Origin of the sequence: Aeromonas sp. Y318-3 (genome assembly GCF_027706185.1) — a bacterium.
In the GTDB taxonomy this organism is placed as follows: Bacteria; Pseudomonadota; Gammaproteobacteria; order Enterobacterales; family Aeromonadaceae; genus Aeromonas; species Aeromonas veronii.
In genome coordinates, this window is record NZ_JAPDCN010000006.1 from 169,150 (window position 1) to 280,736 (window position 111,587).

At 58.8% G+C, this 111,587-nt stretch carries 116 protein-coding genes, 1 tRNA gene and 1 pseudogene (2 of these 118 only partly in view); 41 read left to right on the forward strand and 77 right to left on the reverse strand.

Annotation, left to right across the window (positions count from 1 at the left end; all coding sequences use genetic code 11):
- Positions 1-1,312, reverse strand: the 5' portion of a protein-coding gene (locus tag OKB77_RS10465) for an AMP-dependent synthetase/ligase (RefSeq protein ID WP_270817569.1). 479 nt of this gene lie to the left of the window's left edge; the window shows 1,312 of its 1,791 coding nt (coding positions 1-1,312); it begins with the start codon at positions 1,310-1,312; its stop codon lies off the left edge, out of view.
- Positions 1,313-1,539: 227 nt separating this feature from the next.
- Between OKB77_RS10465 and OKB77_RS10470 the strand changes: the two genes are divergently transcribed.
- The gene (locus tag OKB77_RS10470) at positions 1,540-2,043 is read left to right on the forward strand and encodes a hypothetical protein (protein ID WP_443111795.1); all 504 of its coding nucleotides are present in this window, start codon (positions 1,540-1,542) and stop codon (positions 2,041-2,043) included.
- A 37-nt stretch (positions 2,044-2,080) separates the two neighbouring features.
- Here the strand turns inward: OKB77_RS10470 and rimI are convergent, their stop codons facing one another.
- The gene (rimI, locus tag OKB77_RS10475) at positions 2,081-2,530 is read right to left on the reverse strand and encodes a ribosomal protein S18-alanine N-acetyltransferase (protein ID WP_270817571.1); all 450 of its coding nucleotides are present in this window, start codon (positions 2,528-2,530) and stop codon (positions 2,081-2,083) included.
- Between the two features lie 118 nt (positions 2,531-2,648).
- On the reverse strand, positions 2,649-3,083 hold the full coding sequence (locus OKB77_RS10480; protein WP_139473180.1) for a DNA polymerase III subunit psi: 435 nt from the start codon (positions 3,081-3,083) through the stop codon (positions 2,649-2,651).
- Between the two features lie 313 nt (positions 3,084-3,396).
- On the opposite strand from OKB77_RS10480, the gene OKB77_RS10485 reads away from it, so the two are divergent.
- From OKB77_RS10485 to OKB77_RS10495, 3 genes are all read left to right on the forward strand, one after another.
- Positions 3,397-5,010, forward strand: coding sequence for an ATPase RavA domain-containing protein (locus tag OKB77_RS10485; RefSeq protein WP_270817572.1), 1,614 nt, complete (start codon positions 3,397-3,399; stop codon positions 5,008-5,010).
- Between the two features lie 9 nt (positions 5,011-5,019).
- The gene (viaA, locus tag OKB77_RS10490) at positions 5,020-6,474 is read left to right on the forward strand and encodes an ATPase RavA stimulator ViaA (RefSeq protein ID WP_100646767.1); all 1,455 of its coding nucleotides are present in this window, start codon (positions 5,020-5,022) and stop codon (positions 6,472-6,474) included.
- 227 nt (positions 6,475-6,701) lie between these two features.
- A complete protein-coding gene (locus OKB77_RS10495) occupies positions 6,702-8,549 on the forward strand; it encodes a tetratricopeptide repeat-containing diguanylate cyclase (protein WP_270817573.1) in 1,848 nt (615 codons plus the stop codon).
- A gap of 141 nt (positions 8,550-8,690) precedes the next feature.
- Here OKB77_RS10495 and OKB77_RS10500 read toward each other — a convergent pair whose 3' ends face one another.
- Positions 8,691-9,413, reverse strand: a complete 723-nt coding sequence (locus OKB77_RS10500) for an SDR family oxidoreductase (RefSeq protein WP_270817574.1) — start codon at positions 9,411-9,413, stop codon at positions 8,691-8,693.
- A gap of 429 nt (positions 9,414-9,842) precedes the next feature.
- On the opposite strand from OKB77_RS10500, the gene prfC reads away from it, so the two are divergent.
- Positions 9,843-11,432 (forward strand): peptide chain release factor 3, encoded by a 1,590-nt coding sequence (gene prfC, locus OKB77_RS10505; protein WP_085942998.1) that lies wholly within the window; start codon positions 9,843-9,845, stop codon positions 11,430-11,432.
- 251 nt (positions 11,433-11,683) lie between these two features.
- Here the strand turns inward: prfC and OKB77_RS10510 are convergent, their stop codons facing one another.
- The gene (locus tag OKB77_RS10510; protein WP_064338777.1) at positions 11,684-12,595 is read right to left on the reverse strand and encodes a bifunctional helix-turn-helix transcriptional regulator/GNAT family N-acetyltransferase; all 912 of its coding nucleotides are present in this window, start codon (positions 12,593-12,595) and stop codon (positions 11,684-11,686) included.
- A gap of 139 nt (positions 12,596-12,734) precedes the next feature.
- On the reverse strand, positions 12,735-13,931 hold the full coding sequence (gene mdtH / locus OKB77_RS10515) for a multidrug efflux MFS transporter MdtH (protein ID WP_005340523.1): 1,197 nt from the start codon (positions 13,929-13,931) through the stop codon (positions 12,735-12,737).
- Positions 13,932-14,023: 92 nt separating this feature from the next.
- On the opposite strand from mdtH, the gene OKB77_RS10520 reads away from it, so the two are divergent.
- Positions 14,024-14,917, forward strand: coding sequence for a LysR family transcriptional regulator (locus tag OKB77_RS10520; protein WP_270817575.1), 894 nt, complete (start codon positions 14,024-14,026; stop codon positions 14,915-14,917).
- Between the two features lie 32 nt (positions 14,918-14,949).
- On the opposite strand, the pseudogene OKB77_RS10525 reads toward OKB77_RS10520, so the two are convergent.
- Positions 14,950-16,726, reverse strand: a pseudogene (locus OKB77_RS10525) (M4 family metallopeptidase).
- Positions 16,727-17,072: 346 nt separating this feature from the next.
- Between OKB77_RS10525 and OKB77_RS10530 the strand changes: the two are divergent.
- Both OKB77_RS10530 and rimJ read left to right on the forward strand, forming a co-directional pair.
- Positions 17,073-17,627, forward strand: a complete 555-nt coding sequence (locus tag OKB77_RS10530) for a GNAT family N-acetyltransferase (RefSeq protein WP_139436561.1) — start codon at positions 17,073-17,075, stop codon at positions 17,625-17,627.
- A complete protein-coding gene (gene rimJ, locus OKB77_RS10535; protein WP_265775950.1) occupies positions 17,627-18,178 on the forward strand; it encodes a ribosomal protein S5-alanine N-acetyltransferase in 552 nt (183 codons plus the stop codon). Before OKB77_RS10530 ends, rimJ begins: the two co-directional genes overlap by 1 nt.
- Before the next feature lie 62 nt (positions 18,179-18,240).
- On the opposite strand, the gene OKB77_RS10540 is transcribed toward rimJ, so the two are convergent.
- The 3 genes from OKB77_RS10540 to OKB77_RS10550 form a co-directional block, all read right to left on the reverse strand.
- Positions 18,241-18,489, reverse strand: a complete 249-nt coding sequence (locus OKB77_RS10540) for a hypothetical protein (protein ID WP_042030661.1) — start codon at positions 18,487-18,489, stop codon at positions 18,241-18,243.
- A 309-nt stretch (positions 18,490-18,798) separates the two neighbouring features.
- Positions 18,799-19,848: an oxidoreductase gene (locus OKB77_RS10545; protein WP_265775949.1), complete on the reverse strand. Its 1,050-nt coding sequence runs from the start codon at positions 19,846-19,848 to the stop codon at positions 18,799-18,801.
- 135 nt (positions 19,849-19,983) lie between these two features.
- Positions 19,984-21,147: a multidrug effflux MFS transporter gene (locus tag OKB77_RS10550; RefSeq protein ID WP_180343343.1), complete on the reverse strand. Its 1,164-nt coding sequence runs from the start codon at positions 21,145-21,147 to the stop codon at positions 19,984-19,986.
- A gap of 238 nt (positions 21,148-21,385) precedes the next feature.
- Here OKB77_RS10550 and rdgB point away from each other — a divergent pair, with 238 nt between their 5' ends.
- Complete coding sequence (rdgB, locus tag OKB77_RS10555; RefSeq protein WP_005340539.1) at positions 21,386-21,982, forward strand: RdgB/HAM1 family non-canonical purine NTP pyrophosphatase; 597 nt, start codon at positions 21,386-21,388, stop codon at positions 21,980-21,982.
- A gap of 107 nt (positions 21,983-22,089) precedes the next feature.
- Complete coding sequence (gene hemW / locus OKB77_RS10560; RefSeq protein WP_150390270.1) at positions 22,090-23,235, forward strand: radical SAM family heme chaperone HemW; 1,146 nt, start codon at positions 22,090-22,092, stop codon at positions 23,233-23,235.
- 116 nt (positions 23,236-23,351) lie between these two features.
- On the opposite strand, the gene OKB77_RS10565 is transcribed toward hemW, so the two are convergent.
- Positions 23,352-23,591: an alternative ribosome-rescue factor A gene (locus OKB77_RS10565; protein WP_150390271.1), complete on the reverse strand. Its 240-nt coding sequence runs from the start codon at positions 23,589-23,591 to the stop codon at positions 23,352-23,354.
- A gap of 214 nt (positions 23,592-23,805) precedes the next feature.
- Positions 23,806-24,261: a Zn(2+)-responsive transcriptional regulator gene (gene zntR / locus OKB77_RS10570; RefSeq protein ID WP_043825867.1), complete on the reverse strand. Its 456-nt coding sequence runs from the start codon at positions 24,259-24,261 to the stop codon at positions 23,806-23,808.
- A 415-nt stretch (positions 24,262-24,676) separates the two neighbouring features.
- Between zntR and purH the strand changes: the two genes are divergently transcribed.
- The 5 genes from purH (at position 24,677) to OKB77_RS10595 (ending at position 29,157) form a co-directional block, all read left to right on the forward strand.
- Positions 24,677-26,284, forward strand: a complete 1,608-nt coding sequence (gene purH, locus OKB77_RS10575; RefSeq protein WP_265775948.1) for a bifunctional phosphoribosylaminoimidazolecarboxamide formyltransferase/IMP cyclohydrolase — start codon at positions 24,677-24,679, stop codon at positions 26,282-26,284.
- Between the two features lie 114 nt (positions 26,285-26,398).
- The gene (purD, locus tag OKB77_RS10580; RefSeq protein ID WP_265775947.1) at positions 26,399-27,685 is read left to right on the forward strand and encodes a phosphoribosylamine--glycine ligase; all 1,287 of its coding nucleotides are present in this window, start codon (positions 26,399-26,401) and stop codon (positions 27,683-27,685) included.
- Between the two features lie 277 nt (positions 27,686-27,962).
- Positions 27,963-28,337 (forward strand): cytochrome b562, encoded by a 375-nt coding sequence (locus tag OKB77_RS10585; RefSeq protein ID WP_005349056.1) that lies wholly within the window; start codon positions 27,963-27,965, stop codon positions 28,335-28,337.
- Positions 28,318-28,872 carry a cytochrome b/b6 domain-containing protein gene (locus tag OKB77_RS10590; protein WP_265775946.1) on the forward strand — a complete coding sequence of 185 codons (555 nt, stop codon included), beginning with the start codon at positions 28,318-28,320 and terminating at the stop codon, positions 28,870-28,872. The genes OKB77_RS10585 and OKB77_RS10590 overlap by 20 nt, the downstream gene beginning before the upstream one ends.
- Positions 28,873-28,953: 81 nt before the next feature.
- Complete coding sequence (locus OKB77_RS10595) at positions 28,954-29,157, forward strand: hypothetical protein (RefSeq protein ID WP_270817576.1); 204 nt, start codon at positions 28,954-28,956, stop codon at positions 29,155-29,157.
- 281 nt (positions 29,158-29,438) lie between these two features.
- Here the strand turns inward: OKB77_RS10595 and OKB77_RS10600 are convergent, their stop codons facing one another.
- The 6 genes from OKB77_RS10600 to OKB77_RS10625 all read right to left on the reverse strand — a co-directional run bounded on the left by OKB77_RS10600 (position 29,439) and on the right by OKB77_RS10625 (position 32,209).
- A complete protein-coding gene (locus tag OKB77_RS10600) occupies positions 29,439-29,561 on the reverse strand; it encodes a hypothetical protein (protein WP_265182620.1) in 123 nt (40 codons plus the stop codon).
- Between the two features lie 127 nt (positions 29,562-29,688).
- On the reverse strand, positions 29,689-29,820 hold the full coding sequence (locus tag OKB77_RS10605) for a hypothetical protein (protein WP_258039729.1): 132 nt from the start codon (positions 29,818-29,820) through the stop codon (positions 29,689-29,691).
- On the reverse strand, positions 29,817-30,293 hold the full coding sequence (locus tag OKB77_RS10610) for a hypothetical protein (protein ID WP_109421869.1): 477 nt from the start codon (positions 30,291-30,293) through the stop codon (positions 29,817-29,819). Before OKB77_RS10610 ends, OKB77_RS10605 begins: the two co-directional genes overlap by 4 nt.
- Positions 30,290-31,075, reverse strand: coding sequence for a BRO-N domain-containing protein (locus OKB77_RS10615; protein WP_113070673.1), 786 nt, complete (start codon positions 31,073-31,075; stop codon positions 30,290-30,292). Before OKB77_RS10615 ends, OKB77_RS10610 begins: the two co-directional genes overlap by 4 nt.
- A gap of 59 nt (positions 31,076-31,134) precedes the next feature.
- Complete coding sequence (locus OKB77_RS10620) at positions 31,135-31,953, reverse strand: KilA-N domain-containing protein (protein WP_270817577.1); 819 nt, start codon at positions 31,951-31,953, stop codon at positions 31,135-31,137.
- A 76-nt stretch (positions 31,954-32,029) separates the two neighbouring features.
- Positions 32,030-32,209 carry a hypothetical protein gene (locus tag OKB77_RS10625; RefSeq protein WP_270817578.1) on the reverse strand — a complete coding sequence of 60 codons (180 nt, stop codon included), beginning with the start codon at positions 32,207-32,209 and terminating at the stop codon, positions 32,030-32,032.
- A gap of 200 nt (positions 32,210-32,409) precedes the next feature.
- On the opposite strand from OKB77_RS10625, the gene OKB77_RS10630 reads away from it, so the two are divergent.
- Positions 32,410-32,850, forward strand: a complete 441-nt coding sequence (locus tag OKB77_RS10630) for a hypothetical protein (RefSeq protein WP_270817579.1) — start codon at positions 32,410-32,412, stop codon at positions 32,848-32,850.
- A 20-nt stretch (positions 32,851-32,870) separates the two neighbouring features.
- Positions 32,871-33,665 (forward strand): RDD family protein, encoded by a 795-nt coding sequence (locus tag OKB77_RS10635; protein WP_270817580.1) that lies wholly within the window; start codon positions 32,871-32,873, stop codon positions 33,663-33,665.
- An 8-nt stretch (positions 33,666-33,673) separates the two neighbouring features.
- On the opposite strand, the gene OKB77_RS10640 is transcribed toward OKB77_RS10635, so the two are convergent.
- From OKB77_RS10640 to OKB77_RS10850, 43 genes are all read right to left on the reverse strand, one after another.
- Complete coding sequence (locus OKB77_RS10640) at positions 33,674-33,859, reverse strand: hypothetical protein (protein ID WP_128297137.1); 186 nt, start codon at positions 33,857-33,859, stop codon at positions 33,674-33,676.
- A gap of 62 nt (positions 33,860-33,921) precedes the next feature.
- On the reverse strand, positions 33,922-42,807 hold the full coding sequence (locus OKB77_RS10645; protein WP_270817581.1) for a PLxRFG domain-containing protein: 8,886 nt from the start codon (positions 42,805-42,807) through the stop codon (positions 33,922-33,924).
- Between the two features lie 132 nt (positions 42,808-42,939).
- Complete coding sequence (locus OKB77_RS10650; protein WP_270817582.1) at positions 42,940-44,445, reverse strand: hypothetical protein; 1,506 nt, start codon at positions 44,443-44,445, stop codon at positions 42,940-42,942.
- Between the two features lie 6 nt (positions 44,446-44,451).
- A complete protein-coding gene (locus OKB77_RS10655) occupies positions 44,452-44,709 on the reverse strand; it encodes a bacteriocin (RefSeq protein ID WP_203762482.1) in 258 nt (85 codons plus the stop codon).
- The gene (locus tag OKB77_RS10660) at positions 44,709-45,089 is read right to left on the reverse strand and encodes a hypothetical protein (protein WP_103858409.1); all 381 of its coding nucleotides are present in this window, start codon (positions 45,087-45,089) and stop codon (positions 44,709-44,711) included. The genes OKB77_RS10655 and OKB77_RS10660 overlap by 1 nt, the downstream gene beginning before the upstream one ends.
- A gap of 9 nt (positions 45,090-45,098) precedes the next feature.
- On the reverse strand, positions 45,099-45,731 hold the full coding sequence (locus tag OKB77_RS10665; protein WP_270817623.1) for a hypothetical protein: 633 nt from the start codon (positions 45,729-45,731) through the stop codon (positions 45,099-45,101).
- A 10-nt stretch (positions 45,732-45,741) separates the two neighbouring features.
- Entirely contained in the window at positions 45,742-46,017 is a 276-nt protein-coding gene (locus tag OKB77_RS10670) for a hypothetical protein (RefSeq protein ID WP_270817583.1), read from the reverse strand.
- 92 nt (positions 46,018-46,109) lie between these two features.
- The gene (locus tag OKB77_RS10675; RefSeq protein WP_270817584.1) at positions 46,110-50,447 is read right to left on the reverse strand and encodes a phage tail tip fiber protein; all 4,338 of its coding nucleotides are present in this window, start codon (positions 50,445-50,447) and stop codon (positions 46,110-46,112) included.
- Positions 50,447-51,994, reverse strand: a complete 1,548-nt coding sequence (locus tag OKB77_RS10680) for a hypothetical protein (protein WP_270817585.1) — start codon at positions 51,992-51,994, stop codon at positions 50,447-50,449. Before OKB77_RS10680 ends, OKB77_RS10675 begins: the two co-directional genes overlap by 1 nt.
- A 172-nt stretch (positions 51,995-52,166) precedes the next feature.
- On the reverse strand, positions 52,167-52,481 hold the full coding sequence (locus OKB77_RS10685; RefSeq protein ID WP_270817586.1) for a hypothetical protein: 315 nt from the start codon (positions 52,479-52,481) through the stop codon (positions 52,167-52,169).
- Positions 52,478-54,160 (reverse strand): phage head spike fiber domain-containing protein, encoded by a 1,683-nt coding sequence (locus OKB77_RS10690; RefSeq protein ID WP_270817587.1) that lies wholly within the window; start codon positions 54,158-54,160, stop codon positions 52,478-52,480. Before OKB77_RS10690 ends, OKB77_RS10685 begins: the two co-directional genes overlap by 4 nt.
- 9 nt (positions 54,161-54,169) lie before the next feature.
- Positions 54,170-54,847 (reverse strand): phage adaptor protein, encoded by a 678-nt coding sequence (locus tag OKB77_RS10695; RefSeq protein ID WP_270817588.1) that lies wholly within the window; start codon positions 54,845-54,847, stop codon positions 54,170-54,172.
- Between the two features lie 12 nt (positions 54,848-54,859).
- Positions 54,860-55,441 (reverse strand): hypothetical protein, encoded by a 582-nt coding sequence (locus OKB77_RS10700; RefSeq protein ID WP_270817589.1) that lies wholly within the window; start codon positions 55,439-55,441, stop codon positions 54,860-54,862.
- 1 nt (position 55,442) lies between these two features.
- The gene (locus OKB77_RS10705; protein WP_270817590.1) at positions 55,443-55,880 is read right to left on the reverse strand and encodes a hypothetical protein; all 438 of its coding nucleotides are present in this window, start codon (positions 55,878-55,880) and stop codon (positions 55,443-55,445) included.
- A 66-nt stretch (positions 55,881-55,946) separates the two neighbouring features.
- Positions 55,947-56,336 carry a hypothetical protein gene (locus OKB77_RS10710; RefSeq protein ID WP_045789770.1) on the reverse strand — a complete coding sequence of 130 codons (390 nt, stop codon included), beginning with the start codon at positions 56,334-56,336 and terminating at the stop codon, positions 55,947-55,949.
- A 65-nt stretch (positions 56,337-56,401) separates the two neighbouring features.
- Positions 56,402-57,619 carry a phage capsid family protein gene (locus OKB77_RS10715; protein WP_270817591.1) on the reverse strand — a complete coding sequence of 406 codons (1,218 nt, stop codon included), beginning with the start codon at positions 57,617-57,619 and terminating at the stop codon, positions 56,402-56,404.
- Positions 57,620-57,690: 71 nt separating this feature from the next.
- Positions 57,691-58,605, reverse strand: coding sequence for a hypothetical protein (locus OKB77_RS10720; RefSeq protein WP_270817592.1), 915 nt, complete (start codon positions 58,603-58,605; stop codon positions 57,691-57,693).
- Between the two features lie 131 nt (positions 58,606-58,736).
- Positions 58,737-59,414 carry a Gp49 family protein gene (locus OKB77_RS10725; RefSeq protein WP_270817593.1) on the reverse strand — a complete coding sequence of 226 codons (678 nt, stop codon included), beginning with the start codon at positions 59,412-59,414 and terminating at the stop codon, positions 58,737-58,739.
- A 120-nt stretch (positions 59,415-59,534) separates the two neighbouring features.
- Positions 59,535-61,661, reverse strand: a complete 2,127-nt coding sequence (locus OKB77_RS10730; RefSeq protein ID WP_270817594.1) for a CHASE3 domain-containing protein — start codon at positions 61,659-61,661, stop codon at positions 59,535-59,537.
- Entirely contained in the window at positions 61,661-63,358 is a 1,698-nt protein-coding gene (locus OKB77_RS10735; protein ID WP_270817595.1) for a terminase, read from the reverse strand. Before OKB77_RS10735 ends, OKB77_RS10730 begins: the two co-directional genes overlap by 1 nt.
- A 72-nt stretch (positions 63,359-63,430) precedes the next feature.
- Complete coding sequence (locus tag OKB77_RS10740) at positions 63,431-63,724, reverse strand: hypothetical protein (RefSeq protein ID WP_143237287.1); 294 nt, start codon at positions 63,722-63,724, stop codon at positions 63,431-63,433.
- A 36-nt stretch (positions 63,725-63,760) separates the two neighbouring features.
- The gene (locus OKB77_RS10745; protein WP_270817596.1) at positions 63,761-64,633 is read right to left on the reverse strand and encodes a terminase; all 873 of its coding nucleotides are present in this window, start codon (positions 64,631-64,633) and stop codon (positions 63,761-63,763) included.
- Entirely contained in the window at positions 64,634-64,867 is a 234-nt protein-coding gene (locus OKB77_RS10750) for a hypothetical protein (protein WP_257520014.1), read from the reverse strand.
- Positions 64,867-65,097 (reverse strand): hypothetical protein, encoded by a 231-nt coding sequence (locus OKB77_RS10755; RefSeq protein ID WP_270817597.1) that lies wholly within the window; start codon positions 65,095-65,097, stop codon positions 64,867-64,869. The genes OKB77_RS10750 and OKB77_RS10755 overlap by 1 nt, the downstream gene beginning before the upstream one ends.
- A 1-nt stretch (position 65,098) precedes the next feature.
- Positions 65,099-65,323, reverse strand: coding sequence for a hypothetical protein (locus OKB77_RS10760; protein WP_042880547.1), 225 nt, complete (start codon positions 65,321-65,323; stop codon positions 65,099-65,101).
- 53 nt (positions 65,324-65,376) lie between these two features.
- Entirely contained in the window at positions 65,377-65,859 is a 483-nt protein-coding gene (locus tag OKB77_RS10765; RefSeq protein ID WP_042880549.1) for a TIGR02594 family protein, read from the reverse strand.
- A complete protein-coding gene (locus tag OKB77_RS10770; RefSeq protein WP_045789814.1) occupies positions 65,859-66,173 on the reverse strand; it encodes a phage holin family protein in 315 nt (104 codons plus the stop codon). Before OKB77_RS10770 ends, OKB77_RS10765 begins: the two co-directional genes overlap by 1 nt.
- A gap of 168 nt (positions 66,174-66,341) precedes the next feature.
- On the reverse strand, positions 66,342-67,040 hold the full coding sequence (locus OKB77_RS10775) for a TIGR02642 family protein (RefSeq protein WP_182954114.1): 699 nt from the start codon (positions 67,038-67,040) through the stop codon (positions 66,342-66,344).
- Positions 67,037-67,459: a hypothetical protein gene (locus tag OKB77_RS10780; RefSeq protein ID WP_114522669.1), complete on the reverse strand. Its 423-nt coding sequence runs from the start codon at positions 67,457-67,459 to the stop codon at positions 67,037-67,039. Before OKB77_RS10780 ends, OKB77_RS10775 begins: the two co-directional genes overlap by 4 nt.
- The gene (locus OKB77_RS10785) at positions 67,456-67,590 is read right to left on the reverse strand and encodes a hypothetical protein (RefSeq protein ID WP_258555739.1); all 135 of its coding nucleotides are present in this window, start codon (positions 67,588-67,590) and stop codon (positions 67,456-67,458) included. Before OKB77_RS10785 ends, OKB77_RS10780 begins: the two co-directional genes overlap by 4 nt.
- Positions 67,587-67,904: a Ref family recombination enhancement nuclease gene (locus tag OKB77_RS10790; protein WP_201984743.1), complete on the reverse strand. Its 318-nt coding sequence runs from the start codon at positions 67,902-67,904 to the stop codon at positions 67,587-67,589. Before OKB77_RS10790 ends, OKB77_RS10785 begins: the two co-directional genes overlap by 4 nt.
- Positions 67,885-68,619: a metallophosphoesterase gene (locus tag OKB77_RS10795; RefSeq protein WP_201955756.1), complete on the reverse strand. Its 735-nt coding sequence runs from the start codon at positions 68,617-68,619 to the stop codon at positions 67,885-67,887. Before OKB77_RS10795 ends, OKB77_RS10790 begins: the two co-directional genes overlap by 20 nt.
- A complete protein-coding gene (locus OKB77_RS10800; RefSeq protein ID WP_180911596.1) occupies positions 68,616-69,059 on the reverse strand; it encodes a recombination protein NinB in 444 nt (147 codons plus the stop codon). Before OKB77_RS10800 ends, OKB77_RS10795 begins: the two co-directional genes overlap by 4 nt.
- 2 nt (positions 69,060-69,061) lie before the next feature.
- A complete protein-coding gene (locus tag OKB77_RS10805; RefSeq protein ID WP_042062769.1) occupies positions 69,062-69,241 on the reverse strand; it encodes a hypothetical protein in 180 nt (59 codons plus the stop codon).
- Positions 69,238-69,531, reverse strand: a complete 294-nt coding sequence (locus OKB77_RS10810; RefSeq protein ID WP_210601768.1) for a hypothetical protein — start codon at positions 69,529-69,531, stop codon at positions 69,238-69,240. The genes OKB77_RS10805 and OKB77_RS10810 overlap by 4 nt, the downstream gene beginning before the upstream one ends.
- 76 nt (positions 69,532-69,607) lie before the next feature.
- Positions 69,608-69,910: a hypothetical protein gene (locus OKB77_RS10815; RefSeq protein WP_270817598.1), complete on the reverse strand. Its 303-nt coding sequence runs from the start codon at positions 69,908-69,910 to the stop codon at positions 69,608-69,610.
- Positions 69,897-70,568: a replication protein P gene (locus OKB77_RS10820; RefSeq protein WP_043129253.1), complete on the reverse strand. Its 672-nt coding sequence runs from the start codon at positions 70,566-70,568 to the stop codon at positions 69,897-69,899. Before OKB77_RS10820 ends, OKB77_RS10815 begins: the two co-directional genes overlap by 14 nt.
- Positions 70,568-71,515 carry a replication protein gene (locus tag OKB77_RS10825; protein ID WP_270817599.1) on the reverse strand — a complete coding sequence of 316 codons (948 nt, stop codon included), beginning with the start codon at positions 71,513-71,515 and terminating at the stop codon, positions 70,568-70,570. The genes OKB77_RS10820 and OKB77_RS10825 overlap by 1 nt, the downstream gene beginning before the upstream one ends.
- Before the next feature lie 62 nt (positions 71,516-71,577).
- Positions 71,578-73,308 (reverse strand): DNA cytosine methyltransferase, encoded by a 1,731-nt coding sequence (locus tag OKB77_RS10830; RefSeq protein WP_270817600.1) that lies wholly within the window; start codon positions 73,306-73,308, stop codon positions 71,578-71,580.
- Positions 73,301-73,456 carry a hypothetical protein gene (locus OKB77_RS10835; RefSeq protein WP_270817601.1) on the reverse strand — a complete coding sequence of 52 codons (156 nt, stop codon included), beginning with the start codon at positions 73,454-73,456 and terminating at the stop codon, positions 73,301-73,303. The genes OKB77_RS10830 and OKB77_RS10835 overlap by 8 nt, the downstream gene beginning before the upstream one ends.
- 53 nt (positions 73,457-73,509) lie before the next feature.
- Positions 73,510-73,728 carry a hypothetical protein gene (locus OKB77_RS10840; protein ID WP_005310218.1) on the reverse strand — a complete coding sequence of 73 codons (219 nt, stop codon included), beginning with the start codon at positions 73,726-73,728 and terminating at the stop codon, positions 73,510-73,512.
- A 3-nt stretch (positions 73,729-73,731) separates the two neighbouring features.
- On the reverse strand, positions 73,732-74,121 hold the full coding sequence (locus tag OKB77_RS10845; RefSeq protein ID WP_113736126.1) for a hypothetical protein: 390 nt from the start codon (positions 74,119-74,121) through the stop codon (positions 73,732-73,734).
- A 41-nt stretch (positions 74,122-74,162) separates the two neighbouring features.
- Positions 74,163-74,378, reverse strand: a complete 216-nt coding sequence (locus OKB77_RS10850) for a Cro/CI family transcriptional regulator (protein ID WP_064339872.1) — start codon at positions 74,376-74,378, stop codon at positions 74,163-74,165.
- Between the two features lie 53 nt (positions 74,379-74,431).
- Here OKB77_RS10850 and OKB77_RS10855 point away from each other — a divergent pair, with 53 nt between their 5' ends.
- From OKB77_RS10855 to OKB77_RS10965, 23 genes are all read left to right on the forward strand, one after another.
- Positions 74,432-75,130, forward strand: coding sequence for a helix-turn-helix domain-containing protein (locus tag OKB77_RS10855; RefSeq protein WP_234924031.1), 699 nt, complete (start codon positions 74,432-74,434; stop codon positions 75,128-75,130).
- Positions 75,131-75,640: 510 nt separating this feature from the next.
- Positions 75,641-75,895, forward strand: coding sequence for a hypothetical protein (locus OKB77_RS10860; protein WP_171269026.1), 255 nt, complete (start codon positions 75,641-75,643; stop codon positions 75,893-75,895).
- 312 nt (positions 75,896-76,207) lie between these two features.
- The gene (locus OKB77_RS10865; RefSeq protein WP_171269027.1) at positions 76,208-76,987 is read left to right on the forward strand and encodes a tetratricopeptide repeat protein; all 780 of its coding nucleotides are present in this window, start codon (positions 76,208-76,210) and stop codon (positions 76,985-76,987) included.
- 74 nt (positions 76,988-77,061) lie between these two features.
- Complete coding sequence (locus tag OKB77_RS10870; protein WP_270817602.1) at positions 77,062-77,253, forward strand: PA3496 family putative envelope integrity protein; 192 nt, start codon at positions 77,062-77,064, stop codon at positions 77,251-77,253.
- A 2-nt stretch (positions 77,254-77,255) separates the two neighbouring features.
- Complete coding sequence (locus OKB77_RS10875) at positions 77,256-77,618, forward strand: hypothetical protein (RefSeq protein WP_270817603.1); 363 nt, start codon at positions 77,256-77,258, stop codon at positions 77,616-77,618.
- 433 nt (positions 77,619-78,051) lie between these two features.
- Positions 78,052-78,852, forward strand: a complete 801-nt coding sequence (locus tag OKB77_RS10880; RefSeq protein WP_270817604.1) for a PD-(D/E)XK nuclease-like domain-containing protein — start codon at positions 78,052-78,054, stop codon at positions 78,850-78,852.
- Positions 78,849-79,826 carry a phage recombination protein Bet gene (gene bet / locus OKB77_RS10885; protein WP_270817605.1) on the forward strand — a complete coding sequence of 326 codons (978 nt, stop codon included), beginning with the start codon at positions 78,849-78,851 and terminating at the stop codon, positions 79,824-79,826. Before OKB77_RS10880 ends, bet begins: the two co-directional genes overlap by 4 nt.
- A 49-nt stretch (positions 79,827-79,875) precedes the next feature.
- Positions 79,876-80,979 carry a hypothetical protein gene (locus OKB77_RS10890; protein ID WP_053288685.1) on the forward strand — a complete coding sequence of 368 codons (1,104 nt, stop codon included), beginning with the start codon at positions 79,876-79,878 and terminating at the stop codon, positions 80,977-80,979.
- A gap of 7 nt (positions 80,980-80,986) precedes the next feature.
- Entirely contained in the window at positions 80,987-81,163 is a 177-nt protein-coding gene (locus OKB77_RS10895) for a hypothetical protein (protein WP_154109894.1), read from the forward strand.
- A 13-nt stretch (positions 81,164-81,176) separates the two neighbouring features.
- Complete coding sequence (locus OKB77_RS10900) at positions 81,177-82,397, forward strand: hypothetical protein (RefSeq protein ID WP_270817607.1); 1,221 nt, start codon at positions 81,177-81,179, stop codon at positions 82,395-82,397.
- Positions 82,394-82,978, forward strand: a complete 585-nt coding sequence (locus OKB77_RS10905) for an MT-A70 family methyltransferase (RefSeq protein ID WP_064339862.1) — start codon at positions 82,394-82,396, stop codon at positions 82,976-82,978. The genes OKB77_RS10900 and OKB77_RS10905 overlap by 4 nt, the downstream gene beginning before the upstream one ends.
- A 58-nt stretch (positions 82,979-83,036) precedes the next feature.
- Complete coding sequence (locus OKB77_RS10910; protein WP_043163230.1) at positions 83,037-83,216, forward strand: hypothetical protein; 180 nt, start codon at positions 83,037-83,039, stop codon at positions 83,214-83,216.
- 19 nt (positions 83,217-83,235) lie between these two features.
- Positions 83,236-84,147 (forward strand): recombination-associated protein RdgC, encoded by a 912-nt coding sequence (rdgC, locus tag OKB77_RS10915; protein WP_270817608.1) that lies wholly within the window; start codon positions 83,236-83,238, stop codon positions 84,145-84,147.
- Entirely contained in the window at positions 84,144-84,659 is a 516-nt protein-coding gene (locus OKB77_RS10920; protein WP_270817609.1) for a hypothetical protein, read from the forward strand. The genes rdgC and OKB77_RS10920 overlap by 4 nt, the downstream gene beginning before the upstream one ends.
- Positions 84,656-84,937: a DUF7446 family protein gene (locus tag OKB77_RS10925; protein WP_270817610.1), complete on the forward strand. Its 282-nt coding sequence runs from the start codon at positions 84,656-84,658 to the stop codon at positions 84,935-84,937. The genes OKB77_RS10920 and OKB77_RS10925 overlap by 4 nt, the downstream gene beginning before the upstream one ends.
- Positions 84,934-85,545, forward strand: a complete 612-nt coding sequence (locus OKB77_RS10930) for a hypothetical protein (RefSeq protein ID WP_270817611.1) — start codon at positions 84,934-84,936, stop codon at positions 85,543-85,545. Before OKB77_RS10925 ends, OKB77_RS10930 begins: the two co-directional genes overlap by 4 nt.
- Positions 85,542-86,453: a hypothetical protein gene (locus OKB77_RS10935; protein ID WP_270817612.1), complete on the forward strand. Its 912-nt coding sequence runs from the start codon at positions 85,542-85,544 to the stop codon at positions 86,451-86,453. The genes OKB77_RS10930 and OKB77_RS10935 overlap by 4 nt, the downstream gene beginning before the upstream one ends.
- Positions 86,417-86,635 (forward strand): hypothetical protein, encoded by a 219-nt coding sequence (locus tag OKB77_RS10940; RefSeq protein ID WP_143237264.1) that lies wholly within the window; start codon positions 86,417-86,419, stop codon positions 86,633-86,635. The genes OKB77_RS10935 and OKB77_RS10940 overlap by 37 nt, the downstream gene beginning before the upstream one ends.
- A gap of 42 nt (positions 86,636-86,677) precedes the next feature.
- Positions 86,678-87,391 carry a hypothetical protein gene (locus OKB77_RS10945; protein WP_270817613.1) on the forward strand — a complete coding sequence of 238 codons (714 nt, stop codon included), beginning with the start codon at positions 86,678-86,680 and terminating at the stop codon, positions 87,389-87,391.
- A 3-nt stretch (positions 87,392-87,394) separates the two neighbouring features.
- On the forward strand, positions 87,395-87,706 hold the full coding sequence (locus OKB77_RS10950; RefSeq protein WP_210538398.1) for a DUF4406 domain-containing protein: 312 nt from the start codon (positions 87,395-87,397) through the stop codon (positions 87,704-87,706).
- Between the two features lie 136 nt (positions 87,707-87,842).
- Positions 87,843-88,280, forward strand: coding sequence for a hypothetical protein (locus OKB77_RS10955; RefSeq protein ID WP_043163220.1), 438 nt, complete (start codon positions 87,843-87,845; stop codon positions 88,278-88,280).
- Positions 88,273-88,470, forward strand: a complete 198-nt coding sequence (locus tag OKB77_RS10960) for a hypothetical protein (RefSeq protein ID WP_042642185.1) — start codon at positions 88,273-88,275, stop codon at positions 88,468-88,470. The genes OKB77_RS10955 and OKB77_RS10960 overlap by 8 nt, the downstream gene beginning before the upstream one ends.
- Positions 88,437-89,612: a site-specific integrase gene (locus OKB77_RS10965; RefSeq protein ID WP_270817614.1), complete on the forward strand. Its 1,176-nt coding sequence runs from the start codon at positions 88,437-88,439 to the stop codon at positions 89,610-89,612. Before OKB77_RS10960 ends, OKB77_RS10965 begins: the two co-directional genes overlap by 34 nt.
- A 97-nt stretch (positions 89,613-89,709) precedes the next feature.
- Here OKB77_RS10965 and hsdR read toward each other — a convergent pair whose 3' ends face one another.
- The 14 genes from hsdR to rpsU form a co-directional block, all read right to left on the reverse strand.
- Positions 89,710-92,124, reverse strand: a complete 2,415-nt coding sequence (hsdR, locus tag OKB77_RS10970; protein WP_270817615.1) for an EcoAI/FtnUII family type I restriction enzme subunit R — start codon at positions 92,122-92,124, stop codon at positions 89,710-89,712.
- A gap of 67 nt (positions 92,125-92,191) precedes the next feature.
- Positions 92,192-93,988 carry a GmrSD restriction endonuclease domain-containing protein gene (locus OKB77_RS10975; protein ID WP_270817616.1) on the reverse strand — a complete coding sequence of 599 codons (1,797 nt, stop codon included), beginning with the start codon at positions 93,986-93,988 and terminating at the stop codon, positions 92,192-92,194.
- A 14-nt stretch (positions 93,989-94,002) separates the two neighbouring features.
- The gene (locus OKB77_RS10980) at positions 94,003-95,229 is read right to left on the reverse strand and encodes a restriction endonuclease subunit S (protein WP_270817617.1); all 1,227 of its coding nucleotides are present in this window, start codon (positions 95,227-95,229) and stop codon (positions 94,003-94,005) included.
- Positions 95,226-96,680 (reverse strand): type I restriction-modification system subunit M, encoded by a 1,455-nt coding sequence (locus OKB77_RS10985; RefSeq protein ID WP_127008689.1) that lies wholly within the window; start codon positions 96,678-96,680, stop codon positions 95,226-95,228. Before OKB77_RS10985 ends, OKB77_RS10980 begins: the two co-directional genes overlap by 4 nt.
- A gap of 945 nt (positions 96,681-97,625) precedes the next feature.
- Positions 97,626-100,370 (reverse strand): DUF927 domain-containing protein, encoded by a 2,745-nt coding sequence (locus OKB77_RS10990; protein ID WP_270817618.1) that lies wholly within the window; start codon positions 100,368-100,370, stop codon positions 97,626-97,628.
- Positions 100,371-100,536: 166 nt separating this feature from the next.
- Positions 100,537-100,881, reverse strand: a complete 345-nt coding sequence (locus OKB77_RS10995; protein ID WP_104014304.1) for a helix-turn-helix domain-containing protein — start codon at positions 100,879-100,881, stop codon at positions 100,537-100,539.
- An 11-nt stretch (positions 100,882-100,892) separates the two neighbouring features.
- Positions 100,893-101,120 (reverse strand): helix-turn-helix transcriptional regulator, encoded by a 228-nt coding sequence (locus tag OKB77_RS11000; RefSeq protein ID WP_104014305.1) that lies wholly within the window; start codon positions 101,118-101,120, stop codon positions 100,893-100,895.
- Between the two features lie 119 nt (positions 101,121-101,239).
- On the reverse strand, positions 101,240-102,208 hold the full coding sequence (locus tag OKB77_RS11005) for a hypothetical protein (protein ID WP_270817620.1): 969 nt from the start codon (positions 102,206-102,208) through the stop codon (positions 101,240-101,242).
- 113 nt (positions 102,209-102,321) lie between these two features.
- Positions 102,322-103,590: an integrase domain-containing protein gene (locus tag OKB77_RS11010; protein ID WP_270817621.1), complete on the reverse strand. Its 1,269-nt coding sequence runs from the start codon at positions 103,588-103,590 to the stop codon at positions 102,322-102,324.
- A gap of 174 nt (positions 103,591-103,764) precedes the next feature.
- Positions 103,765-103,841, reverse strand: a tRNA-Ile gene (locus OKB77_RS11015).
- A 187-nt stretch (positions 103,842-104,028) separates the two neighbouring features.
- Positions 104,029-105,924: an RNA polymerase sigma factor RpoD gene (rpoD, locus tag OKB77_RS11020; protein WP_263718854.1), complete on the reverse strand. Its 1,896-nt coding sequence runs from the start codon at positions 105,922-105,924 to the stop codon at positions 104,029-104,031.
- Positions 105,925-106,107: 183 nt separating this feature from the next.
- Entirely contained in the window at positions 106,108-107,895 is a 1,788-nt protein-coding gene (dnaG, locus tag OKB77_RS11025) for a DNA primase (protein ID WP_005358121.1), read from the reverse strand.
- An 88-nt stretch (positions 107,896-107,983) separates the two neighbouring features.
- The gene (locus OKB77_RS11030) at positions 107,984-108,427 is read right to left on the reverse strand and encodes a GatB/YqeY domain-containing protein (protein WP_005349081.1); all 444 of its coding nucleotides are present in this window, start codon (positions 108,425-108,427) and stop codon (positions 107,984-107,986) included.
- Positions 108,428-108,442: 15 nt separating this feature from the next.
- Complete coding sequence (rpsU, locus tag OKB77_RS11035; protein WP_005309452.1) at positions 108,443-108,658, reverse strand: 30S ribosomal protein S21; 216 nt, start codon at positions 108,656-108,658, stop codon at positions 108,443-108,445.
- A 179-nt stretch (positions 108,659-108,837) separates the two neighbouring features.
- Here rpsU and tsaD point away from each other — a divergent pair, with 179 nt between their 5' ends.
- Positions 108,838-109,851: a tRNA (adenosine(37)-N6)-threonylcarbamoyltransferase complex transferase subunit TsaD gene (gene tsaD / locus OKB77_RS11040; RefSeq protein ID WP_064337300.1), complete on the forward strand. Its 1,014-nt coding sequence runs from the start codon at positions 108,838-108,840 to the stop codon at positions 109,849-109,851.
- Between the two features lie 248 nt (positions 109,852-110,099).
- On the opposite strand, the gene OKB77_RS11045 is transcribed toward tsaD, so the two are convergent.
- Together OKB77_RS11045 and aspA are read right to left on the reverse strand one after the other, a co-directional pair.
- The gene (locus OKB77_RS11045) at positions 110,100-111,419 is read right to left on the reverse strand and encodes an anaerobic C4-dicarboxylate transporter (protein WP_021229055.1); all 1,320 of its coding nucleotides are present in this window, start codon (positions 111,417-111,419) and stop codon (positions 110,100-110,102) included.
- A 125-nt stretch (positions 111,420-111,544) separates the two neighbouring features.
- Positions 111,545-111,587, reverse strand: the 3' portion of a protein-coding gene (gene aspA / locus OKB77_RS11050) for an aspartate ammonia-lyase (RefSeq protein ID WP_265775933.1). 1,400 nt of this gene lie beyond the right edge of the window; 43 of the gene's 1,443 nt are visible here — the last part of the coding sequence; its start codon lies off the right edge, out of view; it ends in the stop codon at positions 111,545-111,547.

A 111,587-nucleotide genomic window follows, 5' to 3' on the forward strand; every position in this document is an offset into this window, starting at 1 on the left:
GGAAGCCATCCTCGGTCATCACTTCGGCGGTCGCCTCCGGCTTGTTGTAGTAGCCGCGCATTACTGTGGGGGAGCGCACCAGCAGCTCGTTGTTCTCACCCAGCTTCACCTCGATGCCGTTCAGTGCCGTGCCGATGGAGCCCAACTTGAACTGGCTGTCTTCATAGCAGCAGACGGTGGCGGTGGTCTCGGTCATGCCGTAGCCGTACTTGAGATTGAGCCCCATCGCCTGGAAGAAGAGGTTCACATCGTCGGCCAGACGGGCGCCCACCACCGGCAGGAAGCGGGTACGACCGCCAAAACGGGCGCGCAGCTTGCGAAACACCAGTCGCTCGGCGAGCCAGAGCTGGCCGTAGAGCAGCGGGGAAGCGGACTTGCCAGCCTGACGGGTGGCAACCATCTGTTTTCCGACCTTGGTCGCCCAGCCAAACAGGGCGCGACGCAGAGCCGGAGCCTGAGCAACTTTGGCCTGGATCATGGCGTAGGCCTTCTCGTAGAGTCGCGGAACGGCGCACATCACGGTCGGCTGCACCTCGCCAATCACATCCATCACCTTCTGTGGATCGCGGATATAGACGTTCTCGGCGCCGCAATAGAGCACGTAGTAGCTCCAGGCCCGCTCGAACACGTGGCTGAGCGGCAGCATGCAGAGCGACACATCCTGCTGATTGAGGTCGAGGCGGCTGTTGTGCATCTCGAAACAGGCGGCGATGTTGCTGAAGTCGAGCATGACCCCCTTGGGCTCGCCTGTGGTGCCGGAGGTGTAGATCAGGGTCAGCAGATCATCCATCCGGTACTGGGTTTCTCGCTCGCGCAGCTCCTGCTCGCTGGGCTGATGGTTGCCGGAGACCAGAAATGTCTGGAAGTGGCTCGCCTGCTCGCAGCCGCGCAGATTGACGTTGCCGTCGAGGGCGATGAGCTGGCGGATCTCGCCGCTTTCAATCAGTTGCAGCGCCTGATCGAACTGAGGTTGTTCGCCAACGAACAGCACCTTGATGCCGGCATCTTTGACGATGTAGCGCAGCTGATCGAGCGTGCTGGTGGGGTAGATAGGGACGCTGACGCCGCGGGCGGCAAGGATGCCGAGATCGGCCTGGGTCCACTCCGGCATGTTGCGGGCATAGATGCCGACCATTTCGGTTGGCTGGTGGCCGGCACGGATCAGCGCCTGTGCGCAGTAGTCCATGGCCTGGCCCAGAGTACGCCAGCCGATGGCGCGCCACTGGCCATCTTGCTGAACCCGCAGGGCAGCCTTGTTGCCAAGCTGGGCAATACGTTCACGCATCAGTCGAACCAGATGAAGCTTCGGCATCAGTTAAACATCCTTTAATTACAGTTGTACGCCCGCGAGGGCACTAAAAATCGGGCTAGAGTTTAAACTCCAACATTACAGCTTACAAGTGTTCGCCGTTTGTCTTGGATCACAAAGAGCGCAAATAGCTCTCCCTTTGCGCAGACTGGCCGATACTGCTAGGAGGCAGAGAGAGGGTTAACGATATGAATCTGTGGGTGAAAGGGGCGTTGGCCGCGGTCGGGCTGATGGTGGTGGGGGGCGCTGTGTTTTGGTTCTTTGCCGGAACGTCATCACAGGGGCCCGCCAATCCCTGGTATCAGGGGGCCGAGGGGTATCAGCAGGCGCAGCAACAGGCGCTGGCGTTGGGCTATCCGCTGCTCTATGTGCTGGAGACCCCCAAGTGCCGCCGCTGCGGCGATCTGGAGAAGAAATTCTGGCAGAGCAAGGAGATGGCTGGCCCGCTTACCCGGCTGGTGAAGGTGCGGCTCAACCCGGGCAAGGGGGATGGCAGCGAGCGGATCCTGCGCCGCTTTCCCAAAGTCGCCACGCCGCCCGGCATCTATATCCAGCAGCCGGGCCAGCCCCTCAGACCCATCAAGATAGTGGTGGATATCGATCAGATCTGGATGCCTGGAAAAACCTGGCAGCGGGGCTTCTATATGCCGCTCTCCGGTGCCGGATTCGAGGCGGTAGTGCATACCACCCTGGCCTTGCAGGATCCCGCGCTGGACAACGCCCCCCTCGATTGAGGGGGACAAAAGGCTTGGGCACGACGAACAGGCTGGATCAGCCGAAATCGAACAGTCGCGACATCAACACCGCATCTTCCCTGTCGTTGCCGGTGCCGTAGTAGTCGGCGCGGCGGCAATACTCGGCAAAACCGGCGCTCTCGTAGAGGTTGATGGCGGTCTGGTTACCGGCCCGCACCTCGAGAAACCAGGCCTCTGCCCCGGCTTGCTTGCTGCGCGCCAGATAGGCCTGCAACAGCGCCCGTCCCAACCCCTTGCCCTGACACGCCGGATGCACGCAGATGTTCATCAGCGAGCTGTCACCGGCCACCAGATCCGAGATATAGAAGCCCGCCGGGCGGCCATCGACCAGCATCAAACCGTTGAGATAGCGAGGACCGAAGCAGGAGAGCAGGTTGGCCTGGCTCCAGGGCTCCTTGTGAGCGGCTTGTTCGATGGGGTAGACAAGGTCGAAATCGCTCTCGAGAAGGGGACGAAACTCAGGCATGGGGGCTCCGGATGGCAAGATGTTGGGCACTGTGGTTAGCAGAGGTTGCAGAGGCGGCATTTGTAAAATCAGGTAAAAAGAGCAGCATCACAGTGGGACTTGGCGGCATGATGCAGGATCACGCTGCGTTGGCCGCAAGGTGTTGGCGCAGCTGTTGCCACAGGGTGCGCTTTTGCGCGGCGCTGGGGGCGAGCGGGCAGATCAGCGCATCAGGCCGTGCGGGGTTGGCTTCCGTCAGCCAGAGCAGAGGAGAGGCGCCCGCCGTTTGCAGATCGGCAGGCGGCAGCTCGCTGAGCAGTGAGACCTCATCGGGGGTCATGCCGAGCAACTGGCAGATATCCGCCAGCAGCGTGGTGGCAGGCAGCTGAGGCGCCAGCAACCAGAGTTTGCCGCTGGGCAGCGGAGCGCGGGTGGCCGGTGCTGTCTGGTCGGGCTGCACGGCATCTTGCGCAAGCTCGGGCGCGAGATCTGCACCCAGCAATGCCGGACGACGCAGTTGCCAGCTTTGAATGCCCATGCGGGCCAACATGCTCTGACGAACGGGATCTTGCATCTGGGGCGACTCACTCTTGATCTGCATTGGGGAAAATTGTGTTGCGCAGGGTACACTCGAACCGCTTTTGCTGCACCCTTTGCAACGCATCATCTGGCGCATGCGGGCATGGTGCCATCACGACACTGGCTATGCATGGGCGCAGCACGCTGCCGATATGGTATCGCACTGCCTTTGCGTTTTTTCCTGCCAGAGGCGGGTATTGTGCGGCAAGAGATACCAGAATAAACATCATAACAAGACAAAACCCAAGGTCGAGCAAATGGATATCGCGCCTTGGGGCTAACATCATCCCAGCTTCGGAACACTCTCTATGTCGTCTTTAGCTCAAGCCCAGAACCCTGCGCGTCTTATTCCCATCCAGGAGCGCTTGCCCCGGCTGCTGGCCGCCCTCGGTGAGGGGCTCTACGAACGGCAGGATGCCCTGCGCCTCGGTCTGCTGGCGGCCCTCAGCGGTGAGAGTGTTTTCTTGCTGGGGCCACCCGGTATCGCCAAGAGCCTGATCGCCCGCCGTCTCAAGCTGGCCTTTCACGACGCCCGCCACTTTGAATACCTGATGACCCGTTTCAGTACGCCGGAGGAGGTGTTTGGCCCCCTCTCCATTCAGGCGCTGAAAGAGGATGGCAAATATCTGCGTCTCACCACAGGTTATCTGCCGGAGGCCGAAGTGGTGTTCCTCGACGAGATCTGGAAGGCAGGCCCCGCCATCCTCAACACCCTGCTCACCGCCATCAACGAGCGGCAGTTTCGCAACGGTGACAGCCAGCACCCCATCCCGATGCGCTTGCTGGTGACTGCCTCCAACGAGCTGCCGGCGCAGGACAGCGGGCTGGAAGCGCTCTACGACCGGATGCTGGTGCGGATCTGGATGGACCGGGTGCAGGAGAAAGCCAACTTTCAATCCATGCTGGCCAGCGATGGCCACGCCCACCAAAACCTGCCGGAATCCCTGCAGATCCGGGGGGATGAGTACGAGCAGTGGCAGAGCCAGATTGAACAGGTGCGCCTGCCGGATGCCTGTTTCGAGCTCATCTATCAGCTGCGCCAGCAGCTCGACAGCCAGCTGGCCCATCGCTGCTATGTGTCGGATCGCCGCTGGAAGAAGGCGGTACGGCTCATCAAGGCGAGCGCTTTCTTCAATGGCCGCGATGAGGTCGCACCGGTAGATCTGCTGCTGTTCAAGGATTGTCTCTGGCATGACGAGGAGTCCCGCACCGCCCTGCTGGAGATGATGACCGAGTTTTCCCGCCTTTACGGCTATCAGCAACTGGCGCTGACCCGTCAGCTGCTGGCGTTGCGGGATCAGTTCAAACAGCTCAAACAGAGCGTGGCTCAGCGCCTTTGCACAAAGGCCCGCCAGCGCAAGCAGTGGTTTGGCCGGCGGGCCCGTGGTATCGAGATCCCGCTTGCCAATGCCAGACCCTTTGGCAAGCAGGTGCACTTCCATCTGCTCACCCCGGCGCCGCTGGATGGCAGCGATCCCGAGCGCCTCACCCGCACCCTGGTGTTCGATCGCACCCTGCTCTCCCATTGGCATCCCACCGGTGAGGCGCTGGTGGGTTATGAGTTCGGCAACCCGAAAGAGGGGCATTACGAGCTGGTGCTGGACGATGAGCTGCGGCTGCAAGTGCTCGATATCCAGCGCCAGCAGATCCCGTTGGTGCTGATGGAGCGCAACGCCATCCCCGAGGTGGTGCTGGCGCCCTGGTTGCAGTCGCTCGACGAGCAGCTGGTTCAGGTCGGCAAGGTGATGCAGATGCTCAAGCAGCAGCGCAGCCTGTTCGAGCGTCACCAGCAACACCTCTTTATCGACTCACGCTGGTTGCAGCAGGTGGAAGACAGCTTCTTCGTGCTGAACCGGGATCTCGAACTGCTGCGCAGCGAGCTGACCCAGTGGCGCGAGCGGTTGCCAAGGCTGGATGAGTAAGGAGCACCCATGCTTGAGATCGGCATGCTTGATCTGGGGCTCCTGATTGGCGAAGGGGAGCTTGCGGGTGAGGTGGCGCTCCTGCTGGCAGCCTCACCCAAGATTTCCGAATTTATCAAACGCTCCCCGCTACAGGGCAAGCTGCTGAAAAAGCGCCTGCAGAGCTGGGGCGAGCAGCTTGGCGAGGAGATCCGTCACAAGCCGGTGCCGGTGGCGCTGGAGCAGGAGTACCTGCTCTATCAGGCACACCGGCAACTGCCGATGACCGAGCTGATTGGTCGCCTGCCCGGCCTACTGGAGTCGCTGGAGCAGTACAGCCCCTTCGCCGGTGAGGCCAGATCCTTGGTGCGTCAGCTGACGGCCCACCCCACCGAGGGGCTACGTCAGCTATTTATCGACAAGTGGCGCGCCAGTCTGGTGGGGAGCCTGCTGCAACTGCAGCAGCAGATCGCCGAAGCGGAGCGGGAGAAGCAGCGTCAGGAGATTGAAGATCAGCTGCTGGCGAGCCGCACCTTGGCCGATGCCCTCGATCCCAACCAGATCTCCGCGGGCGGCCTTTGGGATCTGGCGCAGGGGCACTGGCACAAGCGCAGTCTGGTGCTGGTCAAGCAGTATGCCCGCATGTTGCAGCGCGAGCCCTTGCTGGCGGAGATTGCCGGCCTGCTCGGGCGCAGCGAGCGGGATCGGCGGGCGCAGGAGCAACCTGTGCCGCCGGTTCAGGTGCTGGAGCTGGAGCCAGCCCCCAGCGACGATGTGCCGGACGATTTGGTGGGCATCCATCAGGCGAACGATCTGATGAGGTTACTGCCAAGTGAAGCTGTGATGCTGGGGCTGCCGGAGCTGGAGCTGGAGTTCTATCGCCGCTATCTGGAGCGGCGTCTGCTCAGCTACCAGTCACGTGGCACCTTGCCGCGTCAGCGCATCATGCTGCGCACCCCGGAGCAGGGTGGGCAGCAGTTGCAGCAACGGGGCCCCTTTATCGTCTGCGTCGATACCTCCGGCTCTATGGGGGGATATCCCGAGGAGTGTGCCAAGGCGCTGTTTCTGGCGCTGCTCAAGGTGGCGATGGATGAGAAGCGCGGCTGCTACCTGATGCTCTTCTCCACCGAGGTGGCGACCCTCGAGATCACCGCGGATACCGGTCTGGACAAGGCGGAGCGCTTTCTCTCCATGAGTTTTCACGGCGGTACCGATCTGGTGCCTTGTCTGGAGAAGGCGCTGGCCAAGCTCGATGATCCCGCCTTTGCCAAGGCGGATGTGCTGGTCATCTCCGACTTTATCGCCCAGAGCCTGCCTCATCCCCTGCTCGATCAGATGAACCGCTATCGCCAGCGCCAGACCCGTTTTCACGCCGTCGCCATGTCCCGCCACGCCAAGCAGGCGCTGTTACGGGTCTTTGACAATAGCTGGCTGCTCGATTGCGGCCTGCGCGGTCGGCTGCTGCGGCGCTGGCAGCATCACTAGTGACCGGGAGGGGGCAACCCCTCTTGGGTTGTTATCCCGCCCCCTCTTTTTCGCTGTGCGTCCCCGCTTTCATTCCAACGCGATGATATCGCAGTAAAATGTGACTAGCCTGCCATTCGGGCTCTCTGTCCGGGTGATAGCCTTTACAACCATTGTTACAGGGGAAAAGATGATGATTTTCCGGTATCGGCTTGCCCGATGATCTTTCCCATTGATCCGGAGTGTGTATGAGCCGACTTGCCTTGCTGCTGTTGCTGGCGGTGTTCGGGCTGGCAGCCAAACCCTTGTCCCCCGAGCAGTTGGAAAATGAACTGGGAGGGATGGAGCGGGTCTATCAGCCGATCGAGTTGCTGCGGGAGCGCCTTGCCCGTTTGCAGCGGGACGGCAACGCTTATCCGCCGTCGCAGCAGATGCGGATCAGTCGTCTGGCTTGCTGGGCTCAATCGGCCGATGACATGCAGGAGTCCCGTACCGCCATCGCCAATGCGGAGCGGATGCTGGCCATTGCGCGCGAGCAGGGTGATGACGCCGCCGTGGCGGAGCTGACGATTTGCCGCGGCTGGTTCAATCAGCTGCTCGGCGAGGTAGCGAAGGCTCGTCATGATTACGATGAGGGGCTGCGGCTGGCAAGAGAGGCCGCCTTGCCAAAGCTGGAGGCGCTGGCGCTGGCCCGCCGAGGGGCCATGCTGTCTTTTCAGGGGGTCTCAGGCCAGGGGCTGATGGATCTCACCAAGGCGCACAATATCTATGAGCAGTTGGGGTTGCCCACCTGGTATCACCAGGCGCAGCTCGAGATTGCAGCCACATTTCGTCGTATGGGCCTCTACGCCGAAGCGCTCGCCACCCTCAACCGGTTGAGCGAGCATTTTGCCAGAAGTCACGACGGGTTTGGCTCGGCAAGGCTAAGTGATCAACTGGCGATGGTTTATCTGCAGACCGGGCGTTATCAGGATGCGCTGGGCGAGCTTGAACGCAGTGCGGCCTTTTATAATCAGCCTCAATATCTGATTGAGCATGCCGAACGCATGGTGATGCAGGCCGAGGCTCTGCTCGGGCTGGATCGCCCCGCTGATGCCGGACGCTTGCTGGCACAAGCGGCGAAGGTGCTCTCTCCCGATGTTGACCCCATCCTCCATGCGCATCTCGAGCTGGTGCGGGCGAGGTTGAGAGTCGAAGAGCAGGAACCTGTGCCAGCCTTGCGTGCGCTTGAGAAGATTGAGCCGATCTTGAAGGTGGAAGGGCACGTACGCTTTTTGCTCGAGCTCTACTGGGTACGCAGTCGGGCGCTTGAGTTGCAAGGCGACTATCCGGCGGCGCTGGCTGCATTGCGGGAGCATCTGGTGCAGGAGCAGCGGCTCGATCAGCTGTTACGGGAACAGAGCACGGCCTGGGTTCGCGGCGAGTTCGAGCTGGCCCGTCAGGAGGGGGAGAACGAGCGACTGCGAGTCGAGCAACAGTTGCAGCAGCAGGAGCTGGAGCAGGTCAAGGAGCGTCGTTTCTGGCTGCTGGTGGTGATGGTGCTCTGCGGGGTACTGGCGCTGCTGACGATGGGGTGGCTGCTTGATCGCAACCGTCGGATGCGTCGTCTGGCCTTTACCGATGAGCTGACCGGCATCAACAACCGCCGTCGGGTGCTGCGGCAGGGCAGTGATATGTTGGCGCAGGCTCGCAGGCAGGGCACGCCATTTTGTCTGCTGGTGTTCGATATCGATCACTTCAAGCGGATCAACGATACCCTGGGACATCATCAAGGAGACAGGGTGCTGCAATGGGTCTCTCGGGCGGCAGATCGTCAGCTGCGGCACCAGGAGCAGTTGGGGCGTACCGGCGGAGAAGAGTTCTTGATCCTGCTGCCGGATACCAGCCTTGAAGAGGCGTGCCGGGTGGCTGAGCGGATCCGTCAATCGGTCGCCAACCGGGCGCTGCCCGGCATGTCGTACCCGGTAACCATCAGTATCGGGTGTGCCTCTCTGCGAGACGATGATCAGGATCTGGCGGCCTTGATCCAGCGTGCCGACAATGCGCTGTATCGTGCGAAAGAGGCGGGGCGCAACCGGGTGGAGACAGACGAGTGACGGGCTGGGTATTGTCACTCACCAGGGTGTCATCGCTATTGGGGAGCAGACTGATACGGCGATGATGCTCGTCCCCTGCGCTCGTTCTTGCCTGCGATGACAGATTGGCAAGCGCGAGCGCAGAAGACCGTCAGAAGGGCGTTATGCCCAGGCGCTGCCACCATTGAGATGAAGCACTTCACCATTCATGTTGTTATTGCTCATCAGGAACAGCGCGGCCTGCGCATAATCCTCTCCCTCTCCCAAGCGCTTCAACGGCAGGCTTTGCGCCACGGCAGCCACTTTTTGTGGGTCATTGCCCAGCGCTTTAAGCAACATGGGAGTGCGCATGGGGCCCGGGTTGATGACGTTGATCCGACGGGGGGTCAGCTCGGTAACCAGACTGTGAGCCAGCGTTTCAACCGCGCCAGCTGCAACGGCAGGGAGTGCTTTACCTAGTTGTGGGCGGCGCGTCACCATCCCGGACGTGAGCACGATGGAGCCGCGTTCGGACAGTTTGGGTGCTGCGGCGCGGATCGCATGAACACTTCCCCAGAAGCGGCTGTCCATGTTGATTTTCAAATCCTCGATGGCAGCGGTGAGAAAGCTGCCTGGTCGCATGACGGCGGCGGTGATGACGAGATGATCCAGCGAATCCAGCTGGTTGAAAAAGTGATTGATGGAGTCGACGTCGAGAATATCCAGTTGATGGCCACTGGCATTTGGGCCCAGTTCAGCCAGCGCAGTGGCAAGCTGCTCACGGCTGGAACCGCCGATAATGACCTTGGCGCCTTGCTCGATCGCTTGCTGGGCGGTGGCCAGGCCAAGACCCGAGGTACCACCGATAATGACGATCTGTTGATTGTGCAGGGTGGAATGTTTCATGTAATGACCTCTCCATTATGTAGATACGATTTACATATTTGTAGCTGGATAGGGAAAGTCCAAGTATGAAAATTTATCAAGAGTGGTTGTTGCTGGCATGGGGAGGGGGCCAAATCCACGTGGTCCGGATGCTGCCATCCGATTCGGAGCGTTTGATTTTCTGTTCAGTTGGAACCTGTGGAACTGCTGGGCAGCCAAATTATCCTCTCTTGTCAGGCTGGGTATTTTTCACTCGCGCGGGTATAATGTCGCGCAATTTTGCTTTGACTCAGGCGAGAAGACCCATGTAACGCAACCCTCCTCCCTCTCTCCACCAGGTTGGCAAGACGCCAGCTGGCGTGGCTTTCGTTGCGTATACATGTGCCGTGAGCGGCATTCCGGATTTATTCCCACGGTGGCTGATGCCACCGCTCAATAGAAGAACGTTGAATTATGTCAGCTGAATTTCTGAGTGAAGTCTCCAAGAGACGCACTTTTGCGATCATTTCGCACCCGGATGCGGGTAAAACCACCATCACCGAGAAAGTCCTGCTGTTCGGACAGGCCATTCAGCGCGCCGGTACCGTCAAGGGCCGTGGCTCGGGCCAGCACGCCAAATCCGACTGGATGGAGATGGAGAAGCAGCGTGGTATCTCCATCACCACCTCGGTGATGCAGTTCCCCTATGCCGATTGTCTCGTCAACCTGCTCGACACCCCGGGTCACGAGGACTTCTCCGAAGATACCTACCGTACCCTGACGGCGGTCGACTGCTGCCTGATGGTCATCGACGCCGCCAAGGGTGTTGAAGACCGGACCCGCAAGCTGATGGAAGTGACCCGTCTGCGTGATACCCCCATCCTCACCTTCATGAACAAGCTGGACCGCGAAGTGCGCGATCCGATGGAAGTGATGGACGAGGTGGAGCGCGAGCTGAAGATCATGTGCGCCCCCATCACCTGGCCTATCGGCTGCGGCAAATCCTTCAAGGGTGTCTATCACCTCTACAAGGACGAGACCTATCTCTATCAGAGCGGTCAGGGCCACACCATCCAGGAGAAGCGTGTAGTCAAGGGGCTGAACAACCCGGATCTGGATGCCGCTGTCGGCGAAGATCTGGCTCAGCAACTGCGTGACGAGCTGGAGCTGGTGCAGGGCGCCTCTCCCGAGTTCGATCACGATGCCTTTATCGCTGGCGAGATGACCCCGGTCTTCTTCGGTACCGCACTGGGTAACTTCGGTGTCGACCACATGCTGGATGGCCTGACCGACTGGGCGCCGTCTCCCATGCCGCGCAAGGCCGAGAGCCGCGAAGTGGTGGCGACCGAGGAGAAGTTCTCCGGTTTCGTATTCAAGATCCAGGCAAACATGGATCCGAAGCACCGTGACCGTATCGCCTTTATGCGTATCGTGTCAGGCACTTACAGCAAGGGCATGAAGATGCGCCATGTGCGTATCGGCAAGGATGTGAACATCTCCGACGCCGTGACCTTTATGGCTGGTGACCGTGAGCAGGCGGAGGACGCCTTCGCCGGTGACATTATCGGTCTGCACAACCACGGTACCATCCAGATCGGCGACACCTTCACCCAGGGTGAGGATCTCAAGTTCACCGGTATCCCGAACTTTGCACCGGAACTGTTCCGCCGCATCCGCCTGCGCGACCCGCTCAAGCAGAAGCAGCTGCTCAAGGGGTTGGTCCAGCTCTCCGAAGAGGGGGCGGTACAGGTGTTCCGTCCGTTGATCAGCAACGATCTCATCGTCGGCGCGGTCGGTGTGCTGCAGTTTGACGTGGTGGTTTCGCGCCTCAAGAGCGAGTACAACGTCGAGGCCATCTACGAGGCGGTCAACGTCTCCACCGCCCGCTGGGTGGAAGGCACCGACGTCAAGAAGTTCGAAGAGTTCAAGCGCAAGAACGAGGTCAACCTGGCCCTCGATGGCGGTGACAACCTCACCTATATCGCACCGACCATGGTCAACCTGCGCCTGGCCCAGGAGCGTCACCCGGACGTGGAGTTCCGCCAGACTCGCGAGCACTGAGAAGTGCTTGCCCGATAGGCAGACAAGATAAAAAAGACCCCGCCCAGGCGGGGTCTCTTGTTTTGTGCCGTTTTGCCTGTTTTAAGGAGGGATGCAGGGGGTAATGGTTCAGCATATACCAGTCGCAAGCAGCCCTCACCCTAGCCCTCTCCCAGAGGGAGAGGGAACCATCAGAGGTCTGCCTGAAAGGTCGCGGAAGTGTTTTTGCCCCCTTCTCCCCTTGCGGGAGAAGGGTTGGGGATGAGGGGGCTCTACTCCAGCGTCAGCACCATGCAGATCTCGCAATCCCCGTGGCCGGTGCAGCCAAGGGGGCCGGGCAGGTGTTCAAAGCCCAGTGATTCATAGAGGCTGGTGGCTTCGCGCAAGACCTCGGTCGTTTCCAGATAGCAGCGCTGATAACCAAGCGCACGCGCCTCGTCCAGTGCCTGCAACACCAGCCGCTTGCCAAGGCCCAGTCCGCGCAGGGCGGGCATAAAGTACATCTTCTGCAGCTCGCAGACTCCCTCTTCTCCCGCCAATGGTGCGATACCGCCACCGCCGAGGATGGAACCGTCCGGCCCTTCGATAACCCAATAGCGGCTCTTTTCCCCCTGATAGCTCTGGGAGAGGGTGTCGAGATTGGGATCCGAGACCCCATACCCCTTGTCGGCGGTGAGGCCATATTCGGCCGAGACGGCGCGGATCACCAAGGCGATCTGGGCATTGTCCGCCGCCGTGATGGGGCGGATCCGGTAACCACGCTGGCGACGGGCGCGGGAGAGGGCGCTGCGATAGAGCCGCAGCCCTTGCCACAGCTGCTCCCGCTCGGGCAGGCTCAACTGCGCCAGCATCTCTTCCATCGCCCCGTCCATCTCCCGGTGCAACTCCAGCAGCATCCCCTGACCGTTGACGGTGAGGCGGGCCTCCTTGCTGCGGCCGTCGGAGGGGTGCGGGTGCCAGCTGATAAGCTCCCGCTCGGCGAGGCGTGCCAGCGGACGGCTGGCGTTGGATTTGTCGATGTGCAGCTTTTCTGCCAGCTGCTGATTGGTGGCCGGGGCGTTTTCCAGCTCGATCAGCAGGTGAGCCTCGATGGGGGTGAGGGCCAGATTGCCGCACTGCTGGGAGAGCATGCCGAGTTCGCGAACCAGATCGCGCGACAGGGCGCGCAGGGGACGGGGATCCATATTGTGGGTTCCTTTTTAGTTGTGCATGACAACTAAAATAGCGTAAAAGTTGTAATTCGCAACCTTTTGCTGTGATGACTTGCAGAATATGAGATGAGCGGCAGCCCCGTTGATTGGGCTGCCGCAGGTGGGGCGGTCGTCAGGCGGCGGCTCTGATAGCCAGCTCCGGGCGGCGGGAGAAGCAGCGGGCCAGCAGCAACATGGTGGCGACGCCTATGGTGCCCAGCACCAGCCAGGGAAGGGCTGGTTGTCCCTGTTGCAGCGAGAAGTCATAGAGGGAGCCGCCGCCCACGTAGCCGGTCATGCCCCCCAGCGCCAGTCCGAGGCGGCTGAAGCCCATGTAGCTGCCGCGGGCTGTGGGGTTGGCAAGCCGGGTCATCAGGGTCTCCCGGGCCGGTTCACAGATGATGATCCCCAGATAGAAGCAGGCCAGCAGTACGAAGATGCCGGAGAGGGTGCTGACGAAGGCGACCAGCCCGATCCCCACCGTCATCAGCAGGATACCCGCCATCAGCCGGCTCTCCAGCCGATAGCGCCGCTCGCTGAAACGGGCGATAGGGTAGAGCAGCGCCAGCGACAGCGCCGTTTCCAGGCTGTACATCCAGCCCACTGCAGTGGTGGTGCCGGAGAGCTGCTTGACCAGAATGGGGAAAATCAGCATCACCTGTACCCACAGCATGTAGTAGCCGCTCAGGATCAGTACCAGTCGGCAGAAGGCGCGATCCGCCAGCACCTGTCCCAACCCTTCCCGCATCGGAGTCGGTTTGACCGAGAGGCGGTAGGCGGGCAACAGGGTCCAGTTGCAGAGAGCCGCCAGGGTGAAGAGTCCGGCGCCCAGTAGGCAGACGTAGGTGAAGTCAAAGCGCAGCAGCCAGCTGCCGAGCAGGGCACCGGTGACGGCCCCTGCGCTCTCCAGCATCATCAGCAGGGAGATAAAGCGGCCCCGCTCATGGGGACGGGTAAATTTGATCACCAGTGCGGCCCGTGGTGGGTCGAACAGGCAACCGCCCAGTCCGGAGAGGAAGCAGGAGAAAATCAGCATGGCGCCGCTGTCGGCCCAGGCCAGGGTGGCGAAGCCCACCGCCCGCAACAACATGCCGGTGACGATGAGCGGGCGGGCGCCAAAGCGGTCGGCCAGCGAGCCGCCGAAGATCCCCAGCCCCTGCTGGGTCAGCTGGCGCAGGCCGAGGGCCAGCCCCACCAGACCGGCCGCCCAGCCGAGTTGATCGACGAAGCGCAGGCTGATCATCGGCATAACCACAAAGAAACCCAGGATCACCAGTGTGGTATCCAGCGCCAGAAACCAGCGTCCCCAAAACCTCGCCCTATCGACCATAACGCCCTCTCATTTACAGATACCTTCATTCTGGAGAGGGTTTAGATATAGTGGTAGACGACAACTACCTATATTTCATATCAGGATTATTTATGTCTATGGATCTGGACGATCTGCAACTGCTGCTGGATGTGGCCGAGCTGGGCAGCTTCAGTCAGGCGGCAGCCATTCGTGGCTGGTCACAGCCGCTGGTGAGTCAGCGGATTGCCCAGCTGGAGGAGAGCCTCGGGGCGCCGCTGTTTCAGCGTCATCGACGCGGGGTGACGCCGACCCGTGCTTGCGAGGAGTTTCTCCCTGCCGCCCGCTTGGCGCTGGCCACTCTGAGCGAAGGGCGACTGGCACTGCAGGGGGCGCCAGCACTGCCATGTATCCGTCTCTCCAGCCTGCCATCTCTTACTTCGGTGGTGTTTGGCTCGCTATTGATGGAGCTGGTGGATGAGCCGTTCGAAATCCGCTGCACCACGGATCACTCCGGCGAGATCATGCAGTCGCTGCTGACCGGGGAGGCCGATATCGGCTTTGTGCTCAAGCGCCCGCCGGTTGCTGGCCTGCAGATGGAGCTGCTCTGCTGCTCCCCTATCATCGCTATCGCCTCGCCATTGCATCCGCTGGCCGGTTGTCACGGCCTCACCCTGGAGGATATTGCCGACCAGCGGCTGGCGCCTCAGGTATGGGGGCCGGGGTGTGACGTCTTTATCCAGCAGTTGCGGCGGCTGCGGCGGGCTGCCAGCCCCCTGCATGCGGTGCAGCCCGCCAGTGCGGCGCGGGATCTGGCGCTGGAACACGGGTTTATCACCCTGATGCCGGAGCTGGCCATCAAGCGGGATCTGGAGGTGGGGCGGCTGGTCAGGCTAGATGTGCGCAATCTGCCGCAGGAACATTGGGATGTGATGATGGCGTGGCGTGGTAGCAAGCGGCCCAATCCTGCTAGGGAAACCGTGTTGGCCACCGCCCGCACGCTGGCGAAACGGTGGCGCAATGAGTAGAACGATGCGGGACAAGGCCCGCATCGGGTGGATCAGTAGCTGGCCTTGAGGGTCACGCCACTGAACGCGGAAAAACCCTGACAGCTGCACATGCCAGGTGCCCGCCTTGGGATTGGTGAACGAGCAGCTTTCGTTATTGCCCCCCTTGTAGGGACGGCAGTCGTAACTACTGCTGGTGGGGGCGCTGCCAAAGCGGACGTAGAGGTCGGCATCACCGGTACCGCCACTGCTGCTGATCTGCAGCGACCTGGTGCCCGCCGGTACGTTCAGGGTGTAGTTGAGCTTGCCACCCTTGCTGGCGGCGAGGTTGCTCACCGGCACGCCGTTTTGCAGCACGTTGTCGCTTGGTGGCGGTGTGGTTCCGCAGCTGGCATCGACCCCGACGGTCTGGAAGGCCCGTGCTACATCCGCCTGACTGTAACCCAGATCGGCGGTCGCCCGGCTGACGCCGCAGGCCCCTTGCTGGTAGTTGGTGTTGGCGCCCCAGTAGAGGCGGTTGGCCAGCAGGAACACTTCAAATGCCTTGCGGGTGTTCCAGCCACTGCTGGTGGCGAGCAGGTAGAAGGCGCGGTTATAGACCCCTGAGCTGTGGTGTACATCCATCCCCTCCTGATAATCCGCGGCATGGCCGATGGATCTGCCATCCCGGGTCGGATCCTCGAAGTAGCGCAGGGAGCCGTTGCCCTTGAAGATCTGGGCGCCGACCAGCCAGTCGTTGCTCCCCTTCATGTAGAACTCGGCCGCTTCCCCCGCCATATCGGAGAAGGCCTCGTTGATGCCGCCGGATTGTCCTGAATAGATCAGCCCGGAGTTCTGCTCGGTAAAGCCGTGGCTCACCTCGTGGGCCGCCACATCGAGGCTCACCAGCGGGTGGAAGGTGGTGGCGCCGTCACCGAAGGTCATCTGGCTGCCATCCCAGAAGGCGTTCTCGTAATTCTTGCTGTAGTGAACCCGCATCTTCAGTTTGAAGGTGAGGGGCGCCGTGTTGTACCAGTTGCGGTACATGTCGAACACCACGTTGCCGAAGTAGTGGGCGTCGTTGAGGGGCGAGTAGGCACCGTTGATCTCCTTGACCCGGTTCTCCGGGCAGGTGAACTGGTGGATGGCCCCGCCGGAGGTGGCGTGGTTGAGGTTGATGGTATCGACGTTGGGGCTGGTCATCCGGCAGTTGTCATCGACGATGAGTGGGCCAAAATCGGTGCCGTAGACGTATTTGCCGGTCTTGATGTTGCCTCCCGGGCCGGTGGCGTCCTTGTGGTTGATCCCCTCCCAGCGTTTGAGCTCCTCACCGCTCTGGGCATCAAGTATGACGAAGGGGCGGCTTGGCTTGTCACCTTCGGCGATGAAGGAGACCTGATAAACCAGCCGGGCCAGCCCGTTCTCATCCTGCATCACGTAGAGTTTGACCTGCTCGTTGCTCCCCTTGCTGCCCCCCTTGGCCTTGCTGGCGGCATCCTGTGGCGAGAGGGTGGCGGCCGGGCTTGCCACATCCTGATCGATCTGGCGCAGCATGCGTCCACTGGCCTGCTGCAGCTGGCCGTTCAGGCTCTTGTCAGCCACCACCACCTGACCCATTACCGGGATGCCGTTCCAGACCTGCTCGTAGCGGATCCGCTGCTGGCCGTTGGGCAGCTTGACCACCCGCACCTGACGAAACTCGCCATCTTCCAACTGCAAGGTACCACTCGCGGCACTGAGGCCTGTCATGGCCCGGATGCCGTTTGCCGTTACGTTGATCTCTACCTCTTGCGCCGCCAGTGCGGCGCTTCCCCAGCAGGCCAGCGCAACGGCCAGATAAATTTTATTCATCTCTTCTTTCCTTAAATCGATGAGGTTGATAAACCGACCGAAGGTCGGGCGTTTTGAAGCTAGTGCCGGTGGGGGAAAGTGCCCCCTGTCAAAAGTGACAGCGCAGCACAAAGGGGTAGCAGGATCTGCCAAAGTGCCGTTTGGGGGGATTAATCGGTGTCATGTGGAGAGCATTATCCGGTTTCAGACACCCACCCTCCTCTTTTGAGGGAGGAGAGTACGTGCGCTGTCACCCTCTGCTAAGCCTGCCGGAGGGGGGCCGTAAAAGTGGCTGGCGCGGCCAGTGGCGATTGGCTACATTGGGTGCTGATTCGCTATTTGATCACTGATTTGAAAGGAGAATCCCATGTTTTCATGGCAGTTGGACGACGAGCTTGCGCTGCTCTTCTTGCAGCCCGATATGGCGAGCGAACTGTTTGCCCTCTGCAATGACAACCGGGAGTACCTCTCCCAGTGGCTACCCTGGCCGCCACTGATCCAGCGCCCCGTCGACAGCGCCCTCTTCATTCGCAGTGCCATCGAGAAGTTCGCCCGGGGCGAGGGGCTCACCACCGCCATCGAGTATCAGGGGGAGGTGGTGGGGGTCATAGGTTACAACAGCATCGATCACGACCTTGGCAAGGTGGTCATCGGTTACTGGCTGGCGGAGCGCTGGCAGGGTAACGGCATCATCACCCGGGCCTGTCAGGCCCTGATCCACCACGCCTTCGAGGAGATGGGGATGGAGAAGGTGGAGATCAGCGCCGCCACCGATAACGAGCCAAGCAGAGCCGTCTGTGAGCGGCTCGGGATGCAGCTTGAGGGGGTGACCCGGCGCGCAGAGCGGCTGGGCAACCGGATTGTGGACCATGTCCACTACAGCTTGCTGCGCGATGAGTGGTTAAGACAGAGGGAGTCCTGATGGCGCTGCCACATATCAAAACGGCCCGCACCCACCTGACCATACTGTCGCCGGATCAGGCCCCCATGATGCTCGACTTCTACCGGCGCAACCGCGACCACCTTACCCCGTGGGAGCCGCTTAGGGACGAGCACTTTTACACCCTCTCGTACTGGCATGCCCGGCTGCAGGACAGCTACAGCCAGTTCTTCAACGGCACCGGCGTCAATCTGGTGGCCCTCGATCCGGCTGGCGAGCGGGTGATCGCCACCTGCAACTTCAGCAATATCCTGATGGGGGTCTTCAAGGCGTGTCATCTGGGCTATGCCATCGATCAGCAGCATCAAGGGCAGGGGGTGATGGGAGAGGTGCTGTCAGCCGCCATTGACTACCTGTTTCGGGAGCACGATCTGCATCGCATCATGGCTTGCTATATGCCTGCCAATCAGCGTAGCGGCGCCCTGCTGGAGCGGCTTGGCTTCGAGCGGGAGGGATTCGCGCGGGCGTATCTGATGATCAATGGTCGCTGGGAGGATCACATCCTCACCTCGCTGATTAATCCGGTTCCCTGATCGTCAGATAAAAAAACGGGCCCGAAGTTGCCTTCGGACCCGTCTTCGAATGAGGTGCAGGCTTAGTTGGCCTTGGCATCGCTCACTGCAGCTTCAACCTTGGTAGCCGCTTCGTCAGCCGCTTTTTCTACGGTTGCAGTCGCTTCGGAGGTGGCCTTCTCTACGGTAGAGGTGGCTTCGCTAGCGGCTTTTTCTACAGTGGCAGCAACTTCGGCGGCCGGAGCAGCAGCAGGAGCGGCAGCTTTTTCTTCTTTCTGACCGCAAGCAGTCAACATCAGACCCAGGATACCGGCTACCAGTACTTTGTTCATGTGCATTCCCTCAAAAAAAGATGGAGAGATGGTCTGTGCAACCATCACAGCGCCCACCGTTGCCCGGTATTGAAACAAGAAGCCGGGAGGCAGCAGGCGGGCGCAATATAGCCCCATTAGTTACCGATGAAAACGGATATCACAATGACATTTTTTCGTGCCGTGGATAAAAAGCTCCACTGCAACGACTGATATCAATACAAGATGCCGTTAAATGGCACTAATTGCACAATAAAACACCGCTTTGCTGCCATCTCGTGGCGGTTTAACAAGGTCAAGGTTAGTCAATAGCGGCCGATGATCCGCACCTTAGTCAGACAGCTTCTGACAGGGCAGCCGTTTTCCCTCAAGGTAGCTCTGACGGGCCAGATCCAGCAGCGCCATCACCGCCAGCGCTTCACTTGCTGGCACCGGGTTACTCCCTTCGCCCTTGATGGCGGCGCAGACACCGCGATAGTAGGCGCCATAATTCCCCGCCTCACCCACCACGCTCTGCTGCTGTAATTGACCATCGACAATGCGGCTGAGCTGACCGGGTTCGCTATCCATGCCCCAATCAGCTGCCGGTGGCCGCTTGCCCAGCTTGAGCTGATCTTCCTGCACATCCATACCGAATTTCACGAACGAACCCTGGCTGCCGTGAATGACAAAGCGCGGCATGGTGGCCGAGACCAGGCAGCTGCCATGCAGAATAACCCGCAGAGCACCGTAACCCAGCACCACATGGAAGTAGTCGTCCGCCAGTGCGCCGGGGCGTTGCTTGGCCAGATCGGCCTGCAGCCAGTCCGGCTGGCCGAACAGCTGCAGCACCTGATCCAGTACATGGGGGCCGAGATCGAACCAAAGGCCGGAACCCGGGCCACCCGCTTCGCGCCAGCGCTGGCGCACTTCGGGGCGATAGCGATCGAAGTGGGATTCGAACTGGGCGATCTGCCCCAGCGTCCCCTCGGCAATCAAACGGCGCACGGTGAGGAAATCCCCGTCCCAACGCCGGTTGTGAAAGATGCTGAGCAGTCGCTGCTGCTTTTCGGCCAGTTCGACCAGCGCTTGCGCCTCGGTCAGATCCAGTGCAAAGGGCTTGTCGATCACCACATGTTTGCCTGCCAGCAGCGCCTGGCGGGCGAGGGGGGCATGGGTGTCGTTGGGGGTGGCGATCACCACCAGATCGACGGTCTCATCGCTCAGCACCTCCTCCAGTGAGCCGACCCGGCAGCCGGGCAGATCGGCCTGCACCTTGGCGGCATCGCGGCTCACCACCCAACTTAGGGACAAGCCCGGGGTGGTGGAGAGGAAGGGGGCGTGGAAGGTCTTGCCTGCAAAGCCATAGCCCACCAGGGCTGCGTTGAGAGTGTGGCTCATCGGGAGTTCTCCGCTGACATCGAGTGAGTGGGGTTGCCATCGCAGGCAATCTGCCGGATGGCCATATGCTGTAAAGGCGATACAAACGAGAAGGGGGCCGATGGCCCCCTGAGTGTGCCCATCAGAGCACAGGATTTATTGCAAACACAAGCGGCGGCCGCGTCGGGTCATCAGCATCACCAAGGGCGGCAGCAGCAGCCACATATGCAGCGCCAGCTGGCTGAGCGGGTCGTGCATCAGGGCGCCGGTCAGACCAACCAGGGCGCCGGAGCCGCTCATCTGGAACAGGCCGAGCAGAGCTGCGGCGGTACCGGCGCAGTGGCCGAACGGTGCCAGCGCCATCCCGGCGGCTGAGCCCAGAATCATGGCAAAGCCGATGCTGGAGAGGAATACCGGCCCCATCATCGCCAGTGGATGTTCGATGTGCATGGCCAAAGTCAGGGTGATGGCCGAGAGCATCAACACCAGCAGGCCGATGCGCAGGGTGCGTCTTGGCCCCACCTTGGCGATAAAGCGCGGCGCCATAAAGCAGGCCAGGATGTTGAGCGCGGCGTTGGCGGTAAACCAGTAGCTAAAGCCGCTCATATCGAGCCCCAGTTTCACCATCAGCTGCACCGGTGCGGCGGTGACATAAGCGAGGATCACCGCCATCGCCAGCATGCACAGCGCCGCGTTGAACAGGAAGCTGGGGGAGCGCAGTACCGGGCTGTAGCGAGACCAGCTGATGAGGACCCCTTCACTGCGGGTCTCCTCCGGGCGGGTCTCCGGCATCCGCCACATCAGCCAGCAGCCGACGATGAGCGCATAACCGGCCATAAACCAGAAGTTGGCAGACCAGCCCGCCTTGGCGGTGAGCCAGCCACCGAGCAGGGGGGCCAGCGCAGGAATAAAGCAGATGGCGCCATTGAGGTAGGAGATCATCTGGCCGCTCTTTTTCGGGCCATAGCTGTCACGCACCACCGAGAAGGCGGCAACCGAAGTGGCGCAGGCGCCAAAGCCCTGCAGCACTCGCGCCAGCATCAATTCGCCGAGGCTGGCGGCAAAGCCGGCCCCCAGCGCGCTCAGGCCATAGAGCAGCACGCCGCCCAGCGCGATGGGCTTGCGACCGTAGCGATCGGCCAGCGGGCCAACAAGCAGTTGCCCCAGCCCCATGCTGAACAGGAACCAGGTGATGGTGCCCTGCATCAGGGTTACTTCGGCGCCCAGCTGCTCGGCCATCTGCGGAATGGCGGGCAGGTAGATGTCGATAGCCAGCGGACTGAACAGCACCAGTAGTACGAGTAAAAGTATCAATGGCATCTGTCACCTCTTTAGTCAGCCAGGTTAATGAATTGGGGCGCGAGTCTACTGACTCACAGTAATGAATAGAAATGGTATTTAATCACTTTGGTTATTCCATTATGGAAACATGTATTAAAAAGCTGGTTATTCGATGGCGGCAAATCCCCCGTAACCCCATCACAGCGGGTGTAATTGACGCTTTTACTAAACGCTTGCGCCGCATAGAATGCGCAGATTATTTTTGCGGAGGTGCTCGATGAACAAGCTTGTCCTGGCAACAGGTAACCAGAAAAAGGTGAAGGAATTGGCCGCCATGCTGGCCGATATGAAGATCCAGGTGATCCCACAGAGCGAGTTTGCGGTCTCCGATGCCGATGAGACCGGCACCACCTTCGTCGAGAATGCCATCATCAAGGCCCGCCACGCCGCCCGCATTACCGGTCTGCCCGCCGTGGCCGATGACTCCGGTCTGGAAGTCGATCTGCTGCAAGGGCGCCCCGGCGTTTACTCCGCCCGCTTTGCCGGTGTGGGTGCCGGCGACAAGGCCAACATCGAGAAGCTGCTCGGTGAGCTGCAAGGTGCCCCCGAGTACCTGAAGAGCGCCCGCTTCTGGTGTGTGCTGGTCTATATGCGCCATGCCGACGATCCCACCCCCATCATCTGTCAGGCGAGCTGGGAAGGGATGATCATCGACGAGCCGCGCGGTCAGCACGGGTTCGGCTATGACCCCGTCTTCTTCGTGCCGGATCACGACTGCACCGCCGCCCAGATGCCCGCCGAGCTGAAAAACCAGCTGAGCCATCGCGGTCAGGCGCTGGCCAAGCTCAAAGCGGCGCTGGCTGCGGCGCATTGAGTCACTTCGCCACCTCGTCGACTACACACTGTCAAGCACACATAGTCATCTACCACACATAGTCATCTACAATGGGGGCCTTGAGCCCCCGTTTTATTGGAAGCCCCATGCTGCAACTGCCGCCGCTCTCTCTCTATATTCATGTGCCCTGGTGCGTCCAGAAGTGCCCTTACTGTGACTTCAACTCCCATGCCCAGAAGGGGGAGTTGCCTCACCTCGAATATGTCGCCGCCCTGCTGGAGGATCTGGATCAGGATCTGAAGTGGGCGCAGGGGCGGCCGCTCTCCTCGATCTTTATCGGCGGCGGCACCCCCAGCCTGTTGACGGTGGAGGCGATGCAAACCTTGCTGGACGGGGTACGGGCCCGCATTCCGCTCACCGCAGATTGCGAGATCACCATGGAGGCCAACCCGGGCACGGTGGAGGCGGACAAGTTCGCCGGTTTCCAGCGCGCTGGCATCAACCGTATCTCCATCGGGGTGCAGAGCTTTCAGCAGGAGAAACTGACCCGCCTCGGCCGCATTCACGGCCCGGAAGAGGCGCGCAAGGCCGCTGCACTGGCCCATGCCATCAAGTTGCCCACTTTCAATCTGGATCTGATGCACGGTCTGCCGGATCAGAGTCTGGATGACGCCCTTTATGACCTGCAGCAGGCGATCGACTGCGCCCCGCCGCACCTCTCCTGGTATCAGCTCACCATAGAGCCGAACACGGCCTTTGCCTCCAAACCGCCCAAACTGCCGGAAGATGACACTCTGTGGGACATCTACGAGCAGGGCCACGCCATGCTCACAGCCAGCGGTTATCGCCAGTACGAGATCTCGGCTTACGCCAAAGAGGGCTACCAGTGCCATCACAACCTCAACTACTGGCGCTTTGGTGACTATCTGGGGATCGGCTGTGGTGCTCACGGCAAGGTGACTGATCTCGCGAACCAACAGATCCTGCGCACTGCCAAGGTGAAGCATCCGAAAGGGTATCTGGATAAGAGTCGCCCCTATCTGGACGAGCAGTGGCAGGTGACGGCAGACGATCTGCCGCTCGAATACTTTATGAACCGCTTCCGCCTGTTTGAACCGGCCCCCAAGGCGGAGTTCGAGGCCTATACCGGCTTGCCGTTGGAGCGGGTCGAGACGGTGCTCGCCATCGCCCAAAGCAAGGAGCTGATCGAGGATCTGGGAGAGAGCTGGCAGCTCACTTCTCTCGGCCATCGCTATCTCAACGTGCTGCTCGAACTGTTTATGGATGAGTGAGCGGCCTGTTGAGGCGCAACTTTGAGGTGGTGAGTTGGCGTTGCCATATCGCTTCTTCTGTCAAAACAATCAGGGCGCCAATGGCGCCCTGATTGTTTTGGTCGGTAGAAACCCGCTCAGCAGCAGACGCGGATCATCTGCTGTTGGCCGGGCTCCCACCGCTTGCCGAATTTGGCCTTGCGCTGGTAACTCCCCTTGCCCTTCTTGTTGCGCTCGACCCGGCTGCGAAACAGGGGATCGGAGAGCAGGGCGTGCAGATGGTTATCCTTTATCTCGCCGCGCTGATGGGCATAGCGGCCCCCTTGCGCATCTTCCTCACGGGGGAGGACGGGTTGGTCGACCCGGATCTTGGCCATGATGGCTCCTCTTCTTTTCTCTTGGTGTGTTGATTCTTGTGTCTGGATGGTGGTTTTCGCTGCGAGCGCCTGTTCAGCTGAGCGCCCGGTAACCGGATGCACTGGCACCGGTTAAAAACGCGGCGATTTTGTCACCAAATCGCCGCCCGAGCAATGCGTCGGCGGCGCCGAGTCAGTCACACTGAGCTAGGCACGCTCAGTCAGGCATACCATGTCAGCCGTGAACCGGGTCATGCTGGTCGTGGTTGTGATGCTCGTGATGGGCCGGGGCACCAGATTCCAGCGTCTCGAGGATGGCGCAGTGCTCCGCCGAGCGCGGCCCGCCGCAGCAGATATTGGAGAGCTCTCGCAGGTTGTCGCGAAAGCGGGTCAGTTCGATAATCTTCTGCTCCACCTGGGCCAGCTTGGTGTCGGCCACCGCTTTCACCTCCTGACAGGTGACTTTGGCCTTGTTGGTATCGAGGTCGAGCAGCTCGCCAATATCGGCCAGCGAGAATCCCACCGACTTGGCGCGGATAATAAACTCCAGCCGCCGCTTGTCCTGTTCGCTGTAGAGACGGTAGCCGGATTCGTTGCGGATCCCCGGTGAGATAAGCCCGTTCTTCTCGTAAAAACGCAGGGTATCTGCCTTGACCCCGCACGCCTTGGCCAGTTCACCGATCCGATACATGCTCTCTCTCCCCTTGAATGTATGCCGCCACAAAAACCGGAATCCACTATCACCCCTTTGCCCATGGATTGCCAGCCAAGGGCACAAAAGGGGCAGATAAACATCTCCTGGCGACCCTTTTTCCCATAAAACACTGAAAGTGCAAACGTTTCGAGAAAATCAAGTGGAAAACGTTTAACGCCGCGCCAAATAAGGCTTTGCTGTTTCAAAAAATCCACCACAGGTCACATTTTTTGTGTAGAATACGCGCCCATAACAGAGCGCCGCACCAAGCGGGCATTTCCTAAAACGCTTTTGCCGGATGTCGGGGCGAGAGTGGTTTGCGAAATCCCCCACTTCCATTTATTTGGGGACTCTCTGTGTTGAGCCTCGCCTCCCATGGAACGGTCCCCGTTATGTTGAGGACGATAGTGTGATGGAACAAGCTCGACCCATTCGCCGTGCACTGCTGAGTGTGTCTGACAAAACTGGCATTCTGGAATTTGCCAAGGCACTCAACGAGCGTGGTGTTGCCCTGCTCTCCACGGGCGGTACCGCCAAGCTGCTTGGCGAGGCGGGTCTGCCGGTGACCGAGGTCTCCGACTACACGGGTTTCCCTGAAATGATGGATGGCCGGGTCAAGACCCTGCATCCCAAGGTTCATGGCGGCATCCTCGGCCGTCGGGATCAGGATGACGCCATCATGGCCCAGCACGCTATCTCCCCCATCGACATGGTTGTCGTCAACCTCTACCCCTTCGCCGCCACCGTGGCCAAAGCGGGCTGCACCCTGGCCGATGCAGTCGAGAACATCGACATCGGCGGCCCGACCATGGTGCGTTCTGCCGCCAAAAACCATAAAGATGTCGCTATCGTCGTCAAAGCTGCCGACTATGATCGGGTTATTCACGAGATGGATGCCAACGGCAACAGCCTGAAACTGGCGACCCGTTTCGATCTTGCCATCGCAGCTTTCGAGCACACCGCCGCCTACGATGGCATGATCGCCAACTACTTCGGCACCCTTGTTCCTAGTTATGGGGTTCCTTCCTACGGTGACAACAAGGAGGGTGACGAGGAGTCCCGCTTCCCGCGCACCTTCAACAGCCAGTTCATCAAGAAGCAGGACATGCGTTACGGCGAGAACAGCCATCAGGCAGCCGCCTTCTACGCCGAAGAGCATGCCGCGCCGGGTTCTGTCTCCAGCGCTATCCAGCTGCAGGGCAAGGCGCTCTCCTACAACAACATCGCCGATACCGATGCGGCGCTGGAGTGTGTGAAGGCGTTCGACGAGCCGGCCTGCGTCATCGTCAAACATGCCAACCCCTGCGGCGTGGCCGTCGGTAACGACCTGCTGAGTGCCTACGACCGGGCTTACCAAACCGATCCCACCTCCGCCTTTGGCGGCATCATCGCCTTCAACCGCGAACTGGATGGCGCCACTGCGGCAGCCATCGTGGCCCGTCAGTTTGTCGAAGTGATCATCGCCCCGACCATCAGCCAGGAGGCCCGCGCTGCGGTCGCCGCCAAGCAGAACGTGCGTCTGCTTGAATGCGGTCAGTGGACTGCTCCGGCGCAAGGCTTTGACCTCAAACGCGTCAACGGTGGCCTGCTGGTACAGGAGCGGGATCTCGGCATGGTGACGCTGGGTGACCTGACCGTGGTCAGCAAACGCCAGCCGACCGAGGCCGAGCTGCAGGATCTGCTGTTCTGCTGGAAAGTGGCCAAGTTCGTCAAATCCAACGCCATCGTCTACGCCAAAGATGGCCAGACCATCGGCGTCGGCGCAGGCCAGATGAGCCGTGTTTATTCGGCCAAAATCGCCGGTATCAAGGCGGCGGATGAAGGGCTGACCGTGGCGGGCTCCGTGATGGCCTCCGATGCCTTCTTCCCGTTCCGCGACGGTATCGATGCTGCCGCGCAGGCCGGTATCTCCTGCGTGATCCAGCCGGGTGGCTCGATGCGCGATCAGGAGGTAATCGACGCCGCCGACGAGCACGGCATGTGCATGGTGTTCACCAACATGCGCCATTTCCGTCATTGATGGGTCAGGGGCTGCCGATGGCGGCCCTTTTGTTGTCTCTTTTCAACTGACTATTTCCACTGGCTGACGGCCCGGGTGGCCGTCCAGTGACCACAAATAGAAGCGAGCGATACGATGAAAGTACTGATCATTGGCAACGGTGGCCGCGAACACGCCCTGGCCTGGAAGGCCAAACACTCCCCGCTGGTACGCCACGTTTTTGTGGCGCCGGGCAACGCAGGCACTCAGCTTGAGCCGGGTGTCGAGAACGTCGCCATCGAGGCGACCGATATCGAAGGGCTGCTGGCCTTTGCCAAAGAGAAGCAGATCGGCCTCACCATCGTCGGGCCGGAAGCGCCGCTGGTGAAAGGGGTGGTGGATGCCTTCCGCGCCGCCGGTCAGCCGATCTTTGGCCCGACTGCTGCCGCTGCCCAGCTGGAAGGCTCCAAGGCTTTTACCAAGGATTTCCTGGCCCGTCACGCTATCCCGACCGCCGAGTACCAGAACTTCACCGAAGTGGAGCCAGCACTCGCCTACTTGCGCGAGAAGGGCGCCCCCATCGTCATCAAGGCCGATGGTCTGGCGGCGGGCAAGGGGGTGATTGTCGCCATGACCTTGCAGGAAGCGGAAGACGCGGTGCGCGACATGCTCTCCGGCAATGCCTTTGGCGAAGCGGGCTCCCGGGTAGTGATTGAGGAGTTTCTGGAGGGTGAAGAGGCGAGCTTCATCGTCATGGTCGATGGCGAGCACGTGCTGCCGATGGCCACCAGTCAGGATCACAAGCGGGTGGGCGACGGTGATACCGGCCTCAACACCGGCGGCATGGGGGCTTACTCCCCGGCGCCTGTGGTGACCGCCGAGGTGCATCAGAAGGTGATGGAGCAGGTGATCATGCCGACCGTGCGCGGCATGGCGGCCGAGGGCAATGTCTACACCGGTTTCCTCTATGCCGGTCTGATGATCGACGGTGCAGGCAATCCCAAGGTGATCGAGTTCAACTGCCGTTTCGGCGATCCCGAGACCCAGCCCATCATGCTGCGGATGCAGTCCGATCTGGTGGAGCTCTGCCTGGCCGCTTGCGCAGGCAAGCTGGATCAGAAAGAGGCCATCTATGATCCCCGCGCCGCTATCGGCGTGGTGTTGGCGGCGGGTGGCTATCCCGGCGATTACAGCACCAACCACCCCATCAGCGGCTTGCCGGTGGATGAAGTGGCGGGTGAGAAGGTGTTCCATGCCGGTACCCGCCTGGAGGGCGATACCAGCCTGACCGCTGGCGGCCGCGTGTTGTGCGCCACCGCCCTCGGCCACACAGTGGCAGAAGCCCAGCAGCGTGCCTATCAGCTCGCTGGCCGCATCAAGTGGGATGGCGTCTTCTACCGCAAGGATATCGGCTGGCGCGCCATTGCTCGCGAACAGGAGTAACTGACGCCAGCAAATGGCCAGCTGATTCAGACCCCGCTACGGCGGGGTTTTTTGTCCCTGTTTACCGCTTTCAACCATCCCCATGGTGCGTGTCACCTGCGTTCCATCAGTTACCAAGCGCAAACAAGCGCGGCATATCTGTCACTATTTGCCACAAAAAACAGCATTTTTCACAAACGTTTCACCATGAGTCATGGCATCATGCTGGTGATGAATTCTTGTTTGGATTCATAAGTACCCCTAACAATTCGAGCATGTCGTTATATAAGGAAATCCCATGTTGAAAACCGTCCGCCCCCTGCTGCTGCCCCTGATGTTTGGCCTGATGACCCTGCCTGCCGTGGCGGGTGATCTGGAACAGCCGATGAAGAAGATTGGCTTCAACTACAAGCAGGCCGTCAAGGCTGATGATGCAGCCACCATGGAGAAGCACATCAACGAGATGAAGGCCCAGCTGGACGTGGCCAAGCAGAAGAACATGCCGGCTGCCAAGAAAGAGAAATTCCTTGAAGGAATGAACGAGGTACAGACCGAGCTGGACGCCAGCCTGGCCGCACTCAAGGCGGGTGATGAGGCCAAGGCGCGCGAACATCTGGCCAAGGTCAACGACCTGAAGAAGGAGTACCACAAATATGCCAAGCAAAAAGGGTGAGTCCTTTCGCTGGGATCCGCTGGTTCGCCTGACCCACTGGGGCTTGGCGGCAGTCTGCATCGGCAACCTCTGGGTTAACGAAGCGGGCGAGGAGTGGCACGAGTGGCTGGGTTACGGCGCCATTGGGCTGGTCTCCTTGCGTCTGCTCTGGGGGCTCACTTTCGCCCGTGGCTACGCTCGCCTTGGTGCCCTCATCCCCAGCGGGGAGGATTTTCGCCAGCAAGCGCGCGAGATGCGTGAGCGGCAGCCTCCGGCACCGGGTCATCACGGTAGCGGCAAGCTGGCCGTGTGGGCGCTCTGGCTGGTTGTGCTGGCCACCGCTGGCAGCGGCTGGTTTCAAAATACCGAGACGGGATTTGAACTGGGGGCTGACGAGTGGCATGAGTGGTGCGTGGTGGCGCTACAGGGGCTGATAGGTCTGCACCTGCTGGCCGTTGTGTTCACCTCCTGGCGCCAGCGTAGCAATCTGGTTACCCGGATGTTGCCCGCCGGGCGGCGATCGTCCATCCAGAGCGGCAGCAACGAGCAAACCTGAGGCTCAGCATTAGGCTCCTTGTCTCTGAGTGAGGCGCCTGATCCGGACCCTGCCCAGACCCGCCCATGGCGGGTCTTTTCTATGACCTCATCCAGCTCATCACAGGGCATTGCCCGATCCGCAGATGCAAAAAGGCCGCTCATTATGAGCGGCCTTTTTCAATTTGGTGGCCCTGGGGTCTCTGATTCAAATTTCCAAGATTATGATTTAATTCAATTTTGCCATTTGGTTTTAGGTGGTGGTGGTACTGGTGGTGGTACATATCGTAAAACCACTTCCCCTTAAGGGGGCATCCAGAACATTCAACCACTTCGTATCCTTCGCCTGGACGAGGGTTCAAATCCCCCCAGCTCCACCAATTTAACTAGGACACCGACAGGACAAACCCAGAAAAAACAGCCACTTAGCAAAAACATAGCGACAGTGACTGGACCAAAACTGGAATCGAAATGATCCACTGGTGATCCAAGAGCAAGAAAGCCTGCAGAAATGCAGGCTTTTTTCTTTTCTGCCATCCAGGCATAGAAAAGCCCGCACAGTGGCGGGCCAATCCGAATCCTTCCGCGTCACGCTGACGCGGTGGCTTCATCGCGTAGTTTTTCCAGAATGCGCGCGATCTTGCTCTCCTCCTCAGGCGCCAGGTCCAGCGTCTCAACAAACTCTTCCAGTTCGCTTAGTAGTGATTCCATCCGATTTCCCCCTTGCTCTCCCAGTCTCTCGACTGTGAAACACTGTATACACATACAGTAAACTTCTTGAATTTATCATTTTCGGACTGATTTGGGTATTAAAAATGGGGCCGCAGCCCCATCAGTATCAGTCAGCCTTGTCAGGCATCATGCGCTGGATCCTGTCAACAAGCGCCCTGCGATCCTGAGGACAGAGGTCGATAACCTCCAATTCCCCCAGCAGGGCATTCAACTCAACCTGCAGTTGGGCGGCGCTCATTGCAGACCTCCCATGAACTCGGTGACGAAGTCTGGCATCACAAATGTCACGCCAAGGGTACTCATCATCAGGCCATCCATCACCCCAATCCCGGCCTCTGAAAGCCAGCATGTGTGGTCATCAATTACAGTCAGGCACATGTACAGCTCTGTCAGTTTAGACGCAGTGATTTTACTTCCGCCCTCGCCATAAAACTCAGCTTCGAGCGTGCAGCTCATTGTCCACTCAATATCCTCCAGTGTGAGCAGCTTACTGACAGTGCCATTGTTGAATGCCCTACCGTTGAATAACAGGTACGCAGCAGCCAGCGTTGTTCTTGCCGCACTCAAAACAATTGGGGGGCTTTCACTCATGCTGAGAGCCAGTGACACAGATTGCATGGCATCACGAAACCCCGACAGGCGTCTTTCCTTCTCACCGTCACTGACGCTATCTCTGAATCTAAAAACTGGGTAAATAGGCTGGCTGCTCATGCGGCCCCCTTGATCACTTTGTCCTGGGTGAACAGACCGTCCCAATCCTTCTTCATGGGGAGCTCACCTTTCAGGTAGATCTGATAGATCCGTACCGCCCCCTTCTGCAACAACACAGGCGTGAAATAGATGAAGGGGTCGAAACCATGCCGCTTCTGCTCATGCTGCTCCTCGGTGAGGTAGGTGTCACGGGCGTAAGATGCGGCGCGCCAGCGCTTGCCGGAACGGCTTTCGTTGTACAACCAGCCGCGATCTTCAAAATAGGCGCACACCTGCTGAGAGTTGACGCCGTTGAGCATCTTGCAGAACTGTGGGATGGTCATACCCTGGCGGAATAGGCTCTCGAGTGAGTCGATCTGCGCTTGCTGTTGCTTGTTCTCAATAGCCAGCACCTGACCGCGCTCGTACTCCTCAGCCCAAGCGCGAGCAGCGGCGGCCGGGTTGCTGAAGTCAGGCAGGTTGGCGGCCGGTGCGCCATAGCTGCCTGTCTTGCGAATGCTCGGCAGCACTTCGGAGGTGACCCAGCGTTTAAAGCGTTTGGCTTCTAATTTCGTGCTGCCGAAGATGGCTTGATAGAGGCCTGACTCATTTATAAGTGATTGATTGACATAGTTTCCTCCAATTTGGAGCACCCTCTTGTTCTTGTCATCTTCATCAATCAGCTTGTTCATGTTGTTGGTTTGCGCATACCCCAGTACGGCGGCAACATCGCTGGCCACAAACCAAGGCTCGCCCTGTTCGTCGGTGATGATGCGGATCTGGTAGTTCTCGAAAGACTTCATGATCAGGCTGCCGCCGTCATTCTGCGGCCCTGCCAAAACTTTGGTTTGCTGATGAAGGTTCATGCCGCACCCCCAACTTCCAACGCAGTGATGATGACGCCAACCGCCTCAGCCCCCGCCTCGTTGTAGCGGAAAGTCTCCACCTGCTTGGTCGAGCTGCGGGATTTGTCCAAGAAGAACTTCCCGTATCGCTCGGTTTTCAGGTTGTGCTCGTTGGCGATGCGGCCCACCTTGTTGGCGCTGATACCAAACCGCTCACCCACCTCTCCGGCGGTGTAGTAGTGCTCAGTGAGGACCGGCAGCGGGATGATGTCAGCGCCAGCCACTGGGTTAACCAGTGACGCGGTAATGGTTTGGCGAGACACATCACTCAGGTGGGGGAGCAGATTACAGATAGCTTGGGCGTTCTTGATCTGCTGATCGAGCGCTTGGGCGCGCAACGTGACAGCCTTGGCCAAGCGCATGTCATCCAGCGCGACCTTGGCCGCCTTGCTGCCCGAGAGCTCAACCGCCTTTTCAATGTCGCCGTGGCGCAGAGCTTGAGCAGCGGCATAGACCTGCACTTCAAATGAGGCATCGATCCAACCGGCGTACTTCATGGCGACAATTTCAATCGCCCAAGTGCCCTGTTTTACACCGCCTTTAATCGATTTTACCGATGCTAGAAAAGTAGCATCGGCTTCAATCGCTTTAATAAACTCCACTTGGTGCTTGAGGAAGTTGCTTGGCCGTTGGCTCTCTGTCGCCTTGCCTAGCGCCATCGCCGCCTTGTGTAAATCGTTGAGGCAGTACATGCCGTCAGCCTTCACCGCGATAGAATGGCTCTCGATAACGATGGCATTGACTTTCGTTTGTCTATCGGATTGATGTATATTCATACCGTAGTCCTTAACGTCGTGGTTTTGGTTTACATCCTCGGCCCGAGCTGTTGACGCAGCTTGGGTCGAATCCTTTCTAGAACTTGAACTCATTCAGGTTTACCTCCCCCCTTGCAATCAGCGTATCCAGTACCGCCAGACGGTACATAACCTCGGCTGCCAACGTCCTAAAATGCTGGCCCGCATTCTCGCTATACTCCGCGATCATCGCTGGGGTCATGCGTATCTGTAGTGGTTTTTTCTTCTCGCTCGCCATCTTCGTTCCTCTCTTGGCTGTGGTTTCAATACGACTAACATAGTCCAACAAATTAACACATGCAATGATTTTTAGCACATGTACCAAAATTGCTCCCATCACTACAAATTACCACCATTGACCAACGCACCACACATGATAAACAATCGCTATCATTGAAAACGCTTAAGGTTATCCAAACCGGCGCATCAGGAACATTTATGGCTATTGAAAAGAAATCTAAGAAAGCCTCGACCAGCGTCACGCTATCTCTAAGACTCGACCCCCGCTCCAAGTATCTGATCGATCTGCTCGCCAGGCAGCAGAAGCGCACCATCACCGGGGTAATAGAGTGGGCTGTAGAGCGTGCCGGAGCTGAAACCACCTTCGATAGCGATCACGGCATCAGCTTCTTAGAGGTGATCGACTCGCTATGGTCAACCGATGAGTCAGTTCGCCTTGCCAATCTGGCTCTGGCGCGCCCCGACCTGCTGGATTATGACGAGCTCCGGATTTGGGAAACCATCAAGGCATCCCCGGACCTTTGGGATCATGCTGGACAGTTAATGTTTTCTCTATTGCAAACGGAGTGGGAACATCTATTAGAACATGTCGAGCAGCATCGACTAAGCCGGGCTGTGAAACCCTATTTCGTTTTATAAAAAATCGAGGTATGAGAAGAATGGGACATTGGTGGTACGAAAAGGACGGCGTGGCCACTGGCCCGGTAGACAATAATGGATTACGTCAGTTGTTACTGACCGGAGAGTTAACGCGGGATGCATTGGTTTGGCGCACTGGAATGAGCGAGTGGCAAAGCGCGGCAGCCATTACAGAATTTGCCGAGCTACCGCCACCATTACCCGATCGGGCAACACCCGTTCGGACTCATGAAACAGACATTGCCGAGGTAACTGCACCAAAGGTTGTCGCTGAGCTACGTGAGACGACACAACAAAACACCCACATGGCCCATCTGGTAGATACCGCGATCCCCACACCATGGCGGAGATTTTTCGCCAGAACGTTTGACCTTGGGTTGGCATCTCTTCTGATAAGTTTCATTTTCATTTATATAATACGCAATGATTATATTGCACTCAGTCAACCTGTAGTCACAGCGTTTGGATTATTATTGTTGCCAACAGCGCTTTTTATTGATGCGGCCATCACAGGATTATTCGGTACAACTATTGGCAAAGCATTGCTCTGCATAAAAGTAAGAAAAAATGATGGTGAAAGTCTTTCATTCACTGACGCCATTGAGCGTAATGTTTATGTGTTATTCAGTGGGTTGGCTATTGGCATACCTCTAATAACTATAATTTCACAGGCATATCAATTTAATCGGCTAACTAAAAAACACTCAACATCGTATGACGACGGGCGTTACATTGTGAGTGCGGGTCTAAAGTATGATGGTATTTCATTCTCTATTTTATGCTTTGGCGTAATATTTTTATATTCTTTATTGTGATAGATAGTTCACCCCCTCCAGTGCCGCCCAAACATCGCGAACATGGCGCCGGTGATGATCCACACCCCCAAGAAGGTGTCTGTGCTACCGATCAGGCAGGCGATGATAAACCCCATTGCCACCCCCTCCAAAATGCGGCCAGCCAGAAACCATAGCGCCTCTTGAATTCCTTCGACACACTCTCTCACCGTCATAACTCGCTCCCTGAAAATACCCCCAGCTTACATCTATCACTGGGGGTCAGCCAGGGCCGCGATTAATCGGCGAAGCGCCCCTCCTCTCTCAGGTACTCCCGGTTGCGATTGAGGTATACCCCGCCCTGAGTGCGCTCGTTGCTGCGAAGCTTTGACTTAAACGACAACGCCAAGCTCTTGCCGGTGATGCGCTCGCGAGGGTGGTTGATGGAATTGAACATTTTGATGCGCTCCAGTACCTCTTGCACCTCGTCCATCTCACCACTTTTGCGGGCCATGTAATAGTCGGTCAGCAACTGGGAGCGCTTATCCGCGATGCGTTTCTCCTTGCCTTTGATGTATTCGCGGGCGTCGTAATTCTTGGCCATTTGGGCGCTACCGAAACCCAGCCCCTGCATGGCGACGTTCCAGGTCGAAACATCATCCATGATGATGTCGCCTTTAATGGTCTGCTCCCCTTCTGTCGCTTGGCGATAGGACTTGGCAACGTCGCGAATCGACTTGGGCAACATGGTTTCCAGTCCGCGCTGAATGTGGCCATCCGTCATCTGCCCCGCGCCCCGCGCTAGGTTTATGCCAATCCCGGCAACCGGGCCCAGCAGTTGCTGAACAGCGTGCCATGCCAGATCGTCCCCTTCGGTGCCCTCCTTGGGGCTACGCCACCACAGATCGCCCAGCCCGGTACGGCCGGCAATGCTGAGATTGGTCAAGGCATCCATCGGCCCTTTGGCTAGCAGCTCCCCGGCGCGGGGCCCGAGCGCCTCGGTCAGTGCCAGGCGGAATGACGCTTCACCGCTGCGGTCATCGTCGTCGTCCAGCCCTGCTGCTATCGCATAAACGACGGCGGTGATTGGTGTCGGCAATCCCATCACCCCTGCCATCACCCAGTGCGTTGCCAACACGCCGGCAAGCGTCTTCTGCGCCACCTTGTCGCCCTTGGCTGCCTTGATAGCATTGGAGTAAAGGACGTAGGTCATCATCTGGCTGTAGATCTTGAACTGGGTCAGCACCTTGGTGATGTCGTTGCGCATGTAGCGTGGTCGGTTGCTGGCGGCGTAGTTGCCGTGGCCGTCATACACCATTTCAGCCACCCGGTCAGCGTATTGCTGGCCATTGAGCGTCGGCTCCGCCTGCTTGAGCAAACGGTAGGCGGCCAGGGCCGCCACCTCACGGTTGAGCACCTCGGCGTTGTGGAAGGTGGCCCCCGCCCAGCGCATGGCTCGGCGCCAGCGTTTCCCCATCGGCTTGGCATCTTGCTGGTCGGTGTCAGCCTTGGCAGCAATGCTGTGCGCCTGGGTGAGATCCAGCGCCCCTGCACGGTAAAGCCTATCCAGGATGGCCCGCTCATCCGCTGGCAACGTGGTAGAGCGCGTCAGTGAGTGCCACGCTTCGGTAGTGCCAGCCTTGAATTTACCGTGCTTCACATAATCCCCCAGCGCCTGGGTCATGGCGGCAGCAGACTTCGCAAAACCATATTTGGCTCCCAGCTGGGGCAGCATCACGGTGAAGTTCTGGGTCATGTTGACCACAGCAGAGGCAACCGATGGGCCGATGTAGTAGAGAAAGCCGATATTACCGGCAGAACCCGCCCACGCCTTGCCGGTCGGGTTCATGTTCAGGTCATGGCGCTTGTTCATCTCATTGAGCACCTGCTGAGCTATCTCCAGGTCTTCAGGCTTGAGGCTGCTTGGCTCGCCAGCGACACCAGCCCGGATCTGCTCGCTCAGCTTGTCCAACTCCCCCAGCATCTTGTGGCCATAGCGGATCTTGGATACGTGGCGGGCATAGTGGTAGACGCTGTTGAGGTAGGCTCGGTGTGCATCTCGGCTGGCCCCCTTCACCCGACGGCGGTGAATGGCATGCTTGGCGTAGGAGGCATCCGGCATCATGCGCAGCATCGCCTGCCATATCTCGTCTTTCAAGGCGCTCTTACTGACCCCATCGGCGCTATCGAGGAAGCTCAGCATCTCCATGCCGAGCTGGTTCGCGTTGGCGCTATCGCCACCGCCCTCCTCTTTGACCGTCATCACCGCGTTGTAACCGTCACGCTGGTACTGCTTAACCGCCTGTTCGGCGTCGGCTCGTCGCTCAAAGTGCTCGCGGACGTACTCGTCCCCCTTGCGAGCCTTAACCACGTAGTCGCCGTAGCGGGTCAGCGGGAAGTAAGGGCCATGCTGCAGGGCGTGCTCCATCTTCTGGCGCATCTCGGCAGCCATGGCACGCCCTTGGTTTACACCTAGCAAATCCTCCAGTCGCTGCTCAATCGCACCACGCAGGGATTCCCATTGCTTGGTGTAGGTGTCCTGCATGGTGTCGTAGAGAGCCTTGGCATTGGCTGGCAGCGCGTTGTACTGCCTGGCCAGCTCGGAGTGATTGCGCTCGATGATGTGAAGCTCTGCTTCATAGGCTGCTTTGGTCTCCGGTTTCTTGGCTCGTTCTACCTTCTGTTTGGCCTCCAGGTAGTAGCTGTTCTCATCGAGTGACTTGTCAGGGTGCAAGCGGGCCATCGTGGCATCGTGCATCAGGTTGGAAAGATCAGCCTTTTCCTGCTTGCCAAGTGCATCCCACAGAGGGTCTATCCGGGTTTCTGCATCCAGCAGAATGTCGTTGCGATCAGCCTCCATCTGGGTGCGCAAGCGCTGATACTGGGATACAGCCCCGCCCGTGATATCTCGGTAAACTTGGTCAATCTGCAGGTCGGTCAAGGTCCCAAGCATCAACGGTCGCCCCTGCTTGAGCCAGTTTTTTACTGAGCTAAGAGCAGCTCCGGCTTGGTAGACCGCCTTTTGCTTGATGGATTGCTCAAGAGTTTTAGAGTCGTCGGCTGCGGTATTGGTTTGGCTAAAGCGGACATCCGGGTTGGACTTGGAATATTCGCCATTGTTTCCGATGGCAGATTTAATTTGCTCAGGGGTAAAAACTACGTATTCGAGGCCATCACCAATGATGGCACCATCATGCCCATTCGCTCTGGCCTCGCGCAGATAATTACCTTGCTCTTCGAGGCTCATCTCGTCCAGATAGACTGGATTATTCAATTTCAGGTAGACGGGAATGATGTTGGCATTAGGTCGATTTTCGGCGTAATCGTTGGCGAGTGTCTTGTCGGGGGTAAAGAAAAATCCCCCGGCGTCTTTTTCTCTACCATTATCTTCACCATAATAGAACGATTGATTCTCGACCGCATCACGCGTATTAAACGCAGTAATATCTGATTCTGTTGCGTGATAAACAACAACTGGATTGCCCGCACCATCTCGCATCAGGCTATTCCCAAACCAACGCCAGAAGTTGCGAAGCCCCTCCTCGGTTTGGTGGATTGGCTGCCCATCATGGTTTATGGTCGGTCTCTCCACTCCGCTAACATCAAGGGTTTTTCCAACCGAGTCTTGGCTTATTTCTGTTGGAAGATCTACCTCCTGGCTGAATTTCTTGTCGCCGTCCGGACCATTATCATCCGGCCCGGAACGCTTGAGCTTCTTGCCCAACCCTTCGATGAGGGAGCGGGTCTCCGCGGCGGTAATGCCATCAGGTACAAAGCCGACCGCACGCAGCGCCCGGGTGACCCAGGCCACAACCCGATCCCAGCCACGGCCCCAGGCCCCCTGCTCGACTTCGGCGAGGTGGGCCACCACTTCCTCGGCTTGGGTGCCGATGTCCTCATCGGCGTAATGGGTGTTCACCCAGTCCCACACCGGCTTCATGCTGGGGTCCTTCTGGGACTGGATGAGGCGGCTCATCAGCTTGGTGTATTCCCCGTCACCCAGGACATTGGCCAGGCCATAGTGGGCCAGCACCTCATGGCGCAGGATCTCGCGCATCCGCTTGGGATTGGCGATGGTATCCGCGGCCACATGCAGGGTTCCGCTGTCATCATCAAAGGCGGCGCGGCGGATCAGGCCATCTTGTGCCGCCAGCCCCAGCGCCTTTTCCAGCTCGGCCTGGGTAGCGTGGATCTGCACATCAATACCACTGGCTCCACGGTACTGCTTGAACCACTCCTTGGTTACCAGCTCCGCCTCCTTGCTGGTCAGGTGTGTCGCCGGCTTGTCCCCCTGGGCCATGGCCTGCTTGGAGAAGCGGATTATGCGTTCAGGCTTGTCATCCTTGGCTGGCTCATCGGCTTGCTTGCCGATCACCTCCTTGTCACCCCGGATATTCTGGCGGCTGCGCTCACCGCTGCGAATGCCCTTGCCAACGGCCTTGATCAGGCTATCGAGCTCGTGCTCCCTGATGGGACCCTTGACCAGCCCCACCTTGCGCAGCAGGCGGCTGAGCAGGGTCTTGATGTCGTTCCAGGCCTGGATAGAGCGGGAGGGCAACGCGCGTTCGGCGAGATGAGCAAACACCTCTTCCGCCTGGTGCAGTGCGCTCTGCTTGCCATAAAAAGAATCGCCCGCAATCTGCTGCCAGACTGGGGCGATCCATTTCTCCTGCTTGGCGTCGATCAGCTTCTGGAGAAGGGCCTCTTTATCGCTTGGCGTAAACGTGTCCAGACCGTAGTGGCCCAAGACCTCATGACGTAAGGTAGTGACGACTTCCGCTTTTGCTCTTTCTGCGCCTCCCACACCCTGTTCATCTCGTGACGCTGGTCTGAACGACTGATCCAGAACGGGATCTCCAGATACCCCTCCTTCTCCCCCATCTCCTTGGTGAATATCCTGACCGAGCCTTCCCGCTCGGCGGGTGATGCTGTCGGCGAAGAGATGGACCTGCTGCTTGCCGGGGAGGTATCCCCCGTCGCTCCATCCGATTTGCTCGGGGCTGCCTTCTGGTCCATAAAGATCCTCTTGAGTTTGACCAACAATAAAATCGAGTGACCGAGCCCCTTTATACTCAGCCCTGAAATCCGACACAATCCCGGCAACCTCATCCGCCGTCAAGCCAGCCTGCTCGCCCACGGCGGCAACCCGTTGCTGCGACATCCGCACCCGGTTGGGCCGCGTTTCTGGCTCGCCTTCCACCGGCGGGGCCGCCACGATATTGGGATTATCCTTGCTGCGCTCAAACTTGGCTGGTTGGCTAGGATTGCGCACCCGATCAACCGTGTCGGCCAGCACCTGCGGCTTGACGCCATCCAGCCGCCAGCGGGCATCGTCCGGGTTATCCCCATGCTCCAGACCCAGCTCATCGGCCACTGCAATCGCCTCGTCATCGGCCAGGGTGCTGGCATCGACGGGCGCAACCTCGGCGCGGGCCTCCTCTATCATCCGAGTCGGCGCACTGCCAGCCATCTCTTCTCGCTCACGGCGCAACTGGATATAACGCTCGAGATCCATCTTCTCTTGGCCTGCCTGACGAGCCCCCTCATTGGCTACCGCGGCACCGGTGCGACGCCCGCCATTGCCATTCATCTCGTGCCGGCCAGCCAACTGCAAATCCGCAATGGTACCGCCGAGGTTCTGGTGGCGTTTTTCCAACTCATTTATGGTCATCCCGCCAAAGCGGTTGTCCATGCGCCCAGCAAACTCGCGCTCAGACTGTTCCCAGCGCTCCTCGCGAGTCGGCACGGGGTCCCCCTTCTCGAAAGCCCTCCGGTAGGCCTCCCGCGCCCTGTCAATAGCGCCCTCTTTGGTGTTGGAGGTAAACCAGCCTGCGCCTACTGCAGAACGATACTTCCAGCGCCCGCCATGCTCTTTTAGCAGGTCGCGATCTCGCAGCTCTTCCTCGCCAATACGGCCAGAAACAGCAGCCCCGGCATCTGTGGCCGGGGCTGTCAGTGTTGGGTCATCTTGCTGCTGTCCGTCAGGTACAGGTGCAGGCGCAGCGAGATCTGCCCGATCTCCGGATCCAGCTCGGTCGGTGAGTCCGGCAACGGCTGGTCCAGCGCCTGTTGCAACCGGATCGCCTGCGCCAGGCTGATCACCTGATCGCTCACTGCTGATTGCAGGTACTGGGGTAACTGGCTCATTGCTCACCTCTGTCTTGGGTTGCTTGACGGGGATAACCTCTCGGTATCCGGTATCGATGGCTGGTGCTAGTTGGCTGGCCTCGCCCGCGGTGGCAGACGGCGCCGGAACTGTTTCAGCGCTTACGCTTGCAGCTGGCTGATCAGATGGTTGACGCATGTCAGCGACATTCGTGTCGTTGACTTGGGACGGGGTTGCTTGCGCGCCGCGCGGGGCCATGCTTGCTACGGCGCTTTTGTCGATAACTACATGCTCTGTCTGGCCGCGCGGGTCGGTGCCGGTGACCACACCATATCCCTGACTCACCAACTCGTTGATGTAGCTTTCAGAAAGGCGGGTAATATCCCCCTGCTTGTGCAACACCTTGGTGCCAGGCTTAATCTTGACATTGTACAGGGTGGGCGTGCCGCCCATCATATCGGCGTAGGCTTGCGCTTGGTGCGCGTCCTGCTCGCTGGTGCCATAGAAGCCACCATAGACACGGCCCTTTTTGCCCTGCTTCTGACCACTTGCGCGGACAATCTGAATATCCTGCTCGCTCATGCCTGGATTGCCGGAACCATGAACGATCACCATGCCATTTTGCGCGATCTCAGTCTTTCCGTCTTGGCGATCCTGCTGGGCCGAATTGCTTGACGGTTGCTTGACTGCGCCCTGCTGCGCTTGGGCCTGTTGCACCTCACCGATAGCCGCTACCCCAAAGCCACCTCCATTGAGCGGCACCGGCATCTCCTGGCCCTTGCGGCTGGCCATGGTGGCCTCTTTCTCGCTGGCGAACGGCTTGCCTTTGCGGGTAATGCGCAGAGATTGCAGGGGGCCAAACACGCTATCTGTGGCGCTGCCAGCCTTGGCGATGGACTGCCTGACTGGGGAACGCGGATCCCGGGTGGACTCCTCCCCCAGGGTGCTGTCAACCTGATCGCGGGACAGGCGCGGCGGAGTGTAGGCGCTATTACGGGTGTCTGCGCCGGGCTCACCTCCGGAAAAGATCGTGGCTGACTGTTCAATCTGCTGGGGGGGAGGTGGTTGGCGCAGGTCAGGCAAAGCGGCACCACCACCCCACACCTCACCGGCACCCGGGCCGCTATCAGTTGGAGTGGTGCGAGGCGCTCCCACCTCCATACTACTGCTCAGTGGCATCAGCTCCGAGCCAGGCGTCAGAAGTTCCCCCTCCAGTGGCACAATAGGGGTGCCTTTGAAATCATGAGCGCCACGAACAAAGCCTTGACGTTGAAAAGCAGGAACTTCACGCACCGGGTCAAACTTGTCTGACCCAAGCGGGTTATGCTCACCGGCAAACATTCCTCCTATCTCACTGCCTAGATCCAGGGCTCCTGTCACTGCTTGTGGTTCTGTGGCACGGTCAACCGTATCTCCTTGACGCTGATAGGCTGGCGTCAACTCGATGGGGTCAAGCTGTTGGAATGCTGGCACCTCCAGCGGTTGAAGATCTTCTGCAACTGGCTCGGCTGCAACCGGCCGGAAACCTTTGATCGCCTTTTCTGCCTGCTTGGCATATTTGGCGGGGATTGCAATGCCATCACCATCGGTGATGTAGGGCATATCGGCCTGCTCGGCCCATGACGCCAGCACATCAACATCACCCTTCACGCGCAAGATACCGCGCTGATCACGTTCAAACACACCGGGGAACTGGCTGGCGCTGGGGCCGAGCGGATTCAGCTCCCCCTCGGCCTGCGAGGCGGAGAGCGCCTGCTCGCCGTCTTCCAGTGGAGCAGATGCAAAGTTCGGGTCCACTGCCGGACCAGCAGCTTCCTCCGTCACCGGCGCGGAAGGCTCTGCAACCGGATCGGTCCCAACGCCATCTTCCTGGCTGGCATGCTTACCGCCTCGCGCCCCACCGACAGCACCTACCGCACCACCTGTCCCCATCCCTATCAAGCCGCCCTCGATCGCGCTCGACATGACCCCCTTCATCGGGTCGATATCAGCGGCGGCCACCTCGTTGAGGGATTCGTTGACGGCGTATTGCTGCACCCCCTCCTCCAGGGTTTCGCTGATACCCTCACCTGCCGCCCCCTTGGCAGCACCTTTCAGCACTCCACCGGTGGCCGCCTTGCCAGCCAGCATCTTGAACAGCATGGCGTCGCCCATCATGGAGCCCATGGCGGCGGCGCCCCAGGTCTTGGCGTCGCTCATGGTGGCGCGGCTGGCTAGGTTCGCCGTCTCTTCCCGGGCCAGCGCCAGCTTCTCCTCATCGGAGAGGTGCTCAGTCTGCTGGTCCTGGTCGATGCGAGTGAAGGACTGGCGGAAGGTGTCGCTGGCCGCCAGCTCGTCAAAGCTCATGCCCAGCACGGTGTCACGAGTGTTCACCCCCGCACTGCCGACTGACCCGGTCGCACCAGTGGTGACGGCAGCGCCGGTGGCAATTTTGGACACGGCCTTGGCGGCAACCGCTTCGGCTATCTCCTGGGTCGCGCCACGCTTGACCATGGATGCGGTGACAGCGCGGCCAATAGAGGCTTTGGCTGCCACCCCAGTCACCCCGCCAGCGGCGAGTGTCGGTAGCAAAGAGCCAACGCCCTGCGCCATTTTCATCGCCCAGACATCGATATCCCCTGCGCCATCCCCCAGGGTCAACCGGCCTTCTGGCGTTTCATCGACCAGTCGGCGTCCCAGTGCCTCCTTGGCGTCAGCACTCATCCCATCATTCAGAGATTCCGCCCCAGACGCGGCCAGATCACCTGCACCTGCGACCACATCCAGAACCGGGCTCAGTTTGTTGGCCATATTGGCACGAGCCTGTTCCAGGTAGTCGCCCCCCTGCTTCCCGGCATTCTCTTTGCCGAAGTTGCTTGCCTGCCGTGCCAGCTCACCAATGCCGCCCACGAGATCCAGTGCGCCAGCGCCCACCGCCTTAGGATAATCACTCCATTCTGTTTCGAGGTCTCGCTTTGGGGCCGCAGCTGCGGGCGGTGATGAAAGCTGACTGTTGATGCCATCCCAGAACTGCTTTCCTCGAGAGTCAGATTGCAGCGGTTGTGGCAGGGATGCGTCACGGAGACTGTGCTTGTCCATTCGAGTGGCCTCGGCTTTATGCAAAAGAAAAGCCCCGAGCGGCGAACCGTTCGGGGCTTTTGAGATGGGGCGATCAGCATGCAGACTGACCGACGATGGAGAGATGCTAACGCTGGGGTAGGTGAAAGGCAACTATCGGCGAGCCTGGGCCAGGCTCATCGCCTGATAGGCCGCCGCACCATCTGGTGCCTTGTTGAGCGTCGGCTGTCCATTAGTAAATGGTGCAATAACCGTATTCACGGCCGCCTCTTCTGCTGCGCGGTAGTTGTGCGGTTTATTTTTACCCCCTTCCATATTGCGCACCTTCTCAGCAGACACCGCCGCTTGCTTGGCTGCCTCCTCTTTCGCAACAGCTTGGCGCCATAACTCAAAGGCACCGTCCATTTTTTCCGGGCTTTCAAGATAGCTGCCAAGCCACCCCCCCTGCTCAGCCTCCCTCATAAACTGCTGGCGTTCAGGGTTGCTCTGGCTCCACTGCTCAGGATTGACACCAGAGGGTGCCGCACCAGGTGTCCCGCCAGTATTCACCCCGTAGACAGACGGCAAGCTTTCTCTGGCCTCATCAAATGCCGCTTTGACCGTGGCCGGATCCCCGCCATCGGCCAGCGCCTTGGCTTCTTGCTTGTGGAGATCAGCCAGGGCAGCCTTCAGCCCTTTATAGTCAGCCGGTGGATTAACACCGGTCTGTACAAGAAAGTTCTCCCATTGTTCTGGGTTTTGCTGGATCTGCTGGCTGACCTGGCGCGCCTTGCCGAAGTATTGAATCAACCTCTGGGGGGTGAGCTCCTTGACGGGGTCGCTCGGGTCACCAGTTCGGCCCTCGGTTATAGGGGCATCTTTGACAGTTTCTTCACCAGTCTTTGGGTTGATGTAGGTCACAGGGGCCTGAAGGAAGAATGTCCCGCGGCCTGTTGGAACAACCTCCACCTCTCCATATGACTTAATTACTCCTGTGGGGGTGACGGTCCCAATACCTTTTTCGAGATTGCCCTTGACCATATAGGTCAGAGCTTGCGTCATCTCGGGAGTATTAATTGCCTCACGCATTTTCCCCATATCCCAGACCCTGGCGTCCGGGTTGTTAATGATTGCTTTCATCCCTTGATAAACAGTGTCAGAACTCCGGTGCCATTGCGGGTCACCAAACACGCGGTATGGATTTCGCCCGGCGGCATATTCATGGTTCAACAAAGCATCTTGCTCTGGTGTAATTTGCTCTCCTCGCCCCAGCGCTGCTGTCGCCATATTGAACGGCACCTCATTGTCGAGCCACCACTGGTCCCGATTGTTCTTTGCCACGGCCAGTGCGTGAGACTCTTGGGCCCTTTTATTTTGCTCCACGTTAAGGCTCAGCATCGCGTTGGCGCGCTTATTATCCAACTCCAGTTGTTTTTGCCGTCCTGCGTATTCTAAGTTCCATCTGTCGTCGTCAACCTTATGGCGACCTCGGTTATATTTGGTTTCGTCCTCATACCGAGCGTCATCCTTTTTCTGCCGCTCCTGCTCGTTCTGCCACATGGCATCACGCAGGCCCATTGACCTCTCCATCCGCTCATCTTCTTTCTGGCCCCGCTGGTAGCGGTCCATGGTGTTGAAGCCAGCCAGAAAACCTTCCGCCAATCCCGATACGCTCATCATGCCCCCTTAAAACAAGCTGTCTGCCAGAAACCCAACCCCAGCACCTGCCAGTGCGCCCAGAGGGCCACCGAGTGAACCCGCCATGCCCAACACGGCGCCCATCGATGCGCCAGTACCGATTGTGCTCAGGGTTTGCCCCTTGCGAGCGGTCTTGAGACTCTTGTTGGCAGCCTCCATCTCCGACTCTCGGTTGGCAGCATCGCGCAACCCCGCCAGGCCTTGCTGGCGTGTCTGGCCGCCGATATCCAAAATGCCGTACCCCATCACACACCCCCTCCGGTTTTGATTGCCTCACGCAGCCCCGCATCCGCGCCGGTCAGGATCCCCATTTGCCGGGTCTGCTCCTGTTCACGCAGGCCGTTCTCGGTGCCTGCCGTCATCAGTGCCATGCGCAGCCCCTGGCTGTTATCGTTGGCATTGCTGCTGGTGCCCAGCCCCATCCGCGCATTGCGGTTGGCCGTAGCCTGCTGAGCTGAGCGGAGCGCGTTGGCGTTGTTCTCATCCACCCGTCCAAGTTGCTCCCGCAGAAGCTGACCGTTGGTGGCCAACTCCATCAACTCCTGCTGCTTGGGGTAGAAGCGTGTCTTCCAGTCCTGGTACTGCTCTCGGGTGATTTTGGCGTAAGTGTCTGCGGCGTAACCCATGGAACCCCCTTAGTAACCCTTGCCCTGCAGCACGGATGCAGTCGGGCTGATTTTCTTGATCTCCGTTGCAGCCGGTGCTTTCAGGCTGGCCAGCCCATACGAGGTGGCGGCTCCTGCCAGGGTCCCCACCAAACCAGCCGTCGCCTGCTGGCTTTGGTAAGAGCTCTGTGCATCACTGGTCGCCTTGCGCAAGCTGGTTGTGGCCACATCCCCCATACCAGCCAGCGATTCAGCCTTCTGCCCCGCGCCAATGCTCACCACGTCCTTGAGCCCAGCAACATACTTGTCCTGCTGGCTGGATTGGGCCCGGTTGGCGGTGTCCGTCTGGCTCAATGCCTGGTCAGTTGCCAGGCCTTCCATTGCCTCCTGGTACCGGCCACTGGTCGGGTCTGCCCCGCTGGCAGCCATGGAATCAGCCAAGCCAGCTCGGGCCTCGCCAAAAGTTTTCGCGGTGCCAAGCGCTGCGGTGCCCGCCAGTTTGTAGAACTCCCCCTCGCTGTTGAGGTCATCCACCTTCTCGATGAAATAGTCCTCATACTGCTGCAGGTCGTTCTTATAGAGACCCCACTGCTCCATGGCCACACCGGCTGCAGCCTTCTGAGCCTCGGTCTCCTGAATTTCGTTCGAGCCACCCTTCCCCATCACCTACACCTCATAGGTTGATCTGAAACACATAGAGCCCATCAGCATCATCCGGCTGACGGACCCATCCCATTCTTGGCGCAACCTTGAGCCACCCCTTACGCGCCGAGTGGAAGCGCAGCCAGCGTGCCCCAATCAGGCGTGCCAGGCGTTTCACTTCCGGCAGGTGCCGCTCAGGTGCCCCGCCATGCCCCCACCCCACCCAGACCAGGACACCGATCACGCCATCTTCTGCCTGTGGCTTGAGCACAAACCCGTCATCACCACGCACAAACAAAAACGCCATCCGGTTTCGGATGGCGTCTTGCAGTTCGACAGATAGGCCAGGGTTACCTGTATCCGTTGAAATACGGGTGATAGGGTTTCGAACCATGCTCATCATGCCAAACACACGATCGATAAACAGGAGCTCGAAGCATAGGCATAATCTTTATTATCTCGGTCATAGCTGATCGTGTACGCTTGGTTGGCTGCCAGCAAGAACTCAAAATTCTTGTTCATTGTCGATCCCTGGCCGATACCGTAATCTCTCGCGGTCAAGGAACCCCTTTCTACGCCATTGATGTAAACTCGCGCAGTTGTAGTTGATGACCCGCTTGAAACGGTCAGCATAAAAGTACATTTTCTGGCAAATGGCATCGCAGGTAACTGTACTGGGGAGGCTGGATTCAAGGCATACGTCCTGACAATGTCACCCACAATTTTCTGTGCATAGACAGTCCCCTTCACTTCACAATCCTGCTCAATCGTGCAGTTGCCTATGGTCATATTGCGAACATAGCCGCCCTCGGCATAGAGACGATTTGTGTAGAGCGAGCCATCGGCATAGATGATCGTATGCCACGTCCATGACCAACCACCATATGGCCCGCCTTTACCGAACCCTGCTGCCCCGCCAGACAGGAAGGCATTGCCCATATCGATGGAACCGCCCGAGATCGCAGGCGCCGACATGCTGACCCCTGCTTTGATGTAGTCCGCCGTGATTTTCTCGGAAGTCAGGATCTGGATGGTGGCTTTGCGGATAATGGCCTCGGCAATGACCGCCTGGCCATTGTCGATGGCAAACAGCGGCGCCATGGGCGTTGAACTATTCGGGTTGAATACGAACACCTGAGAGGCAGAGATAGCCACCTGGCTGGTGCCGTCCGACTTGGCAACCAGGCCGATCCCGGCGGTGATCTGGCCCGCGCTGGCTTTCGCCGTCCACATTGCCTGGGCTCCATTTTGCAAGTTGGCAATCGCCTGGCTCTGTAGCTGGACGGCTGCCGCGTTGGATGCGATCCGTGGGTCGTCAGTGGCGACCCAAGCAGTACCGCTGTAACGGTACGGCCTGTTGTTGTTGGCTGTGTCAAACCACAGATCACCGGTGCCCATCGCTGAGCCTGGAGCAGTGGCTTGGAAGAACGTTTTATTCTTACTACCTGCAACAGCAGATACCGTATCAATCTGGCTGCCGAGGGCTTGCATCGCATCGGCACGGGCGACTGACTCTGCCGTGATCTGGCCTTGGAGTTGCTGATCTCCCTGCTGATAGTTTGCCGTTACCTGCTGGATCTGCTGTGCCATGGCCGAATCTGCATCAGCCCGCGCCTTCACTTCGTCATTGATGGCAGCAGCATTTCTCGCAACACCCTGTGCGACTTGATCAGCGCTTGCCTGAGCTGCGGCCGCGGCTTGAGCTGCATCGATCGCGACCTTGTCTGTTACTGCAACCCAGGCTGACCCACTCCACCGCTTCGGAGTGTTGGTGCCGCTGGTCGTATCAATCCAGAGATTCTGAGCAAGCCGATCTGCTACTGCTGGAGCTGCTGACTGAATGAGCACCTTGCCCTTTCCATTGGCTATCCCCGCAGCAGCCGCTGCATCCTCTTTTGCCTGGTTTGCACTACTCTGGGCTCCTGCCGCAGCGGTGCCCGCCGATTCTGCTGTGGCCTTCACCTGACTCAATTGCTCAGAAAGAGACTGGTTTGCTTCAGCACTAACACGGGACACTTCATCGATGCTGGCCGCCAGGGCCTGCTCCGCCCCCTTGAACTCTGCATCCAAGGTGGACAACTGTTCAGCCAGCGCGCTATCAGCATCGCTCCGCGCCCGCACTTCAGCTGCAACAGCAGCATTCGTCGCGGCGTCCGCCGCTTTGAACTCGCTATCAACAACACTGATCCGCTGTGACAGCGCCTCATCAGCCGTCGCCCTAACCAACTGCTCATTGGTGATCTGCGCCCTGATCTCCCCATTCTCAGCATCAAACTCAGCGGTCAGTTGCTCAACAGTCCTGGCTTGCGCCTCCTGTTGATTCGCCAGCGTGCTCTGCTGTTGGAGAATAACGCCGCGAGCCTTTCGGTTCTCTCGGTCACGTTCATCCCCGGCCAAGGCACCTTCAACCTGGCTGACGGCACCGACAACGATCTCCGACTCCATCTTGTCCTGGCGTTGGCTGAGCGACGCCTCATTGCTCACCACGGCCTGCCGGAGCTCGGTGATGCTGGCCGAGTTCTCTCCGACCGTCACATCAAGGGTGCTGATCCGTTCACCAAGCGCTCGGTCTGCATCTGCCAGGGCCTTGCTCGACTCGGAGAGGGAGGTAGACAGCGCCGCATCGGCGGCCTTGAACGCAGCATCTACAGTGCTAATCTGCTGGGCAAGCGCCTCATCTTTTGTTGCCCGAGCCAGCTCCTCGGCCGCAACCCTCGCATTCGTATCCTCGAGGTCGCTGCTGAACTGCGTCTCCACTTCGGCAACTCGCCTCGAAATGGCCTCATCGGCGGTGACCCTGGACGACTCCTCCTGAGTGATGTTTGCAGCAAGCTCTGCCGTGGCGCTCGAGAACCTCGCAGCCAACTGGTCCTGGCGCAAGGACAGGGCCTCGTCCGCGGTGGCACTCGACTGTGCCAGCGACCGGATATCGGCATTGGCCTGAGCATCAGCCGCCCTGAACTCCGTTGTGACATTATCAATGCGCTGCGCCAGTGCAGAGTCTGCGTCAGAGGTTACCTTCTCAACCGACGAGATCCTGGCTTGAGTAGCGGCATCCTTCGCCTCAAACTTCACTTCCATGTCTGTTGTGCGCTGAGCCTGCGCCTGCTGCTCCGTCAGGATCACTCTCTGCTCTGTACGGATGGTCCCGAATGCCTTCCTGGTCTCCCGGTCGCGCTCATCCACGGCCAGGGCACCATCGATAGCGGCAGATGCGTTGTCATCATCCTGTCCACGCTGCAGCTCCAGCTCCGCAGTGATCGCGTCGAAGCGGCCAGCAGTGATGCCGCCGTCATCTTCGATGATTTCCTCGAGCGCCTGGATCTTGGCCTCTGATGTCTCCGCCCTCACTTCGAGTCCACTGACCCGCTGTGCTGTCACCTGATCGCTTTCCGCCGAGACCCGTGCCAGCTCAGTGATGCTGGCCTGAAGAGTCTCATCGCCCTGGGCGATCTGGGCCGTCAGCCCATCAAGGCGCTGCGCCTGGGAACTCAGCTCATCGGCATGCACCGTCAGTTTGCTTTCGGCATTGGCAAGTCGCACACCCTGGGCATCCACCTCCTGCTTGGTCGCTTTCTGAGTCAGCTCCCCTTTTGTCGCATCAAGCTCCTGACCGATCTGGGTAACCCGCTGCTGTTCGCCTGTGAACTCCCCCCGAGTGACGGTTTGGCTCAGGCTGGCGTCCAAGCCGTTGATGCGCTGCTCTGCCTCTGTGATCCGCGAGCCTTGGCCGTCAACGGTGACATTGTCTGCCTTGCTGCTGATCTGGCCGGCGACAGCATCCAGTCCCTGATGGACTTCCGTGATTGAGGTGCGCAGCTCCTCGCGCACCGCATTGACGGCATCCATGGTGATGCTGCCGTTTTCAGGATCGACGACAAACACCGCATCGCGGAACGAGTCGAAATCCCCCTTGTACTTATCGAGCTTCGCATTCAGGCGATCCTGCACCAGCCCGATTTCGATGCTCGACATCCCCAACTGCTGCTGGGCATCATCCAGCAGCTCTTGAGCTACCTTCTGGCGCTCATCCAGCCCGGCCAGCTCCTGCTCAATACTGGGGATCTTGTCCTCGATGGCGGCGACCTTGGGACGAATGACCTCGATCTCATCAACCTTTGGCTTCAGGATCGTAATATCCAGCTGCAGTTGGGGGACTTGCTCTATGGGCCCCAGCAGCGCCTGGGCCAGGTGGCTCTCCTCTATCTTCCCCTGCAGTTCGTCGAGAATATCCTGCACATCCCGGCTGGTTTCAGCCTCAACGCCCTGCACGCCCTGGAAGGGCCCCCTGTCATCCTTGCCGTTGACGAAGCACACCCAGTAGTAAAACTTCGCTCCTTTACCAATCGCGTCAGAGAAGAGGTTGGCCGACGCCGTTCCCACCAAGGTGGCATCAGCTTGGTTGTTGCTCTCAGCTCGCCATATCTCGGCGTGAGCATGCCCCCGGTACTGCGGCGGATCCCACTCCACCAGGACCGTGTGAAATGCGCCATTGGCGATCACATTGACCGGGGCGTGAGGAAACTCCATCTGGCCCGGAGGGAAAAGGTCTGGGTTCTTGCCGGGGACATAAACGCCGCCAGCACCAGGGCGCAGCGTAGACAACCCCAACGCCGCCAGCTCCCTGAACGTGACGGCCTTATCAAGGCGATCGCCACGCTGCCCAGTGAGCAGCTCTACGTTTTCTGCTGTAGCCGCCTGGTCTCGGCCTGCTCGATATGCGGGTTTCTTGGCCATCAGATCACCATCTCCGCCATGCTGCTCGCCATAGTGATGCGGCTCACCACCGAGGTACCGAAGACCTCTATCTGCCAGAACCGGCCACGCACAGGGGGCAACCTGAACGCCCCGGGCACCAGGTTGCCAGGGGACAGCTCCATCACCTGCTCCCCGTCAACGAACAACTTGATCCCGACCAAGCCAACATCCTGAGCCAACACCCGGCAGCAATTGAAAGACGTTCCCTCTGGCACCATGAAGAGCTTCGACCGCCAGATGAATTGGCCATTGCTGGCGCACCCGCCCCGCCAAATCTGCAAGCTTCGGCCCTTGGCAACGTAGAGGGAGTCGCTCTCCATATCGGAGACAGCGGCATCCCACCGGTTCGTCAGCTCACGCAAGTCGCCACTTTTCGGGTCAAAGATGAATGCGTGAGTGTCAGTGATGCCCACATATTTGCCCTCGTGGTGCCATGCCCGCATAGTTTCAGGCTTCATAGCGCGCCACTGCTTGCGGGTGATGATCTGCTCTGTCACCACTTGCCCACCGTTGGCGCCGATACCTACCAGCCCGTCTGGGGAGGCAAAGAGCACCACCCCATCCATGGCGACCATAGAGCGACCGCTGACACAGGACTGCGGCAGTTGGCTCAGCTTCTGAGTGGTCACGGATGCCGGGCTCACGCCCTGGGCAAGATAAGGGTATCCCTTGGTTCCGACCACCAATGTGGTGTCGATGGCGGCGATCGCCACAATGTCGTGCTCGGTGGTCAGCCGGTACTTCTCCGGCCAGGCGTAGGGAAGGTAGGGTTCGCACAGGTAGAGGGAGTTACCAGCAAACCCCGCACACATGCCATTCGCCATTTGACACATACCGCGCATACCGTCGGGCGGCATGGTGTAGTCGTAGGTCTCCAGCACGGCGCCCAGCTCCCCATCCTCCCGGGTATCGACAAACGACGCCTGGGCGATCGGCAGCTCGGCAACCAGCAAGTAATCCGCCAAGCCACCACCTGAAACAGACCGGTAGACCCGACGCTTGGTGATGTTGTTGTTCTGGGCGTTCGGCGGGCTGAGCATCAAAGCAACAGATGATCCCGGGATCCCGATATTCACCTTTCCACTGGCCGGGCCTGGGGGGCCTTCCTCCCCCATCGCAGTGACGAAGGTATCCACGTAGAAGCGGGTTTCGTCATCGGTCAGATCATCATCCACTCCACCAACAGGCGGAGTGATGGCGCCAATCCCGACCGGAACACCTGGGGCTGGAATGCCTAACCGATACCACGCCGTCGGCTTGTTGCCGCCGCCAGTGGCGATCTGGGCATGAGTCACCTTGGGGTATTCGCCGTCCGTGTAGTAAACCCGGCCATACGGGTCCTGAGCGATTGGGGAGCGGATGGCCTCCACCACCTTGTTCCAGGCGAACCAGTGCTGGCCATAGTGAAAAAGGGTGGTAGGTACGATAGGCAACTCAACGCCCGCGCTGGCGTCATCTTCCAGCGGGGAGATAACGCCATGGTCAAAATGGCAGTCACGCGCAATCACCGCGGCCTCATCAGACAAAAGGTGTGGCTCCACGCGCGGCATAGTCCCTCGCATGGTGACGATATCGAGTACGGGCATGGGGATCTCAGAGAGGCAGAAACGAAAAAGCCCCACTCGTGAGAGCGGGGCCATGATGGGTAAATCCTAACGCTGGGCGCGTCAGGAGGCAAGGCTCACTTCCCGATACCTTCTATGCCCAGACATACTGGGGCGTGTCTACGTTGACAGTCACCGGCGCCAGGGAGGCGGCCAAGGCGGCATCGGTAGTGCGCACGTTGGCGTGATAACCGGGGACGGCCTCCCGCACCTCCAGCTCGATGCCATCGACGGTCTGCACCGCGCCATTGGGTCGGGTGACCATGCCGGGTGGTAACAGCTGCAGCGATGCGTTGGGGTGATATAGGGAGCCGGTTTCGCTGTCCTTGATAAAGCCAGCAGCGATCAGCGCCTTTGTCATGGCTGCCTTATCGGCCGCCTTGAGGTTGAGGTCTATGAATTGGGTCATACCGCTGTCCTCAGTTGTTCGTTGCTGATAGGGTGCTTGCTCCACATCCTAAGGTTTCGGATATGGCCATATGTCGCGATGTTGAAAATGTTTGTGTTCATCAGCACGATCCGATTATTGGCTGACGATCCGAAGCTCGACACCGTAACCGGCGAGCCTGCTACACCATCCAGCATTACGTTTAAGGTAAAGTTGTTCATCCGCATGGCTGCTCGGCCCGCCAATTTCCCGGCGACACCAGCAACGAAGCCAGTGCCCAGCACGCACTGCAACTGACCGCCGTCACTCAGCGAGAGGTGCTGACGGTCTGCGCCACCCGAATTGTCAAAGTCAACAAGTCGCGTGAAACCTACGCCAGGAACGCGACCAAGCAGATCAAACTCACAAGCGACGGCATACATCCCACTAATAAACCGGTTTCCGGCGGCAGGTAGCCAAGCCTGATCGGCGGCGCGAGTGACCGCTGCGCCATTGGTCGGGATGTAAGAGCTGGCGAATGGCAGGTTCTCTACCTGCACACCACCAACGACAGCAGTCCACACGGCAGATGGCAACCCTATCCGGTTAAATCGGATAAACACCGTCTGGCTGCCAGTACCGCTGACAGTGAACGGAACAGACACCCGATAGATGCCGTCTCCCGTTTTACGTATCACAGCGCGATCGCCAATATTCACACCGTTTGCCGCATAGATACCGATGCAGTTTTCCGGCGCAGAGGTATCTCCCGCCTCCACCTTAAGGTGGGTCGAGTAGGTATACGTCTGGCCGCCGGTGAGTGTGAGAGATGTCTGAATTAGGTTGGCATTGGTCTCGCCATTATTGGTCGCAAACGAGATGCGCTGACCCGTCATCGGCAGCACGCCAGACACGTTATTTGTCAGCGTCTGGAAGCTGGCGTTTGCAGTGAAAAACGTTGCTCCCTCTGAATAGACAACAAGATTCTGGCTCTGCCCCTCCAGCAACAGCCCCTCTTTCTCAAAGCGCGGCTCATTCGCGGCAGCGGTTTTAAGCTGACCATCCTTGCCAATGTAGGTCGCTGTGGTGCTGCGGCTGAAATTCACCATCCTGGCCACCACATCCGACCCCACAACCACATCACGCCCATAGCCGGTAAACAGCCGCAACGAGTCGGTCAGCGGCGCCCACACATCCGGCAGCGGCAGGGCCGACGCTGCGACAATATCGCCAGCCAGAGCAGCGCTCGCGGCGGCCTTGTCTGCCTCCGTCTTGGCTCGGGCAGCCTGGCCCTCCCCTTCACTGGTCACACGCTTCCACGGGATCAGTGTTTGCTTGGTTCCATCCGGTGCAGTCACCTCAACAGTGGTGGCAGTGCTCGTCAGCAGCGCCTGAAAAGCATCGCTCTGCTGCTGATAGGCACTCAGCGTGGCGGTCAGTCGGCGGGCGAACTCCGGAACGGAATCCGAGAAAGTCGTGATGATCTCGTAGGCTTTGCCCGTGGCAGTAACACCACGGTAGGCCTGCACCAGATACAGCTCCGTGTTGGACACCACGTAGTCCACCTCGTAGAAATCCACCGAGGTACCACTGGTGATGCAAAAAAGGTGGCCCTTGGCCACCCCGTTCTTGGTGTCTGCGAAGGTGGTCCCGGTACCGGTCACCTTCTTGTTGCCATTGGTGACAGCCACCGTACCGTCACGCTTCCACACTCCAGCCATGACGCCCCCTTATTGCCCGGTCACGCGGGAGAAGCCTTCGGTCTTGCGCTGCTCCAGGTTGGCGTCAACCTGGGTCTTTTCACCCAGCTGCTGCAGGTAGGCGTTGTAGTGGCCAACAGCCCGATTGGAATTGGCGCTGTATTCGGAGTCCTTCGAGAAGGCCCGGTACATGATGAAGTCGATAAGCGGGTTGATGTAGATGTCATCCAGATCGGCCAGCGCCGGCGTGCCCACGTTTTCCACGTCCGTCAGCACCTTGGATTGCGGCGCTACGGAGTAGATCACATCCACCTTCACTGCGGCGGCGGGGCCCGGGTAGAGATAGAAGTTCTTGGGGTCCCGATCGTCATAGGTGTAGGCGGCCACACTGGTGCCATCCTTGCCTGCATGCCAGTCAGGGTAACTGTCATCGAGGGCGCGCCGCGGCACGAAGCGGATCACTTTGCCGTCGGCGTTGCGCAGCACCTCGATCAGCCGCAAAGCATCTGCTGGCAGAGTCTGCTTGGTACCAGAGGCGCAGTTGAACTGAACGTTCTTGGTGTGGGCGTCAGGACGCATCAACACGATCGCCTTAGCGGCATCGTTGTAGTAGTCCAGCAGCTCCTGCTTGGGCCAGCGAACCCAGGTGCGATCGTTGAGCAGGGTATTTACCCGCTTCAAGATCGAGTCAACGGTAACGGTTGCCATGTGTGGAGTCCTTTAGAAAAAAGAGTGTTTGCGGGGCGGGTTGTGAAATTCAACTTGGGTCGGGGCGCTGTGCTCTTTGCGGAACCGGCCGGCGCGGCGCCAACCTTCGACGAACTCAGCCCGGTGGTACCCTGCACGCTTAGGGTCAGACCAGGGGCGGTCTGGCTGGGCATAGAGCAAGGCAGCGACGCCATGGGCAATGGAATCAGCGTGATCGTGGTAGAGCTGGGCTGGGAGATCGGTGGCACCTTTGACCGGGGCAGCCACATACCAGATCCGCGCATTGCAGAGATCTGTCAGGATGCTCAGCTCATTGGCCGACATGGCGAAGTAGTCACGCCCACTGACAAATGGCGCGCCCCCTTCACCGGTCAGGTGCAGCACATTGCACGATGTCATCCCGCTGATGTTGCAGACCTCCACCAGGCTGCCGGCTGACGCGCTGGGCAGCAGTCGGTCAAGGGTCAGCAAGGCCGACTCCCGGCAGAACGTGATGGCCGCCTCTATGACGGCCTCACTCAGCATGACTTCGAGCGGGCCGGTGATGTGCAGCCTGACAGTGGGCAGGAACTGCTCACGCGACACCATCTGCATGCTATTCCCCCTGCTCTGCCAGCTTGGCCTTCAGGGCATCACGCACGCGCACCCGGTAATCGGGCACCTTTTCTTGCGGGCCCTGTGGCTCGATATCCAGATCTTCCCCTTCCACCAGGGTGGCCAGTTGGGCAGAGGTCATCTTGGCCAGATCGCGCTCACCGACCACCATGCTCTGCTCTTCCGCCAGGCGGGCCTGCTCGGCGGCGAGGCGCTGAAGCTCCAGGGCTTCCATCTCGGCAACAGTCTCCTGCCGCTCCAGCTCGCCAGCCAGTGCCTCATGGCGGATCCAGACGCTCGGGAACTCCAGCAGTTGCATGGCGATGTGACTCTCCACATCCACTGCGGTATGGCGCGGGAAGACCAGGCGGCTGCCGGTGACCGTGTCTTTCTTGCTCGGCTTGTCGCCGATGTAAACCACGGCAATCTTGTCGCTCATGGCGATGACTCCTATTTAGAAACGAAAAAGCCCGGCACAGGGCCGGGCGGACAGTGATCGGCAGCCTTACAGGTTGCCGACTACCTCGTAATGCAGTTTGAGCTTGACCGTGCCCGTCGCAGCGCCGCCGCCAACCGTGAGGGTGAGCTCCTGGTCAGGCTCGGTCAGCAAGTCATCGACCGGGTAATACTTTGCCACCGCCCCCACCGTACTCTCGGCGTTGATGATGGTGGTCGTGCCGATCTTGGCGGTGATGGTGGTACTCGCGCCCAGCGCAGTGCTGAACATCGTCACACCCACCACTTTCAGGTTGGGCTCCACCTTGTCACCGTATGCGACAACATCGCCAGCGGGTACGGCAGCCAGCTTGGCTACCAGGGTCGGGGAGATAGAGAGGTTGCCGAACGCGCCGACAAACCAGCGGTACGCTCGGGCGAGCAGGGTAGTCTTGGCCATGATATGGCTCCTTGTCTGGTCAGATAGTGATGTGATGGGGCCGTGAAGCCCCATGGGTCAGCGGCTTAGCGGCCGACGGCGCTGACGGCGGTATCCAACACCATGCAGCCATGGTCCTGAATGTTGCCGTTGCGCTGCTTGAAGCGGATCTTCTGCAGACCGGACACCCAGCTGATGGAGATCTCGGTGCTGTTGTCGTGGTCGGTCTTCTCTTCGTGCATGCCGAAAGAGCCGCCCTTCTCGCCAGAGCCAAAGGCATTGGCAAGCGCCTGACCACCCAGCAGCACGGCGCGGTCGATGGTGGTGCCTGCTACCTTGTCCACTTCCACGCCGGTCGCGGAGTTGGCGGCGCACACCTTGACGGTGCTGCCTTGGTTGAAGCGGATCGGCATGCCCTTGTAGGGCTTGACCAGGATGCCGCGCCACATGGCGCCTTCCCCACGGAAGATGGGGTGGTTCCAACCCTTGCTGCGCTCAATTGAGGCCGACAGCATCGCCTGCCAGTCCTTGCCGGAGGTTGAGGTGTAGAAGTCGTGCCACTGGCGCGGGGTGACATAGAGCACGTAGAGCGGCTCGCCACCGGACGGGTCGGAGACCATGCGGATCGGCTGGATGGGGTTGGCCATCTCGGACAGGAACAGCGACATGTTGTCCACGCAACCCAGATTGAAGCGGTCAGCCGCGTCGATGCCTTCGAAGCTGGTCGCATCACCACCGAAGAAGTGGCGTTCGTAGGTCGGCGCCGTCAGCGAGTTGATCATGATGTCGGCAAACTCGGGATCATCCGCCAACGGCAGGATGATATCGGTGGCCGAGTAATCGCCACGGGCACCAGCCAGCTGAGCAAAGCCACGCTGGTCAACCAGGCGACCGTAGTAGCCATCACCCAGCAGCACGCGAGCCGTCTTGATCAGGTCGTGCTTGGTGCGCTTCTGGCTCATCTTGCCGCCCGCGTCCACGCCATGGCGGGTCTGGTTGATCTTGAGCGAGAAGTCCGCGAAGGACATGCTCTCGAGGCGCCCTGCCAGCTTCTTGTCACCCATGGTCGGGCGGCCAGACAGTTGGTGGAACAGCTGCATGTCCACTTCATCCCCGGCGCCTTTGCCAAGGTCGGTGATGCGCACCACGGGGGCGCCGGCGCTGGTCTGTTTGCCGCCATTGACTTTGGCGCCCTTGGGGGCCTCTTCGGTCAGCATGTTCACCAGCGAATGAGAACGGTTGGCCGCCGTGAACAGTGCGGCCTGCAAAATCTTGTTGGCTTGCGCCGAGGTGACTTGGGTCATGGTCCTCTCCTACATGAAAACAAAAACCCCGACACAGTGGTCGGGGTTGGCTTATTGAAATGGGTGGTGGGTTAGTACCCGGCCTGCTCCAGCAGCGCCTCCATCTGGGCGTCCGTCATGGCGCCCATCTCGCCGATAAGCTCGGCCTGAGACATGGCGCCATAGCGCTCCACTCCAGTGGGGGCGGCATGATGGGTCTGGCCGAGTGCCGAAGGGCTGGACGGGATGAAATCGGCAGGCTTATCCGCCTCCTTGCCGGGTGCCTTGGTGGGAGGAATAACCTCATCACCAAAGGCCAGCTTGGTGCGGCGCGCCGCCTCTGCGAATCGCTCATCCAGCGACTTGCCTTGCCACGCGGGATCAGCCTGGAGCTTTTCATCGACGATGATGGCGAAGTCGAAACGGTCCTGGTCCTTTTCCCGCCAGCTCACCAGATCAGGTACCGCCTGCAGTGCGGCCTGTACCTGGTTGATAGCGGGTTGGGCGGGCTGCTCCAACTTCTGCAACTTGCGGGCGATGGCCGCCAGCGGCTTGCCAAGGTCGGGGTAGTCCTGGGCCAGTTCCTCAATAGCAGCGACATCGATGCTATCGGGATCGCTGGTGTCCAGCTCAATGCCGTTCTGCTCTAACACGGCGGCCAGCTTGTCCCGTTCGGCTTGGGCCTGCTGCGACTGAGCGAGCTGCTCACGCAGTTGCTTGGCTTCATTGCGTGCCTGCTCCAGCACTTCATACGGGATGGTGTGTTGACCGCTCTTGGCCAGGATCACCTTCTCAGGCTCCGCGACCCCTTCACCGCCCTGCTCGGTACTGCCATGTTCGTTACCGGCTGCCACCTCGCCCGCCGACGGCGCGGGTTGTACGTCCGTTTGCTCGGTGCCAGTGCCATCATCCAGCTCGCCATCGGGCTCACGCTCGATCGCTTCCAGCATGGCTTCCAGTTCGTCCAGGCTCTCAGTGCCGGTCAGGTTGTCGATGTTCTTATCCATGGTTGTCCTCGTGGGTTTTCAGTGGGTGGTATCGCTGCCCAAGCGGGGGAAGGCTCTCGGTAAAAGCGCTCCCCGGCTGGGGCTGGGCATAAAAAAGCCCGCACAACGCGGGCAAGGGTTGCCGTCTATCGCTAAAGATTCGCTAAATGGCACTTGAGCCGCCAGCCTTCCAGCTTCCACAGCTCTTGGCGGGCCTTGGCTTCGGCATCCTTGATGGCGTACTTGGCGCCAAACTCGGCGTTGAAGTTGGCCGGGTCCGCACAGGCGGTCATGCCGATGGCCAGGGTGAAGCCGTTGGCAGCAATGGCGGTAGCCAGCGTGGTTGTGGTGCCAGGCACAACCTGCACCTCATAGCGAACACCACTCATCAGAGCGTCAATCTGGTCAGGGGTGACGCGCGGCGCGGTCAGTCCGAGAGTCTGGATCTCGCGCTCCATCTCAGCATCTTCTTCACTGGCGCACACGGCCGGTTCTTCGATCATGAGGTATCCACCCTCAAACACATCTTTCGGGCTGAATGACACATAGTCGTTCTCATAGAGCACGATGTAGTCACCAATGCTGGGGGTAAAGCGGGCAACCATGTCAGGGGTAACCATGTAGGGAATGGTGATATCGGCATTGAGGGGGCTGGAGATGTCGATCATGAAGCTGCCATGATCATCACACGGATGAATCTCGGAGATTACTGCCGCATGAACCTTCTTGTGCGACTGGAACTCGGCCATCGCGTTACGGATGAGGATAATGCCACCATCTTCACTGAGGGCTGCTTCAAGTACACCTTTCAACTCAACCTTGTCGGTCATGTCCAGCTCCAAATAAAAAACCCGGCACAATGGCCGGGTCTGGAAATGAAAAAGGCCCAATCTCGAGAGACTGGGCCATGTTGGGGAAATCGTAACGCTGGCAGGTCAGGAAAGCAACTATCAGAGCGCGATGGCGTCGATCTGCTGCTGGATGCTCTCCAGCAACTGCGCCTGCAGCACGGCCTGCTCCCCCTGGATGCTCTGCTGCTCGGCAGCAAGGCGCTCCATCTCCTGAAGTGTCTTGCCAGTCTGGGCCTGCTTGAGAGCATCCTCAAACCGGATGGAGTCGGTCAGCTTGGCGATGCGCTGAGCCTCTGCCTGCCACTTGGCGGCTTTGCCTTCCAGTTCTGCCAACTTGGCCTGCATCTCGCGCATGGCCAGCTCCTGCTGCATCTGGGCCTGCTGAGCCTGTTGCTCGGCAGCGGCGCGCTCCTCATCGCTCATCTCGTCCGGGTCTTTCGGGATGTTCAGGGCATTGCGGATCCGCTCCACGAACTCTGCCTTGCGCGGTACATCCATCAGCTCGACCAGCAGGTCAAAGCAGGCACCTGCAGCCTCTGGCGGAAGTTGGGACATAGCCTGGGTCATCCGCTCGGCCAGTTGTTGCTTGTAGGCGGCAGTCTGCTGGATCGGCGCCAGTGCGATATGTGCCCGCAGCCGGGTCACATCATTGGTGAGTTTGCCATCCTCCTGCTCCACGTTAATCACCACAGCCTTGCGGCGGCGCGGGTCATCCCGGTTCACTGTCACCTTGTAGTTGCGCTTGCTGGCCATGTCTTCCAGCAGGTACGCCAGCGCCAACTGCCCCACTTGCTGGCAGCCCATCCGGTAGTTGTCGTTGATCTCGGAAAGCGTGGTCGCCCCCTGCTCCACCAGGTTGCTGATAGCCACGCCGGACTGCCCGGTGGAGCCCTGCCCCAGGAAGGCGGCATACACCCCCATGGTGTCCTGGATCAGCTTCACCGAGTCCTGCATCACCTGAAACTGCTGGGCCGCCACGTTGAAGTCCTGCTCCACCTTGAAGGCATCGCTCACGCTGGTCTTGTTGGCGCGATCCGGGTTGAGCTCGATGTAGCCATCCGGGCGCTCCACCTGCTCAAGCACCTGGTCCCGGCTCATGTTCGTGGCGTCCTTGTCCATGATCACGCGCTTGGCCTGCAGCAGGAACGTCAGCTTGATGCGCCGCAGGTTCACCTCGTCCTGCGCCGGCATGGCTCGAGCAATCAGCCCATAGGGTTCGCCGGTGCGGTCTTTGCGATACCCCCAGAACGGCACCAGCGGGTACATGTTGTGGGGAGCAGAGCAGGGTCGATCAACCAGATGATGAGGGCCGACGAACCAGGATTCCCGGATCACGGCCACCGGGCAGCGTTCCAGCTTGGCGCGCCCCATGGCCACAGCAGCGAGATGCAGTTGATTGGTCTTGTCGTATTCCAACGCCCGGCCTGAGTCGAGCTTCAGCACCTGACGCATGGTGTAGGTGCGGTAGTAGACCACTTGCAGCAGCACCCGGTCCCGCTCCCGGCTGCACCACTCTATCTCCTTGCCGCTGAACTGACTCCACTCGTCATAGGCACTGACTAGGTTGGGATCCAGCCCCTCGATGGCGGTCAGGCTCACGATGCCCTCCCAGTCGTTCACGCCCCACTCCAGCGCCTTGGCCTTGCTCGGGAACATGGTCTTGGCCTCATCCAGATCGACCCAGCGGCGGCGCATCACCCAGCGGCAGTCGCTCAGGTCTGGCTCCCGGCTATGCCAATCCCAGTACACCTCGTCTCGGTGGACGTTGCTGAACTTGTAGCGCGGGCCGAACGGGTCATCGCGGCGGCATACCTCAACCCAGCCCACACCGGTCTTTATCTGGCCGCCATACGCCTCGCCTCGGGCGCGGTCCAGTCCACCCAGGCGGCACATATCGGCATATTCAGCGTTGACGGCCTCCGCCAGCTGCTCCAGCTCGTCGTCGTGGTCATCGGCGATCACCATCAGATCGGTGCGGCTCTTGGCCTCCATCCCCAGCACGCCGTCGATAGTCGGGGCGATGAGGTTGTGGATCGTGATGGGCTGCCCGCGTTCATCGAGTGCCTTTTTTACCGCAGGTGGCAGTTGGTCGTTGTCGTAGTAAGCGCAAGCTCGATTGGCAAGGCTTCGCCAGTCCGGCTGGCCGTTGATATCGCTCATCAGTTTGAGCAGGCGCGGGGTATCGAGGCCGCCTTTTTCAGGGGCCTTGGGTTGGGCGTTGATCATCAGTTGGCCATCCAGTGCTTGGGTTTGCGGAAGGATTCAGGTTTGACGATGCGGGCCGGCATCCGGGCACGCATCTCTTGGGCAATCATGTAGCTCATGAGCTGGTCGTCGTAGCAGCCGTCCTGGGCGTTCATGCTGCCGCTCTTGTCGTAGACGTAGGTGGTGGCTTCGGAAATGGTACCGATCCAGCGGATCCCGGACTGCCCGGCACGCAGCAGGGCCTTGAGGCCATCAACCAGGATCGGCTTGGACTGCCGAGTGGTGAGCCAGCCGAGGCGCGGGGTCTCGTCGTCGCGGTCCCGGTCGATGTGCTCCTGGGTGTAGATGCGTCGGGTCGGGTAGATTTCACGGAGCTTGAGCAGCACAGCGTGGCCGTGGTTGTTGCGCTCCGGGCCGATGTAGGCCGGGCCATGCTCTGCGGTGCCATAGAAGCGGCCAACGTGGGCAAGCAGTTGAGCAAACAGCCCGGGATCCAGATGCCCGAACCAGTGTGCCACCTGCCGGCCGTCACTCTTGGCTGTCACGTCGAGGCTTGAGCGGTCGCCGTGCTCCAGCCCTTCCGCCACGTCGGCGCCGATGGCGTAATCCTCGTCGGGGTCTGGCAGCTCCCAGACCAGCAGCATGTTCTCGAGGGAGCGCTGGCCACGCTCGTCCAGCTTCTCAGGCTTACGAGCCTTCTCCCGCTTGCCGGTCACCGGGTCGATGTCGTAGACGATGAGCGGGGCCATGCAATCGCCCTCGGCATCCATGGTATGGATGGGGTCGAACACCCGGCGCCCAGAGGTCAGGAAGGCCTCCAGCGGCGTGCTGGGGAACTCCTGCTTCATCTCGGCGCCCAAGGTGGACTCTTTCAGCACGTACCATTGCCGCTGCTCGTCGCTGATGGTGCAGCTCATCGCCTTCTCCACCGCGGCGAAGTATTCCGCTTGCGCCTTGCTCATCACCACACCGGAAGCGGGGACGTCGGTGCGATACTTGGGGTCCTGCCACCAGGCGAAGAAGTGGAACTTCCAGTCGAGCTGACTGAGTTCACCGGATGCCCTGACCAACTCGAGGGACTTCATGCTCATAGCGTGGAAGTCGCCCCCCACCCCTTCGGCCGTGCTCTCGATGAAAGCCACGGCGCCCGGGTGGATCGCCTGCAGCGTCCCGGTTCGCACCTCCTTGGCCTTCTCCGGGTACTTGGCGCAGATCTTCCCGTGCTCGGAGACATGCAGGCGCTGCACGGTACCGGAGCGGAAGGATGTGGCCACCTGAATGCTGGAGCCGTGCCGGAACAGGATATGACCGCCATTCGCCCCGCCGCGCCGGGTCACCACCTTGAACTGGGCCTTGAGCCAGCCGGGCAGGTTATCGAACGGGACTTCAATCTTGGTGCGGTAGATCTCACCGGCGGCCGTCAGGTCCTGGGCGATGATCCCGCACTTGAGGTTCTTGTTGAACAGCGCCTCGTCCAGCAGATAGATGTCGATGGCCGTGGAGAATCCGAGCTGGCGCGCCTTGAGGACGATGTTCAGGTACCACATGGTCCGGAACAGCAGCTCCTGCGCCGGGCGCAGCCGGAAGCGCACCAGCTGGCCCTGCTCGTTCTCGATCATGTAGAGGTTGTTCATCCGCCACCACTTATCGCTGAGCTTCGAGCGGATGTAGGCCATCTGCTCCTGCTCAGTCATGGCGGAGGTGTCGAGTTCGGTCATCGTGGGATCTCAGGCAATAAAAAACCCGCCGAGGCGGGTTGGTGTTGTTGAAGCTGTGGCTACTTTTTTGTTTCATGGCTGGCTCCTGCATGGGGTGAGCTCTGTGTAACGCTCGTAATACTCTGCGAATGCCTGAGCTTCTCTGGCATCCCGGATTACAGACCCACACTCATGAAGTTTGCCATCTTGATATATCAATGTCGGCTCAAACGTAACAGAGCCACCATCAAAGCCATCCATCGCATCCGTCAGACAATAGGTTAGCCTCTCACCACGGCGTAGGGCGTGACTTACATCCTTTGGCAGCACGCTATCATCACCAATGCTCACCAAAGCTCCTGATTCTCCCACGCTGTAAATTTTCATCTCACCAACCCGCGCTAATGACATTTGTAAATACTATCACGACATCAGCCCACCAGTCCCCATCCCCTGCAGCTCAGTCACCATCTCGCTGACAGGGGTGGCCTCGCTACCGCCATCCTTCTCGAGCCGATCGGCTTCGGCGGTCAGCTTGCGGGCCGCAGCCCGGATCCGGCGAGTGTCCTCCTCAATCTTGGGCACGCTCACCTCGTCGATGCGAAGGGCGCTCAGGGTCCGCTCGATGGACTCAATCCGCTGGATGTTGCGGTCGAGGGCCTGCTCGGCTTTCAGGATCTTGTCGTAGAGCGCAATCCGGTCGGTCATCTCGCTGGCCGTGACCAGGTCCTGCTGCAGCCCCTTGAGCAGCTTGGTGACGGAGATGACACGAGCCCGGGTGAAGTCCAGCTCATCGCGCAGTTGCAACTCGCGGGCCTGGTCGAACAGCTCCTCGGCATCGAGGAACTTGGCATAACCGCCATGGGTCTTGGCTATCTGCATGCCGGGCTTGATGTTGGCTGGCGGGTTAGGGTTGCCCTCATACTCGCCACGGACGAAACGGCCGGAGCCATCACGCCCTTTGTTTTTCGAGGTCTGCTCAGGCTCGGGCTGGGATTTTGTGGATGCGGAGGACTTCTCCCCTCTTCGCTCTCCCCCTTTGGCCTTGGCCTCATTCCCCTTGGTTTGCGCACTTTGCGCAGATTGCGCAGTTTTGCGCACTTCGGAATGCGCAGATTGCGCAGCTACGCGAGATTTATCAGGTTGCGCAGGGGATTGCCCCCGAGATTTCAAATAGCGACGCGCCGAGTTGTAGTTCAGGCCGCGGCTGTCACACCAGTCTTTCGCACTGATGCCTGTCGCTTCATGCTCCTGCAGGAACTCTGCATTGAGCTGTGCCCAGTCGGTCTTTGCCATTTAGATGGATAGCTCGCCTTCGACGATGGCATCACCAGGTACAGGCTCATGGGTAGCCGGTACCACGACGGAGACGCCAGTATTCAGGGTGACCAGGGCCTGACTCCCGTCATACTCCCTCACCTGAGTAACAACCCCGGTCACGGTAATGCCATTAACCACCGCATCGCTCCAGTGCATCGAGATAGTCCAGTAGGTCGGCTGTGGATTCCCCAGAAAGACAAACCCCGCCATTAGCGGCGGGGCTCCATGTCAGCCTGGGTGTGGGTGGCGGGCAGTTCACTGTTTGACTTGGAGCTGTCTGGCAACTGGCCAGAAGCAGCACCGAAACGCTCAGCAAAACGCCCCTGTGGGTCCGCATGATTCTTGTCATGGCTTTCCTGCACCTCCCTTGCCCTCTCCTGCTTAAGCCAACGGCCCAGAAGGGCCGTTAGAATGTCGAGCAGTTGGAGCAAGCTGTTCATGTTATTGCTTCCTGGCTTTCTCAGCCGGCAGGTTCATAGCCAGCTTGTCCAGCACCTTGGTCAGGCCAACCAAGAAGGCCTGCACCTTCCCGATCACCTCATCGTCCCGGGTGGACGGGGTGACGGCCGCGATCTTGGCCAGCCCCTGCACCACCATGGACGCGCCGCCCACTACAGCCATCAGGATGACAATCCAGTTGATGACCACCTCAACGATGTGTTCCATCGCACTCTCCTCTGCTGTTACCGGTTACCCGGCGATATTGGCAAGGCTTGCGCCTATGCCTCGGACTTCGAGAACTCTGCCGCAGCCATCACAGGCAATTCCCCTACAGGCTTCGGCTCACCGGCGGGCCAGCGGTATGCGGTTACCCGGGAGCGAGGGAACGCCTTCACGTTCACCGCGTCAGCTTGGTTGCCGCCCAAAACCAGCAGATTGCCAGCCTTGTCCTGCCCCACTACGAACCCAACGTGTCCGCCACCATCCCGGGAGAACACCACTACGCAGCCCGCCACCGGCTTTTCCAGCTTCTCCCCCCAGGAGGCATAGGAACGCGCACCCTCGAACCGGGTGGACTGAATACCGACCCGCTCCAGGCACGCTCCAACAAAGGCGGCACACCACGGGGTTTCATCATCACGGATACCACCCCGCTTGATGGCCTTCCACATCGCCACGATCTCGGGGTTGTGTTGGGGCCCCTTAATCTCCGTCAACCCGATATGCCTACGGGCTTCATCTACCCAGCGCATTTTCACCATCACTCCCTCCCTCCCATCCAGCCGGTTGCCCGGCGTTCGTACAGCTCCAGTGCTTTCGACCCCATCAAGCCAGCCAGGCCAGCCATGAAGCCGCACAACGGGAGCGGGGCTGCGATGTACCAGCTCAGCAGCATGGTCAACATCCCGGCGAACCCTGACACCACCACCTGCAGCAGCGCCTCGGCCCATCGGAACTGCCTTCCCTCGCGTTTCACCGTCTGTATGTAGGTCACAAGCCCTCCCCATACGCTCAACCCGCCGAATGCCAGATAGGCGAGCACGCTGTAGTTCTGTGGATCCTTGTCAGGCGTCATCGCCCCTCCAGAAACGACAAAGCCCGCACGAGGCGGGCCAGAAATGAAAAAGGCCAGGGTCACGGGGACTCTGGCCATCTTTGAGCAATACTAACGCCGGGGAGGGGTGGATTCAATCACTGCGTCTATTCATGGGGTTGCGCCTGCTCGGCGGCGAACTCTCCGCACCTAAGCCGCCCGCATCTCCCTCACCTGTCGGTCCATGATCTTTGACAGGTCTGACGCCTGGTGGATCACCTCATCAACAGCACGCTCTACGGCCTGCCTCATCTCCTGCCCGAACCGGCGCGACACCAACTCTACGTGTGGCACGACCCGGCCGGTGCCGTGGCACTTCGGGCAGCCGTCACCCTTGCGCGGGCGGATCCCGGTGCCATTGCAGTGCGGGCAGCGCCCTGACTGCATCATCTCGGCGACACAGTGGTCATTGGCCAGGGACAGGATCTCGTTCCGCTCAGCCAGAAGGCGCTGGTACTCGTGATCATTGCCGGACCGGTGGGCGCGCTTGGCCTTCTCCATCACCACGGCGGCCCGGCGGCGCTCCTTGTCATAGTGAGGGTGGCAAAGTACCAGGTGATCCAGCTGCTCAGGCAGCGGGCGGCGCAGCAGGATAGCCATGGCCATGCCACCGGCATCGCTGCTGCCAAGAGTGGTGCAGAAGTGGGCCAGCAGCGACGCAAGGGCTTGTTCATCCCCCAGGTGGTCAGCCATAAGGAACTGAAGTCCTTGCGGGTTGCTCTTTGCGGCCACCTGCAGGGCTCCCAGAAACTCCTCCCTCCCCAGCGTACTGGAGCGACCAGACGAGGGTTCATGTAGTGCGCCTTTCGGTGAGAAAAGGCGCAGAGCCATTTCGATAGAGTTGGTCATGGTTTGGTCCTCTGGTCTGGGTCCTGATTGAAGGCGGCGAGCAGCCAGGCGCGCAACTGGCCGGATTTGATGTGTTCCGGGGTAACTTCCAGCACGGTCCACCCGAGCAAGGTGGCCTCGTTCATCTTGGCACGGTCCTCTACGAACCCCCTCCCCCGGGTGTGCCGGCCACCGGAGTGGATCCCGCCGTGGACCTCAAGGGCGATCATGCGGGTGGGCCAGGCGAAGTCGAGGCGCCAGCGGCGCTTGGGGTGAAACAACAGCTCGGTGGCGGGGTCAGGAAGGCCTACCAACTGGGCCAGTACCTTGCCGTGCAGCTCATCCACCTGCTGAGCCTTCTTGACCTTGTTCACCACGGCCTTGGCGTTCGGGTGTTTATCCAGCAGGCGGGCTGCGTCGATGGCTGAAAGGCGGATCACGGCCTTGCTCTCCATTTCTCTAACGCTCCGATGATCACCAGATCAGTTATCACCGGCAAAACCAGGCTCCAGTATGACCAGTCGGCGCCAAACTGAAATTTCATCATCCAGTAAACGATCGCAGTGATCATGCCGCCCTCCCGATGGTGTTCTTGCGCAGTTCTGCCACTTCCCGGGCTACCTGCTCCAGCAGGGACTCCTCGCTGCCGTGCTCCTGCTGCCAGGTGCGCGGGGCTGCGTGGAAGCCGGTGGGGTAGCAGGCACGGTGGTGCCGGGGGCACAGGGGCAGCACCCGGGTGTGCTCGGCGCGCTGGGCCATGCCAGATCCAGAGCGCACATGGTGGATTTCCGCAGGCGTGCCGCCATGCCCGGCATTGCGGCAGGCGATACAGCCGAGCGAGCTCACATCGTTCAGCCAATCCTTATCAGCCTTGGTTTTGCTCATCGCGCGCCCCTTTCATCGTGTGAGCCTGCAGCGATTGCAGGTTCAGCAAGGTGAATGCTCCGCCTTTTTGCGGGCACCATCCGGCCGTATCGATATGGATCACGTTGCCAAGCGCTACCGGGCTGCTCATGGGGGTGTGACCAACAACGAGGGCATGCACATCAGACACACCGCTCTCATCACCAAGCTCCACACGCCGACGCGACCACATACAGGAGTTCTTGATGGATCGCAGCAGTCCAGGGTTCCCCTCTGCGCCATCCTCAAGCTTTTCAATCAGGTAGCTCCAGGACGGGAATGGGCAATCAGCATGAATCAAGCCAATCAACCCACTCGGCGTATCCACCTCGATGGCGATAGGCAGCTCGCGGAACTGGGCTGCGTACTCGCCGCGCTCCACATCGAGCAATGACATGAACCACGCCCCACCGTTCTGCAACCAGTTTCCTGTGTCACAGGTGTCGTGACGGCACACATAGTCGTCGTGGTTGCCACGCACCGGGTGGAACCATGGCTTGGCCAGCCACTCCAGCACCAATTCGCATTCAGGGCCACGATCAACTAAGTCTCCAACGGAGAACAGGCGATCGCAGGCGGGGTCAAAGCCAACCTTATCGAGAGCCTTCTGCAGCAGGGTGAAATGGCCGTGAATATCGCCTACCGCGAAGTCTCGCCCAGCGGTATTCGCTGAAAACTTCTTAACCAGTGAGCTCATGCTGCCGCCCTCCCGTATGCCGCTACCCAGTCGAAGCCGCGGCGGGATTCATCCCCGAACTTCACGCCCTGCTGGGCACCGAAGGACTGGGCCAACTCGATGAGATCGCGCATCTCGCGCACGGTCATTTTGGAGGTGGACTTACCCAGCACCACGAAGCCATTGCCGTCGATGTTCGGCACCACGTCCTGCTGGTACAGGGCGGCGGAGAGAACGTGCTTCCAGTCCTCCTTGGAGAGCTTGCGGCCGTGCCAGTTGACCTGCTCGGCGATGTCGGTCATTACCGCCCAAAACAGAGCGTTCTGGGCCAGGGTCCGGGTCAGCTCCTTGATCTCGATGACCAGCGGCTTGTCCTGGTCAACCGGCAGACTTGCTACCAGCTGGCAGGCGCGTGCGCGGATTTCAGGGCTGCGCAGGAAGTGCTTTGGATATTGGCTCATCCTCACCCCCGCTTGGACTTGTTGCGGCGCTTGGAGGCGGCACGCTGACGCTGTGCGGCCCGGTCATTGCGCGGGTTGGGGATGCAGAAGCCATGTCCAGGCTTGAAATCAAGCGGGTTGAACCAGGGCGATTGGGCTGCAGTGGCGGCCAGAACGGCTGCGATAGCGTGGGTGAATCTCATGCTGCCACCGCCTTAGCCGCTACGGCCTCGGTGGTGGGAGGCAGCTCGATGCGGTAATGCCACACCTGCTTGCCGTCGATGACCTGGTTGCTGGAATACTTCGCCCAGCCGTAGCAGCAAACTTCACGCAGTCTGGCGCTGATGGCGGCCTGGGTGTCGGCGTGGCCGTAACGGCTCCAGCACTCGCGCTCGATGTCGCGCAGGGTGCGGGCCTTGCCGTCGCTCATGATGGATATCACGCGCCCCAACTGGGTCGCGATGGATAGATCTCGGGTATGCGGTTTGGTCATGGTCTGGGTCCTTTGGTCAAACTGCCGGGTGGTCTAGGTCCGGCACTGGCAATGGTACGGGGCGCTACCCCCTGTGTCACTGGTTGGCAAGGCCCTCCTCTTCGAAGTTATCCACAGCCCCAAACGAAGCATCACACCGCAACACCAGCACTGGCGCGGCTCTCAGCCGTGCGGCTTCCTCCGCCACTCGCTCCGGCGTCGTGCTCTGCACCAACCAATGCCCTGCGCCACGCTGCTGATCGGTGTATCCCAGCGCATCGATCTCGTCGGCCACCTCGAGCTGCATCCGTTCCCCACACCAGCCCCGCACAGCGGAGTAGATCACCACCCGGCAGAACTTCGCAGCCACGACCGCGGCACTCACATCAGGATTGAACATTGGCCAGCCCTCCCCGCTTGAACAGCGCCTTCAGGCTTTCCACGCCGCGCTGGCCGGTCTGTTGGTAAAACTCGGGGCTGTGCTGGATCTGCTCCCTGGTCGGCAGCCCCTTGCGCACCTGGGCCCCCAGGTCCTCCCCGGCGACAACACGACGAAGCAACTGCGCGTAGGCCTGCTCGAACACAGGGCGGTAGGCGTCAAGGCTCAACGTCTGGCGCTCCCAGCTCGTCGCCTTGGCCGCAAGTTCCACCGCTGGATGGGTAAACCGGCGGGTTCGCACTTCGACCAGTGCAGTATCCAGCGTCGGCAGCCCCAGCGACTCCGGCGTGATCTGGCACCACCGGATAAACCTGCTGGTGCTCGGAAACCACTCTCCACCCTGGCTGCGTGCAGTGCGCATTCCCTGGCTCAGCTGATCACGGCTGGTGCAGTTGGCCTCGACCAGCGCCACGGTCCACTCTCGCAACGCCCTGGCTTGCATCTCGGGATTGGGGAAAGCCCGCTGCCAAGCAGGAAAGATCACCTTGAGCTGCTCGAACAGCTTGGCGACCACCTGGGTATCCTGCTCGGTTACCACCGCAGCAACCGGGCGAACCGGCACGGGAGGCAGCTCGCTCGGCATGCTGGCCAGGACCTCGCTCAACGGTTTCATGGTCATCAGTACCCCTCCTGGATCAGCTGGTTGAGCTTGTCGGCGGTCATGGTCTTGGTCAGATCCCACTCGTCCCCGCGCGCTGGCTGGCGCACCACCCCGGCACGCTTGGCTGTGAGCTTGTCCCACTGCTTGCGCAGGGTCTTGGGGCACAGCACGTTGGCTGACCAGAACGGGTCGAGGTTGGCCCACTTGAACAGCGAGCAGATTTCGCGATGGGTGTACCCAAGCTGGGTGCGCATCAGGCGGATATCGTTCGCCCACTGCGCCCAGTTGGGGGTCTTGGCCGTCGGGTTGACCACCAGGACCTTGCCGTGGATGTATTCAGCCGCAGCCAGGTCATCCTGGGTCCCCCAGAATTTGCCATTCGGGGTCTGGATGGCTGCATCGGGTCGGACCTTCTCGGCGGGAGGAGAAACCGACTCATCGCCCCCGGCGTCGAGGAGCGCGTCAGCGTTCTTCGACGAAGAGGGTTTAAGATCTTTGTTTTTATTGTCTTTGGTAAGACTGTCTTGGGTGTTGGGTGTTTTCGCCTGGTTTGAAAGGTCAAAATACCCAGAAATCTGGGTGATTTTACCCGGATTTTTTTGGGTGTTTTTACCCGGATTTTTCTCTTGGGCGGTAGGCGTTTTCGCCTGTTTTTCTCTGGAATATTCCCACTCACTCACCACTTTGTTCACGCCCACGATCTTCATGTGGCCGTGCTTCTCGAGGGTGATGATGTGACGACGAGACAACACCTGGAGAGCCTTGTTCACATCCGACGGGTCCATGTCGCACAGCTCGGCCAGATAGGTGTTCGTGAGCCGGTCCTGCTTCTTGTTCCAGCCATAGGTGGAATAGATCACCGCATCAAGCACGTTGAGCTCGCGCCCAGCCATCCGTAACCGGCACTTGGCCTTCTGGATCTCGTTTGCCGTGCGGGTGAACCCATCATCAAGATCTGCGACCACACGGGCCTCCTTCTGAGGGGGGTTATGTGGGGCACTTGGCCCCGGGAATTTGATAACAGCGCTCATGCCGCCACCTCCTGCGCATCTGCACACATCTCTGGTAGGTTGGCGCGCACCAGGGCAGCCGCAACGGGCGGGCATACTGCATTGCCGCAGCGGGCCACCTGGGCGACCTTGGTGAACTTCTTGCCGCTGGCGTCTCGATCGATGACATACGTGTCCAAGAACCCCTGAGCAGGGAAAAGCTCATGTGGCTCCAACATCCGCATCCCGATATCGACGATCTGGTAATCCTCGCCGCGCACGGTGACCAGACCGAATCGGTCCCGGGTGGTCACGGTATGCAGTGGCTCAGAGCAGGGGATGGTTGAGTCGGTGCCGTAATACTTGAGCAGGAACGCCCGCACCTCGCCGATGTGCAGCCCCCCGGCGGTGACGGTGGGCATGGGCTCGGTTACTGGTTGGCCGTGCTGGCAGGTGCCGCGCAGTTTTACCAGGTGGCTGGTGACCAGTGCATTGTGGTCAACAGTGGTCACGGTCGGCAGCGGCTGGGTCAGCTCGGCACCCACGACGCCTGTGTAATGCTTGGCCAAGAAGGCGGTCACCAGCTGACTCTTGTCGGCCTTGGCCATCACTGTCCCCAGCGGGTCTTCCACTGACTGGCCGACAGAGTTGCCGAACTGGCGGGCGATGACCGGCGCCACCAGGGCGAAGTGCCCCCCTTTAACCTCGGCGCAGATGGTACGCAGCGGCTCATCCGCAGGCATGTTGCGCTGATGACTGGCGTTGGCATGCTCAGTGATGAAGGGGGCAAATTGTGGTTGCACCAGAGCAAACCCTGGGGCTGCGGTGACTGTCTGTAGAGGCTCATGGAGCCCTTGACCACGGAAAGCATCGTAGACAGTGCGGTTGCTGGTGTGATTGCACTTCACGATGAACGGCTCGGCGGCGTTGATGACGAACCGCTCCACCCCCTTGGCAATCCGGCGCATCGTAGCCTCGGCAAGTGGCCGCTTAACGTTGAGCCCCTGGGCTTTGGCTTCTTCCTTGGTGAGGAAGATGCTAGGGCACGGGATTGACCAATCGATGATGTCAGCAGCGGTCCGCCACGGCAGCAGCTTCCCGGCCTTCACCTCAGCACTTGCTGGGTCGCCATGGGTCGGCTTTGGCCACACGATGGAGGCGCCATCCCGGCGAGCAATCAGGAACAGGCGCTTGCGGATGGTAGGGGTGCCATAGTCGCAGGCACGCAGCTCCCGCCACTCCACCTTGTAGCCCTGGCGACGCAGGGCGTTGATGAAGCTGTTGAAGGTGCGGCCCTTCTTGGCAGGGTCAGGGCGAGCGTTGCCCTCAGAGTCGATCAGCAGCGGGCCCCAGGTCTGAAACTCCTCGACGTTCTCCAGCATGATCACCCGGGGGCGTACCGTGGCGGCCCAGCGCAGAGTGACCCACGCCAAGCCCCGGATCTTCTTGCTGACCGGGGTCGAGCCCTTGGCCTTGGAGAAGTGCTTGCAGTCGGGAGACAGCCAGACCAGACCAACAGGGCGACCAGCAACGACATCGCGCGGCACGATATCCCACACCGATTCGCAATAGTGCTCGGTCTCGGGGTGGTTGACGGTGTGCATGGAGATCGCGTCTGGGTCGTGGTTGATGGCGATCTCCGGGCTGCGGCCCAGTGCCATCTCGATCCCGGTAGACGCCCCACCGCCACCGGCGAAGTTGTCCACGACGATCTCGTCGAACAGGTTGAAGGTGTGGCGGCAGATTGAGGCGACTTGTGACTTACGCATGGAGCACCTCCTGCTCGGTGTATTCACACCCCGGGCATTCAAATGAGCGGTCATTGGTGCCGGACTGCAGCTCACTGCCGCACAGTGGGCAGTGGTTGAGGTCGTTCAGCAAGGGGTGGCCCCCATGGGCCATGGTTGAATTGGTCATTGTTGGGTCCTGTGGTGTTTAAGCTGCCCGCTGGTGAGGCGGGCAGGTGCTGCTTATGCGCTGGGTTGTGCTTCGGCACGCTCCAGGGTGCGGGCTTCCAGCTCGCGGGCCAGGCGGACGGCCTGGCGGTCGGTGCCGGCTGCGTGAGCGGTCGAGATCAGCGGCTCGTCGAGGGCTAGGGCCAGCTCGTGCATGACCGACTTCAGGATGATGTTGTCGCGATCGCTGACGTGCTGGGATGCCGGGCGCGGCGGACGTAATTGCATGGTCATGGGTTACCTCCCGAGGACAAAGTTGATGAGTTTTTGCAGGGGGCGCAGCGGGCGCTCCTCGTTGTAGGCGGCCTCGTCTGCTTGGCTGAACTGGAGCAGGCCGCGCTCGGGCAGGCCGGAGCCCTCCAGGATCTCCTCGACGGTCACGGGCGGAAAACCCTGCTCCAGCAAGCTCCGATTGGCCCGTTTAACGGCCCTCGCCAATATGGTGGGCTCGTGCTGAGATATGGCCTGGAGCAGGATCAGCAGCGAGGTGCGGGCAAATGCGGTTTCGGTCATGCCACACTCGGCGCCTACTTCCTGCCATACCTGGCGCTGAGCTGGGGTGCCGCGCACCCGCAGCGGGGAGCGGGTGCTCATATTTTCATGATCGGGGAGCGATACTCTTCCCATGGGGTTGGCCCTCTATGTTGGGTGGAAAAGCTGGCCAGTGGTCAGGCGGCCTGCTGGGTAGAATGGTCTTGCTCCTTGAGCAGGGGGTAATCCTCCAGGCCCAGCCGCAGCTCGCCGTTGCTGGCGATGACAAAGCTGACTGCATGCTGGGCAGGAATCACCTCCCCCCACTTCACGGCAAGACTGCGGGAAATACCGATCGCTTTCATGGCGCGGGCCATATTGCCGAAATAGCCGATTACTTCATGTTTCTTCATTGGTCTGGGTCCTGTGCATGGTGACATGCAAATGATGTCCTCTATAGAGAACGATGTCAATCTTCATCGTCTCCCAAAGTGATCAGTCAAGGAATTACAATTTAGTCTCTAAAGAGAACAAGAGGTTATTGATGAAAACTTTCGGGCAACGCCTTGAGGAAAAGCTGCAAGAGTTGGGCATCAGCATGTCTGAGCTTGCGCGCCGTACCGGCTTATCCAAGAGCGTGATTAGCAACACCATCAATAACCCGAATCGTGAAATGCGAGTGTCATCCCTGATTTCCATTGCCAGGGTGCTGAAGGTTGATCCCATATGGCTATACACCGGCCGCAGCAGTGGTGATCTGCTGAACGACATTCAGTTCAATTCGGATAAAGTGCCGGTCTGGACCTTGGATGACGTGGGGAACCTGGCAACAGATATGCTGCCGAACATGAATAGCGGGCGGTATGTGGTGGCAGAGAACCAAAGCCACAGCATTGCCATCGAGGCCACAAACGATCACCTATCAAAATCAGGCATTGTGGCCGGTGACATCTGCATCTTCAGCTTGGCTGACCGCACTCCAGAGGAGGGTGCTGTAATGCTGATCAGGCTCGAAAAGAATGATCAAGCGCGGCTGCTAAGGGCAATGTCGGGGATTGATGGATGGGTTTACGGTGTAGACGATCCAAGGCTTGGCACGGTCACATCCAGTGAGGCTATCGTGCTTGGCAAGTTGTCAGAACTGAGGCGCAACGAGATCAAGTAACCCCCCCCTCTCCTCTCCCTCCCCTTAACCCGCTTCGGCGGGTTTTTTGTTGTTCAAAAAAAATATCGTTTATTTTAGAGATCGGTATTGACCAATCGTTCTCTAAAGAATACAGTTTGCACATCGTCCTCTTGAGAGAACGACCAAGACCGATAGCAACAAGGGGCAGCGTGGAAGGCGGCCAATCGTGGTGAAGGTCTTGGGTAATGCCACACGAACGGTGAGAGCCCGGGCCGGAGACGTAACCGGCAAACCTCCGGATCTGGCGGAGTAAAAAGCCAGCAAAGAATTGAGTACCACCCGGCAACAGGACCCGGCCCCTGACCAGGGCAGAAGTGAGGCGCCTGACCAGCGCGTAAGAACGACAAAGCCCGCACAAGGCGGGCTTCGAAGGACCGGGTACCACCCGGTCAGTGAAAGCCGAGGGACCAACCCCAGCAATCAGGACCCAGCATGACGAATCAAGTGGGAATTAGCGAGGACCAACTCGCCAACAGGAGTGAATGTACCATGACCATACGCCTTTTTTCCAGGGCCGCGAAACGCGCCGACCAGATCGTTGCCGCCATCGCCGACCGCCTGAACGGCAACGCCGCCCGCCGCCGAACCATCAAGCAACGCTTGACGGTTGCCATGATGGCCACCGAGCGGCACCAGCTCGTCGCAGCCCGCACCGCCCAGTCTGCCAAGGTGCGCACCCTGACCGCCATGAAATGCCGCGCCCTCCTCCACTGGCGGGCCGAGTTCCACCGCAACGCCATCTGACCCGGGTCTGGCGCTTCCCTCATAGCGCCGTAGCCAAAGCCTCTTTCTCAAGCACCGCAAGGATGCTTTGGCTTCGCTCACGCCAAATTCGGCTGGGCCTGCTCTTTAACAACCTGGAACCGGCTCACAACCACGAATCCCGATGCCGGTAGGGATGCGCCGATACCCCGTTCAATCCGGAAGGCGGTGCGTGAACGTGAACGCAGGCCGCTGGCAACAGTGGCCAGCCTGGAGCCCCTTGCATCAGGGGGTTGCAGGCTGACAGCCGCCCCAAACAGATCCATAATGCCCCCTTCGAAACAAGGAGGGGTTATGAATCGAGTCGGGGGTTGGATCGGAGCGGTGTTGCTGGGGTTGACGTTGCTGGTGATGCCAGTAGCGCAGGCAGAACCCAGTGCTGCTGACATGGCAAGGGTCATCAAACAAGCTGAGGCTGGCAACAGAGAGGATCAATACTTCCTTGGGCTTAGCTATGACATAGGTAAAGGCGTGCCACAAGACGATAAGCAAGCTGTAATTTGGTACCAGAGGGCTGCAGATCTAGGCCATGCTGATGCTCAGTACTTCTTGGGGCGGATGTACGAAGATGGCAGAGGTATCACTAAAAATTATAAACAAGCTGCATTCTGGTACAACAAGTCGGCCGCGCAAGGGGAGCTCGAATCACTGTTCAGTCTGGGTCTCATGTCAGTCAATGGGTTAGGGGTTTCACAAGACGACAAGCAAGCGGCATCTTGGTTTCGCAAGGCCGCAGAACTTGGTCACGTGCGATCACAGTATAACTTGGGGGTGATGTACAGCGAAGGTCGAGGAATGCCGCAAGATTATAAGCAAGCAGTTACCTGGTTCCGCAAAGCTGCTGAGCGTGGTGATGAAATGGCGCAACATAACCTTGGCGCCATATACTCTCGCGGGGAGGGCGTTCCACAGGACTTTGTTAAATCATATGCTTGGTATTCCGTAGCAGCAGCCAATGGTTCCAAGCAATCCAGCGAAGCGCGTGACAATGCTGCACAACGCCTTACCCCAGACCAACTCACCAAAGGCCAAGAGTTGGCGGCCAGCTACTTCGAGAAATACCAACCCAAGTAGTCACCAATTAGACCATCCGACCAAGCCCAGCAAATGCTGGGCTTTTTCGTTTTTACAACCACAGGACCCAGACCATGAAACCACTGACCGAAGCCCAGCTGATGGGATTTCGCGGCGCGATGGTGCCCCCCACCCGCCGCAAGTACCACGTAGACGCCGCCCCATCCGCCGAACAGGCGCGTATGGCCCGCAACAAAGCCGCCACCCGCCGCGCCATCGAGGAGTATCACGAAGCGCGAGCCCTGCAACTGGAAATGGAGATGTAGCCATGACCAACGAAACCGCCCTGCTCGCCCTGCTGGAGAGCCGCGAGGCCGAGGCCAACGCCAAGGCCGAGTGGATCGCCGAGTGGTGTGACGCCAACCGCCCTCTGCTGCTGGCTGAGATGCTTGAAACGGACCCGGCAACCATGCTGGGCGAGCTCAATGCAGACCAGCACCGCCAATTAAACCAAGTCATCCGCCGCGCGCTCGGCGACGATGATGATCAACTGAAGCCGTTCATCCGGCAGGTGGTTGACGCTGGGCTGACTGGGCTGGCCCAGGCCGCCTGGCGCAGTCACGTCGCCGCCCTGCTCGACGCCATGAGCGAGGAGCAATGGGAGCAGTACCAAGACAGGAGCGCAGCATGAAAACCACAGAAACTGGCATTTTAACGCTGGTGCGAGATCACGCCTTCTGGGCCGATGAGGTTCGCAGGCTAAAGGCGCTGGGTTCTGAGGCATATTCTCGGTGCAAAAGCGTTGATACAGCTGGAGAGGGAAGTAACTTTCACTCCTTTGGCACCCCATGCCTCGAGACGGTTGTGAATGAATACCGGTCACTAAAACAAGACCCTTACGAATGCATTGAGTTCGAAGAGTTCTATCGGGAGTGCGTCGATAAGGATGAGGTTTGTTGCTGGTGCCAGAAAGTGCGCGAGTACAAATTGAAGCGAGTCAGGGCGAGGGTGAGGCTTGGCCAAATTAGAAGCGCCATCACTCGCATAGGTCGCAGACTGACAGCAGAAGGAGGTCCTCTATGAACGCCTTCGCCGACACGTCCGCCGCACACCCGCTGGGCCGGGTGTTCGGCCTCTCCAACGAGGAGTACCACGCTGGCCCCGGGGTCAGCAAAAGCCAGCTCGACCAGATCGCCGAAAGCCCGGCCACCTACATCTGGGCCAAAAACGCCCCGCTCGATGAAGAGAAGCTCAAGGCCTTCGACATGGGCAGCGCCATCCACTGCCTGCTGCTGGAGCCAGACGAGTTCAAAGACCGCTTCATCATCGCCCCACCGTTCAACCGCCGCACCAACGCCGGCAAGGCAGAAGAGGCCGAGTTCCTAGCCAGCTGCGCAGAGCTGGGCAAGACGGTGATGGATGCCGAGGAGGGACGCAAGCTCTACCTGATGCGCGACAGCGTGATGGCCCACCCGGACGCCCGCTGGCTGCTGGAGCAGGAGGGGCACAGCGAGGCCTCCTTCTACTGGATTGACCCAGAGACCCAGGAGCTGTGCCGGGTCCGCCCCGACCGCCACCTGAGCAATCACCCCGTCATCATTGACGTGAAGTCGGTGGACGACATGAGTCGCTTAGAGCGCCATGTCGAGGACTTCCGCTACCACGTTCAGGACGCCATGTACTCCGAAGGCTTCCACCGGGTGATGGGCGAGCAGCCGGAATTCGTGTTTCTGGCTGTCAGCACCAGCGTGAACTGTAGCCGCTACCCGGTGCGGGTGCGGCCCCTCCCCGACGACTGGAAGGATGCGGGCAAGGACCTGTTCCGCCGCGACCTCCATCGCTTCCACGACTGCCGGGTCAACAACGACTGGCACGACTTCAAACCCCTCCAGCGCCCAGCCTGGGCGACAAGGAAAGCAGCATGAACAACATCACCAGTATCAAGCAGCAGGCGGCCGATAACTTCGCCGCCCAGTTCCCCATTCTCGTCCAGCGAGGCATCGACGAGCCGACCTGGAACGCCCTGTGCAACACCATTTACCCGGGAGCCAACCCCGATTCGGTGGTCATGGCCATCGACTACTGTAAGGCGCGCGGCCTGGATATTCTGCTCAAGCCGGTCCACCTCGTCCCCATGCAGGTAACCGATGCCCGCAGCAAAGAGAAGGTCTGGCGGGATGTGCCGATGCCCGGGATCGGCATGTACCGGATCCAGGCCGATCGCTCCGGCAACTACGCGGGGGCCGATGAACCCGTGTTCGGGCCGGATGTCACCGAAGAGTTCCAAGACCCCTACAACCAGAGCGCCAAGATCAAGGTCACCTACCCGCAGTGGTGCAAGTACACCGTCTATAAGATGGTCAACGGCCAGCGGGTTGCCTTCCACGCCCTGGAGCGCTGGAAGGAGAACTACGCCACCCAGAGCGGCAAGACCGAGTGCCCCAACGCCATGTGGCGCAAGCGGCCCTATGCCCAGCTCGCCAAGTGCACCGAGGCGCAGGCGCTGCGCAAGGCCTGGCCGGAGATCGGTAGCGAGCCCACCGCCGAGGAGATGGAGGGCAAGGAGATCATCATCAACGAGATCCCAGGCAACCAGCCACAGCAGACTTCCCCAGCGAAGAGCCGCACCCTGGATGCCATCCGCAGCCAGAGCACCGAATCGGTCACCCTGGAGCATGAGCAGATGGCCGAACCCGCCCAGGCGGACCACGCCAACGCCTACGCCGACCACTGCGCCGCCATCGAGGGGGCATGTGATACCACCGAATGGCAGCAGGCCTACACCACCGCCTGGACCTGGGCCAACGAAACCGGCGACCAGAACATCATCGCAGGTATCAAGCAGATCGCCGGCGAGCGCAAGAAGCAGCTCAGTGCCGGGAACGGCGCCCAGCAATAACCAACAAGGCCCGCTCACTGCGGGCCTTTTCAATCCCAAGGACCCCACCATGACCGAACAAGCCACTGTCGAAAAGACCAAAGCAGACAACACCCAAGCCCAGCTGGTTGTCATCGAACCCACCACCGCCGTCGCCCTGTTCACCGAGGGCCAGGGCGTGGCTGAACTGCTGGCCGATATCCGCCAGAAGGCAACCAGCCTGGTGCCCGACATTACCACCCCCAAGGGGCGCAAGGAGATCGCCAGCGTCGCCCATGCCGTTGCCCGCACCAAGACCTACCTGGACGGGCTCGGCAAAGAGCTGACCGACCAGTACAAGGAGATCCCCAAGCGCATCGACGCCAACCGCAAAACCCTGCGCGACACCCTGGACACCTTGAAAGACGAGGTGCGCGCCCCGCTCACCCAGTACGAAGCGGCAGAGGAGGCCCGGGTGGCAGCACTGCAATCCCGACTGGCCCGCCTCAATGAACTGGGATCCTCTGCCAGCATCGAGATCGCCGCCGCCGACCTGCAGGTCATGCTGCAGGAGGTCGAGCAGAACGCCATGGACGACTCCTGGCAAGAGCTGCTGCCCCAGGCGACCGTCGCCAAGGAGCTGGCAACCAAGCGCCTCGGCGAGGCCCTGGCAGCCCGCCAGAAGTACGAAGCCGAGCAGGCAGAGCTGGAGCAGCTGCGCCAGAAGCAGGCCGAACAGGATCGCATCGACCGCGAGCGCCTGATAGCCGAGCAGGCGGCGGAGCAAGCCCGCCTTCAGGAAGAGAATCGCCAGCGCTTGGAGCGTGAAGCCGCCCAGCACCGCGAGCAGGAGGCACAGCGCCAAGCCCAGGCCGCCCGTGAACGTGAAGAACAAGCCCGGCGCGATGCCGAAGCCGCCGAGCTGGCCCGCCAGCAGGCCGAAGCCAACGCCGCACACCAGGCGGAAGAGGCTGCCGCCCGCGCCGCAGAACAAGAGCGTCAGCGCATCGCCGACGTGCAGCGCCAGAAAGCCGCAGAGGATGCTGCGCGCGCCGCCGATATGGAGCACCGCCGCACCATCAACAACGCCATCCTGATGGACCTGATGGGCTTGGGGATCGATGAGGGGAAAGCCATCAACCTCATCAAGCACATCGCCAGCAACAAGATCGAGCACCTATCCATCAACTACTGAGGTTTACATGAAATTTGCCCAAGCCTACCTCACCACCGTGGAGCGCGATAAGGCGATCGATGCGTACCGCAAGCGCGGCGCCACCGTAAAACCGGACGGCCAGCGCGCACTGATCGTGCTAGCCACTCGCTGGGTTGACAGCGAAAACCTGCATGCCCGCTACCAGAAACCGCGCCATCATTAACAGGACCCCGACCATGACCACCGAACTGAACCCCAGCGAGGCAACCAGCCTTGCCCTGAACACCCTCACCAGCCAGATCCGCAACATCATGCTGATGCCTGACGGCCCGGCCAAGGCCGCCATCGGCAGCTTTGAAACCCTGCTCACTGCCAACCTGACCATGATCAGCGAGGCGGCCAACACCCACATCGACGAGTTCAACACCCTGATCGGCGAGCTGGAAGGCCGGGATAGCGAACTGCTCACCCAGGCGGCCCTGGTCAGCGAGCTGCGCCAGCAGGTTGCCGAAGCCGAGCAGCGCATTGCAGCAGCACGGCAAGAAGGCGCCGCCGAGCTGGAGGCCATGGCAGACGAGCTCTACAAGGCCCAGCGCGCCCTAAACGATGTCCAGACCAAATACAGCGCCCTGCAATACAGCGCCCGCCAGCTCGAGCGCCAACTGGCCGACCTCAACGCCATGGATCCGGCAGGCATGAAACGCCGCATCAAGGAGAAGAACGAGCTGCTTGAGGAGCAACGCACCGCCATCGCCAAGCACAAGAGCAACGAGGCCGCCTACCGCGCCGAGGTGCTGAAACTCGAGCGGCGAATCAAAGACCTGCTGGACGCCATCAACGAGCAGGATCGTGAGCTGGAACGCCGCCACGGCGTCATCATGGAGCTCGAGAGCTGCCGTGATGCCAAGCTGGTCTGGTTCAAGCACCTTGCCAAGACCTACAAGGGCGAGGACGGCACGCTCTGGAATGTTTACCTGGTGGATCACGGCCTGCAGTCAAACCTCCCCTACCTCATCAATGACCTCAACTGGAAGCTGCACGCCATGAAATCCGATGGCTCCGGCTGCTCGGTCATGCTGAGCCAGTGGATGAACCCCATCTACCCGGCGCCCTATGGTTCCGGGGCCCCGGACGACATGACTCGGGACATCTTCGCCTTCATGCAGGAGGCCCTGGAGCAGAGCCATCCCCACCTGTTGCCGCGCGCCACTTGGGCCAAGACGGTAAGCATTCATGAATGCGGCCTTCCGCCGCGCGTGATCAGACCGCTTGAGCAAGCCGGGCTCGACACCCTCTACAAAGTGTTGAGCAATCAGGGAGCTGCACTGAATAAGGTCAGGGGGATCGGCGCGAAGCTGGTAGGCCAGATCGTCTACGCCTGCGAGCTCAAGGTGAAGCTGTGGGAGGAGCAGTTTGCAGCTGGCCAGCACGCTGAGCAGCACAAGGAGGCTGCATGAAGATCGACATCCACAGCACAAACCACAAGTACCGAGTGATCTACGCGGACCCAGCCTGGCAATTCAAATCGAAGAAGTCAGGCGGCTCAATGAAAAGCGGGGCTGCGCAGGTGTACAGCGTCACATCGATAGAGGACATGAAGGCGCTGCCAGTGGCGAGGCTGGCAGACGACAACTGCATGCTGGTCATGTGGTGGGTAGGCAGCATGCCACAAGAGGCCATCGACCTGTGCCAAGCCTGGGGATTCCGGATCATGACCATGACCGGCCTGGTGTGGGAGAAGCGCACCGTAAACGACAACCCCCACTTCGGTATGGGGTGGGCGACACGGGCCGGTGCGGAGTGCGCCCTGATCGGCATCAAGGGCAAAGTCAGCAATCTGGTAGTGGACAAGGCTGTCCGCTCGGTCATTCGAGCCAAGGTGGGGCGCCACAGCGAAAAGCCGCACGAGTGCCGAGAGGCCATCGAAAAGCTGTGCGGTGATGTCCCACGCATCGAGCTCTTTGCCCGTTCGGCCGCCCCAGGCTGGGACTGCTGGGGCAACGAAGCTCCATCACTACCAGAGCAGTCCGCAGCCTGATACCCCCAACCCACCCACCGCCATCCCCACAGAAACGGTGGACAAGTCGAGGAACCCCATGAAAGCCACGGAAAACCCCTACTGCGGCGCAGTAGTCATCGGGTTGGGCGTCGTCATGCCCCATCCCAAGCAGCCCGGCAAGTTCGTCCTGCCAGGCGGCATCACCTGCGACAGGCAAACCGCCGAGGCCGCAGCCAAGAAGATCCACGACCTGCAGGCCAAGAAAGCCCGCAACTAACCAACACAGGACCCAGACCATGTGGTTTAAAAACCTTCAAGTTTACCGCTTCACCCGCCCGTTCGAGCTGACCACCGAACAACTGGAAACCCAACTGGAGGCGTGCGCCTTCACCCCCTGCGGCAGCCAGGATATTTCCCGTTTCGGCTGGACCAGCCCTCTCGGCAAGTTCGGCCGAACCCTGACCCATGCCGCCAACGGCCAGATCCTGCTGTGCGCACGCCGCGAGGACAAGATCCTGCCGACCGCCGTCATCAAGGAAGCGCTGGCAGAGAAGGTGGAGGCCATCGAGTACGAGCAGGGCCGCGCCCTCAAGAAGAAAGAGAAGGAAGCGCTCAAGGAGGAGCTGCTGCACACCCTGCTGCCCCGGGCGTTCAGCCGCACCGCCAACACCTACGCGTGGATTAACCAGGCAGACGGCCTGCTGATGGTCGATGCCCCCTCCGCCAAGAAGGCCGAGGACGTGCTGGCCCTGCTGCGCAAGTCCATCGGCAGCCTGCCGGTGGTGCCGGTGGCGCTCAAGAACCCGCCAGAAATCACCATGACCGAGTGGCTGCAAGAGGGCAACCTGCCGGCCTCCTTCACCCTGGAAGATGAATCAGAGCTGCGCAGCGCCATGGAGCACGGCGGGATCGCCCGCTTCAAGCAGCAGGATCTGATGACCGACGAGGTGAAAAACCACCTCGCCAACGACAAGCTGGTCACCAAGCTGGCCCTCTGCTGGGGTGAAAACATCAGCTTTGTGCTGGGTGATGACCTCTCCATCAAGCGCCTCAAGTTCAGCGAGGAGCTGCGCGAGCAGAACGACGATATCACCAGCGAGGATCCTGCAGCCCGCATGGACGCCGACTTTGCACTGGTGACAGGCGAGCTGTCCCAGTTTATACCGGCCCTGTTTGCCGCCTTGGGTGGCGAGGAGGCTCCGCTATGACCAGCTTCTACAAAACCACCGATGCCGGCGTGCTGGCAGCCCACGCTGCCTTTGAAGCTGCAAAGAGCGCTCTGATAGAGAAGGCCAACATTCTTGGCAAGGAGTTTGATGGCAAGCCGAAGTTCAGCAGCGATGTAAACCGCTTCAAGTGTGCCCATCTGGTACTGAACAACTACTACCAGCGCGAAGATAAAGACCTATGGACCAAGCCTGACCAGCACTACCTGTCAGCTCCGCGCCGGGGGAAGGTGAAGGGCAAGGCCAAAGAACAAAAGGAGCTGCAGGATCGCTACTGGGAAATGTTCCCCGAATCAGTGGATACCAATCCGCTCTACGAGTCCATGGGTCTGAACTGGGGTGAGTTGCTGTTTGGTGGCGGCTTCACCATGTTTGCCCATGATGGGGCGATTTACCTGCGTACCGGAGCCAAGGTCGGACCGATGATGATCGAGATCCTTGGTAGCGAATTCAACTCGGCTGAGCAGAGCCTGAGACAGGAGAAGGCGGCATGAGCAAATCACCAGCACGTATTCAGCTCGGCTTCTCTCCATTGAGCAAGACCATTCAGCTGGCAAAGATGCGAGACGTGGAAGGTGGTCGCCTGCGCGTTGGTAACGACCCCGGGCGCGACGTCACCAACGAGGCTGCCCAGATGGTATGGCAACTCGTCATGGCTGAAGGTGGCGAAATCGCTTGGGATCTGGATGACGGGAGCAAGATGGTGATGACGGCTGAGAAGGTTGAGTCGAAAGCAGAGAGCGCAACTGAGTCACAAGGTGGTGCAGCATGACCGAACACACCAAGGGCCTTCTGGCCCTTTTTCGTAACGGCCAGTCGGTCGGATCAATCGATGGCTATGGCGTCTGTGAACTCTGGCCCCGCAGTGATGAAGGCTTTCCCAACTGCGAAGGCAAGGAAAATGGCCGCCGCATCGTCGCCTGCTGGAACCTGCTGGACGGCTACCCCACCAAGGATCTGGAGGGCGTGACGCTGGCCGAGTTTGTGGCCAAGCAAGCCTTCATCAGCCAGTTTGACGCCAATGACGGGATCAACCTCAGTATCTCAGGCGTCGCGGTGCAACTGCTGGCCGCCTCGTTCGCTGGCCAGTTCAAGGCCAGTGGCGCCACTAACTACCTGGAGCTAAGCGGTAACCACCCTGAAACCGGCCCCTTCACCATCACCATGCAGCGCACCGAAGGTCTCACCCCGGCAGAGAAGCTGTCCGCCATGACCAAGCAGCGGGATGTGCTGCTCGATGCGATGTATGCGGTGCAGAGCGTGATGAACAGCAGCGAAGGCGTGGCTGGATGGCACAAGAACGGCGATATCGCCAGCTGGGACAAGGTGCTGCCGGAAGTGGCTGACGCCATCGAATTTGTGGAAGGAGAGCAATCGTGAAGCGATACAACTGCACATCGAGCGACAAGCGCGGCGCGTTTTGGCTCTGCATGGAAGAGCACAAGGAGGGGGCTTTTGTCCCCTTTTCCGAAATTAGCGGGCTGGCTGATTCGGTCATGAAGATGGGCGGCCGCTGCCAGTTGCTGGCCGACCTGTTGCGAGAGGTAACCCAAATAGTGCCGGCGATCGGGGTGGCAACCGACGATCTGCCGGTTGTTGATGCCTTTCTTGAGCGCATAGAGAAAGCGCTGACAGGGCAAGCGTTTTGGCACTCCAGCAACGACGTTCTCGCCATGATGATGGATGAGCTGCACGACATCTGCGTTGGACTCGACGCACCAGGAGGTGCACAGAACGGCGCGGAAGCGTGGGATCAGGTTAAGGGTGCTAGAGGCAGAGTGCTGTCCAGCCTAAATCAGGGTCGTCCTGACACCGAATGGACTGATGCCGCCACCTCACCGGTCTCCGCCGACTACCGCGAGCTGCAGGAGCAGCACGACCAAGTGCAGAGCCGTATGAAGGCGGCGCTTGATTTCGTACGGGATTCTGAACCGGTACTTAGGGAGGCCATGGATGCGTTCAACTGGGAGTGCGGCGGTGTCGGCGAAGATGAAGCGCGAGCTTTGCATAATCGCATAGACGCGCTACTGGCTGACCAGCTGCCATCCCCTACCGTGACAATTACTGAAACCATCCGCACCGCGCCGGAGCGCATCTGGCTGCAGGTTGGCGACCAGAGCCACTACCACAGCGAGCCATTCCCGAGCGATACCAGCGAGGTGAGTTGGTGCGCTGATTCCGTGACTGGCTGCGAGGTGCCGTATGTGCGGGCGGATCTCGCCGCGCCTGCGGTGTTACAAGGAGGTGAGCCGTGCGCTACCGAGCCCCCATCATTCAGCCCGGCCTGACCCGCACCGAAGCCGAAGAGACCCGCGCCAGATACCTCCGCATCAACCCCGGCGCCCGGGTCACCATCGACAGCCAACCCGATAACCCCCAGCTCAAGACCCTGATAGCCCACCTCCCCGTCCTGCCGTTCAGGCAAGTCATGGATCCCGGCTTTATCGGGTACCGGGGCTGGCGAGCATAACCAGAGCCCCGGCCAGTCCGGGGCTTCCTTTTGGAGATCCCCATGAATATTGACTTGGAAATACTGCTGGAGCTGGCCAAATCCTCAACGCCTGGGCCTTGGGCGGTATCCGCTGAAACCCCGCAATTCGGAGACTGGAGCGTCAGGCAGGATCCTGCTGACTGGAATGGCAGTGGCTACCAGCTGATCTGTTCTCTTCCGTCTGCTAAAAAAGGCGGGCACTACGGTGAGATGTTCCGCGCCAACGCCCACTTCATCGCCGCCGCCAACCCCGCCACGGTCACCGAGCTGGTGAACATGGTCAAGGCATCCACCACTGCCTGCATTGCCGACGTGCAGGCCGAGCCAGAATTCCCGGGAGAGGTCCCGCCCGAGTTGATGGCGCACATCCGCCAGTGCATCGAAACCAAGGACGAGCAGAGCCTGTTCCAGATGATGCGCATGGCCGTGTCCATCACCAAGAAGGGCATTCAGGAGCGCATCGCCGCCCGCACCGGGATCGCCATTGAGGGCATCTTTGGCCGCGTGGTGCGCGACCAGTGCAGCTGTGGCGAGCCCATCAGTGTCGAACTGGACTGCCCGCGCCGCACTATCCGGACCGACAAGAAGCGCCCCTTCTATCCAGATGAGGGTTTGCCGGATGGGCTGGATCCGCAGAACTACAGCGAGCACGGATCCAGCGTGTTCCGCTGCCGCAAGTGTGGCGAGCCGGTTGATGAGACTGTGCCTGCTGCAAAGTATGAACGAGTGGGGTGAGCCATGGCGAAAATCTACATAGCCGGGCCTATCTCAGGCCTGCCGAACTTCAACCGCGACGCCTTCAATGCCGAGGCGCACCGCCTGCTTGGCCTGGGCCATGTGGCCCTAAACCCGGCGATCCTGCCGGATGGGCTGGAGCAACACGAATACATGGCCATCTGCATCGAGATGGTCAAGATGGCAGATCAGCTGGTCATGCTGCCTGGCTGGGAGCGCAGCGCCGGCGCCAGAGCAGAGCACGCCCTGGCCATCAAGCTCGGCAAGGCCATAATCCTCCCCGTGCCGCACTTGGCTGACGAGGTGGCGGCATGACCAGACAGCGGGCCGCCGGGCTCGCCATCCTGGCGCTAAACACCCTGGCCGCACTGATGGTGCTGACCCTGCTGTAATCGCGGCCCTTCCTTCAATCCACCCGGCGCCCCATCCTCTGAGACAGGAGGGCCACGCCATGCAACAACTTCAACTGACCATCGACCAGGACAGCCAGCTTCTCAACGAGCTGGTCAGCGCCGTGCGCTCCCCCACCCTTTCCCGATCGGCCAAGCTCGCCGAGATTGGCCGCATCCTTGCGCACTTCGATCTGCCTATCGAAGCGCCCCGGGTTGCTGGCCAGCTCTGGAGCGCCACCGAGCTGGGCAAGGAGCTGGGGGTAAGTGCCCAGGCCATTGGCCGGCTGGCCAACCAGCACCAACTCAAACGCCCGGCGTTCGGGGAGTACCGCCTTGACCAGGCGGTCAGCAGCAGGAAGCAGGTGGAATGCTTCCTCTACAACCGAGCGGGCCGGGATGAAATCACCAGACTGACGAGGACCAACAACCATGGGAACAGCAGCAGACCCGGCGCAAACCCACATTCAGGGCCAGCTCATCATAATGAGAATGCCTGACGCCATCCCGCTCAGCACCTACCTGAGCACTATCGAGCTCACCGACCGGGACACCATCAACAAGCGGATCCAGCGCGGCATCTGGCAGCTGGGGGTGCACATCGTCAACGTGGACGGGGTGAAGGAGCGTTGGGTCAACATCGCGGAGGTGACCAAGTGGGCAATGAAAAACAGCTCCCACGCGGCGTAACGGTCCGCGGGGAGACGATCAATATCACCTTCACGTTCAAGGGGGTTCGCTGTCGCGAGCCCCTGTCCAACTTGCCGAACACCACCGCCAACGTGCGTTACGCCTCCCGCTTGCTCGGGGAGATACAAGGCAAGATTGAGCGTGGCCAGTTCGCCTACGCCGACTACTTCCCGAAGTCCAAGAAGCTGCGGATGTTCGGTGGTGCCTCGATCGCCGCCAAGGTGGCCGATTACCTGGACGAGTACCTGCAGCGATGTGAGCGCCGGGGGCTGAGCCCATCCACAATGGTTGGGTACCGCAAATGCCACAAGGCACTTGCCGACCTGCACGGGATCACCGTCTCGGAGCTGACCCCCGCCCAGGTGAAAAACTGGCTGATCAGGGGAGGCACTACCGCGAAGACGGCCCGCAACCGGCTGTCGTTCCTGCGCAGCGCCATCGACGAGGCTGTCACGGATGGTTTGCTGGCATCAAACCCGGTTTCGCTGGTGACCGTTTCCCGATATTTGGACGGGAGTTCAGTTCCCGAACAGGGAGCCAAGGACGTGGACCCCTTCACCCCGGAGGAAGTGGCCGCCATCATCTCAACAGCCCACGGCATCAATGAGCAGTGGGCCAACCTGTTCTCCTTCGCTTTCGCAACCGGGATGCGGCCGTCTGAGCTGTGCGCCCTGCGCTGGGAGGAGATCGACTGGGTCGGTAACACCGTGCAGGTGTCGCGCGCCAAAGTGGTCGGGGTCATCAAGACCACCAAGACCCGGGCCGGGACTCGCACCATCGAGCTGACCAGCGAGGCGCTGGCGGCGCTGACCAGCCAGAAGCGCTTCACCTTAATGCGGGGGGAGTATGTCTTTGACGACCCCAAGCTCAACCAGCCCTGGGCCGGGGCCGACGCCATCAGGAAGAAAGCCTGGCTCTACACCCTCAAGCGGTCCGGCGTTCGCTACCGCCACCTCTACCAAACCCGCCACACCTTCGCCACCGCCAACATCAGCCGCGGTTGCAACCTGTTTTGGCTCTCCACCCAGATGGGACACAAGGGGCCAGAAATGCTGTTTCGGCACTACGGATCCTACCTTGCCGAGTACGACGGCCAGACAGCAAAAGCGCCAATCCTGATCCAAAATCCAACCGGAAAATAAAAAAGCCTTATAGTTCAATTGGTAAAGCTGCACAGTCCGGGGGTTCAAATCCCCCGGCTGTTTATGGCCATTTATGCACCAAAACCGTTCATCCTCCTCATTGCCCCTGATAGAGATACTTCTGGAAGCCGACGAAGGCACGACGAACCACCTCGGCGTTCCCCAACTCGGCAAAGGCATCGGCCAGTGCGTTGTTGTATTTGAGTTTGAGCAGTGGCCCCAGCTTGGTGTCATCCAGTTCAGTGACTCCCTCTTTGACATAGTGCCCCAGCACGAAACTCAAGAAGGCTTGTTGCTTGCTGTCAAACTCCTGGCCAAGCATGGCCTCGGCTTGCGCTGCTCGCTCTTCCCGGGTCATGGGATCATCGGCATAGGCGACATAGGCCAGCACATCAAACAGGTCGCTCTGCTCGGCCTCGATTACCTTCTGCATCTCTGTCAGTTGGTCAATGCCAAACCCTTTCTCTGCCAGACCATCAAGCAGCTTTTTGCGGGTGCCCGGTTCACTCCAGAGTGCGCGCAGCTCGTCTTCATCCTTGAAAAACTCGGGCAACTTGCCAAACAGCTCGTCCATAAATTCGGCGGCTGACATCGGCGTACCATCCGGGTGCCAGAAGCTGGTGGCGCTCATATGTTGGATCTTGCGGGCCTTGCCGTCTGCCAGTTCAATCTTGATCTTCTCTTTCTTCTGACAGGTGCAGGGCTTATTGCCGCATACCTCGCACTGATACTCGGGCTCTGGCTCTTTCAGGCAGACACAAGGGCGCTCCCCACAGACCTTGCATGGCTTGGGCGGTGCTTTCTCGCAGGAGCAAGGAGAGGTGCCGCAGCGTTCACAGACCTCGGCTGGAAGGGGCTCACCATCCCACTCGGGGTCGCTAAAGTGGTGATGGGCTTTTACAAAGTCATGCAGGGTGAAGTAATCCTTACCATCACACAGCCGGGTGCCCCGGCCGATGATCTGTTTAAACTCGATCATCGAGTTAACCGGACGCATCAGCACGATATTGCGTACATTGCGGGCATCGACGCCGGTTGAGAGCTTTTGCGAGGTGGTCAGGATAGTCGGGATCGATTTCTCGTTATCTTGAAAATCGCGTAACCACTGTTCGCCCTGCGCCCCGTCGTCAGCGGTGACCCGATGGCAATAGTCGGGGTGCTTGCTCTTTTTCATCTGGTTGATGAGGTCTCGCACCGCCAGCGCATGCTCCTGGGTGGCACAGAACACGATAGCTTTCTGGCGCTGGTCTATCTCATTCATAAAGATTTCGACCCGTTTTTTCTCGCGGGCGCCGATCTCGATGATGCGGTTCATGTCCTGTTCGGTGTAAACCCGACCTCGTTCTACTTCCCCCTGAATTACCTTGTCATCCGATGTGTAGATGTACTCATCCAGTGTGGTGGCATGTTGGCGCACTCTGAAAGGGGTCAGGTAACCATCGTTGATCCCCTCTTTGAGGGAGTAGCTATAAACTGGCTCGCCAAAGTAGGCATAGGTATCGACGTTATCTTTACGCTTGGGCGTTGCGGTCAGCCCCAGTTGCACGGCGGGCTTGAAGTAGTTGAGGATATCCCGCCAGTTGCCCTCGTCGTTGGCACCGCCCCGGTGGCACTCATCAATGATGATGAGGTCGAAGAAATCGGCGGGGTAGTCACCAAATACCGGGGCCGGTTTTCCCTCGGCATCGTTGCCAGTCATAAAGGTCTGGAAGATGGTGAAGAAGATATTGCCATTCTTGGGGGCACGACCTTTCTTTCTGATCTCATCGGGGGAGATCCGCACCAGAGCATCTTCCGGGAAGGCAGAGAAACTGTTGAACGCCTGATTGGCCAAGATATTGCGGTCGGCCAGAAACAGGATGCGGGGGCGGCGGGCCGGTTCACCTTCGCTCTTCCAGTCATTGATGTTCCAGCGACTATGAAAGAGCTTCCAGGCCAACTGGAAGGCGATGAAGGTCTTGCCAGTGCCAGTTGCCAAGGTCAGCAGAATGCGATCTTGCCCTTGGCTGATGGCCTTCAACACCCGCTCGATAGCGATATCCTGATAGTAGCGTCCCTGCCAGTAGCCACCCTTGTCTTCAAAGGGGACGGCGGTGAAGCGATCCCACCAGCGATTTTGCACCGCAAAGGTGGCATTCCACAGCTCATCCGGGCTCGGGAAGGTCAGGGTTTCCCCCTCCTTGCCGGTCTCCATGTCGATGGCATAGATACCCTGGCCATTGCTTGAATAGGTAAAGCGGATAGAGAGCTTGCTCGCATAATCCTTGGCCTGACCCACCCCGGCGGTGAGCGGTTTGTCCCACGCTTTGGCCTCGACCACTGCCAGCTTGGTATTGCGATACTCCAGCACATAGTCAGCCGAGAGTGCCTTGCCTCGCTTGCCATTACCCTCCAGCCGCCCCAAGGTGATGGGGTATTCGCGGCGAATGCGGCTGCCTGGGGTGACGCCCCAGCCAGCGGCCACCAGCATAGGGTCGATATGGTCGCTGCGGGTTTCTGCTTCGTTCTTCACGTTCTCTCCCTGTCTATGTGGCCAACTGCCGAGCAATCAACGGTGACAGTTGTGACACTTCAATGCCTTACAACTGCTCAAACCACTCTTTTATCTTCAATGCCATTAATTTCCGGCGTTCTTCCAAAAATGCATTGAAGTCCTTTATCTCACCGTCGAGCATGCTCTCGGGGATGCAGTTCATTCTGAAATTGTTACGCATAGCTTGTTGATCAGTTATGCCACCGTATTTCACTTCGCCTTTTTTGCACTGTTCGGACAATTCTCTGAAGTAGATATCGGGTGCTTTAGAGCTGATCGCGATATTTATCTCACTTTGGGCAACGACATAGTTGGCGATTTGGTTGTAACTGCTCGGGCTGAACCCCAATCCTTTAAGATAATGCCGCGGGTAGACATGGTGGATATCTGAGTGGTTCAACAACAGGTCTGTAACGGTAATGTTTGTTGAGAGGAATCCCTTATCGCCAAGTTTGCTTTGGGCTGCTTTATAGCAGAGGAAGTAGGGGCTTTTTATCGATGACGTTGCCATAAATTGTGGCAGCATGCCTGTCCAGAAACTGTCAGGTAGCTCAGTAGGAATGACAGTTTGAACGAAGTCCCTTACACCACGGCTTTCAATTTGGCGGATATCGGCATCAAAAGTTGATTCAGGTGAACCACTATAGCGCCCACGTAGCACTGACATCGCAAACCAGCGTCGTACCAGTTGCTCCAACTCTGATGCCGGAATGCCTTCTTTACGCCCTCTTAGATAAACGATATAAGCGAAGTTCACCGCGTTCTGACTAGTGATCATGCTACTGGTGATAAAACCTGCCGAGCGCAAGATCATTGTGATGCGCTTAAAGTGGGTTTCATTGATGAATGCATGAATACCTTGTTTCAACTGAGTGAAAGAGTTTTCGGCAATACCTTCTTCAAATTGTTTGGTTATGAAGTTTCGACCAGAGAGCAGTGCCACTAAGTCTTGCAACTTGCCGCGCCCAAACTCGGAGGTAAACGCCACTCGCAGCATGTCGGTGTAAGTGGGGGCATAGATGTCATCATTTACATCGCAGATCCACTTCATCTTGCGATAAAACTCAGCCCCCACGAAAGCAGTATCACCTTTCTCGATTTTTGCTTTGAAATCTGGAGACACGGCAAGATGGCAGAAGTAATCAATAGCCTTGCGGAGCACATTACCGCCGTAGATTTCGTTTGCCGCAATCTTGGACATGACAAAGTCAGCTTGTGAAAGTTGAGCCCCTGCTGAATTCACTCTAATGAATATTTCAGTCACAGTCTCGATGTCTAAGTCTTCTGCTAACTCGATGATACCTACATGGTTATGCACAATGCCACGCAATCGTTCGATTACCTTAAAAATTGCATCTTGGGAGCATCCTGCATTTGCTACGCAATAGTCGCTGACTAGTTGAAATACGCTAGTTGTTGAATTGAATACGGCAGAAACATCAGGCAACCAAGCTGCATTTTTACGGATAGCGGGGTTACTTACCTCAAAACTCTCGGTTTGGGGGTTGAAGGCAATTCTGATTTGGACTGTTTCATAGTCCTCGGTTAGGACTTCTACCCCCAGTAGTGAGGCCATCAGCGCAGTGACACGCTGCTGGCCGTCAATCAGGATGCGCTTACCTGCAGATGTTGAGCCATCCTTTAATTTTACTGTTGGATTACGCCAGGCGATCAGATATCCGACCGGATAGCCCTGATACAGGGAATCAAGTAGATTACGTACTCGAGTTGCCTCCCATACAAAAGGACGTTGAATTTCAGGAATGGCTATCTCGCCAGATTTAACCCAAGTGAGCAGGGTTTCGACCGGATGTGGGGTAACAGAATAACGCTGGGTAGACATAATGAGAAAAACCTTTATAGATTGCCGCTAAATGCTTGGTGTAAGAGCGACTGCTTTAGCTCATCCAGGGCGGCAATCTTGCGTTGGTAGAGGGATTCGAGACGTTGTGTTTCGATTGTGAGTGTGTCCAATGTAGCGACGATAGCTTTTTGTTCTTCTATTGACGCAGGGAATGCAACAGTTACAGCACCAATCTTAGTGGGGGATGTATGGCGAACTTTCGCCCCTGACGCACTTTCATGAATAGCTTGGCGTACTGCCTGAGTATTAAATACATGAAAGAAAAATTCATTTATCCAAGGTATGCCGGGCTTACCGCTTACCAAGCCTAGTCGCTGATTATGAAGGAATTTTCCTTGGCTAGGAACAATGATGGGACTGCCAAGTAGGCCTGCCGCTTGTTCAGTCATTGCGACCAGTAAATCTCCTGCTTCAAGGAGGAAACCTTGAGGAATATCCCCACTATAGAATTTCTGTTTATCACCACGATCACGATACCCGCCCGTTTCAAAAAAATTCCCTGGAGTGAGCAAGGTATAATCACCTTCATTTGTGAAGTATTCACTCTTGAAAGCAAAACCATGTTTTATATCACAAAGCTCGGATAATGGTTTATTTATCCACCCATCACCGCGTTGGCTAAACACCGACTGGAGATAGCTTTCAAACAGGGCTCGGGCATTCTGCCGGTTCTGCTCGGCATTGGCGCGGGCCGCCACAATCGCCTCAAAGACCTCGTCGAGGATGGCCACGATACGTTGTTGTTCTAATATGCTAGGTAAAAAAACAGGGAACTCTGTAATGTCTCTTTGATATAGATGCGGTGTTGTAGCACCATTGAGTTTAGATTGAACAATACTTTGAAAGTAAGGGCTATTAAGGTAATGGTAGAGATATTTTGCCAAAATATTATCCCCACTTCTTATCAGAAGCAGTGATGAGTTGATTGTGGCTTTTTCGGATAGTTCACCAACTAGCCCTAATTTACCAATGCCAGCACCATCCTTACATATAAGAATGTCATCTTTTTTAAGCATTATTTCTGGACTTTCCATGTAACGCTCATCACTGATATGAAATGCGTCACGAAAGTCAACATAGTCGCCGTAGTTGAGCGAATGAACTGAAAGAAATAGCGGCCCACTATAGGTATATTCTTTTGCAGTCAAGCCACGCCATCCAATGCGCCCACGTAATTCAGCCAGCTCGCCAAGCTTGTAAGTTTTCCAACCCTTCTTCATACCAGCCCCCGCATCGTGGCCAGCAGCTCAGCGCTTTCGGCATCCAACGCGGCAATCTCATCCATGATCTCGCTCGGGCTGCGATACACCACTTCTTCACCGCCGTTAGGGTTTTTCACCGACAGGTCATAGTTGGTGGTATCGATATCGGCAACGTTCAGGCTCCAGCTCTTAGCCGAGTCGGCAAAGCTCGCTTGCAGCGCGACGAACTCTTGCAGATCGTCGTCATTAAGCGGGTTGGTTTTACCGAGGTTACGGCCCGGATCGAGCTGGTAGTACCACACCTTGCGGGTCGGTTCGCCCTTGGTAAAGAAGAGCACCACGGTCTTCACGCCAGCCCCCTGGAAGGTGCCGCCCGGGCAATCCAGCACGGTATGCAGGTTGCAGCTCTCCAGCAGCAGCTTGCGCAGCGCTACTGAGGCGTTATCGGTGTTGGAAAGGAAGGTATTTTTGATAACGATGGCAGCACGACCACCCACTTTTAGCATCTTGATAAAGTGCTGCATAAACAGAAACGCCGTCTCGCCAGTGCGAATGGGGAAGTTCTGTTGTACCTCTTTGCGCTCTTTGCCGCCAAACGGCGGGTTGGCAAGGATCACCTCCATCCGGTCTTTGTCCTGAATATCGCTCAAGTTCTCGGCCAAGGTGTTGGTGTGCTGGATATTGGGCGCTTCGATGCCATGCAAAATCATGTTCATGATGGCGATGACGTAGGCGAGGCTCTTCTTCTCCTTGCCGTAGAAGGTGCGGGTCTGCAGAGTGGCGAGATCGTCAGTAGAGAGATTCGGCGTGGCGTTCAGGTAGTCGTGGGCCTCACACAAGAAGCCAGCCGAGCCACAGGCGCCGTCATAGATGCGCTCGCCGATGCGCGGCTTGGTCACCGCAATCATGGCACGGATCAGTGGGCGAGGGGTGTAGTATTCGCCGCCATTGCGCCCGGCGTTGCCCATCCGCTTGATCTTCTCTTCATAGAGGGCAGACAGCTCGTGTTTTTCCACTTGGGAGCGAAAGCGCAGCTCGTCGATATGGTCGATGATATCGCGCAGGGTGTAGCCGCTGCGGATCTTGTTCGTAATCTCGCCGAAGATCTCGCCAATCTTGTATTCGATGGTATCCGGCCCGCTGGCCCGCTGCTTGAACCCTTCCAGGTAGGCAAACAGATCTTTATCGACGAACTCCACCAGATCATCGCCTGTAATGGCTACATTGTGGTCAATCTTGCCATCGGCCCCCTTGGGGGCTGCCCAACTCGACCAGCGATAGCGCGGCAGGAGGATCGGGGTATAGGGTTTGCCTTCCAGCAGCGCTTCACTCTCTTTGTCTTGCTCCAGCGCGTCGAGGTATTTGAGGAATAATAGCCAGGAGGTCTGCTCGGTGTAATCCAGTTCAGAGCTGCAGCCCGACTCTTTGTGAAGGGCATCGTCGATATTTTTGAAGGCTTGATCAAACATGAATGGCATCCGGGTAATGCGGGTGGGCAACCGCCAGCCTGGGCAGGCAGTTGCCGCTAATGGATTGAGTAGGCGGCCATTCTACCGCCTTGCCCGGATGCTATAAACCGCTATGGATGCCTTTGGAGCGATGTTATTGCGATGAATGAGAGGTCGCCCGCTATTTGGATCGCTTGTCGGTGGGGGTTGCTGGACTGGGGGCTGACGATCAGTTCTGTCAGGTCTTGGTTTTTTTGAAAATGCTGATTTAGCTGTTTAGGATTTTTGGTTTTACGGCTTTGGCCTGATCATTACGCGCAATCGCTCATCTTGGGTTGTATATAAGCAATTGATATTTAATTGCTTTTGTTGTGCAGTTGATTTGGTTATCACTGCGTTGGAAGTGATCACGTGATCACTTTGGCGATCAGTTTGCCCCTATTCATCGGAGTGGTGATCACTTTTGCTGCACTAAGCTCATTGTTCTGCAACCAGATAACAATCTGCTAGCCAGAGATGCCGCCTCTTTCGTTGAATGTCGGGGATGTGGCGCTGTTCGTTAGTTAATCTCTATACGATATTGTTGTTTTGGCAAAAGTGAGGCTTTGAGCTGCTGTTTGCTCTATATATCTTAGAAAAACAGTGGGAACGGTGGGAATATGGGAACAATACCTGCTAACCCGCGTCATTACTGGTCTTGTTTGTACCCACAACTTCACAGATCTCTTGGGAACAGATGGGAACAACTTCAATATTTGGTCTTCTGTTCCCATTGTTCCCACCTTGTACCCACTCCACATTCGTGTGTAGGGGAACAGCTCAATCCCTTGCCATATAAGGCTTTCCGTCTCATCGAGAGGCTTTGTTCCCACTGTGGCCACCGCTTTTAGCGTGTTCTTTACGTGCGTACACAAGGCTGGGGAAAATGGCCGGACTCGGTAACCCTCGGCCTCTTTCTGGCTGGCTTCACACGTATTCTTGTTCCTCGGCGGGATCGGCCAACACGCGTTCGGTCAGCAAGTACACCCACACTGCTCCACTCATGCCCGGTAGTCTTGCCTTGCGCTGTAGTCGCTTCTTGTCCTTGCCTGTCAGTAGATAACCCGCCTCAAGACACAGGTGCGCCGCACGTTTGGGATCGCGTCCTTTGGTGAGCTCTGCCCAGCCGGGCGGCAACACAAAGAAGCTCACCCCATCAGAGTCCGCCTTTCGATAGCCCACCATATTGGCCGGACGATGGCTGGCATCGAACCAGTCAGCAAAACGACTGTGCTGATGAGCGGTGATAAATCTTCGTACCTGCTCCAGGGTGGTGGCGTCTTCCTTGTTGCCAAGATGGCCCCGTTCCATCAGCCATGCCTTGAGGCAAACCCGCGCCGCCCGGATCGCCTCGCCCTCTGGCCAGCCCGTTACGCCAAGTCGGGTCGCCAGTTCACCGGCAGCAGCCACCAGCGCGAATCGGTTGATGGCTCGTCCTACTTGGTTGCCAGCCCCCTTTGGTGTTAGCTCGCTGGCAAGGCGCTTGATTTCTCTAGCCAAGTGTTCGCGGTGTGTATCCAGATCGATGGCTAGCCCTTCCACCAAGGCTCGAAAGGCGGTGCCATGCTGGCGATCTGCGTTGGTCTTGAGGGTATCGGCAAAGAGGCGTCCGCCTTCCATGCCATGCAACCATTCAAACGCCCCATGGTGCCCGGTGTTGCTCGGGATCTGGATGGTACGTACTTCCATCCCGGCTTGGGTTCGCTGGCCTGCACTGGCGGCATGATCCTCAAGGCTCAATTCACCCGTGGAAAGAAACAGCAAGCGCCATGCCTTGCGCTCCCTCAACTCCCCATCCTGCTTGCTCCGACCCTTGCCTTGTCCGTTAGCCAGCATATAGGCCACTTGCCCGGCCTCTTTGCCATCCAACTCCCCCAGTTCATCCAAACAAAGCAGGGCATCATTGTGCCGACTGGCGATCCCCTCAATCGCGTTACCGGTTGCTCGCCAAGTTTGGCTATAACGGTCAGGATTGCCGTAAACACTGGCGGCGGCCTTCATGATGGTCGTTTTGCCGTCTGTGCTTTCCCCCTTGAGATGAAAGCCACCGCCTTCCATTCCCACCAACGTGAGCAGTGGGGCTGCGAATGCCAGTGACAGGGCAAAGCAAAGTCGGGAGTTCCCCACTGCCAGCGCAGCAACTCCCAGTTGCCATTCGGCCAAGGTGCCACGTTCGGTAAAGTCACTGGCTGCGTATCCAGCCGTTTGTAGGATCACACCCTCGGCATCTGGCCCTATCGCCCCTTGTGGCAGCACATAGGCATTACCATGCCAGCCGGTACGCTCTACACAGGTGATCCGCCTCTCTGGCTGGCAAGCCATCAGATACTCGGCCAGCTTGCGTTTGTGGCCCAACTCAATAAATGGCAAGCCTGCATCTAACAGTGCAGTAAAGACCTCTTCACCATTGCGCGGCACCAACGAACGGACAGGCATAGCCCACTGGCGCGTCCGTCCGGCGCTATCTTGCCACTCCAGCAGACGGCCATAGCCCCGACCATGTTCATCACTGGTTTCAGCCAATACTTGCACCGGGCTTGATATGGGCACCAACTCTTGCCGGGCATTGTCTCCCCGACCCACCAGTTCCCACACACAAAGGCGATCGCCCTTGATCTCGAACCCAGCCGGTAGCATCTGTTTCTTAGCCTCTTCTTTCTGGCTAGCGTCTTGGTCTTGGGGGCTATTAGTGATCGGGGTGGCGCAGGCGATCATGATGGCCTCTTGTGTATTGGCCAGCCCGTGGACTTGGTGGTAATCATTCCAATCCCCCTGAACGGGCGGCAGGGCCACCGCAGCCCCCACCGCCAGGGCCGCTCCCTCAGTCTGGCGTTGGGTGATCTCGTTGCGTTGGCCTGCCTCGTCTAAGTCGTGATCACCGCAGATGATGATCTCGGCGGTGGGGTGCTGGCGGCGGGTAATTTCCGCCACGTTTAACAGGTTGCCACTATCCATTGCGCAATAGACGGTCGCCCCTGTAGCTAGGTGAACAGATAACCCGGTTGCATATCCCTCTACCACAGCCACCAGCTCCCCACCGTTTAGGCGGTGAAAAGCTTGCTGTTTCTGGCCACCGGCAAGATAGCGCTTGGTGCCGTCCTCCCGGATCAGTTGAACGTTCACCAGTTCGTTGGCCTCGTTATAGAGGGGAACGATCAGGCTAGCAGGTGGGAAGTTTTCACCAGCATCGCGGATCAGGATGCGGTTCACGGCGCACAGGCACACGCCTAAGTTCTTGCGGGCCAAATAGGGCGCATGGGCCTGCTCACTGTCTTGCATGATTGCAGCGGCGCTGCGGGCTGCCTTGTGGCGGCGTAGCTCGTCCTGCCCGGCTCTGGTCTGTTGCTGCTGGTGGATGCGTTCCCGTTCAGTTGCATCTAGGCCACCAGCAGACACTCCTACCAGTGGGGCTATCAGCTCAGCCGCCTCCTTGATCGGCTTGCCAGTCACCAAGCCAACCAGCGCTAGCCCATCCCCGGCACCGCACTGATTACAAATCCAAGTGCCACGCCCTCCCTTGTTATCGAGTCGAAACCTGTCTTTGCCACCACAGGTAGGGCAGGGGCCATGCTTACCACCTCGCGGGGTATCGATCCCCACCGCCGCCAGCAGATCGGGCCAGTGCCCCGTAGCCGCAGCGGCCACATCCGAGACGAATCTTGCTTTGTTCATCTCTCACTCCTGGTCTGAATTGCCACCAGCGCATTGCTGGCCCGGGCATCAAAACTCGCCCTTATCTGGAGGGCTCTGAGGCTGTGTCTTCCGATTTGTGGCAAGGCTTCGCCCTGAGCGTTATGCCCATTGATTTGCATCGTCATAGTGTTGGTTTCTAGCGGCGTTAGCTGTTGGTCGTGTTGCTGTCAGGCTGGGAGGGGGCTGACCATTCGGGGAGTCCTAGCACATAGGTCGCCATGCTCTTGTATCTGTGACCACGATACAGTACGTGTGCCTGAATATGGGTCGTGATGTTGAACCCCTTTTGCCGCAGTTCCAAAATCCGAGCTTGAGCCCTCAAGATATTGTGTTCATGTATGAACTCCAAGCTGGAGGTCGGCCCCTGTCGAAGGATGACCAGTACTTGTGCGAGTTGCCCAGTGACTGTTGGGCAAGCACATAAGGTGGAATTCTTTAGGCGTTCAAACTGGGTCGTGCCGTTCTGTGGGGCGGCCTTTTTTTTCTTCATGTTTGGCCTCTTTATTTCGCTTGGCGAGCGGCAATGCGCTCCGCAATCCAAGTGTCGATCTCGGATTCGACAAAAGCGACAGAGCGCCCCCCGGCTGGTGATAGACGAACTGGTCTTGGCAGTTGGTCACGAGCGATCAGGTCGTAAATGCTGCTCTTGCTCAAGCCGGTTTTTTGGATCACTTCCTTCATGCGGATGAGGCGAAACTGCGGGGGAGTGGATGGGGTATGTGCTTCCATGATTGTCCTCTACGGTCGTTGTTTTCGAGGAGGTTATGGAAACACATGAGGATAGACGAGGCGTAGAGAACAGTCTGAAAGTAAGGTTACTTTCTTGGGAAGTATCCTTACTTCTCAGGTTAATTTTTAAACACGCCGCCCGTCCTTATAGCTTCCTCAACCAGATTATGAGCACCTTTGGAATTAAGATTATGCCCGCGTTTTTTCCCACGCATGGACTCTCTGTGAGCATGAGCCCCCTCAGCAAGTTGCCCTTCAGTTTTTAAAATATCTGGATTCTTTGCTACTAGGTGTAGAGCAGCAGCAAGAATCCCCGCCCTCGCATTATCCAAAGCTATAGCAGTATGATGTGGTGGCTTCTCAATGTTCACAGAATCAGCTTCTTCCTCATATATCGAGTAATTTAAGATCTTTTTAACTTCCAACCGTTCTCCTGAATGAATTCGTTGGTGCAGAAATGCAAGATCTTCGTAAATGATCAATGGAGCTGGTGGTATGAGGCCATCTTTTAGCTTCACAGTGGCGAAAGCGTCATAGCTTACAGCTCCTGATAAACGCTTCTGTTCTGCGAAGACGGTGATTGCCGAATATCCCATGGCTGATTCCTCTCCCATTGCACCAAAAGAATGCAACTCTCCCGTAATACCTGAAATATATTGTTTGATGTAACGAGATGCATGATTGGATGTTATTCCCCATAAGCCGGTAAGACCCCAAGGAGATGGCTCGGTTGGGTATTGTGGTGGCTGTGTTCTCCAAATCAGTTTTCGGGGTTTCTTGCTTTCGTCGAGATCATCTTTGGGATCGGGGATTGGCTCGAGTGCTTGCATAGGATCGAAGCGGAAGCCGAAGCTGGCGTGTATCAGATCACCGGAGTTAACGCCGTCCCTGAGCTGTACTTGTGGGCAGTAGTATGGAAACGAACGGTCGAAATTTATGTAGAGATTAATGAAGCCTAACTTAGCCCAGTGAAGTAGATCTTCAACCTCACATTCAAGTAATCGAGATGCACGCTCTACTGTGCAATATTCAAGTGGAAGTAGAGGGCGCAGGGTGGGCTGGTATCCTGTTTTTGCTTTTGTTGTCATCAAAGGTCTTTCTCGTTGTCTGCTCGCTTGATTAGGATGTCAGGGCCTGCGAGCAGGGTTCTCGCCTGTTTGATTGATGGCTTTAGGCCCGGCAATATGTCATATATGGGCTACTAGCCCACCACCTTCAATGCTTGAAAACCGCTAGCCAGAGAGAGATTCCCTTGGCTAGCCTGTTCTATGTGATTGCTCCACCACTCCATCATGATTTGCCGCTGTTTGAAGTAGTCAGAGCGGTTATAGGCACGGCGGATCTCGTTCTCATCGGTGTGAGACAGTGCCGCCTCGATGGCATCCGGGTTGAAGCCCTGTTCGTTCAGCGTGGTGCTACCCAGTGAGCGTAGGCCATGGGCCACCAGCCTCCCGCCATACCCCAACCGCCTTAAGGCCGCGTTGGCAGTTTGATCGTTGATATGGGTCATTGGGTTACGAAGGCCGGGGAATACAAAAGGGCGGTGGCCGCTGATTGGCCTCATCTGCTCTAGCAGGGCTATCGCTTGCGGGGTTAGTGGCACCCGATGGGGGCGCTCCATCTTCATGCGGTCGGCGGGGATATTCCAGACTTTGGCCTCAAGGTCTATTTCATCCCAGCGAGCACCTGCCGACTCACCGGGCCGAACCAGAGTATGAAGACTCCATTCAATCTGACATCGAGTTGTGTGTTCTATACGGCCATTGGCGATATCAGCCATCAACAGCGGTAGTTCATGCGGTTGAAGAGTCAGCATGTTCGTTTTGGTGGGGGCTTTGAATACTTTGCGTATATCGGTGCAAGGATTTGCTTCCAGCAGACCATGATTCACGCAGTAGCTCATGATCTCGTTGATATGGCGGCAAAGGCGGTGAAGGGTATCAAGAATGCCGGATGCTTCTACTGGGCGCAGTATCTCGATCACCTTGGGGGCGCGGATCTGGTCTATGGGCATCTCGCCGATAAAGGGCAGCACATACATTTCAAGCATGCGCCAATCTTTTTGGGCTGTCTTGGGCTTTACCCGATGGCTCTTTAGCTCCATCAGCTGACGTGCCATGCGCTCAAAGGTGTTGGCGGTGGCCTCTTGCTTGGCATGGGCAATCGCAGCCTGTTCTTCTTTGTGAATTTTAGGGTCGATCCCTTCAGCCAGCAGGGCACGGGCTTCTCGCCGTAGTTCACGGGCTGCCGCAAGGGATACTTCCGGGTAGGTGCCAAACCCAATGTTGGTGCGTTTTTTGTCGGAAGGCTTCTGATACTTGAAGACCCAGCGCTTCCCACCGTTCGGTTTAACCCTTAACTCCAGTCCTTCGCCATCAGACAGGGTGATTTCCTGGGCGTCTGCCTTGGCACTTTTCACTTTGGGGTCAGTTAGCCAGTTTGCCCCTGTCCTGCGCGTCTTCTTGTCCATCCAATGCCCCCTAGTACCACTGAATTGAGTACCACAACGCTTGTGGTACTAATGATGGTACTAAATTAACTGGTTTCTGACGACGCCATCGGACTATTACGGACAACAAAAAACCCGCAAAGCCTTACGCTATGCGGGTCTCTGTATTTTCTCGTTCCTGCTCGGAACTTAATTTGGTGGCCCCTGGGGGACTTGAACCCACGACCAATCGATTATGAGTCGACTGCTCTGACCAACTGAGCTAAGGGGCCAAATTGTGCGTTTAGCGGCGTGGATTATAGGGGAAGAGGAAAGGGCAGTCTATAGGCATATCAACCACTTGGCGACTAATTGTCCAGCTTGATTGAGGGCGCAAAGAGGGTCGCAAGGGTAAATGCCAGACAAAACAAAGCCCCGCATGGCGGGGCTTTGGCAGAGTAGTTTGACACAGGGTCAGGACTATTCGTCCAGGAAGCTGCGCAGCACTTCCGAGCGGCTCGGGTGGCGCAGTTTGCGCAGTGCCTTGGCTTCGATCTGACGAATACGCTCACGGGTAACGTCGAACTGTTTGCCCACTTCCTCGAGGGTGTGGTCAGTGTTCATGTCGATACCGAAACGCATCCGCAGTACCTTGGCTTCGCGGGCGGTCAGGCCAGCCAGCACTTCGCGGGTGGCGTTGCGCAGGCTTTCGCTGGTCGCCGCATCCGCTGGCAGAGCCAGGGTGGTATCTTCGATAAAGTCGCCCAAGTGGGAATCTTCATCATCACCGATGGGCGTCTCCATGGAGATAGGCTCTTTGGCGATCTTCAGTACCTTGCGGATCTTGTCTTCCGGCATGCCCATGCGCATGGCCAGCTCTTCCGGGTTCGGTTCACGACCCATCTCCTGCAGCATCTGACGGGAGATACGGTTGAGCTTGTTGATGGTCTCGATCATGTGTACCGGGATACGGATGGTACGGGCCTGATCCGCGATGGAGCGGGTAATGGCCTGACGGATCCACCAGGTGGCATAGGTCGAGAACTTGTAGCCACGACGGTATTCAAACTTGTCTACCGCCTTCATCAGACCGATGTTGCCTTCCTGGATCAGATCCAGGAACTGCAGACCGCGGTTGGTGTACTTCTTGGCGATAGAGATAACCAGACGCAAGTTGGCCTCAACCATCTCTTTCTTCGCACGGCGGGCTTTGGCCTCACCGATGCTCATACGACGGTTGATATCCTTGATCTGGGCAATCGACAGACCGGTCTCTTCTTCAATCTGCTGCAGCTTGCCAATGGCGCGCTGAATATCCTCGTCCATTTCAACCAGACGGGGAGACCAGGCTTTGCCTGCCTGCTTCTGGTATTCGAACCAGGCAGTTTCACACTCGTTGTTGGTGAAGGCCGCGACGAAGGTTTTCTTCGGCATCTTGGCCTGCTCAACGCAGAGCTTCATGATGATGCGTTCCTGCACGCGAACCCGCTCCATCATTTCACGCATGTTGTTGACCAGGCGATCGAACTGCTTGGGCATCAGGCGGAATTGGCGGAATACATCTGCCAGCTGGGCGATGGCGGCCTGGGTATCTTCGTGCGCGCGACCATTCTTCTGAATGGAGAGGCGGGTCACTTCATACTGGGCACGCAGTTCGCCAAACTTCTCGCGAGCGACTTCCGGATCCGGACCACCGTCACCGTCGTCGTCAGAGCTGTCGCCATCTTCGTCTTCGTCTTCTTCGTCTTCTTCATCTTCGTCGGCCAGATCGTCTTCGCCGAGCTCGGAACCGATATGCGTGGCGGTAGGTGCCATGTCTTCGGTTTCGTTCGGGTCAATAAAGCCAGAGATGATGTCAGAGAGACGCAGCTGCTCGGCTTCGTACTTGTCGTACTGTTCGAGCAGGTAAGTGATTGCTTCAGGGTACTCGGCTACGGAGCTTTGTACCTGGTTGATACCGTCTTCGATCCGCTTGGCGATGTCGATTTCGCCTTCACGGGTCAGCAGTTCGACGGTACCCATTTCCCGCATGTACATGCGGACGGGATCGGTCGTACGACCAATCTCAGATTCAACAGATGCCAGAGCCTGGGCCGCTGCTTCGGCAGCGTCCTCATCGGCGGTACCACCTTCAGCCATGATAAGGTCATCGGCATCCGGAGCGTTTTCAACCACTTGAATGCCCATATCGTTGATCATCTGAATGATGTCTTCGATCTGGTCTGAATCGACAATGTCTTGCGGGAGGTGATCGTTCACCTCGGCATAGGTCAGGTAGCCCTGTTCTTTACCTTTGGCAACGAGGAGTTTAAGCTGAGACTGCGGGGTTTGCTCCATAGAACTCATCCGGTTGGTGTTGCTAGGTTGCGCGTACAGTGCGCTGCTGCGCAAATAGCCAATTCTAATAGAAAACCGCCAGACATGCTATGTCTGGTTGCGGCGTCGGTCATGAGAAACCCCTGCCCGCAGTATTGTCGGGGCCAGGCGGTTATAAAAATTTTGCTTTTCATCCCGTCGATTCGGGCAACGCTATCCATATTGGGACTAATCACTCAAATATCAAGCCCCACTCTCATTTCTTTTCTCAATTTGCACCTCTCTTATCAGCATCATCAGCTCTTGGGTTTCTTCGGAGCTTAGTCCTTCCTGAGCCACTTTGGCCTGCAATTCTTCGATCCGCTGTTTCAGAAACTGGTTGATGAAGCCGACGAAAGTGTCCTGCAATTCTCCCAGAATATCCGGCTCTTGATCGAGTTTGATCTCCTCGAACAGGTCGTGCATGGCCAGCTGAGCAAGGATCTCTCCCTCCTTGGTACCACGCCAGTGTTCCAGCAGGATACCGGTTGTGATACCGGGCTGTGCCAGGATTTGCTGGTGCAGTTGCAGCAGGAACTTGATGCCCTGTACGCGTAGCCCGGCTAATTCCGGCATGGGGGGAAGCTCAGCCGTTACTGTCGGATATTGCACCATCAGTGCCAGCGCACGCCGCAGTGGCGTCAGCTTGGCTGCCTTGGGTTTGTTGACCTCGGCCTTGGGCTGACTGTTACGGGCAAAGAGCTCGGCGATGCGCTGCTTGTTCTCGCCCCAGCGCATCATGCTGGAGAGACGAGTGATCAGCCCTTCGCGGGTAAACCCTTCCGGAACGCGACGAATAAGCTCGGCGGCCTTGTTGGCCACTTCGAACTTGCCTGCCTCACCGGAAAGCGCCGCATCGCGACCGAGACGCTCGAACATGAAGTCGGCGAACGGCTGGGCTTCATCGAGCAAGGCTTCAAAGCCCTCCTTGCCGATCTGGCGTACCAGCGAGTCGGGATCCTCGCCATCGGGCAGAAACACGAACTTCAGCTCGCGGCCATCCTGCAGATGAGGGAGGGCATTATCCAGCGCGCGCCAGGCGGCTTCACGACCGGCGTTGTCACCGTCGTAGCAGCAGACTACCTCGGCGGTGGTGCGAAACAGGGTGTGGATATGGTCGCTGGTCGTTGCAGTACCCAGCGCCGCCACCGCATAGTCGATGTCGTACTGACCGAGTGCCACCACATCCATGTAGCCTTCCACCACCAGGATCCGGCGTGGATCCTTGTGTGCCTGCTTCACCTCGTAGAGACCGAACAGCTCCCGCCCTTTATGGAAGATGGGGGTCTCCGGTGAGTTCAGGTATTTGGGGGTGCCATCACCCAGCACCCGGCCACCGAAACCGATGACTCGGCCTCGCTTGTCACGGATCGGGAACATGATGCGATCGCGGAAACGATCATAACTCCCCGGGCCATTGTCACGGGTGATCAGCATGCCGCCCGAGATAAGCAACTGCTCGTGATCCCGGCTGGTACCAAAGCGGCGGCGCACCTGATCCCAATCGCTGGGTGCATAGCCAATGTTGAATCGTTTGACCACTTCACCGGTCAGGCCGCGGCCTTTGAGGTACTCCACCGCATGGGGAGCGCTCTTGAGATTGCTCTCGTAGAAGCGGGCGATCTGGTTCATCAGCTCGAACAGATCCTTGCTGACTGCGGGCTGGCTATTGGCCGAGCCGCCGATGCTCTGCTCGCGAGGCACCTGCATGCCCTGCATGCTGGCGAGCTCTTCGATGGCATCGGGAAATTCGAGACCGTCGTACTCCATGACAAAGCCGATGGCGTTGCCGTGGGCGCCACAACCGAAACAGTGGTAGAACTGCTTCTCCTGGCTGACGGTAAAAGAGGGGCTTTTTTCGTTATGAAAAGGGCAGCAAGCCTGGTAGTTCTTACCGGCTTTTTTCAGCCGCACTCGCGAGTCGATCAGCTCGACTATGTCTGTGCGTACGAGCAGATCGTCGATAAAGGATTGGGGGATCCTGCCTGCCATAACCGTCCTGTTTCATTGCGGAGAAAATAAAAAAGCCGCGCATTCCAAGGGAAGCACGGCTTCTTCGACCAAACAAGAGAGTTGCCTGTTACGCCAAGCGGGTTTTCACCTGAGCACTGACGGCGCCGACATCGGCACGCCCCTGAATTTTCGGCTTCAAGACAGCCATGACCTTGCCCATATCAGCCATGACGGCAGCACCACTTTCAGTGATGGCTTGCTCGATCAGGGCGGCAATTTCATCTGCGGTCAGCTGTTGCGGCAGGAATTCCTGCAACACAACGATCTCGGCGGACTCTTTGTCGGCGAGATCCTGGCGACCGGCAGCTTCAAATTGGCTGATGGAATCGCGGCGCTGTTTGACCATTTTGGTCACGACAGCGAGGATATCCTCATCATTCAGCTCGATACGGGTATCGACTTCACGTTGCTTGATTTCTGCCATCAACAAGCGGATCGCTCCCAGACGTGCCTTATCTTTGGCAAGCATGGCGAGCTTTTGCTGATCCTTGAGTTGATCCTTCAGAGACACGGCAATATCTCCCGATTAGTACAGGCGGATACGACGTGCGTTTTCGCGAGACAGCTTCTTGGCGTGACGCTTGACAGCAGACGCTTTGGCGCGCTTACGAATGGTAGTCGGCTTCTCGTAGAACTCACGGCTACGAACTTCGGACAGGATACCGGCTTTTTCGCAAGAACGCTTGAAACGACGCAGAGCAACGTCAAACGGCTCATTTTCACGGACTTTGATTACTGGCATGTGCCTTTCACCTCAGTGATAAATTGTTAGCTGACCTTCAATCGATCAGCATGTCTTAAAATGGTGCGAAATTATACTCTGGACAGGGAATGAAAGTAAACCCGCAGAGATCGCTCTGGTTTAAAAAACCCGCGAAGGTTACCATAGCCGTCTCATTTTAGCAGTGAAATTTTTTAGCAATGCGTGTATTGGGCATAGAGACATCCTGTGACGAAACCGGGATCGCGATCTTCGACGATCAAAAAGGGATCCTTTCCCATCAGTTATACAGCCAGGTCAAGCTGCATGCGGACTACGGTGGCGTTGTCCCCGAGCTCGCCAGCCGGGATCATGTTCGCAAGACGATCCCGTTGATCCAGGCCGCATTGCAAGAGGCGGGACTGGGCAAGGATGACATCGACGGCATCGCGTATACCGCGGGTCCGGGTCTGGTTGGCGCCATTCTGGTGGGGGCCACTATTGGTCGTTCGCTGGCGATGGCATGGAACAAGCCTGCTATCGCCGTCCACCATATGGAAGGCCACCTGCTGGCTCCCATGCTGGAAGAGAAAGCTCCCGAGTTCCCCTTCGTGGCGCTGCTGGTCTCTGGTGGTCACTCCATGCTGGTACGAGTCGACGGTATCGGCAGCTATCAGCTGTTGGGGGAATCCATCGACGATGCCGCTGGCGAAGCGTTCGACAAGACCGCCAAGCTGATGGGGCTGGACTATCCGGGTGGTCCGCTGCTCTCCCGTCTGGCCGAGAAGGGCACTAAGGGGCGCTTCCACTTCCCCCGTCCCATGACTGATCGCCCAGGGCTCGACATGAGCTTCTCCGGCCTCAAGACCTTCACAGCCAACACCATCGCCGCCAATGGTGATGATGAACAGACCCGTGCCGATATCGCTCGGGCGTTTGAAGATGCGGTGGTTGATACCCTGGCCATCAAGTGCCGTCGTGCCTTGAAAGAGACCGGTCTCACGCGTCTGGTGGTCGCCGGTGGCGTCAGTGCCAACCGTCATCTGCGTGCCCAGCTGGCCGAGCTGATGGAGAGCCTCAAGGGCGAGGTGTTCTATCCGCGCACTGAATATTGCACCGATAACGGCGCCATGATCGCTTACGCCGGTATGCAGCGCCTGAAAGCGGGCGTGTTCGAACCGCTTGTGGTCAAAGCCGTGCCGCGCTGGCCGCTGGATACCCTGGATCCGGTCTGATCCGAAGGATCCCGCCTTCTGGCGTGGTGGTGAGTACCATGGTGGCCTACTACTCCGGCAATCCGGCAGCGGTGGTTATAGCGCCGCTGGCACGCTGTTGTGGTGTCTGCTGTCGCCGTGGTTGAGCCATCCGGATAATACGTCAGGCCTCTCGCTGCCAGACAGCCAAGCCAAGTACAGAGTAAAGAGATAAAAAAATCCCCGCCAACTGGCGGGGATTTTTGTTTGGCTATCGGCAGGCGACAGGATTACAGCAGGATGCCGCCGAAGAAGAAGCCCAGCGCCACGGCGATGGCGATGGTGGCGGTGCCCGGTACGAAGAAGGGGTGGTTGAAGACCGCCTTACCGATACGGGTGGAGCCGGTGTCGTCCATCTCTACCGCAGCCAGCAGGGTCGGGTAGGTCGGCAGTACAAACAGGGCGCTCACGGCTGCGAAAGAGGCAATCGCAGTCAGCGGGCTGACACCCAGTGCCAGAGCGGCAGGCATCAGGGCTTTGGTGGTTGCACCCTGTGAGTAGAGCAGCATGGCGGCGAAGAACAGCACCACGGCCAGCAGCCAGGAGTACTGGTTCAGCAGGTCGCCAGCGATCAGCTGGATGGTGTCCATGTTGCCTTTCACGAAGACGTTACCCAGCCAGGCGACACCCAGTACGCAGATACAGGCGGACATACCGGACTTGAAGGTCGGCATGTTGGTGACCTGGGTGGCGTCCAGTTTGCACACCAGGGTCATGATGGTGGCCGCGGCCAGCATGATGCCCATGATGGCGCCGTCACGGGGGATCGGCGGGTTGGTGATCAGGCCTACTTTACCGGAGATGGCAGTGGCATAAGCCATGACAGCAACGATGGCGGCGATGAAGATCCAGACCGACAGCTTGGCGTACGGTTTGATCTCGAGCTTGGTAGTACCACGCAGTTTGATCAGGCCCTTGGCTTTACGCTCCAGATAGACTTCGTCCTGCTCCAGCGGCTTGCCCATCATGTTGGCAATGAAGGCGCCCAGGATACAGGCCAGGAAGGTAGAGGGGATACAGATGGCCAGCAGGGTCAGGTAGTCAACACCAAACGGCTCGAGCATGCCGGAGAAGGCAACCACAGCGGCAGAGATCGGGGAAGCTGTGATGGCGATCTGGGAGGCGACAACCGCGATGGAGAGCGGACGGGATGGGCGGATCCCTTGCTCTTTGGCCACTTCAGCGATCACCGGCAGGGTGGAGAAGGCGGTATGACCGGTACCGGCCAGCATGGTCATCAGGTAGGTGACCACCGGGGCGGCGAAGGTGATGTATTTGGGGTTCTTGCGCAGCGCTTTTTCTGCCAGGAAGACCAGGTAGTCCATCCCGCCAGCCAGTTGCATACAGGCGATGGCACAGATGACGGATGCGATGATCATGATCACATCCCAAGGGATGTAGCTGACCAGTTGATCGCTCGGGATGGGCATGCCCAGACCCCACGTCAATACCAGTACCCCCAGACCACCGGCAAAGCCGATGCCGATGCTGCCTATCCGGGCCCCCAGATAGATAGCGGCGAGCACGACAAGTAACTCGATTCCAATCATAGCGATAACTCCATTTTTTAGTTTTTGGTTTTTATTTGGCAAAAAGCCAATTCCCGATCGGGCTGGGGATAAAGACCAATCGGGAACTGACTTTATGGGCCGGGAAGATCCCGGCCCACACTCGCTTATACGGCAGCTTCGCGGGTGAAACGCTTGGCTTTGTATTGC

What these genes read in the sequence shown, in the direction of transcription:
- OKB77_RS10540 (WP_042030661.1), bottom strand. Translation starts at nt 18,489, where the DNA reads ATGAACAAAGTACTGGTAGCCGGTATCCTGGGTCTGATGTTGACTGCT.
- OKB77_RS10605 (WP_258039729.1), bottom strand. Translation starts at nt 29,820, where the DNA reads ATGAGCGCCGCCCAACTGCAGGTTGAGTTGAATGCCCTGCTGGGGGAA.
- OKB77_RS10685 (WP_270817586.1), bottom strand. Translation starts at nt 52,481, where the DNA reads ATGACCCAATTCATAGACCTCAACCTCAAGGCGGCCGATAAGGCAGCC.
- rimJ (WP_265775950.1), top strand. Translation starts at nt 17,627, where the DNA reads ATGGCGCTGCCACATATCAAAACGGCCCGCACCCACCTGACCATACTG.
- OKB77_RS10775 (WP_182954114.1), bottom strand. Translation starts at nt 67,040, where the DNA reads ATGACCAACTCTATCGAAATGGCTCTGCGCCTTTTCTCACCGAAAGGC.
- OKB77_RS10800 (WP_180911596.1), bottom strand. Translation starts at nt 69,059, where the DNA reads ATGAGCCAATATCCAAAGCACTTCCTGCGCAGCCCTGAAATCCGCGCA.
- OKB77_RS10755 (WP_270817597.1), bottom strand. Translation starts at nt 65,097, where the DNA reads ATGAACAGCTTGCTCCAACTGCTCGACATTCTAACGGCCCTTCTGGGC.
- OKB77_RS11005 (WP_270817620.1), bottom strand. Translation starts at nt 102,208, where the DNA reads ATGACAACAAAAGCAAAAACAGGATACCAGCCCACCCTGCGCCCTCTA.
- OKB77_RS10675 (WP_270817584.1), bottom strand. Translation starts at nt 50,447, where the DNA reads ATGGCCAAGAAACCCGCATATCGAGCAGGCCGAGACCAGGCGGCTACA.
- OKB77_RS10745 (WP_270817596.1), bottom strand. Translation starts at nt 64,633, where the DNA reads ATGGCAAAGACCGACTGGGCACAGCTCAATGCAGAGTTCCTGCAGGAG.
- OKB77_RS10600 (WP_265182620.1), bottom strand. Translation starts at nt 29,561, where the DNA reads ATGGAATCACTACTAAGCGAACTGGAAGAGTTTGTTGAGACGCTGGAC.
- OKB77_RS10975 (WP_270817616.1), bottom strand. Translation starts at nt 93,988, where the DNA reads ATGTCTACCCAGCGTTATTCTGTTACCCCACATCCGGTCGAAACCCTG.
- OKB77_RS10750 (WP_257520014.1), bottom strand. Translation starts at nt 64,867, where the DNA reads ATGGCGGGGTTTGTCTTTCTGGGGAATCCACAGCCGACCTACTGGACT.
- OKB77_RS10720 (WP_270817592.1), bottom strand. Translation starts at nt 58,605, where the DNA reads ATGGATAAGAACATCGACAACCTGACCGGCACTGAGAGCCTGGACGAA.
- OKB77_RS10645 (WP_270817581.1), bottom strand. Translation starts at nt 42,807, where the DNA reads ATGGACAAGCACAGTCTCCGTGACGCATCCCTGCCACAACCGCTGCAA.
- OKB77_RS10545 (WP_265775949.1), bottom strand. Translation starts at nt 19,848, where the DNA reads ATGAGCCACACTCTCAACGCAGCCCTGGTGGGCTATGGCTTTGCAGGC.
- OKB77_RS10830 (WP_270817600.1), bottom strand. Translation starts at nt 73,308, where the DNA reads ATGCGTAAGTCACAAGTCGCCTCAATCTGCCGCCACACCTTCAACCTG.
- OKB77_RS10550 (WP_180343343.1), bottom strand. Translation starts at nt 21,147, where the DNA reads ATGCCATTGATACTTTTACTCGTACTACTGGTGCTGTTCAGTCCGCTG.
- OKB77_RS10480 (WP_139473180.1), bottom strand. Translation starts at nt 3,083, where the DNA reads ATGCAAGATCCCGTTCGTCAGAGCATGTTGGCCCGCATGGGCATTCAA.
- OKB77_RS10520 (WP_270817575.1), top strand. Translation starts at nt 14,024, where the DNA reads ATGTCTATGGATCTGGACGATCTGCAACTGCTGCTGGATGTGGCCGAG.
- OKB77_RS10625 (WP_270817578.1), bottom strand. Translation starts at nt 32,209, where the DNA reads ATGGCGAGCGAGAAGAAAAAACCACTACAGATACGCATGACCCCAGCG.
- OKB77_RS10690 (WP_270817587.1), bottom strand. Translation starts at nt 54,160, where the DNA reads ATGGCTGGAGTGTGGAAGCGTGACGGTACGGTGGCTGTCACCAATGGC.
- OKB77_RS11045 (WP_021229055.1), bottom strand. Translation starts at nt 111,419, where the DNA reads ATGATTGGAATCGAGTTACTTGTCGTGCTCGCCGCTATCTATCTGGGG.
- OKB77_RS10495 (WP_270817573.1), top strand. Translation starts at nt 6,702, where the DNA reads ATGAGCCGACTTGCCTTGCTGCTGTTGCTGGCGGTGTTCGGGCTGGCA.
- OKB77_RS10610 (WP_109421869.1), bottom strand. Translation starts at nt 30,293, where the DNA reads ATGAGCAGCCAGCCTATTTACCCAGTTTTTAGATTCAGAGATAGCGTC.
- OKB77_RS10705 (WP_270817590.1), bottom strand. Translation starts at nt 55,880, where the DNA reads ATGAGCGACAAGATTGCCGTGGTTTACATCGGCGACAAGCCGAGCAAG.
- rdgB (WP_005340539.1), top strand. Translation starts at nt 21,386, where the DNA reads ATGAACAAGCTTGTCCTGGCAACAGGTAACCAGAAAAAGGTGAAGGAA.
- OKB77_RS10700 (WP_270817589.1), bottom strand. Translation starts at nt 55,441, where the DNA reads ATGCAGATGGTGTCGCGTGAGCAGTTCCTGCCCACTGTCAGGCTGCAC.
- OKB77_RS10985 (WP_127008689.1), bottom strand. Translation starts at nt 96,680, where the DNA reads ATGTTTGATCAAGCCTTCAAAAATATCGACGATGCCCTTCACAAAGAG.
- OKB77_RS10485 (WP_270817572.1), top strand. Translation starts at nt 3,397, where the DNA reads ATGTCGTCTTTAGCTCAAGCCCAGAACCCTGCGCGTCTTATTCCCATC.
- OKB77_RS10980 (WP_270817617.1), bottom strand. Translation starts at nt 95,229, where the DNA reads ATGAAGAAGGGTTGGAAAACTTACAAGCTTGGCGAGCTGGCTGAATTA.
- OKB77_RS10990 (WP_270817618.1), bottom strand. Translation starts at nt 100,370, where the DNA reads ATGAACAAAGCAAGATTCGTCTCGGATGTGGCCGCTGCGGCTACGGGG.
- OKB77_RS10785 (WP_258555739.1), bottom strand. Translation starts at nt 67,590, where the DNA reads ATGATCACTGCGATCGTTTACTGGATGATGAAATTTCAGTTTGGCGCC.
- hemW (WP_150390270.1), top strand. Translation starts at nt 22,090, where the DNA reads ATGCTGCAACTGCCGCCGCTCTCTCTCTATATTCATGTGCCCTGGTGC.
- OKB77_RS10845 (WP_113736126.1), bottom strand. Translation starts at nt 74,121, where the DNA reads ATGGGAAGAGTATCGCTCCCCGATCATGAAAATATGAGCACCCGCTCC.
- dnaG (WP_005358121.1), bottom strand. Translation starts at nt 107,895, where the DNA reads ATGGCAGGCAGGATCCCCCAATCCTTTATCGACGATCTGCTCGTACGC.
- OKB77_RS10795 (WP_201955756.1), bottom strand. Translation starts at nt 68,619, where the DNA reads ATGAGCTCACTGGTTAAGAAGTTTTCAGCGAATACCGCTGGGCGAGAC.
- OKB77_RS10960 (WP_042642185.1), top strand. Translation starts at nt 88,273, where the DNA reads ATGCCTGACGCCATCCCGCTCAGCACCTACCTGAGCACTATCGAGCTC.
- OKB77_RS10725 (WP_270817593.1), bottom strand. Translation starts at nt 59,414, where the DNA reads ATGACCGACAAGGTTGAGTTGAAAGGTGTACTTGAAGCAGCCCTCAGT.
- OKB77_RS10995 (WP_104014304.1), bottom strand. Translation starts at nt 100,881, where the DNA reads ATGAAGAAAAAAAAGGCCGCCCCACAGAACGGCACGACCCAGTTTGAA.
- tsaD (WP_064337300.1), top strand. Translation starts at nt 108,838, where the DNA reads ATGCGTGTATTGGGCATAGAGACATCCTGTGACGAAACCGGGATCGCG.
- OKB77_RS10620 (WP_270817577.1), bottom strand. Translation starts at nt 31,953, where the DNA reads ATGAATATACATCAATCCGATAGACAAACGAAAGTCAATGCCATCGTT.
- OKB77_RS10500 (WP_270817574.1), bottom strand. Translation starts at nt 9,413, where the DNA reads ATGAAACATTCCACCCTGCACAATCAACAGATCGTCATTATCGGTGGT.
- OKB77_RS10650 (WP_270817582.1), bottom strand. Translation starts at nt 44,445, where the DNA reads ATGATGAGCGTATCGGGATTGGCGGAAGGTTTTCTGGCTGGCTTCAAC.
- bet (WP_270817605.1), top strand. Translation starts at nt 78,849, where the DNA reads ATGAACAACATCACCAGTATCAAGCAGCAGGCGGCCGATAACTTCGCC.
- OKB77_RS11010 (WP_270817621.1), bottom strand. Translation starts at nt 103,590, where the DNA reads ATGGACAAGAAGACGCGCAGGACAGGGGCAAACTGGCTAACTGACCCC.
- OKB77_RS10730 (WP_270817594.1), bottom strand. Translation starts at nt 61,661, where the DNA reads ATGATCAACGCCCAACCCAAGGCCCCTGAAAAAGGCGGCCTCGATACC.
- OKB77_RS10860 (WP_171269026.1), top strand. Translation starts at nt 75,641, where the DNA reads ATGACCATACGCCTTTTTTCCAGGGCCGCGAAACGCGCCGACCAGATC.
- OKB77_RS10590 (WP_265775946.1), top strand. Translation starts at nt 28,318, where the DNA reads ATGCCAAGCAAAAAGGGTGAGTCCTTTCGCTGGGATCCGCTGGTTCGC.
- OKB77_RS10810 (WP_210601768.1), bottom strand. Translation starts at nt 69,531, where the DNA reads ATGACCAAACCGCATACCCGAGATCTATCCATCGCGACCCAGTTGGGG.
- OKB77_RS10790 (WP_201984743.1), bottom strand. Translation starts at nt 67,904, where the DNA reads ATGAGCAAAACCAAGGCTGATAAGGATTGGCTGAACGATGTGAGCTCG.
- OKB77_RS10900 (WP_270817607.1), top strand. Translation starts at nt 81,177, where the DNA reads ATGACCACCGAACTGAACCCCAGCGAGGCAACCAGCCTTGCCCTGAAC.
- OKB77_RS10530 (WP_139436561.1), top strand. Translation starts at nt 17,073, where the DNA reads ATGTTTTCATGGCAGTTGGACGACGAGCTTGCGCTGCTCTTCTTGCAG.
- OKB77_RS10655 (WP_203762482.1), bottom strand. Translation starts at nt 44,709, where the DNA reads ATGGGGTACGGCATTTTGGATATCGGCGGCCAGACACGCCAGCAAGGC.
- purH (WP_265775948.1), top strand. Translation starts at nt 24,677, where the DNA reads ATGGAACAAGCTCGACCCATTCGCCGTGCACTGCTGAGTGTGTCTGAC.
- purD (WP_265775947.1), top strand. Translation starts at nt 26,399, where the DNA reads ATGAAAGTACTGATCATTGGCAACGGTGGCCGCGAACACGCCCTGGCC.
- OKB77_RS10735 (WP_270817595.1), bottom strand. Translation starts at nt 63,358, where the DNA reads ATGACCGAACTCGACACCTCCGCCATGACTGAGCAGGAGCAGATGGCC.
- OKB77_RS10470 (WP_443111795.1), top strand. Translation starts at nt 1,540, where the DNA reads ATGGTGGTGGGGGGCGCTGTGTTTTGGTTCTTTGCCGGAACGTCATCA.
- OKB77_RS10565 (WP_150390271.1), bottom strand. Translation starts at nt 23,591, where the DNA reads ATGGCCAAGATCCGGGTCGACCAACCCGTCCTCCCCCGTGAGGAAGAT.
- OKB77_RS10905 (WP_064339862.1), top strand. Translation starts at nt 82,394, where the DNA reads ATGAAGATCGACATCCACAGCACAAACCACAAGTACCGAGTGATCTAC.
- OKB77_RS10945 (WP_270817613.1), top strand. Translation starts at nt 86,678, where the DNA reads ATGAATATTGACTTGGAAATACTGCTGGAGCTGGCCAAATCCTCAACG.
- OKB77_RS10820 (WP_043129253.1), bottom strand. Translation starts at nt 70,568, where the DNA reads ATGACCATGAAACCGTTGAGCGAGGTCCTGGCCAGCATGCCGAGCGAG.
- OKB77_RS10955 (WP_043163220.1), top strand. Translation starts at nt 87,843, where the DNA reads ATGCAACAACTTCAACTGACCATCGACCAGGACAGCCAGCTTCTCAAC.
- rimI (WP_270817571.1), bottom strand. Translation starts at nt 2,530, where the DNA reads ATGCCTGAGTTTCGTCCCCTTCTCGAGAGCGATTTCGACCTTGTCTAC.
- OKB77_RS10595 (WP_270817576.1), top strand. Translation starts at nt 28,954, where the DNA reads ATGACCTCATCCAGCTCATCACAGGGCATTGCCCGATCCGCAGATGCA.
- OKB77_RS10630 (WP_270817579.1), top strand. Translation starts at nt 32,410, where the DNA reads ATGGCTATTGAAAAGAAATCTAAGAAAGCCTCGACCAGCGTCACGCTA.
- OKB77_RS10840 (WP_005310218.1), bottom strand. Translation starts at nt 73,728, where the DNA reads ATGACCATGCAATTACGTCCGCCGCGCCCGGCATCCCAGCACGTCAGC.
- OKB77_RS11000 (WP_104014305.1), bottom strand. Translation starts at nt 101,120, where the DNA reads ATGGAAGCACATACCCCATCCACTCCCCCGCAGTTTCGCCTCATCCGC.
- rdgC (WP_270817608.1), top strand. Translation starts at nt 83,236, where the DNA reads ATGTGGTTTAAAAACCTTCAAGTTTACCGCTTCACCCGCCCGTTCGAG.
- OKB77_RS10875 (WP_270817603.1), top strand. Translation starts at nt 77,256, where the DNA reads ATGACCAACGAAACCGCCCTGCTCGCCCTGCTGGAGAGCCGCGAGGCC.
- OKB77_RS10695 (WP_270817588.1), bottom strand. Translation starts at nt 54,847, where the DNA reads ATGGCAACCGTTACCGTTGACTCGATCTTGAAGCGGGTAAATACCCTG.
- OKB77_RS10740 (WP_143237287.1), bottom strand. Translation starts at nt 63,724, where the DNA reads ATGAAAATTTACAGCGTGGGAGAATCAGGAGCTTTGGTGAGCATTGGT.
- OKB77_RS10660 (WP_103858409.1), bottom strand. Translation starts at nt 45,089, where the DNA reads ATGGGTTACGCCGCAGACACTTACGCCAAAATCACCCGAGAGCAGTAC.
- OKB77_RS10865 (WP_171269027.1), top strand. Translation starts at nt 76,208, where the DNA reads ATGAATCGAGTCGGGGGTTGGATCGGAGCGGTGTTGCTGGGGTTGACG.
- OKB77_RS10855 (WP_234924031.1), top strand. Translation starts at nt 74,432, where the DNA reads ATGTCAATCTTCATCGTCTCCCAAAGTGATCAGTCAAGGAATTACAAT.
- OKB77_RS10950 (WP_210538398.1), top strand. Translation starts at nt 87,395, where the DNA reads ATGGCGAAAATCTACATAGCCGGGCCTATCTCAGGCCTGCCGAACTTC.
- OKB77_RS10510 (WP_064338777.1), bottom strand. Translation starts at nt 12,595, where the DNA reads ATGGATCCCCGTCCCCTGCGCGCCCTGTCGCGCGATCTGGTTCGCGAA.
- OKB77_RS10890 (WP_053288685.1), top strand. Translation starts at nt 79,876, where the DNA reads ATGACCGAACAAGCCACTGTCGAAAAGACCAAAGCAGACAACACCCAA.
- OKB77_RS10765 (WP_042880549.1), bottom strand. Translation starts at nt 65,859, where the DNA reads ATGGTGAAAATGCGCTGGGTAGATGAAGCCCGTAGGCATATCGGGTTG.
- OKB77_RS10815 (WP_270817598.1), bottom strand. Translation starts at nt 69,910, where the DNA reads ATGTTCAATCCTGATGTGAGTGCCGCGGTCGTGGCTGCGAAGTTCTGC.
- mdtH (WP_005340523.1), bottom strand. Translation starts at nt 13,931, where the DNA reads ATGGTCGATAGGGCGAGGTTTTGGGGACGCTGGTTTCTGGCGCTGGAT.
- OKB77_RS10835 (WP_270817601.1), bottom strand. Translation starts at nt 73,456, where the DNA reads ATGACCAATTCAACCATGGCCCATGGGGGCCACCCCTTGCTGAACGAC.
- OKB77_RS10925 (WP_270817610.1), top strand. Translation starts at nt 84,656, where the DNA reads ATGAGCAAATCACCAGCACGTATTCAGCTCGGCTTCTCTCCATTGAGC.
- rpsU (WP_005309452.1), bottom strand. Translation starts at nt 108,658, where the DNA reads ATGCCAGTAATCAAAGTCCGTGAAAATGAGCCGTTTGACGTTGCTCTG.
- zntR (WP_043825867.1), bottom strand. Translation starts at nt 24,261, where the DNA reads ATGTATCGGATCGGTGAACTGGCCAAGGCGTGCGGGGTCAAGGCAGAT.
- OKB77_RS10615 (WP_113070673.1), bottom strand. Translation starts at nt 31,075, where the DNA reads ATGAAGTCTTTCGAGAACTACCAGATCCGCATCATCACCGACGAACAG.
- OKB77_RS10930 (WP_270817611.1), top strand. Translation starts at nt 84,934, where the DNA reads ATGACCGAACACACCAAGGGCCTTCTGGCCCTTTTTCGTAACGGCCAG.
- OKB77_RS10895 (WP_154109894.1), top strand. Translation starts at nt 80,987, where the DNA reads ATGAAATTTGCCCAAGCCTACCTCACCACCGTGGAGCGCGATAAGGCG.
- OKB77_RS10770 (WP_045789814.1), bottom strand. Translation starts at nt 66,173, where the DNA reads ATGACGCCTGACAAGGATCCACAGAACTACAGCGTGCTCGCCTATCTG.
- OKB77_RS10715 (WP_270817591.1), bottom strand. Translation starts at nt 57,619, where the DNA reads ATGACCCAAGTCACCTCGGCGCAAGCCAACAAGATTTTGCAGGCCGCA.
- OKB77_RS10710 (WP_045789770.1), bottom strand. Translation starts at nt 56,336, where the DNA reads ATGGCCAAGACTACCCTGCTCGCCCGAGCGTACCGCTGGTTTGTCGGC.
- OKB77_RS10870 (WP_270817602.1), top strand. Translation starts at nt 77,062, where the DNA reads ATGAAACCACTGACCGAAGCCCAGCTGATGGGATTTCGCGGCGCGATG.
- OKB77_RS10635 (WP_270817580.1), top strand. Translation starts at nt 32,871, where the DNA reads ATGGGACATTGGTGGTACGAAAAGGACGGCGTGGCCACTGGCCCGGTA.
- OKB77_RS10585 (WP_005349056.1), top strand. Translation starts at nt 27,963, where the DNA reads ATGTTGAAAACCGTCCGCCCCCTGCTGCTGCCCCTGATGTTTGGCCTG.
- OKB77_RS10665 (WP_270817623.1), bottom strand. Translation starts at nt 45,731, where the DNA reads ATGGGGAAGGGTGGCTCGAACGAAATTCAGGAGACCGAGGCTCAGAAG.
- OKB77_RS10920 (WP_270817609.1), top strand. Translation starts at nt 84,144, where the DNA reads ATGACCAGCTTCTACAAAACCACCGATGCCGGCGTGCTGGCAGCCCAC.
- viaA (WP_100646767.1), top strand. Translation starts at nt 5,020, where the DNA reads ATGCTTGAGATCGGCATGCTTGATCTGGGGCTCCTGATTGGCGAAGGG.
- OKB77_RS10760 (WP_042880547.1), bottom strand. Translation starts at nt 65,323, where the DNA reads ATGGAACACATCGTTGAGGTGGTCATCAACTGGATTGTCATCCTGATG.
- OKB77_RS10805 (WP_042062769.1), bottom strand. Translation starts at nt 69,241, where the DNA reads ATGAGATTCACCCACGCTATCGCAGCCGTTCTGGCCGCCACTGCAGCC.
- OKB77_RS10670 (WP_270817583.1), bottom strand. Translation starts at nt 46,017, where the DNA reads ATGGCGTTTTTGTTTGTGCGTGGTGATGACGGGTTTGTGCTCAAGCCA.
- OKB77_RS10850 (WP_064339872.1), bottom strand. Translation starts at nt 74,378, where the DNA reads ATGAAGAAACATGAAGTAATCGGCTATTTCGGCAATATGGCCCGCGCC.
- OKB77_RS10910 (WP_043163230.1), top strand. Translation starts at nt 83,037, where the DNA reads ATGAAAGCCACGGAAAACCCCTACTGCGGCGCAGTAGTCATCGGGTTG.
- OKB77_RS10640 (WP_128297137.1), bottom strand. Translation starts at nt 33,859, where the DNA reads ATGACGGTGAGAGAGTGTGTCGAAGGAATTCAAGAGGCGCTATGGTTT.